Here is a 107092-nt window from a genome sequence, read left to right as displayed (position 1 = left end):
CGCCACGACCCCACCGGCGTCTCCGGCACCGGCCACGTCGCCAACGGCATTCGGCGGGCGCGCACCTGACCAGCAGCCGGAACGGGAGAACACCATGAACACACGCACACGCGCACGCACACTCACCCAGGCCGAGCTGCACACCGAGGCCGAGGCCGTCTTCGGCGAGAATCCTCTCGACTGGGCGTTCGTGTGCCCGTCCTGCGGGGACACGGCCACCGGCCACGACTTCCGCGCCGCCCTGCGCGCCCACCCCCGCACCGACGTGGCCGGCGGCTCCATCACGGCGGGCCACCTCCTCGGCCGCGAATGCATCGGCCGGACCCTGGGAGCCCTGGAGGGGGACGGCCGATGCATCCGCGGCTGCGACTGGGCCGCCTACGGCCTCCTCTCAGGACCCTGGACCATCCTCTTCCCGGGCGGCGAGAAGGCGCACGCCTTCCCCCTGGCCAGGGGGAAGGCGGTGGCCACGTCCGACACCGCCCGCTCCGTTGTGCCGGCCACCGAGGAGCACCTCGCCACCGGCACCACCTGGCGAGTCGAGCAGTACGTCGCCGGGCACTGGGAGCCCGCCAGCTGCTCCAAACCGGCCTACGCCGACACCGAGGCCCGGGTGCGGTCGCTCACCAGCCGCGGCGTCCCCACCGACGAGATCCGCATCATCCGCCAAGAGGTCACCGAGACCGTCCTAGACACCAGCCCCACCACCGAGGAGACCGACCGATGAGCGACACCCCCGCCGCCCGGATGCGGGACGCCGCCGACTGCCTCACCCGCCCACACTCCCTGGTCGCCGACCCCCTCCGGCCCGCGCTCGCCGCATGGCTTCGGGACGCCGCAGAGGACGCCGAGCAGATCGGCCCCAACCCGCACGCGGGCACGGTCGCCGACGCGATCCTCGCCGAACCGAAGCGCCGGTGGGGCGGCTTGACGCTCAACCCGGCCAACGTCGTCCCCGCCCCCGAGCCCCCGCCCCGGATCATCCCCGTGCCCGTCGACCGCCACGGCCGCCCCCTGCGCTGACCCCGGAACACGCCGGTGCCCCCGGACTCCCCCTCGTGCGCACGAGAGAGACCGGGGGCACCGTTGGTTGTCAGTAGGCCCGGGGACGATGCCCCTTATGTCACGCGAATCGGGACGCTTCCCTCCTGCGGCCGGAGGAAGGAAGCTCTTCCAACTTCAGCAGGCCCAGGCGAACCGCATACGCGACGACCGCATGGTCGGCCCAGCGCTCCGGCACGCCCTCCGCCTCCTCGCGCCACACCCGCTCCCGCTCCGGGTGGGCTTCACGGACTCGACGCGCTGTCTCTGTCGCCTGCTGCCGGGTCAACTTCTCCACTCGCCCCCTGAGGCAGACGAAGGTGATTCGAGCCGGAGGCGGCGGCACTCGACCCGCGTACGGCCAACCCCACGCCCACTGGCACTCCACCCGCTCCAGATGTGCGGGGATCGCGGCCCGGGCATCCGCCGCACTCCCCTCGAACAGATCGCTGTAGACGCTGTTGTACAGCGGGCCCTCCCGCCGCACGGCGCGCATCTCCTGGAGTTCGGCCTCGGCACGGGTGGCGAACCACTCCACCGACTGCGTCCGGGCCAGCATCCACCAGGCCGCGGTCGAGTTGTGTCGCTGGATCCGCTGCTCGGGTTTCACGGCCACCCCGATGTAGAGCAGCCGGTCCCGCCGGTCGTAGATCCGGTATACCGCCGTGCGCCCGCGAGGGGGCGGGGAGTAGGTCACGTCCCGTCCTCACTTCGAGGTGCCGGTGCCGGGCTTCTTCCGGGCCCTGCGTGCGGGGGGCTTGCGCAGGGGTTCGACGCCCGCGGCCCGGGCGAGACGGCCGACGTGGTTGCGGTCGTACGGGCTGACGTCCGCGATCCGGCCGGGCGGGGCGTTGCGTTCCCGCTGGTGTCGGACGATCGCCTCGTGCAGCTGGTCGCGCTTCGCGTTCAGCGCCCCTTCCAGCTTCTCGTATTCGGCGGTGAGTCGGGTGATCTCCTCCAGGGCTTCGGTCTGCTTGTCCGGGTCATAGCTGGTCGACATGCCGCCGATGATGCCACGTGGTGTTGCAACTGCTTGTTTCATCTCTCCTCCTTCACGAAGCAACCCCTTGTTGCAACTCAAAGATACAACTTGACGTTGCAACATGAGGTTGCAATACTGGGGTCATCGCTAAGGGAGCACCACCCGAGGGGGACCACCGAGATGCGCCTCACCCGCCACCAGGCCAGCACCAACACCATCGCCGACCTCTACAAGGCCATCGACCGCCGCATCCCGGTGACCATCACCTACCTCAAGGAAGAGCGCCGCCGGCTCTTCAAGGTCGACGGCGAAGGCGACACCACCGTCGTCCGCTCCCACGCCACCGGCCGCCTGATCGAGACGGTCCGCACCGTCGAGCCCTACGAGATCGCCACCACCAAGACGGGCGACATCGTGGTGAAAGCGATCGACCGGGAGGCCGGCGAGTCCCGCACCTGGCGGATCGACCGCATCGCCGCCTACACCCTCCACCGCTCCACCACCTACGCCCTCCCCTCCCCGCTCGACGAGGAGGCCGAGATCGGCACGGACGCCTCCCCGGCCATCACCGCCGCGCTGCGCGTCGCCCACCGCCGCGACGGCCGGGTCACCGCCCCCGCGCCGGTAGTCGCCGACCTGATCGACCGCGAACTCGCCCGTCCCGACGGCGCCGGCGGCGCCGGCGGGCACGTTCTCACCACGGTCGGCGCCTCCGTCGCCGCCAACCTCCCCTCCGCAGACCGCACCCCAACCTTCACCAGCCCGGAGGAGCTGACCGCGTGGGAGATCGCCCGCGAGGACCGCGCGGAGGACCTGCGTCGCGACCTGGAGCGCGCCGACGCCCTGGCCGACGCCGCCTAACCCACCAGCCGGCGGACCCGCCCCCACCCTTCCCTCTCCGCGAGGGGCGGGCCCGCCACCCCGCTTGACCACCTCACCCACCCGCCGAACCACCCGCCCGAAGGAAGACCGATGCTCGCGACCGGCTTCGTCCGCTGCCCCCTCCCCGCCTGCCCCACCACCATCCCCCTCGGAGTCGGCGCCGTCCCCATCGGCATCGGCGACGACGACCACCCCGGCTCCCACGCCGCCCTCCTGGAGATGCGCACCCACTGCGCCGACCGCCACCGCATGACGCCACAGGAGACGGAGGAGGCCGGCGTCACCGTCACCCCGCCCGAGCCCATGCCCGTCGAGTGGTTCCGCGTCGGCCGCGCCTACGCCGACGGCTCCCCCTACACCGCCCCCGAGCTGCTGCGGTTCTTCGAGCCCATCTGGGTCGGCCACCACCCCACACGCGGAACCCTCCGCGCCGTCGGCTGGATGAGCAACGGCACCCTGGACGCCCCCTGGCACATGCAGACCCTGGACGGTGCCGACGCCTTCGACGGCTGGTCGGACGCCCGGCCCGCCGAAACCCACACCCCCGCTGCCGTCCACGCCCAGCACGGCTCACAACCCATCGACACCTACACCTCCGTCGCGGAAGCGCATGCGGCGTGCGAGGAGGAGCACCGCCTCGAATACCCCGCGTCCACCCGCATCACCTACCGGTGGGAGCCGGCCTCCTATGAGGAAGAGGGCGTCCCCATCACGGATCCGGCCGGCCTGCACTACGCCGCCACCCTCCACGCCACCATCAACGGCCAGCCGGAAGAAGCCACGGAGTACCACACCGAGCCCGTCTTCCCCCTCGGCACCCGGGACAACTGATGCGCACCCCCGAAACCACCGCCGCGTTCCGCCTCCGCGCCCTCGCCACCACCACCGTGCCCGGCCCGGACCACCGCACCACCATCGCCGACGCCCGCGCCGCCCTCACCCTCGCCCGCGAAACCCACCCCGACCACATCTCCCCCAGCGGCCACGACATCTCCGACCACGCCTACGCCGTTGTCCGCGACCAGCACCGCACCCACTACCTGGCACACCCCACTCGCTACACCCTCCGCAACCTCGAAGCGGCGCGCGCCCTGTGGGTCCGCCACCGCCCCGACCTGCCCGACGACTGGACCACCGGCCTCCCCAACATCTGGACCGTGGAGTACGAAGGTGCGCCCACCACCCGGTGGGCCGGCGAAGGCGACGCCCACGCCGAACTCGACGACCTCACCCGGGCGGATGTGCCCGGCCGCGCGTGGGACCTCATCCCCGACGGCCCCCACCACTGGGTCCAGGTGTGGACCTGCCCGGACACGGACCGCCCCCTGGAGGCCGGCCCCGGCCGCCTCACCCACCACCCCTGACCACCCCACCCGGCCCGGCCCCGCACCCGCGGGGCCGGGCACTTCACCGAACCGAACGGAGACCCCGTGTCATCCCGCCTCGCGCGCTTCGCCGCTGTCCACGCCGCACTCACCGCTTCCCACGAATTGGCGGACCACTGGGTGCAGACCGACGACGACGCCAACGACAAGGGCCTCGACGGGGCCGCCGGCCGCGCCGCGTGCCTGCGGCACGTCGCCACCTACACCGCCACCCAAGCCGCCGCGCTCCTCGCGCTGCGCCGCCTGGACCCCGGCCTCACCCCCGCCCGCATCACCGCCGCTCTCACCATCAGCGCGGTCACCCACTACGCCGCGGACCGACAGGGCGGACGCTGGCGCGACCCCAACCCCCGCGGCGTCGCCCGCCTCGCCCACACCATCGGCAAGAGCGGCTGGTTGACCCGGGACCCGCACGCCCCGTACCTGATGGACCAGTCGTGGCACAAAACGTGGCTCGGCATCGCCGCGGCGGTCGCCGCCGCAGGCCGGCCCTGAACCCCCGGGAGAACACCATGGCCACCACCCCGCGCGGCGCCTTCACCGGACGCCCCTGCCGCTCCTGCGGAACACGAATCCGAGCCCGCCTCTACCTGTGCGCCACCTGCTGGGACCGCCTCCCCGCCAACTCCCGCCGCGCCCTGTCCCACCGCGGTCCCACGGCCATGCGCCGCCTCCGGGCCCTGTACGACCGGATCGACGAAGGTTGGCCCCTGGAGGAGATCACCATCACCTGACCGCCTGCCCGGCCCGAAGTGTCGGTCGCGCGGCGCGAAGTGTCGGTCGCCGCCGCTACGGTGGAACCGCGCTTCACGCACGAGAAGGGGTGTGCCCCCGCCGATTCCCGCGGCGGGGGCACACCCCTTCTCGTGCCTGCACCAGGCGCTCGCCTACACCCCCTCACTCCTTCCGGTTCTTCACCGGCCGCCGCGCCGACGCATCACGCTCCACCGTGTACGCCACCGCGAACCGCTCAGCCGGCATCCGAGTCTCATTGACCTCGGCCACCACCTCCCGACCGCCGTCCGGCCGCACCGTCGAGGCACGGGTGACCACCAGCACCGGCGCCCCCGCCGGGAGCCGCAGCCGCTCCCGCTCAACTTCCGAGGCCGGGCGCGCGGAAATTGTTTCCCGCCACTCGATCGGCACCTCGAAGTGCCCCTCGATCCGGTCGTAGATCCCGCCCGGCCCCGTATCGGCGGCGCGCAGGGCGGGGATCGCGTCCGCCAGGGCGAGGGTGATGTAGCTCGTGGCGAGCTGCTCCGCGACCGCCGCCCCGGCCGGGCCCATCCCCCGATCGCGCACGATGACGTCCTGCCCCCGGGGCACGCCCAGAAGATCCGCCACATGCCCGGGCGGAACCCCCAGCCCCCGGCTCGGTTCACCGACCGCACGCCACGACTTCGCGTTCTGGTCGAAGAAGTACCCGAGCTGGTCGCGGTAGACGTGGCGGTCGCGGACCACCACGGTGCGCTCCGGAGGTCGGCGCGCGATCGCCGCCCGCCTCGGCCGCGGCGTCGCCCACCCCTCGGTCGCCAGCAGCCGGAGCGCCTGGAGCGCCGTTCCCGGCGCCACCCCCCACTCCTCCGCGAGCGCCTTGCCGGTCGGTAGCTCCGCGCCTTCCTCGATCCGGCCCGCCTCGATGTCCTCCCGCAGCGCTTCGGCGATGTCCCGATGCCCCCCCGATGGGGGGGTTCGGCCTCTGTGTCCCATACACACCTTCCGTGAACTAGTGCAGGCATCTTGAAATAGTGTAGCCTGCTCTTGCGTACAGAGAAGCCCCGGCGGCGTGCCAGCGCCATCCGGGGCCGGACCCACCCACACCCACTACGAAAGGGCAGATCCGTGGATCACTGTAGCCCCGCTGCACCAGCTCAGCCGGCTGACCACGTCGTCTTCGACGCCGACGCCACCACCACCGACGCCGCCTTCGAAGCCGTCCGCCGCGCCATCACCATCGCCGACATCGAGGACGCCGCGGCCCGCGCCACCGACACCGGCCCCCTCATCACCACCCACCGCAACCGGCCCGACGACCAGTGGGCCCGCGCCGCGGCCGAGAACGCCGTGCGCGCCGCGATCCCCGCCACCTGGCCCACCACGCACATCCTCAACATCCACTTCACCAACCACCACGTCGTGACGGTGGAGGAAACCCCCGGCGCCCTGGAGCCCTACGGCCTCACCATCTGGCGCACCCTCACCCTGGAGGACTGGCTCATCGACCCCGAGGCGCGGATCGGGGACCTCCACCTCGTCGCCGGCATGGGCGCCCACACCCCGGCTGACGCCGACGCCCTCCTGACCCGCATCACCGACTGGTCCAACTCGGGCGCCCCGGCCTCCGACCTCGACACCCTCACCCCCACCAGCCCCCTCCCCACCCCGACCGGGACCGGGACTTCGCCAGACCCGACCGTCGGTCTCAACCCCACCGGACGCCCCCGCCGCAGCAGCGCCGGCACCCGCCGCCGCAAGGCCAAGCGCACCACCGCCCTCACCCGCACCCGCGGAAGCGAGGCCGTGTGATGGGACTCTTCCGCCGCCACCGCTGCGTCTGGGACGACGTCCACACCCCCGGCAGCACCCAGCCCACCGGCCTCCAGCAGTGCCACCACTGCCACTCCACCCGCACCAAGCCCCGGCAGGAGGCCCGCAGATGATCCACCACCCCGACAGCCAGACCCCGCCCCTCGACAGCCCGCTCGCCAACGACGACGAACTGGACCGCGCGATGTTCGGCCCCTGGGACGACGACCCCGACGAGGAGTAGCCCCGCGCGATGCGCATCACCTCCCGACCGGCCCTCACCGCCGGTTGCGCGGACGTCTCCTGGGCCGCACACCGCCGATAACCCCACGGCCCCGGGCCACCCGGCCCGGGGCACCAACCCCCGAAAGGACCCCGCCGCATGCGCTACACCACCGAACAGATCACCGCCCTCGTCGAGCAGACCAAGCCCTACCACCACCCCCACTTCGTCAGCGCAGCCCCGAGCGACCTCACCGGACACATCCGCTTCGTGCTCCGTGCCTTCACCGGCACCGAGCCCGAGCCCACCCGCCCCCCGGAGTCCTACCACCACCTCAACCCCGACATCGACGCCGCCGCCAGCCGCTTCCTGGGCGGCATGTACGACTTCGCGCACCGCACCTGGCGAGAGGCGTGCTACGTCCGCGCCTACAAGGACGCCGCCGGCCCCGACACCATCCGTGCCTGGACCACCCACCAGGAGACCCGCCGGGCCCTGGAGAAGGCGTTCACCGCCGCCACCCCCGCACCCACCGATCAGTGAGCACCCGAGAGGACACCGACATGACCGGCACCCCGGACCGCATCGAGTACCTGTACGAGCTTTGGGACGCCAACTGGGACGACGGCCCTCTCGGCAACTACAAGATCCTCCGCCACCCCATCGTGAAGAAGACCCCACGGCGGATCTACTTCACGTACTCGGGCGGCCGGAGCGGGTTCGTGGACCGCCAGCGGATCGAGGCCGACGGCGAGGTCTACCACGGCATCACCCTGCGCCGTCTGCACCTGACGCCGCCGGAGATCCCCAGCCGCCCCAAGCGGCCCACCCTGCCGGAGCTGCGGGCCGCGATGGCTGCCGCGCACCCCGACCGGGGCGGCAACGACGAGGCGTTCATCGCCGCCCGCGCCCGCTACGAGGACGCCCGCGCCACCCCGTGACCACCCACCAGGAGACCCGCCGGGCCCTGGAGAAGGCGTTCACCGCCGCCACCACGGCACCCGACGGCCAGTGGCGAGCCGGCCTCGCCCGCCTCGTCGCCGACCTCGCCGACCTCGCCGGGCTCGACAAGGAGGCGGCCAAGTGGGGCTACCACTCCCTCTCCGACTACGACCGCAGCTGGGGCGGCAAGCCCCCGGCCCAAGGCGAGATCACCGACCTGATCGAGCAGCAGAACGACCACATCAAGCGCGTCGCCCACCTCGCGGGCGACAACACCCACCCGGCCTGACGGTTGCCCGATCCGCCCGACCCCGAGCCGGGCGGTGAAGGGGAGCCGGACAGCCCGGACCTATCACCCACGAAGGAGCACCACCATGCAGACCACCCCGACCGCCACCGCCTGGCCCACCGGTGTCATCGCCCGCTACCTCACCACTGGCGGCACCACCGTCGACATCACCGAGCGCTCCGGCCACTACGGCGTCAAGCACCCCACCGAGCACCTCGCCACCTGCCACGGCTGCGGCGAGACGCACACGGAGGACTGGGGCTGGGACGCCCAGCACGACGCATTCGGTACCGGCCCGCAGCCGGACTTCGACCCCACTGGGGAGAGCCACCTCCCGGCCGCCAAGCAATGGACGCAGGCTCACGCCGAGCGCTGCCGGGCCCTGCCCCGCCCGGCCTGACGGCTCCCCACGCCCCACCCGACCACCGGCGGGTGGGGCGGGGCGACGAGAACCGCCAGACCACCCCCGGAAAGGAACACCCCGATGTTGGACAGCGCGCGCACCGCCGCCGCCTGGGCCACCGACCACCCCGTCCCCGCCGCCCTCGCCGCCCTCCTGGCCCTGGCCCTGGTCGCGCTGGCCTACGTCACCGCCCGCGCCATCCTCCGCGCCACCCTCACCCACACCACCCGCGCCGCCCGCGCCCTGCGCACTTCGCTCACCGGCACCCCCCGCTCCGTCATCGCCGCCGCCATCGCCGCCGCCATCTGCACTGCCTACTCCGCGGACGTCGCCTGGCGCTTCGCCGCCAAGCACTTGGAGATGGACTCCGTCGAGGAACGCGTCATCATGTTCGCGGCCGGGGAGATCGCGCTCTTCGCGACCGCCCTCATGGCCCGCGACAACGTGTTGAAGACCGGTGTCCCCGGCACCCCCGGCACCCTGATGTGGGTCATCACCGGCGCCCAAATCCTCCCCTGCTTCATGGTCACCGAGTCCATCGCCGCCGGTGCGGTCCGCGCCTTCTTCGGCCCCGTCGCCGCCGGCCTCCTGTGGCACCTCGCCATGGGCATCGAACTGCGGCACACCGCCCCGGAGATCCGCCCCAACAGCCTCCCCGCCATCCTGCTGCGGGAGGCCCGCGAGCGGCTGCTGTCCTACCTCGGAGTCGCCACCCGCAACCGCAGCGCCGAGCAGATCGCCCGCGACCGCGCCACCCACCGCGCCGTCGCCTACGCCGCCCGCCGCAAGGCCCTCGATCACCGCCGCCTCGTCGCGTTCCGCCGACTCCGCGAATCCATGCTCGACACCCGCACCGCCCGCGCCGTCGCCCGCGCCGACGTCGGCGTCGACGACGAACAGCGCGAGGTCCTGATGAAGCGGCTCGCCGTCTTCCTGAACGCCGGGCAGCTCGCCGGCCTGAACCTCTCCTCCCCCTGGCAGCCCGTCACGGACGCCGTCGCCCCGACGGTGTCGTTGGAGAAGGCCCCGGCGCCCGACGCCCGACCCGCCGCCGTCGCGCCATCTCCGTCGCCCGCCGCGCTGCCCGTCGCCCCGACGACGACGGCACCCGTCGGCGGCACCCGACGCCCCGTCCTTCCGGCGGCCGACGTTCCCGCCGTCTCCGCCGTCTCCGTCGCCCCGACGCCCGACACCCGACGCCACGGCACCCCCGACGACGACGCCCCGACGGCGGCCCCCGCCGTTCCGGCGGCCGCCGCCCCCGCCGACGTCCTGGCGCCCGCTGTCCACGTCACCCCGACGACGGCGACCCCTGCCATCCCGGCGCCCGACGCCACGGCCCCCCGCCCCGACGGCACCCCGACGGCGGCACCCGCCGCCACCCCGACGCCGACGGCCGACGGCGGCACCCGCCGCCCCACCCCCGACAACACAGTCCTCTACACCACCCCCGACGGCGTCGAGTACACCAACCCGGCCGAAGCAGCGATCCGCCCCCTCTACGAACAGCTCAACGGCGGACGCCCCACCACCCGCCTCATGCGCGACGCCCTCCTCGCTGCCGGCCTGGGGGACAGCGAGTCCACCGCCCGCGACGCCCGCAAGCGCATCGAGAAGCGCGAGCCCCACCTCAAGCAGCGCCTCCCCGCCCTGCACGTCCAGACCATCGACCTGCCCGCCACCGGGAGCTGACCACCCATGACCACCCACCCGCACGACGGCCTGGACGCCTGGGAGGACCTCCTCACCGGCACCCGTAGCAGCACCACTGCTACAGCTACACCGCAGGTAGCAGCCCCCACCTCCCCTTCCCCGGCCCGTGCGGGGGAGGGGAGTACCCCGGCCCCCGCGGGGGCCGGGGAAGGCGTGCTGCCGGCCGGGGTCCGCCGGGTCCGCCGGGCCTCCCTCTCAGGGCCGCAGCCGATCGAGGACCTCCTCGCCGGACAGGACCAGGACGCCCGCAGCCCCCGGCCCGCCGGTGTCCGGCCGCCCGCCCCGGCCCCGGTTCCGGTTCCGATGGCCAAGCCCGCGACGGGCGCCGCCGACGGCAGCGCCCGGGCGACGGCGACGCCCGACGACGACGGCACCCCGACGGCCCCGGCGGGCGACGGCCCCGACGCCCGCCGGCAGAGCGACGCCGACGGCGGGGGACACCACCCCCGACGCCCGCCGCCCGGCCGACGCCACCTCGCCCGACGACCCGACGACCCGACGACTCCGGGCAACGACGACACCCGACGGGAGACCGACGACGGCGGCCCGACGACGCCGGGGCCCGACGGGGGACAGGCCGACGGCACCGACACCCCGACGGACGACGCCGGCGGGGAGGAGACCGGCGCCCGACGACGGCGCCCCTGGCGACGCCGCCCGACACCCGCCCCCGACGGCACCCTGACGGGCGTCGACGGCGTCTCCCGACGCGAAGCGTTCGCCGAAGACCTCGCCCTCGCCCGCCGCGACTGGGCCGACGCAGCCGACGCCGCCCGCGAAAGCAAACAGATCGTCGTCCGCCACACCTGGGACACCGTCAAGGAAGCCGCCCCCGACTACATCCGCATGGACCGCGTCCGCTCCTCCACCTACTACGTGTCCGCCGCCGCCGCCGGAAACCTCCCCACCCTCCTCGGCCACCCCGACCACGCCCTCCCGGCCCTGGCCACCCGAGCCCTGGAGAGCATCACCGCCAGCCACAGCATCAGCGGCGCCATCGTCCTCGCCGTCCTCCTCGCCGCAGCCACCTGGTTCCTGTGCGCCTACCCGACCCGAGAGTGGCCCGCCCCCCTCGCGTGGGTCTGCCGTATCCCCACCGCCTCGGTGGTCCTCGGCAGCCTCCTGTGGGACCCCGCCTGGAACAACCTCAACCTCTGACCAACCGACCCCGAAGGAAAAGATCGTGCACACCCTCCTCGCCGCCGCCCCGACCGCCGCGCCGATGTTCTTCGACGATCGCCCCGACGGTGCCTTCGACGGCGAGTGGACCGGCAGCCTCGGAACCGGCGGCCTCGCTTTCGCGCTCCTCGTCATCCTCCTCCTGGGCACCCGCAGCGGCGCCAAGCACCAGATCAAGCCCCCTCTGGCCATGCTTCTGGGCTTCGTGACCAGCAACGTCCTGGCCGCCGCCGGTGGCGCCTGGGCTCTGCTGTCCGACCTCATCCACCAGGGCCTGGCCGCTGCCGGCCTCGGCTCCGGCCTGGGCCCGCTCGGAGACATCGGCATGGGCTCCGTCGCGATCGTCGTCCTCGCCGTCGCCTGGTTCGTCAACCTCCGCTCCCGCGCCGCTGCTTGGGTGGGACTCATCGGCGGCATCGTCTTCGCCGCCGCCGGGGGAATCTGGGGCTCCGTCGCCTACGTCGCCGCCCAGCTCGCCGGAACGATCGGCTGACACCATGACCACCCACGCCACGGCGCCCGACGCCACCCCTGCCCCGCCGCCGTCGGCCCCGACGCCTGCCCGTGCCGTCCCGGCAGCGGGCCCGACGGCCGCCCCGGCGCCCGACGTGCCCGACACTGCCCCCGACGCCCCCGACGCCGACGGCGGGGAAGCGGGGGAGCAACCGCCCCGACGCCCCCGGCACGTCCTGCGCACCACCATCCACGTCGGGGCGACGACCGTGCGCCTCGCCCTGGACGGCGCCGCCCGCCTCGGCCGCGGCGCCCTGCGCGCGATGGCCGCCTACTACCGCCGCCTCACCCCCGTCAGCAAGGACACCTCACGCGGGCGCCGGATCCTGGCCTACCTCGCCATGACCCTCCCGCTCCTCGCCCTGACCACCCTCCTCGCGTCGATGCCCTTCTGGTACCTCGCCCGCGTCGGGTTCCTCGGCAAGACCACCGGCGCACTCGGGCTGCTGCTGCTCCTGATCCTCATCGGCCTCCCGCAGTCGCGCGGCCCGGCAGGGAAGCCGGGGGAGGCCGGCGCGGGCGAGGCGGGGGAGCAGCACCCCGCCGCCCCGGCCTCCACCGTGCCCGGCCCCCACCCCGCCTCGACCACCCCGCCCGCGGGGAAGCCCGACGACGACCAGCCGGAGCAGCAGACGGCCGGGTGGTGGGCCCGCTTCCTCGAGCACCTCCGCACCCGCGCCGACCGGCCCCTCGCCCACCACGCCCACACCACCCCCAACGACCAGGAGCGGGGAGGGATCGACCCTCTCCTCCTCCTGTGCTGGCACCTCACCGCCGACCGCCCCGGCGTCCACCTCAAGACCCTCGCCCTTTCCCTCAACGCCGCCGGCGCCAACCCCCCCATCGACACCCGAGGACTGGCCGCAGAACTCACCCACCTCGGGGTCCCCACCCGCCGCTCCGTGAAGGGCTACTCCCGCTTCCCCTACACCCCCACCGGCCACCTCGACCCGACCACCCCCCGCGGCACCAACTGGGGCGTCCACCGAGACGACCTCCAAGCCGTCGCAGGCCCCCAACCCGAAAACATCCCCCCTGCCGTAGCAGCAGCCGTAGCCGCATACGAAGAACCCACATCTACGCAGGTCACACGGGCCGTAGCGGAAGCTGCTACGGCCGTAGCAGCCCCTTCTACGCCCCCCGCTACGCGCCTTCCCCGCCCCGCCCGGCAGGAGATCGGACACGGCGTGGTCGTCCACCGCAACCCCACCGAACCAAGCCGGCACTACACGGTCTGACGGCCGCCCTCCGCACCCCCGGGCGGGGTGCGGAGGGGAGCCGGACAGCCCGGCCCCAACCCAACCGAAGGAGCCCACCGTGCCGAAGAACACCGACACCTACCGAGTCGACGTCACCCTCGAACTCCCTGACGGCCGCAGGGTCACCGACTCCGCATCCGCCCTCGACATCAACGCCTGCGGCCAGGACGGCGTCGCCGGCGCCGTCGCGAAGGAAGCCCTCGAGCGGAACCCCGGCGCGAAGGTCATCCACACCACCTCCACCCGCGCCTGACCCATCACATGACTGCGGGGCGGCCCCGCCTACCAAGCCGGCCGCCCCGCACACCCCCACCCACCCAACCGAGAGAGAGCAGGAGCCCCCACATCATGGCCGACAAGAAGCCCCCGCACGAGAAGCACATGCTGCGCCTCCCCGCCTCGTTCGGCAAACAGACCGACCAGCAGACCACCAGCCACCCGTCCATCTATGACGCGCGTGACGGCTGGTGGAAGACCGACCAGCAGCGCCAGGAGGACCAGCGCCGTCGCTGACCACACCCACCACTCGGGGCGGGCCCGCCCCGAGTGGTTCGGTGGGCCCGCCCCGTCCCCTTCACCTCCGAGGAGCACCGTGCTGTCCGCCACCGCCACCGCCACCTACTACGACCGGGCCCACACAGCCGGCCACACCACCGACCTCGCCCGCGCCACACTCGACCAGGCCGTTGAGGAACACCGCGACGGCCGCACCCCCGAACCCCCCGACACGGTGGCCCTCGCCCGCCTCACCGACCCCGCCACCGCACCCCAACCCATCCCCCACACCCTCGTGGACACCGCCCGCACGTTGACCGCCCACGGCCACCCCGACGCCTGGCAGGCGATACGCGCCCTCCTGGACCCCCTCGGCCCCGGCCACCCCTGGCCCCCCGCCCACATCGCCGAACAGCTCCCCCGCCTCGCCCGCCTCACCCGGGCCGACGACGACGGCCGCACCTTCCGCCTGGCCGACGTCGCCGCCTGGTACCGATCCCACACCGCCGACCAACCCACCCCCACCCCCGCGGGGCGCCCGGCCGGGCCGATCCGCCGCACCCTCACCCGCACACTCACCCGCGCCCGCGCCCGCAGAACCCACACCACACCCACCACCCACACGGCAGGATGAACCCATGAACACCCCCACCCAGTCCGAGGACATGCCTCTCGCCGATGTCCTGTCCATTACCACCGGCCGCCTGCTGAGCCACGACCACATGGGAGGCGTCTACCGCATCCTCGGCCACATGACCGGCCAGGACCTCATGACCCACCAGCTCCCCCGCGCCACGGACGCCTGCGCGCCCGCCCTGCTGGAGCAGCACCCCCAGTTGGCCAGCGTCACCCCGCCGGAGACCACCGACACGGCTGACCTGTACGCATGGCTCCTCGCCACCGAGAAGGAGCACGGCACCACCGTCCCCGTTCTCCCCCTCCCGCCCGGCGTCTGGGAGCACCGGAACCCGATCGAGGAGCTGTGCGACAGGGTCGGCGCCGAACGGGTCGTCGTCCTCCCAACGGAAGAGGACAGGCGTGACCGCTGATCTCCTGCCCCTCGCTGTCCCCCTCACCCTGGGCCTGGCCCTGTTCGTGGGCCTGGCCGTGAAGTTCCTCGTCTCCGCCCGACGCGCCCTGCGCCCGGTCTCCATGGCGTGGGAACACACCAGGGACACCCTGCTCCTCCGAACCCGCGAGGCCGCGGTGGCATCCCGGCCGCACGCGGACCACCTCCGCATCGCCGTCATGGAGTACGAGCTGCTGGGTATCGAGCCGGAGCCCGGCACCGCCGCAGCAGCAGCCGTCGGTTTTCACCGCTTCGCCAACCAGTTGAAGGAGGCACCCGATGGCAACCGATGAGGCCGACCCCATAGCAGTGGCAGAAGTTCTGCTCGTCGACATGGCCGCCGTCTTCGATGCCGACATGGACCGCATCCGTGACCTCGGGCGCCGAACCGAACTCGAAGCGGTACTCGCGGCCCACCTCGCCGAAACCCTGTACCCCGGCATCTTCAAGGCCCGCGCCGACCACGACAAATACTTCTGGCAGGCGCAGGCCATCGGTGTGCCGGAGGACCAGGCGAGAGCGGTCCTGGGCGCGGTCGTGGCCGAGGCGCGGGAGTGCTGGGCGCAAGTCGATGTCCACGCGGTCGCCCATCGCCGCCTGCTGGAGGGCGAGGAGAACCGGCCGCCGGAGGAGCTGCGCACCATCGCGCGGGAGATGCACCATCACCCGTACAGCTGGCTGGGGGACGATCACCCCGAGGCCGTGGACGCCACCGCCCGGGCGCTCGCCACGCTGATGCAGGCCGAGGCCGACCCCGCCGAACGCCTCCCCGATCCCGCGCGCGTACTCGGCACCCTCACCGGCCCGCAGCGCCCTCCCGCCGGCCCGCGGCACACGGACGGGCGCCCCGCCTGGCAATCCCCCTACGGACCACCCCGACTTCGGGAGAAACGATGAGCTACGACATCTCGCTGCACGCCTACGTTTCCACCGGTGGCCCCGAGCCGAAGGAAGTCTGCGTCGCCGAAGTCGGCGACTACACGGCCAACGTCGCCCCGATGTGGGACAAGGCCCTCGGCCACCCGCTGCGCGACCTCACGAAGCGCCGCGCCGGTGACGCCCTCGACGTCCTCCGCAAGGGCATCGCCGCCATGGAGACCGACCCGGACACCTACCGGGAGATGAGCCCGCAGAGCGGCTGGGGGAGCTACGAGGGTGCCTTGAAGTACCTGCGAGATCTTCGGGACGCGTGCGCTCTTCACCCCAACGCGCAGATCTACGTCCTCGCCTGACCTACCGGCCGGTAGAAGTGCCGGTGCCCTACCGGCGGGAGACACCTACCAGCCGGTCCAACCCCACTCCGAGAGGAACCCCGATGGCCTACAACCCGCCGACCGCCCACCGCCCCACCGACCCGCTCGCCTACTTCGCCCCCTACCCCGGCAGCCCCGAGCACGAGCACGCCGCTCGCGTCCACCGGGCCCGCCTCGCCGAACTCGCCAACACCCAGCCCACCGCCCCGCCCCGCTCCCCGCTCACCCCGCCCGACGGCCCGGAACACACGCCCGAGTACGAGTCCATGGTGGAGGCCAACCGGTCCGCCGCCATCGCGCACGAGGAGTGGAAGGCGATCACCGCCCGCCGCGCCCGCCACACCCCCACCGGTGACGACCGGTGACCCGCATCGCCACCACCGAGCGCCTCCCCGGCCACCTGGCCGAGGATCTCGCCGAAGGCCGCGACGCCCTCATCGCCGCGCTGGGCGCGCTCGCCGACGTCGAACAGCGACCGAGACTCCGGAAGTTGTACCGGGACCTGTGCGGGGAGGTCTTCGCGAGCACCACCGGAGACGAGCTCCCGGCCGCCCGGGCGAACTTCGCGTACCGCAGGGCGGACGACTACTACCGCCGGCGCTGGAACGAGGCGTCCGACAACCCCCTGCCGGATTGGGAGGAGCAGATGCAGGTAGTCAGCTCCATGTACTTGGCCCGGCGCGCGGTCCACGGGTGGCGCTGGCCCGGCGCCTGGGACGCGGCGCTGCGCCGCACGCCCCCGCCCGGCCCGGTTACCTACGAGTAGAGGTGGTCCCCGTCCACCGGCGGGCAAGACCTACCCGCCAGTAGACCCGGCGATCGGGTCACAGCCCCGTCACACCGGCCCCGCCACACGGCGGGGCCGTCTACGTTCGGTCCCGAACCGCTCACCCGCCGAACGGAGTACCGATGCACACCACCACCCGCACCCCCGCCCGCACCCGCGCCCGCGTGCGGAGGGGCCGCACCCTGGCCACCGCCGCCGCCCTGATCCTCACCCTCGCCGCCTGCGGCAGCGGGGACAACAGCGACGGGGACGGGGGCGATGGGAACGGAGGCGACACCGGCGGGGCGGACACCGCAGGAACCGGAGGCAGCAGCAGCGGCGGCGGCACCCCCGAGCCCCCCGCCACCGGAGGCGCCGGCGACACCGGCGGCACCGCGGGCAGCGAAGGCCCCGGCGACGGAGACGACGACAGCGGCAGTACCGGCGGCGCAGCCGTCACCGACCTCGGCCAAACCCACACCCTCCACCCCTCCGACGGCCTCACCCTCGCCATCGACGTCACCCTCGACCGCATCCTCACCCCCAACACCGAGGTCGACGGCTCCGGCTTCGGGACAGACGGCGACGCCGACCACGCCCTCCTCACCATCACCATGACCAACCCCGGCAACCAGCCCATCCCCCTCGATGCGGTCTACCGCGAGTGCGTGGTCGACGGGCAGGTCGCGGAATACGAGACGTGGGAGGGCATCACCACGGAGTGGCCCGGCATGGTCCCCGCCGGCGGCGAAGTCACCTGGGCCCCGACCTGCCGGGTTGAGGACGGCGAGGAGCTGACGTTCTCGTTGACCGTCAACAGCAGCGACACGGTGTGGTGGACCGGCCCTCTCCGCTGACCTCTTCTCCGGGCCTACGATGGGGGCTCCGGCACCCCGGGGGCCACCATCGGTGAGCCGGCACCAGCCGGGCCCGCCCCTCGCGCCGTCGCAGCCGGCCAGGGGCGGGCCCGACACCGTCCCCCGCACAGCAGCAGCAGGAGGAGCCGTGGCCGAACAGCACCCCACCACCGACGGCGATGGCGCGCCCGACCACCACGACGACGGCGACGGCCAGGGGACCGAGCGGCAGTGGAAAGTCGTCTTCCACACCGACACCGGCACGCAAACCCTCGACGTCACTACCCGCGAGTCGGACGAGCAGACCCTCGAAGAGTGGCTCGCCTCCAAGCTGGAGCAGCGCATGGAGCCCATCGCCCTCGACGAGCAGCACACCGTGCTGCTCCCCGCCGCGCCACGCTTCGCCGCCTTCGAGACCGGGGACGGCGGGATGATGCTCCTGCCCACCGCCCGGATCACCCGAGTCGACGTCACCCCCCTATGACCGACCCGAACCTGGACCCGGGTGGGATCGGGGAAGCCGGCGTGCACCTGCGCGCCCGCACCCTCATCCACCGATCCGACCCCCGCATCCCCCACCTCGAGGAAGAGATCGCACGGCACTTCCCACCCGGCACGTCCCCCGACCGGATCCACTGGGAAGCCGCCGTCGCGATCGCGTGGGGGGACGCGCGTGCGGAACTGGAGACGCGCGCCACCCGCGCCCGCCAAGCCGCAACCGGCCGGGAGCCCGCCGGCGACAGTGACGACCAGGAGGACGACCCCATGCCCCACCTCCCGGCTCGCCCCGCCGCCCGGCGAAGCCCGGCCCGGCGAGGGCGCACGAAGTGGGGCGGCCCCACCCCCGTCCCCCAACCCCGCTGGGAAGACCGCCCCGTCCGCCAGCAGCTCGCCATCGCAGCCGTCACCGTCATCGTGGTCCTCACCACGATGGCCGCGCTCCTCGGCCTCATCCAAGCCGCCGTGGACGCATTCCCCCGCCCCTGATAACCCCCCCTTATCGCACCACGGCTATCGCACGCGGCGGACCTCCAACAGCGAGTCCGCCCGCATCTCCGACACCGTCGCGGATGAGGCCCGCTGCCCGAACCGCACCCGCAACCACCCACCCTCGGCCACGGTCCGCAGCACCCCGTGCTCCACCACACTCGCGGAGTTCCCCGTCTCACTCGCGTAGTCCCGCTCCGCGGTCCACGGCGCCCCGACCGTCTGCATCATCGCCGTCCCCCCGGCGATACTGCCCCCCGACCCCAGCCCCGGGCCCAGGACCCACCGCACGCCCTGCGCACCGGACGGCACCGACCACGCGACTTTCACGTTGCCCCCGCCAGTGTTCGCCCCCCGCACCCCACAGGCCAGCAGCACCCGGTACGTCGCCCGCGCCGCGACCGGCACATACAGCTCCTGGTCATCCACCAGCGCAGTCGACGACGCAGGGGTCTGCTGGTGCTCGCCCTTCACCACCACCTGCACATCCGACACGGCCTCGTCGAGCGTGCCGACGATGACGTACCCCCGCCCCCCTGCAGGAAGCATCAGCACTCGGTCCCCGGGCTGCGGCCGGTACGGCGCGAGCGCCGGCCACCGCCGCACCGTCACCCTTGACTCACCGTCGAAGACCACCCGCGGGGAACGCGCCCACGGCCCCTCCGGGTCGTGGGCGTAGTCGACCGTCGCCAGGCGGTTGGGGCGGTCTGCCGACGACGATTGCCGGGAAGCATCCACGTACCCGGCGATCGTCGTCAGCAGCCCGTCCGGTCCCTGCCTCACGGCTGGTGGTCCTCGGTGGAGTCCTCCTCACCACCACCGGGCGGACCGGGCCACCCCGGGCCCGGCTCCTCCGGCTCCGGCGGCGGGCCGGGGTCCTCCCCCTCCTTATCCGGCGGCGGCCCCTCCTCGCCCGGCTCACCCTCGCCCGGCCCGGTGGGCGGCGGCGGAGGAGGCGGCGGCGGGGGCGCGAGGTTCACCGGTCCATCGTCGAATTCGGCGATCAACTCGGTGTGCTGCTGCCCGCAGCGCCCGCACACGGCCTGGTAGATGCCGTTCACCGGGACCGGCAGACTCACCGGGTACGGCTGTCCCTCCACCGGGCACCCCTCGGTGCGGCAAGTCGCGACCGCGTCGATGTGCGGCCACTCCTCCGTGCTCTCGGGGTAGGCCCGCTCCCCTTCCGGGAGGTTCTGCTGTACCAGCATCTCCTCCCGGAACTCTTCCGCCTGCTCCTCGAACTCGGTGTGCTTCACGGTTCCCTCCACATCAGGACACTGATATTCGTCTCAACGCTGTTGGTGCGGTGGATCCACACCTGACACCCCGTCGCCGACAGAGCGGCCACGGCCACCTCCACCACCCTGGTGCCGGGCACGGAGGTGTGCGCGGTCGCCTGCGCCCGCACCGCCCCCCGCCCCCGCAGAGTGACGCCGGTGACCTCCACCATCGTCGGCACCCCCGGCTCCGGCGTCACCCGCACCACCGTGTGGAAGATGTTGCCCGCAGTCAGGGCACCGGTGACGATCAAGTCGCCGTCGATGACAGTCATCCCGCACCACCTCCTTCCTCTCGCCCTCTCATGTGCGGTCGCGGATCGCGAGCCACTGCACGGACGTCGTCGCGGTGGAGTTCCGGAAGATCCACACGGTGAAGCTGCTGGTCGTCACCGACGCCACCGATGCCTCGACGACCAGCGTGCCGGGCACCGTCGTCATCGGCGTCACCCACGCCCGCACCGTCCCCGTCCCCGCCAGGGACAGGCCGGTGACCGCAGCCGAGGTCGGGGCACCCGACACGGGGGTGATCGCCACCACCCCGCGCGCGATGTTCCCCGCCGACAGTGCCCCGCTGATGCGGTAGTCGTGCTCCATCACCGTCGTCACGTCATGCTCCCCTCATCGCCAGCCAGAAGAGGTTGGTGTTCGTCGCGTTGGTGCGGAAGAACCACAGCACGAACCCGTCGGGACCGGGGTTGCGGACCGCGGCCTCCCGGAACGTTGATCCGGGGACGGCGGTCTCCGGGGTGACCTGCACCCGCACCGGCCCCGTCCCCGCCAGCCCCAGCCCCGTGATGGCCACCGATGTCGGGGTGTTCGGCACCGGGCTCACCAAGGCAGTGCCGGTACGCCAGTTCCCGGCCTCGACGGCGCCGGTGACGGTGACGTCTCCGACCACGATGGAGGGGTCGGAACCGGCGGTCAGGGACACCACCCGCCGCGCCCGGTGCCGCATCTGCCCCCCCGCTCTGAGCTCCAGATCCCACGTGTGGCTGGAGAATTTCCCGTCCAAGGCGAGTTCGTCGCGCCGTACCCGGACCACATCGTCATGCGAGTGGATCGGCATCGGGGCCGTGGTGTACTCGATCGCCTCGTACACCTGAGTCGCTTCTTGCGCGAGGTTTGCGACCCGCTCGATCAGCGCGGACTCGCTCGTGGCGTCCTCCTGGTCGCGGAAGTCGGTGATGACCCGACCCCGGCGCACCGTGGACGTGGGGGAAGCGGGGTCGGAGTTGGTGTACGTCACCGTGATGGCCGGCTCGTCCGGCTCGCTGCGGGTCAGGACCCACCGGTTGGGGATGGCGTGCAGGTCCCGCTCCTGCGTCGCCTCCTCCTCCATCACGGACACCTCGTCATCCAGGTACTCGTATTCGGATGGCCGCTCGCCGGGCGGCACGTACGGGGTGGCGACCGCCGCACCGTACTCGTCGATCGACAGGGAGCGGTAGGCGATGGCGTCCAGCAGTTCGTTGACGATCGCCAGATGGCTGGTGCCCGGCTCCCATTCGCGGACGGTCGTCAGCCGTTCCTCGGAAGGGGTGATGCGGTGGGAGGACACCCCGGCAAGCTGAAGCACCCGCCGCACGGTGAGGGTCACCAGGCGCACGGGATTACCGTCCCACTCGAAACTCCCGTACCGAATCTGCGGGTTGCTGTTGGTGTTCCCCGTGAAGCTGGAGGCGGTCAGGCCCATCCAGCCCTGCGTGAGGGGGTCAGCGGACTCCACCGTCCGCTCGATCCCCCACTCCTCCGGCTCCGGCGTCCCCACCGGCCAAATTTTCCCAGTGATGGTCTGCCCGATGATCCGCGCCCGCACATTGATCATCGTGCCGGGGGTGTAGGACAGGCCCGTAGCCTCCGTCGCCCCCACCTGCGTCACCCGATCCGCCACCGACAGACTGAGAGTGCCGGTGATATTGAAGTGCACCCGGAGCCGGTAGTAGTCCGTCATCGACCGGTACCGCAGCAGGATCGCCGGAAGGAAAGCGGCGCCCGCAGCAGTCTGCGAGACCGTCACCGTGGCCCGCACGTCCGCATCCGCGGACCGGCGCCAGGGGATGTGGAAACGGACCGTCTGGGGGTTGGCCAGAAGAGTGGCGTAGGCGTAGCCGCCACCCGCGGTGGTCACGCCCCACTCCGTGGCGCTCGCCACGCCGCCGCCGCTGACCGTCCACCCGATGCCCTGCGGCGTGCCACCCCACGTGCCGGTGATCGTGCGCAGAAAGCTGTCCCGCACTAGAAGCAGCTCCGGGGACTCGGTGGACAGCCGCGCCGCGATGAGGTCCTCTTCGAGGATCTGGAGTTTGTCGTAGCCCTCGACGCGGCGCCAGACGGTGCCGGTGTCATCGACTTCCCTGGTGGGTGTGACGAGGTTGAAGACCCCGAGCGGCCACTCGACGAAGTCGTCCTGGCCGTAGGGGGGGAGGTGGAGGCGTGCCCACGGCTGGATACGGTCCGACAGCCAGTCGATGAGGCCGCCGCCGGCCCGCATCGTGAAGGTCGCGGTTCTCTTGATGACGGCGAGGTTGTTCAGCGACACCGTGCCGTCCTCGACTTCCTCGAGGTCGCGCAACTTCTGGTCGTTGCGGTCCAGCAGTTCGTACCGGAAACTCATGCGGTTGGTGCCACCCACGGCGCGCAGGGCCCGCAGCACCTCGGCCCGCGAAGCGCCGCGCGGGTTGTGCGGACCAACCGCGGGGACGAGGGGCTGCATCAGCCCTCACCCCCCGGCAGATCGGAGTCCACTCGCGTCGCAACAAATGCGACCTGGTCCCCCCACACTTCATCCGACACCCCGAACCCCGACAGTGTCGAGATCCACACCCGGGAGCGGTTGTCCCGCACCACCACCGGCAGCCGCAGCCCGTGCCAGCCGCGTAGCGACCGCGTGGTCTCTTCCCGGCCCGGGCCCTCCGGCACATCGATGGTGATCTGCCACTCCTCGGTGACGTGCTCACCGAAATGCGTGACCGGCCTCCGGCGCCCGGCGTAGTGCCGCTGCTCCTGCCCCACCTGCACGGAATCCGAGCGCTGCGCCCGGCCGTACAGGTACTGGCGGATCGTGCCCTCCGGGCTGCGGGCATCGTGGATCCACACCCCGAGGAACGCCACGCTCGCGTCTGCGGGGGCGCTGTCCGCGGTGGCGCCGGGGGCGATGGCCCGGGCCAGATACCGGTACCGGCGCCCCGATGCGGCGAGGTAGTCCCGGTGCGAGGAGTCCGCCCCGATCCGGGCGATCTCCTCGTACCGGTCGCCCGGCACCTCCTCATCCGGCCGGTCGATGGGGGCGCGGAGGATCGCGACCTCGCCGGGCCGGGGAACATCCGTGGCGGTGCGCAGCACCAGAGCATCCACGTGGAGGGTGGTGGTGCCGGGGGAGATGAGGGTGGGCCCGTATCCGGCGCGCACCGCGCCCGGTGGCGCGGAGAACGTCGCTTCGTGCAGTTCCCATGTGGTGTCGGCGGTGACGTCGGCCGTCGAGGTGGAGAGGAGGGTGGCGGTGTCGTCGTACCAGTCGACCGCCAGCCGCACGCTCCCGGCCGCCGACCGCAGTAGGCGCATGGAGAGGGTGTAGCGGTGGTTGCCCGTCACCTCCGCACGCAGGCCCTCCTCCGGCCGCACACCCACCGTGGCGGGGGAGCCGGAGGGGGTGAGGAGGCCGCTGTAGTCCCCCACCCACGCCTCGGTGCCGTCCGCCACGAACGTCCCGGCCCCGCCGGGCACGACTTCCCATCCGGTGGTCGTGCCATCGGCGAACGTGCCATCCGGCCCCGCGACGATCTCGCCGGGGGTGGGGTTGGCGATCTCCAGGCGGATGTGCGCCTCACCGGGCACGGGGACGGCGGTGATGACCGGCTCCATGGGTGAGGTGTAGTCCGGGGTGACCAGCCGCGTGCCGGTGGAGGAAGGGACGCCGCTCGCCCGCGCGGTCGCCTCGATCCGGTACTCGGTCTCTGAGGCGAGGCCGGTGACCAGGTGGGTGGTCGCGGTGCCGGGAACCCACCCGGTATCCGAATGCACGACCTCATCCGCTGTGCGGACGGCGCGGACCCGGTAGTGGTCCTGGGTGGCGCCGGACACCTCCCACTGCACCACCACATCCCCCGTCGCCAACGGGTCGTTGTCCGTGGCGGGGAACACGATGGTCGTGTTGCCCGAAGCGCTGGTGGCGAAGAACCCGTTCTCCGACCACGGCCCGTCGACGTCCAGGGCGTCCCAGGTGCGGACCCGCCACCGGTACGACGCGTCGTTGGGCAGCGTCCCTCCGGCCAGGACGTGTTCCCCGACGGCGCCGGCGGTCTTGCCGGTGTCGTGGGTCAGGGTGTCGCTCTCGTCGTCCCACACCTCCACCTGATACGCGGACTGGCTGTCGCCGGGGTTGGGGTCGCGGAACTCCCACCGCAACGTCACCGCATTGGTGGCGTCGAAGTTCGCCACCGGCTCGAGGAGCGGCTGCTCGGGGGGGAGATTCAGCCAATCGTCCGCGTGAATGAGGGTGTGGGACGCCCCGGACTGGAGGCCGATGCCGAGCCGCACCTGCTGACCCACCAGCGGCCCGCGGTGCACCCGGATCGAGCGCAGCGTGTACCCGGCCCACGGGCCCGACAGGTCCTCCACCTCCACCTCGTCCCGTCCGGCCTGACCGGTCGCGAGGTTCACGTGGGTGCGCATGATGCGCAGCGGCGCGGACGCGTGGGTGTAGTAGATCCACACGCGGTTGGCCGCCGGGTCGTGCACCGCGTCCCACGCCGGGGAGGTCGCCAGCGTCCCGGCCGCAGGCATCGAGACGATGCCCTCCGCGGCGAGTCTCACGTCGGCCAGCACGACGAACTCGCCGGAAGTGCCGGTGTTCTGCCGGTGCTTCACCGTCAACCCGGCCGAGGTGGTGGAGGAGGCGTTGACGGTGACGAACTGGCTGTCGGAGACCGGCAGCACCCGGCTCTTGGCGTCGGCGTCCTTCACGCTGTACCCGGAGACGGAGTCGGTGGTCCGCGCCATCGAGGAGAATCCGTCGCCGGCCGCGTTGAGGACGTAGCGGGCGAGGGACTGACGGGCGTTGGTGCCGAGCACCTGGTGCTGCGCAGTGGACATCACCCACCCCCGCGCAGAACCCGGCCCCGCCGCCACCACCTCAAGAAGCGTCCCGGTCTCGTTCGCGTAGTTGTTGAAGCCGTCCGGCGCAGACCCGGCCACCAGGCGGCCCTCCGCGTCGCCGGAGCCGCGCAGCAGCGCCCCGGCACCGGTCAGCAGGTGGTCACAGGACAGGAAGGCATAGGGCATCTGCGTGCCGATGTTGGGGCCGGGCCGGTGCGCGGCGACCACCACCAGCGTCCCGGCTCCTCCGCCCTGCGGATGCCATGCCGCGGACACCTGATTGACCGGCGCGTCGTACACCGGCAGCACCGCCGTCCGCTGCACCCCCAGCGACCACGAGTGCCCCGGGCCCTTGATCAGGGCGCGGGCGTTGATGCGGTGGTTTCCGTTCGCTTGGTGCAGCACATACAGGTTGTCGTCCGCGTCGCGCGCGAGGGTGTGGCTCTGCGCACCACGCCGGTCCGCCGTGGCGTTGATGGCGGCCACCATCGTGGCGCCCCCGCCGGTGTCGGCGTGCCACACCCTGTACTGCCCCATCTCCGGCCCCGGGTTGAGCTGCTCCAGATACACGTGCGTGCCGTCCGAGAGCTGCACCTGGGCGGCGAGGGTGAGGTCCATGACGTGCCGGGTCGTGGCAGTGACCAGCAGTGCCACCCGCTGCCCCGCCGCGTTGCCGGTGATGGACTGCCGCAGGTTGTTCCACTCCGTGCCCGACGGTGCCTGCTGGGCGCGATTGCGGCTGGAGCACACCACGTACCGGCGCGTCGCCGTCGACTCCACCTCCCCGAGGTCCAGGCCGGCGCGCACCACCAGGGACCCGGCCTGCTGCGCCCCGGCGACCCGGCCGCGCAGCGACAGCGCGGCGAGCTGCGCCGGCGTCCGCCAGTTCGCGGTCGTGAGGGTGGTGCCCCAGTTGTACTCCCGCAGCTCCAGATCCCGCGCCACCGAAGTGCCGGCGACCGCGTTGTTCGTCATCCGCACGTACGCCGCGACCGGCGTCGCCGTGGTGCTGGCCACCCAGTCCACCCGTACGAAGGACTGCCAGACGTAGCGGACGCCCGAGCCGAGTGACTGCCCGACGAACATCAACGGCAGGCCCGCGCCGGGCGCCAGGAGGTTCGCCCCGGACAGCGCGGTGGCGTAGGTGGTGTGGGAGGACTCCAGGTAGCCGTCCGAGGAGTGCCCCAGGACGAGGGTGGTGGTCACCGTGCGGACTCCGTCTCTCCGGCCATGGCCAGCGCCGCAGCGGTCAGCGGGTCATCGCCCGTGGGGTCGATCACCCGGAACGCCGGCTCGCCCACGGCCGGGCCGGCCCACACCAGCAACGCCCCGTCCCCGGCCTCACGGACGGCGCCGATGGTGCCGGTACGGCCCGCCCGGTCGGTGCAGGACAGGCGCCCGGACATGTCCCGGTCCGGGTGGTCCTCCCACTGCCGCGCAGCGCGCTGCGCAGCCACACGGGCTTCCTCCCCGGTGCCTCCCGGCCGGTCGGCCCGACCCGCCTGGTCGGCCTGGCTGTCCGGGTGGTGGTGTCTGGTCACGGCATCCCCTCTCGCCTGCGCGCGCCGTGGCTGCGCGCGACCTGCGGCAGCTTCTCGAACAACGCGACCACGTCCTGCATGTCCTTCAGGTCCCGGGCCGGGACGGTCACGTGGATCGGCCCGGTGAACGTCACCCCGCCGCCGGTGCCGCCGCTGCCGCCGCGGGTGGCTTGCGCCCAGGCATCCAGGCGCGCGGCGGTGAGCACCATCTCCGCAGCCCCGCTCCGGTTGATGCCGGCGTGCCCGTCGAGGAGGATCCCGCCGGTGTCGTGCGTCCCCGGAGGTGAGGAGAACAGCTCCCTGCGGGCCCGCATGGCGGCGTCCAGCGCGCTGGTGGCGGTTTCCTTGCGGTCCTGCCACACGATGCGCCGCAGGTCCTCCAGGCCCCCGGCGCGGCGTACGTCTTCGGCGTCGACCACGCCGCCGGCGGCGAAGCCGGTGGGGCGGCGGATGGAGGAGGCCGAGTTGACGTAGCCGGTCGTCTTGACGACGCGGTTGTTGCGTTCGTTGCCGCCGACCGTCTCCCTGCTGGCGGGGTCGGTGACGATGTTGATGTGCCCGGTGTCCCCGCGGTAGAGGGCGAGGTCGCCGGGTTTCGAGTTCGCGAGGGAGGTCTTCCCGAGACCGGTGTAGGAGCGCACCGCAGGGGTGTTCGCGACCTTCGACAGCGCCGCGCGGGCGCCGGCCTTCTTGAAGATGTAGTCGACGAACATCCCGCACCATTCGTCGGTCCACATCCCCGGCGCCCGCGTGAACTTGTTCGGCCGCCCGTGGTACCCCACTTCTTTGCGGGCGATGTCCGCGACCTTCCGACCCGAGCCGCCCTCCAACTCCCCGGCTTTCGGGGCCAACCAGCCCTTGATCCGGCCCACCAGGAATTCCACCAGGCGCGTCGGGAGCCCCCGGAAGCCCTCCCTGCCGAAGAGTTCCTTCAGGCCGGTGATGATGGGACCGGTGACCGCATCCAAAGCCTTGACGAAGCCCTCGGAGAAGAAGCCCTTGCCCTTGTCGATGAACCCTCCGACGGCGCCACCAATCTTGGAGATGATGCCGCCGCGCTCGTACCCCCGCAGCTCCCCCGCCCGCGAACCGGCGGCGTTGGCGGCGTGGATGAACCCGGGCCCTCCGAGGGCCTGGACGGCTTCGGGGACCAGGACGCCCTCACCGGAGCGCACCATCGCCAGCGTGTCATCCGTCCGGGAGTAGCCCGGCAGGTGCGCGCCGCGCCGCAGGTCCACCACGCCACCGGCCGCGAACCCCGAGATCCGCTCCAGATTCCCCAGGCCGATTTTCCCCGCGATGGCGTTCCAGAACTTCCGGATGCCGTCGTTGTAGACCGTGTTGATCACAAAGCTGACGGGGGCTTTCGCGACCTCCTCCAGCTTTTCCCAGGCAGTCTTGATGCCGTCCTTCGCCCGGGTGAAAGCGGAAATCGCCTTGTCCCGCATGGTTTCCAGCGCGCCGGTGACCTTGTCGCGGAGGTCCCGTACCCGGGTGATGACCCAATCCCGCGCGTCCCCCGCGATGGTCCGCAGCCGGTCCCGCCAGCTCGTCATGGTCTCGATCGCCCGGTCCCGCAGCCCGCGCACCGCGTCCATGGCCCGGTCGCGCATGACGCGCACCCGGTCGATGACCCAGTCCCGCATCATCGCCACCAACTCCACCCCGCGGTCCCGCATCCGCCGTAGCCACGCGATGACGGCGTTCACCAGATCAGGGATCAGGCTGTTGCCGACGAGCCAGTTGTAGAGGCGTTTGAAAATCCCCGTCACGAAATTCCAGATGTTCGTGAAAATGCCGGAGATGATCTGCCAGGCGCCCTTGAGGATGGATGTGATCTGCTTCCAGGTGCCGGCGAAAATGTTTTTGATGCCGTCCCAGACCCGGCCCCAGTCCCCGGAGATCACGCCGGTGACGATCTGAATGGCGCCCTTGATCATCTGGAGGGCGCCGGTGACGACGCCGGAAATGATGGTCCAGGCGCCCTTCACCACCACCATCAGGTTTTTGAGCATGTAGGAGATCGTGGCGAGCGCCTGGCCCCAGGCGGCGCCCACGGTCTCCAGGATCCGCTCCCCGTGCTCGGCCCAGATCTCCCGGACCTGCCGCATGATCTCCCGCACGTTGTCCCGCAGATTCCGCAGGCTGTCCTTGACGCCTCCCAGGACGCGCCGCACCACATCCCCGGCGGACTCCCCGTCCTTCGCCAGCCCCCCGAACAGCTCGCCCAGGGCGGCGACGGCGGCGCGGGCGGCCTCCTTCAGCAGCTTCCAGCCCTCGCCCATGGCCGGCCACACCGAGGTCTCGAAGAAGTCGACCATCTCCCGCGCCAGTTCTTTGACGGGCGGCCAGAGGTCCTTGAGCGCGGGGGCGAGGGTGCCCTCGAAGAAGTCCGACAGGCGCTTGGCGTCTTTCTCCACCCGGGGCCACACCGCCCGCAGCGCGGGTGCGACGCGGTCGCGGAAGAAGTCGGCCAGGCGGGCAGCGGCGGCCTGCACGTAGGGGATGGCCTTCTGGACCAGCGGCCACACTTTCTCCGCGAAGCGGCGGGCCATCTCGACGGCCTTGCCGCTGATGCGGTCCCAGACCTTCCGCAGCACCGGCGCCACCCGCCCCTGGAAGAAGTCCACGACCCGCCCGGCGGCTTCCTGCACCCGCTCCCACACCCCGGTGACCACGGTCCTGAACCGCTCGGAGCGCTTCCAGGCCAGGACGAGGACGGTGGCGATACCGGCGATGGCCCCGGCGACCAGGCCGATCGGGGAGAGGAGGAACGCGAACGCCGCGGACAGGACCGCGAGAGTGACCTTGAGCGCCAGGGCGCCGGCGATGACGGCGGCGAACGCCGCGGCGAACGGCAGCAGCACACCCATCACCACCTTGATGACGCCCTGGTGACGGGTGAGTATGTCGGTCGCGCCGCGCAGGACCCCGACGAACTTCGCCATCAGCGTGGTGGCGAAGGACAGGATGCCCATGTCGCCGATGGCAATCGCGAGCCCTTGCGCGGCCGAGGACGCGGAGGTGAGCTGGCCCTTGAAGTTGTCCATCCGGACGGCGGCCATGCGCTCCGCTGCGCCGGCGGTGTCGTGTGTGGCCTCCTTGATCTCGGCCAGCCGCTCGTGCGTGAGGCCAAGGGTCTGGGCGAATTTCGGGCCGTGCTCCTTTCCGAAAGCCTCGGTCATGTCGTTGAATTCCATGCCGGCGTCTTTCGCGTCCGCCACGATATCCGTGTAGTTGCGGACGTTGCCGTTGGAATCCTTGACCTGCACCCCGAATTTCGTGAACACCTCGGAGGCTTTGGAGCCGGTGTCCATCAGGTCACCGAGAATGCTGTTGAGTGAGGTGGCCGAGACCTCGGACGCGATGCCGACGTCTCCCATGGAGCCGAGGGCCTCGGTCATGTCCTCGATCGACCAGCCGGCCGACTTGGCGGCGCCGGCGATACGGGCCGCGGAGTCACCCAGGCCCAACACGTTGGTGTTGGTGGAGGCGGCGGTCTTGGCGAGGGCGTCCACCACGCGCCCGGTCTCCGCCACGTCCATGCCGAGCGCGGACATGATGTTGGAGGTGTAGTTCGCTGCGGAGGCGAGGTCGATCCCACCCGCAGCCGCCAATTGCAGGACATCGGGGAGGCCGGTCAAAATCTGTTCGGTATTCCAGCCGGCCATGCCGAGGAATTCCATACCCGCCGCAGCCTCAGCCGCAGAGAATTGAGTCGTCCGACCCATCTCTTTGGCGAGGTCGGTGAGCTTATCGAAATCCTTGCCCGTCGCCCCCGTCACCGCCTGCACGGCGGACATGGCGAACTCGAAATCCCCCGACAGCGACAGCACGCTGCCGCCGACCAGACCGGCCGCGGCGAGGAACCCCCCGAGCGCCGGCTGCATCGCCGCCGACAGCCCCCCCATCCCCCCGGCCGCACCCGCCGCGAAGCCCTGCCCGGACGCGGCACCAGCCGACACGAACCGCCCCGAGGCATCCCGGCGGGCGCCGGTCGCGGTCTCCTCCACCGCCCGCTCCACACCGGGCCGGGAGTGGGAGGAGAAGCCGCGGGCGTAGGAGGACCCGGCGGCCTGCCCGCTGCTGCCCCACTGCGGCTGCTGCCGCTGCACCGAGGTGAGGTGCTGGGTGGTGGCCCGCTGCACGCCCTCCCCGGAGGTCCGCGCCCACCCCCCGGCGTACGCCTGCCCGGCGTCCCGGCCGACGCGGGCGGCGGCCTGCTGCGCGCCCTGCGTGGAGGTCCGCGCCCACCCCCCCGCGTAGGCCCGTCCGGCGTCCCGGCCGACGTGTTCGGCGGTGCGGCGGATCTGCTCGCGGCGCGGCTGACCCACCACTTCCACATACGCGGAGGCGATGCGGAAGCCGCGGCCGGTCATCGTGCTCACGGGCCCTCCAGGGGAACGGGGTCAGGCGGTGCGGGTGGTGCGGGCAGAGCGGGGGGTGCGTTTGCGGGGGCGCTTGCGGTAGACACCGATGGCCGGGGGGGTGCCGTAGGAGTCGCCGGCGAAACCGGGGTGGGCGATCGCTACTTCGGCGGGCACGACCTCACCCCCGCCTGCGGGTGTGGGTGTGGGGGGTGCGGCGGTGCCGGGGCCCGGGCCGCCATACCGGGCCGGCGCGCTCTCCACCCGCCCGCCCGCCTCGGTGCCCCGCTGCTCGGAGTTGGCCTTGCTGTCCGCCCTGTACTGGGCCAGGCCACGGACCGCCGTCCCCTCGGTGAACGGCAGCAGCTCGCAGAGCGTGAAGAACCGCTCGCCGGACATCCCCGGCGGGAAGCGCCCCTCCGCGATCCCATCGCCCCAGTCGGGCGGCCAGTTGTAGAAGCGCCGGAAGTCCGCGTCCACCGCGCCCAAGTCCTCGTGGACCCATGCGAGTTGGTGGGCGCGGTTCAGGAGTTTCCCAGCAGGTGCTTGGCCGCCGCCCCGACCTTGACCTCGATGATCCGCATCACCCTGCGGAAGTTTTCGGAGTCCATGCCCACGGCCGACTCCAGGGCCTGCATGGCCTCCTCACCGAGGAGGCCCAGGAGCGTGCCGTAGATCGCGGCGTAGTCGCCGGAGCGGTACATGTCGCCCATCATCCGGAAGGCGACCGCGGCGGGGATCTTCCTGGGGATGGTGACCTCACGGTCGGTCGTGAGGACGTTGCCGTCCTCGTCGCGCAGCAGCTCCCCGTCCGCGGCGTACCGGGGCTCTTCCAGGACGAAGAGCAGCTCGCGCTCCTGGCTCTCCTCGGTGGGGACCGCGGAGATCCGGATGGGGCCGGCGGGCACCCCGAGCTTCTTCTTCTCCGGCCCGGGCGCGGGGGCGGGTGTGGGGCGGGGGGCGGACATGGTCGGGGGGTTCGCCGGGGCGGCGAGCGCCGCCGGGACGCCGGTCTGCTGGCGGGTGGCGGCGAGCTGCTCCTCCAGGCGGCGGACGTACTCCGGGTCGATCCCCGCAGGCGCAGTGGCGGGCCCGGCCGCGGGGGTGCCGGGGTACGGGGCGGGCGTGGGGGGGGCCTCGTCGCCCGGCCCGGCAGCAGCGGCCGGCGCGGTGGCGTGGGCGGTGGGGTCGGCGGTGGTGGTCACGATGACGGTCTCCGATCAGGCGGCACGAGGAAGAAGAGGAGGAGAGAGGAGAGAGGAAGGGGTGTCGGCCGGGACCTCCGGCCGGCCGACACCCCGGCTTCTCCTGGGGGTCAGGACTCGGGGGCGACCTCGTCCACCCACTCCACCGGGCTGGTCACGGAATCCACGTACAAGGCGTTGAAAGTGACGGGGATGAGGTGGAGGCCGTCCTTCTGCCACGCCGACTCGACGTTCTCGATTGAGGTGACGCGGTGGAGGATCGCCCAGCGCCCGAGGTTGCCGCCCGGCGCCCAGCCGCCGACGACGATGGTCAGCTCGTCGGGGAGCATCGCGTCCTGGCCCGGCTTGAGCGTCAGCCGCTTGTAGCCCGTCCCCTCGGTGATGAACTCATCGGGGTCGTGGTTCAGGGCGATGGCGAGGTTCCGAAGCGTGGCCTGGGCGAGGCTGGTGGACACCTGGATGTCCCGCTCGGTGACGCGCTGCCCCACCGCGTCCGGCACCTGGTCGACCCTCATGGCGAACATGCTCTGGTTGACGGTCTGGGAGAGGCCGCCGTCGGTGGCCCCGGCGTCGGTCCATCCGTCGGCGGGCAGCAGGGGACTGCCGACGTCCTCGGGCTCGGGAAGGGTGGCGACGCCGAAGCGGCCGTACCAGAGCTGGCCGGGGCCGGCGAGGATCTCGGTGCGGGAGACGGTGGCCTTGGGTCCGCTCATGACTCGGGTTCTCCGATCAGGTTGGGGGTGTCGACCTGCGCCCAGTGCAGGGCGAGGTCCAGGCGGTGCACGGCGTAGTCCGAGGGGTCCTCGGTGTCGCGGCGCGGGGTGGTCTGGGGCCAGGCGCCGGTGATGCGGACCCGGGGGCCGCCGGTGCGCACGGGCAGCAGCTCGTTGAGTGCCCAGTCCTGGAGGGAGGCTTCGATGACGAGTTGGGCGAGGCGCCCGCTGCGGGCCCAGTTCGGGGTGAGGCGGTCGGGGTTGGCGCCGTAGCAGGCGAGTTGGAGCACGGATTCGTGCCAGGGCACGTGCGGGTTCTGGGGCCCGGCGACGTCGGCTTCGACGACGACGAACCCGGTGTCGGCCCAGGACTCGGTGTCGCGGGGCAGGCGGGTTGCGGCGTGGCCGTGGCCGATGGCCGGGATGGTCTTGAGCCAGGCGACGGCGGCGAGTTCCGCGGTGGGGATCTCCACCACGGTGGCGGGGGTGGTCATTCCTCGTCCTCCGGTTCCTCGCCGACCGCTGGGGTGGGGGCGCGTTCGGTGTCGGAGCCCAGGGCGAATCCGAAGGGCCGTTCCGGGGGCGGCGGGGGGCCGGTCGCGGCCAGGAGGCGGCGGGCGGTCTTCTCCGCGCGGCGCAGCGCCTTGAGGGAGTTGCCCTTGATGCGGAGGTCGACCTGGCGGTCTCCGGCGGTGACGGTCAGCCTCACTACTCCGCACCCCCGATGCCGAAGGTGGTGCGGGGCGCTGCGCGGCGGGTGTAGAGGGCCGGCCGCAGGTGGGGCCGTGGACGGACGCCGGGGTGGCGGACGCGGCGCACGGGATGGTCGGCGCCGGGCCACCACAGCGCGCGCTTGGTGCGGGGGACGATCGTGTACGGCCGGGAGCCGAGTTCGACAGCGGCGCCGTAGTCGAGGTGGGAGCCGATACGCCGCACCAGCAGCCGGGGCTTCTCCACCACGTAGGAGTCGGCGAGGGCGCCGGTGCGGCGGGGTGCGCGGGCGCCGGCGTCTTCGGCGATGTCGGCGGCCAGAGGGCCGACGGCGCGCACGTCGGCGGCCAGGTCGACGCGGCGTTCCCAGCCGGGGGCCATGACGACGCGGACACGTGCCGGTGCTGCCATGCCTCCTCCGTTCCTTGGCGGTAGCGGATGGTGCAGTGCGGTGGGGCCGGTGAGGGGCGGTTGGGGTGTTGGCCACCCGGTGCCGCAGCAAGGCCCCGCGGGGGGGTCAGGGTGGGGCGGGGGGTTCGGGCAGTGGGGTGGGGCGGTCGGTGCGGCGGGTGGTGCAGATCAGGTCACCGGCGTGCCCGAAGGAGAGGTGTTCGCGGGTCTCGAAGATCGGGTGGACCTTGCCGGTGGTTTCGTCTCTCAGGCGGTCCCCGACGCGGGCGAGGGTGCCGTGGGGCAGGCGCCACACGGTCTCGGGGATCTGGCGCCAGGTGCCGGTGCGCGGGTCGCGGATGCTGCGGGAGCGTTCGGCGCGGGCGGCCGGGACGGGTTCAGCGGCGGGCTGCTCGGGGACTTCGCCGGTGTAGTCGTCCGGCTCACCGACCGCGTGGAGGACGGTGACGCGGGTGTTGGCGACGGCGAGCATCACGGCCTGCCCATGGGGCGCCACGGCGCGATGCCGCGCAGGGTGGAGTCGTGGTCGGGCATCGGGTGGCGGCGTGTGCTGCGGCTGCGCTTCCAGGAGAGGTTCTTCAAGGCGCGGGCGGCCAGCGGGGCGAGGGTGATGGCGTGCCCGGCGCCGGAGCCGTCGCCGGTGCGCTTGTAGGTGACGGAGGCGCCGTCCTGGTCGATCTGCTGTGCGTTGTGCCGGGCGGTGTATCCGGGCTGGTCGGCCAGCCACGCGGCCTGCCACGCGGTCGCCGCCTTGAGGTGGTGCCGGTCGCGGGCCCCGATGCGGTCGGCGTCCAGGTCGTAGACGCGCCCGGCATGGGGCTCGATGCTCGCGCCGGCGACGGCAACGAGGTCGGCGTCGACGGCCTTGCGGGTGATGTGCAGGACGTCCTCGACGGTGGCCCACGTCATGGGCGGTCACCTCCCCGGGAGGGGCAGCAGTAGGAAGAGAGAAGAGGAAGCTGGGGGGCCGGGGCGCAGGGACCGGACGGGTGCTGCGCCCCGGCGGACCCGGGGTCAGGACTGGGCGGGGTCGTACTCCAGGCACGCCCAGGCGTGCTCGTGGCCCAGCGCGAACGCGCGGAAGAGCCTCATTTTCAGCAGCGCCTCGTCGGTGTCGCTGATCTCCGGGGGGATGATCTGCGATTCGATGGAGCCCTGCTGCTCGGTGATGCCGCGGCCGAAACCTCGGCCGGAGATCAGGTAGTCGGTGTTGCCCACGTACAGCAGCGGGTTCCCGACGGGGTTGACGGTGGCGGCAGCGGAGACGCGGCAGCCGGTGGACCAGAAGACGGGGTAGCCCCACAGGGTGTCCGGGGTGCTGTCCCTGCCCTGCACGAAAACGGGGCGGTTCTCGTCGTCCCGCACGTCGCGGAACAGGCGCTTGAAGACCGGGCTCGCGATGACGTGGGTGTTGGCGGCGTCGAAGTAGTCGCTGTCCTCGTAGCGGCCGGCGACGTCGGACAGCGCCTCGTAGGTGGCGTCCCCCAGGACGATGTTGTCGCCTGCGGTGTATGCGGTTTCCGCGTTGGACTGCCCCAGCAGGTAGTACAGGCTCTCGTACGGCACGGTGGTGCCGTTCATCGCCCCGCTGGTGCCGAGGGCGGCGTTGTCGAGGTACTTCGCCGCGGACGTGGCCCAGTTGACCTTCTTCGTCTCGATGACGTTCGGGGCGGCGTCGGTCAGGTCCTCTTCGGCGATCTGGATGGCGCCGGTGATCTTCCGGCGGGTCAGGAGCACCTCGCCGTTGGTGGAGGTGTCCCGCACATACGCGGTGCCCTTGGCCGTGTTCTGCACGCCCACGCCCTCCTCGCGGGGGACGTGCTTGGTCGGGGCGCTCATCATCTCGGGCCGGGCGAGTGCCTCGACGGCCGAGCGCTGCTCGACGCGGGTGATGGGGTTGGAGCCCCACTCCTCGGGGATCCAGTTTTCGAAAGTCATGCGCGGCATGACGGTCCTCGCTTCTGGGACGCAGGTCTGCCGAGTCCCCGTCGCGGGGTGCGCTCGCTGTCGGCTCGGGTCCCCGTCGCGGGGTGCGCCCAGAGCGGCCGTCGGATCGGCGGGCCGGGGTCCCTTCGCGGGGCCGGGTCCGGCGGGCCGATCGTGGCCTGTTATCAGGAGATCATAGCCGGGTGGTGCGGTAAAGGCCGGTGGTCGGGCCAGGGGGCCGGTGCGCGGCGGCCCCCTCGGCCCTCCGGGGGGGCTAGCGGTTGCCCATCAGTGCGCGGGCCTGGCGCTCGCTGGGGGTGAGCTTGCGCTTGCCGGCGGCGGCGGCGCCGGGCTTGTTGGAGGTGTCGGGGCGGCGGGGGGTGCGGCGCCGGGGCCGGACGTCCTCCTCGTCCTGCTCATCCTTGGCCTTGGCGAAGAGGGCGGGGAAGTCGTCGCGGAGGTCCTCGATCTGGTCGCCCCAGTCGGCCCAGCCGTCGTCGTCCAGGTCGACGTCATCGAGGTTGATCAGGCGGGAGCCGGCCAGGCGCTTGGCCTGCTCCTTCGTCAGCCCTTCGGCGGTGAGGGCGACGGACAGCGACAGGCGCTTGGTGCGCTCCTCCTCCCGGTGGGCGCGGTCGTCCGCGCGGTCCGCGTCCTTCTCGCGCCGCTCGGTGTCCTTCTCCCCACTTCGGTCCCGGTCGCGGTCGGTGGTGCGGCGCTCGCGTTCCCGGCGCGCCTTGGCCTCCAGCCGGAGACGCTTGGCCTCCTTGTTGGCCTTGCGCAGCGCGGCGGTCTGCTTCCGCAGCCGGGTCTTCAGCTCCTCGTTGTCGGCGTTCTCCAGGTCGTCGTCGTCCTGGTCGTCATCGGTTGCGTCGTCGTCGTGGCTCTCGCCGTCATCGTCACCAGGGTCGGTGCCGTCCTCGCCGTCGTCGTCGGCGGGGTCGATTCGGGTGCCCTCGTCGTCCTCGTCGTCGCGTCCGTCGCCGCCCAGCACGGGCCACACCGGGCGCCCGGCGACCCACCCGACAGGGGCCAGGGGGACGCCGGTGCGCGGGTGCGCGGCGGCACCGGCCGGAGGCACCGGCGTCTCGGGCACGGGGGTGTGGTGGTCAGTCGTCATGTCCGGTCTCCTCGTTGCGGGGTGCCGGGACACCGTCCGGTGTCCCGGAAGCTGCGTTGGTGAAGTCGTTGATTTCGGTGGGGGTGTAGCCAGCTTCGCGGAGGATCTGCTCCAGGGGCACGCCCATCTCGCGTTTGATCTGCGCGGTCTCCCACCACTCCTTGTCCAGGACCAGCCGCGGGGGGGCCCACTCGATGACGACCTCGTCCACGGTGTGGCCGGCCAGGCGCAGGATGTAGCGCCACATCTCGGTGAGGGTGCCGGTCAGGCGGCGGCGGCGGTCATCGGCGCGGTCGTCCAGCGGCGCATCATCCAGGATCCGCGACAATCCCGAAGGCTGCTGGCCGGTGATCGGGAAGTAGTGCAGGGGGGTTCCGGTCGCAAACGCCATCATGCGGATGTGGAGTTCGACGGGGGCGTTGAAGGTGTCCAGGTCCGCGGCAGCGAACTGCCCGACCTCTTTCGTGCCGGTGTAGACGTCCTCGACGCCCTGGCCCGACCGCATCCGGTATCGGCCCACGCCGGGTTCGCGGTCTCCGGTGGTGGGGGCGTCGTCCCACTGCGGGTCGTCGTTGTCGGAGTTCAGCTCCGCGTCCTCGGCCAGGACGCGGTAGCGGTGGGGGGCGCCGTGGGAGTCCATGACGGTGAGCTGGGTGATCAGCGCCTTGTTGATGGCGTCCTGCGGGCCGTAGGCGTCCTTGTGTTCGGGGCGGCCGTAGGGCGCTTCGTTGCGGAGGTGGAAGACGGGGAGTTCGTTGCCGCCGGCCTCGGGGGTGGGCAGCGAGTACCCCTCCCCCTCCCCCTCTCCTTCCCTGCCGGCGTCGCCGTGGTCGTCGTCGGTGTCGGGGGTGTGTTCACTCCAGGTGCCCAGCGCCTCGCCGGGCTTGTGATCGGCCGAGACGTAGCACTTGACGCCGTCGGGGTAGTACAGGTCGGCCCGCCACACCGTGGTGTCCTTCTCGGTGCCGGTGCCCCGGGTGGTCTCGGCCCAACGACGGAGGTACAAGCGCTTGCGGGTGGGGTGCTGCTCGTCGTACAGCATCCGGCCGCACGTCGGGGAGTTGTAGCTGATCTCGATGCCGGCCTCGACGAGTTCGTCGTCCCCGGCGTCGTCGGGGTCGTCGTCGTGCTCGTAGGGCCAGACCAGGACGTAGGCGTCGCCGTCCGCGAGCATGTCGCGGATGAGGTCGGATTCGAGGTTGTCCATGTCGTTGGCTTTCCGGATCCGCGCGATCGCCTCGGTGGCCTGCGTGTTGCCGGGCACGGAGATGGAGGCGATGCGGATGCGGGAGGCCAGGGCGGTGACGGGGGTGCGGGCCAGGCGGAAGCGGTAGGCGACCGCGGTGCCGCGCAGTTCCTCCTCCAGGCGGGGGTCCTCGAAGAACTCCCCGATGTCGCCCTCGTAATACAGGCGGGCTTCCTCGTAGCCGGGCAGCGCGGCGTCGAGGGCTTCGAGGGCGTCGAGGAGGTCGAGGGGGGTGCCGGCGGGGACGCGGCGGTAGATGGGGCTGGGGTCGCGGGGGTTGCGGCGGCGGTCGAGGATCTGCTGCCACAGGGAGTGTGCGGTCACGTCACGGCGCCCCTTGTGCTGTAGGTGGTGGTGGTTCGGCCGGCCCGGCGGGGGCGGGGAGGTTCGAGGAAGTACAGGAGCGCGGAGACGACGGCGTCGGCGACGTCGTCGTGGGCGGCCTTGGGGTAGGCCGTCATCTGGTCCTCCGCGCGGGGGAGCTGCTCGGTGTGGACGACGCGGCCGGTCTGGTAGAGGTTCAGGGCGCGGGTGAACCGCACGTCCTTGGGGGCGTGCTGGGTGTGGACCAGGAGCTTCACGCCGGGCGGGAGGTTGTGCAGGACGGTGCGCCACAACTCCCCGCCCTGGTTGACCTCGATGCGGACGGCGCGGATGCGGGGGTAGCGGGCCAGGAGCCGCAGCACTTCGGCGCGCAGCCGGTCACCGGCGTATCGGACCTGCTGGGCGTAGAGAACCTCGCACATCCCCAGCCTCGGGTTGATGCGGGGGTGGGCGGCGGCGAGGGCCGCGAGGTGTTCCGGGACGGGCGGGGGCGCCTTCATGTCCCGGTCGGTGGGGGGTGGTGTGGGGGGTTTGTAGGCGACGACGGCCATGCCGGTCCAGTCGGATTTGCCGGTGGTGGTGACGGCGGGGTCGATCTCCAGAATCCAGCGGGTCGCGGACACACCGAGGGTGGCGTGGATGAAGTCGTCGTGCTGCCAGTAGTCGCCCTGCCGGCCGCGCGGATTGTTCATCAGGTTCAACTGGAATGCGGCGGTGTGGGCGATGGACTTGAGGTAGTCCAGGGGCCAGCGCTGCGGCCACAGCGAGCGTTCCCCGCCGTCGTCGGTGGCGACCAGGGCGGGGAAGTACCGCACGACGACGTTCTCTTCGCGCGGCCATGCGGGGAGGTCGGTGGCGCCGGTGTCGGTGATCTGCCGCACGAGGTCGTGGATGATGCTGCCGGGCATGGTGACGGTGCCGGCGATCAGGACCGCGGCGTTCAAGTTCATCGCGAAGACGGTGGTGACCACCGAGTGCAGCCGCTTGTCCTTCTGATAGTCGCTGTAGTTGGAGGCGTCGGGTTCGATGTCGTCGAACAGCAGCAGGTCGGGGCGTTTGTTGCGCCACTTCGTACCGAGGGTGCTGCTGTCGATACCGCGGGCCATGAACGCGATACCGGAGGTGGAGACGTACATGTCCTGCCGGTCCGCGACGGTGGTGCCGGATTCGCGGCGGGCGGGGGTGCACAGGTCGGGGTAGTCCGCGCGCAGCAGCGGATTGTCGTCCAACTCCTGCTTGAAGCTGCTCAGGTGTTGTTCGGCCTGGTGGCCGGAGTCGGCGAACGCCGCGACGTAGGTGCGGTGCCCGTGTGCCAGGGCCCACGCCGGGAGGATGAGGAAACACCACGTGCTCTTCCCCGACTCGCGTGGTGCGATGACCGCTTCGCGGAGTTCCGCAGGTTCGAGGTCGTCGCGTATCCACTGCCGTACCGCTGCGCACAGCTCCAGGTGGAAGTCGGAGAAGGAGACGTGGCCGCCGGTCTCATCGGACGCGAGGTGGTGGCGGAAGTAGATCAGGGCGAAGAGGAGGGGGTCGGTGCGGGTGAGGGTGCGGCGGCCGGCGGGGGCGCGCAGCAGGTCGGGTTCGAAGCGGGTGAGGTAGGTGGCCCAGCCGAACCGTTCGGCGGTGCGGTGGGTGGTGTAGGGGTCCAACTGGTCCTCCCCTCCGGGTGGGATGACGAACGTGGTGGTGTGCCGGGGGCCGCACCCGGCGGGTGAGGTCAGGCGGTGGGCCTGCGCACGGGCAGGGTGTAGGTGTAGATGTGGACCTCCCGGCCGCCGCGCCGCTCGACGCGGGGGTCGCCGTCGGCGGTGACGTGCCCGGCGGGGGTCAGGCCGCGGTCGGCGGCCTTGCGCTGGACCAGGCGGTGGTTCTTGTCGTGCCAGGGCCCGGACACCTGGTCGGGGCGGATCGCGACGATCTCCATGCGGAAGGTGTCGGCGTGCAGGTCGCCGTCGGCCTGGTGGGTGGGTGAGACGGTGGGGCGGACGTAGCCGCCGGGGGTTCGCTCCCGCCCCTCCCGCGTCTGCGGCGCCCCGACCCCGGTCTCGGCCCCGGTCTCGGTGGCGGGGTCGGGGATGTTGACGGGGGGCTCTTCGGCCGGGCCGGGCTCGGTGCCGGGGCCGTCGTCGGGGCTGTCCGGCTCCGGGGCGTCGTCGGGGGCCACCTCGTCCTCCCCCGCGTCGTGCTCGGCCACCACGAACTCCTGCTCCTGGTGCCCGGGTGCGTCGCCGGGGATGGGCGCGCCCGGCCCATCGGCGTCGGCCTGCTGCTCCTGGTGCTCGCGCAGGCGGGCCAGGAGCGCCGGCTTGGTGCCGGTCGCCTCCAGGCCCCGGGCGCGGGCCAGGTCACGCAGCTCCGACAACTTCAGCTGCTCCAGGTTCTCCGGCAGCTCGGGGTGTTCGGCGGTGGTCATCAGGACTCTCCGTTCTCGGGGGCGAGGTCGGCGACGGCAGCGAGGACCTCGTCGAGCTCTTCGGTGGTGAGGGTGGTGTCGGCGCCGGAGTCCGCGGCGAGTTCCGCGGCCCGGGAGGTCATGGCGTCCAGGACGCCCGCGGTGGTGGGGGCACCGGCCTGATCGGTGGCGGCGAGCCAGCCGGCGCGGGTGGTGCGCTGCATGTGGGCCTGGCCCCAGCGGGTGGGGTGTTCGGTGGGGATGACGCGGGCGATGTGCGCTCCGGGGTCGGCGTCGGGGTGGGGGTCGGGGGTGACGATCACGATGGGCATGGGGTGCTCCTGTCCAGGTCGGTGAGGAGGTCGGCGAGGGTCTTGCCGGAGTGGCCGCGCAGCGCGGGGGGCAGCACGCGGCCGATGAACGCCGTGTCTGCGGAAGAGGGGCCGTCCTCGGCTGCGTGCACGATCGTGTCGGGCAGGTCTTCGGGCCGGTCGGCGTGCCGGCCCAGGCGGTCGCGGTAGACGGTGGCCTCCAGGAGGGTGCCGCCGGCGCGTTCCAGGTTGCGGTGGGCGGTGAGCCAGGAGGTGAGGACGACCGGCAGGCCCAGCGCCATCGCCTCATAAATCGTGGAGCCGCCGTCCGCGACCACGACGTGGGCCCGGACGTATTGGGCGAGGGTGGCCTGCCCTCCGGGTGAGTGCCGGGGGTGAGGTGCGAGCACCACCTGGAAGGTGTCGGGGTCCAGGAGGGAGAGCACCTCGTGGCGGTTCCACCAGGAGGTGGCGCGGGCGCCGGGTGCGGCGCGGTTGCCGTGGCGGTAGCGCTCCGATCCCCCGCCGTGGGTGGGCGCGTACAGCACGCGGATGCGGTCGTCGTCGGCCCAGATGCCGGTGTCGTCGACTTCACCGCGGAAGAGCGGGTCCAGCTTGGGGTAGCCGATGATCGCGATGCGCGACGGTGGTGCGCCGGAGGCCATGACCTCGTCCGCGTGGGCGGGGCCGGGGCAGGTGACGACGCTGAACGTCTTGCTGCGGGGCCAGTCGCGGTAGCCCTTGGAGGCGATGCCGTGGGCGTACAGCACGGAGGCGCGGTCCCGGCGTTCGGAGGCGGCGGTGTAGCGGTCGCGGGTGGACAGGTACACGTTGACGGCGCCCTGCTGGGGCTGTCGGCCGATGCTGTAGGTGCCGGGGGTCAGGTGGGCGTGGACGGGTGCGATGAGGCGGTCGGTCTGTCCGCCGGGGATCAGGCCGGTGGCGGGGGGGCGGTACCAGCCGGTGGCGTTGGAGGCGAAGTGGATCACCGCGTCTCCCGGTGGTGGATGGTCAGCAGGCCGCGGCGGTGGGGGCGTCGTGCCCAGGGCAGGGTGTGGGCGTTCTCCCAGTCCCATCCGTGGTCGGCGGGCAGTGCGGCACGGGCACCGGCTTCGACGCCCATGGTGGGGTTGGCGGCGTCGTGGAGGGCGATGGTGGCGCCGGGGGCGAGGTGGGGGAGCCAGGCGGTGAGGTCGGTGTGGACGGCGTCTTCGGTGTGGTCGGCGTCGTGGAACAGCAGGGCGACGGTGGGGCCGTGGGGCCAGGTGCGGGCGGCGTCGACGGCGCGGGCCCGGGTGACGGTGTGCCGGTCGGGGCTGGCGCCGATGGCCCGCATGTGGGCCTCGAAGTGGGGGCGGGCGGTGGTGTAGCGGGGGGAGGAGTCGCTGTAGGGGTCGGTGCGGTCTTCCCAGGGGTCGATGGTGGTCAGGTGCGGGCCGTGGCCTTCCTGTGCGCCGGTCAGGAGCCAGCCGGTGGAGCGGCCCCGGTAGGCGCCCAGTTCCACGATGTGGCGGTTGGCGGGGACGGTGGCGGCCAGGGCGCGCAGGTGTCGGCAGGCGGACAGTTCGACCTGACCGGGGGGGCGTGTTGGTCGGGACCACGCGGTGGCCGCCGCGGTGTCGATCACGGGGTGTCTCCGTTCCGGATGCGCTGCTCGACAGCTTCGGTGTGGGCGCGGGCCTGCTCGAGGAGTTCGGTGATCCGGGCGTCGGCTTCCTCGGAGCCGGGGCCGGTGTTCTCGACCTTGGCCGGGGCGTCGAGGCCGAGGAGGCGGCGCCGGGATTCGCTGATCTTCAGGGCGCGGTCGATGGCGGCGAGGACGGGGGCGTCGTCGATCAGTCGCTCCACGCTGGTTGCGCGGGGGTGGCCCTCTTCGTCGAGGGCGATGTCGCCCCGGTCGTCGCGGACGTAGTCGATGGGGGCGTAGACGATCTCGCCGGAGTGGACGACCCAGTGGGTGCGGTTGAGGACGGAGTGGGTGCGGGCGAGGAGGTCGTCGAGGCGGGCGACTTCGGTGGTGATGAGGGGGCGGCGCTGCTCCTCGGGGATGGAGGCGCGGATCTCGTCGAGGATTTGGGAGACGCGCTGGTGGCTGATGTGGTGGTGGGCGGCGATGCGGGTCTGTGTCCAGCCGGCGAGGTAGCGGTTCCAGATGTCGGTGTTGCGGGCGTCGAGACGTTCACCGTCGGTTTGCGGCATGTGGTCGCCTCCTCACCGTGTGCGCTGTGGCCTGCAAGGTTTTGCTACAACCTTCGCTGGAAGCATAGGCATATTCAATGGAGTCCATAGTCTGTAGCTATGTATTCATCGTTGGGCGCGGACGGGCACGGTGCGGCACCGGCAGTTCGGGTGCGCCGGCGGCAGGCCGCCGAACCACTCCCACAGGCCCTGCTCCGCGGCGTACTCCTCGGCCGCGGCGACCACCGTCCCGGCTCGCCCCAGGCACGTGGGGCAGGGCGCGGCGCTGCCGGTGCGCCAGATCAGTTCCATGCGGCGCGGTTCGGCGTAGGCGCGGAAGGCGTGGTTGACGGCGGCGGCGAGCTTGGTAAGGGCGTCGCGGAGCAGGCGGCGGAAGGTCTGGCCGAGGGTGGTGAGGCGGTCGGCGTCGAGGGCGTTCAGGCGGGTGGCGGCGTCGCGCAGGATGTGGTCGATGCCTTCGCGGACGGCGAGGGTTTCGATGACCGCGTCGGGGGTGAGGTCGTCGGGGGTTGCCGGGGGGCGGGTGCCGGGGCGGTCGGGGGCGATGCGTGGCGCGGCGGTGGTGGCGGCGTCCCAGGCGTCGCGCAGTGCTCCGGTGACCAGGGTGGCGAGGGCGGCGGTGGCGGCGAGGAGGGCTGCGGCGGTCACGCCGGCGGTGATGGCGTCGGTAAGGGTGTCGTCGATGGCGGCTTCGAGGTCGGCTTCGAGGTCGGCGAGTTCGATGTCGAGCTGGTCCAGGGCGGTGTCGGGGTCGGCTTGGGGTGGGGTGGGTGTCGTCATGGCGTGGCATCCTGATCGTGATCATGATGGATCGTCTGAATTCCTACTATGTCTCTCCTTGACAGGTCGCGGGGTCGCGTGCCCGGTATGCGTGGGTTGTCGGGTGGGGGTTGGGAGGTGGGTGGCCGGTGAGCAGTGAAGGCGACGTGGTGTTGTCCCCGGAGGCGGTGGCGCGGGTGTGCCACGAGGTGAATCGGGCGTGGCAGGAGGTCACGGGGTGGATTTGATATCGCGGGAGCAGTGGGGCGCTCGGGCGTTCCGGGTGCCGAACGGCGCGACGGTGTACGGCCGGGCCCGGGCGGGGGTGAAGCTGCACTACCTGGGGTCGGCGTACTCGGACCGTGCACATTCCCAGTGCGCGGCGTATGTGCGGGCGCTCCAGGCGTCCCACATGGACGGCAACGGCTGGTCGGACATCGGCTACTCCTTCCTGGTGTGCACGCACGGCGCTGTCTTCGAGGGGCGGGGCCTGCACCGTCGGAATTCGGCGAACGGCAACGCCTCGCTCAACGACGCCCATTACGCGGTGTGTGCGCTGCTGGGGGCGTCCGGGCTGACGGAGCCTCCGGACGCGCAGCTGCACGGGCTGCGGGACGCGATCGAGTACTGCCGGCGTGAGGGGCCGTGCGGGAACGAGATCGCGCGGCACGCGGATGGGTTCGCCACCGCCTGCCCCGGCCCCGCCCTGACTGCGTGGGTGCGGGCGGGGGCTCCTCGCCCGGCGGGTGGGTCGCGGGGCCCGGGTGGCACGGTGTACGTGGTGCGGGCGGGGGACACTCTGTCGGGGATCGCTGCGGGGTATCCGGGGGTGTCGTGGGAGGAGATTCATGCGGCGAACCGATCGGTGATCGGGGCGGATCCGGGGCGGTTGACGCCGGGGCAGCGGTTGACGATCCCCGCCCCGGCCGGCTCGGGATCCGGCTCGGGCTCGGGTAGTGGTGGGGGTTCCTCGAGCGGGGCGCGGACGCACACGGTGCGGTCGGGGGAGACGCTGTCGGGGATCGCCGCCGGGTATGCGGGGGTGTCGTGGCAGCAGCTCGCGCAGGCGAACCGGATCGCGGCGCCGTACACGATCCGGACGGGGCAGGTCCTCGCCATCCCGGCCGCCGCGCAGCCGGCGCCGTATGTGCCGCCGCCGTTCCCGAAGGGGTTGCGGCCGGGGTCCGCGTCGCCGTCGGCTGTGCCGTGGCAGCGCTGCTTGAAGCGCCTGGGGTTCATGCCGGGGAGCGTGGCCGAGCACCCGAACTACGGGCCGGCGACGCAGGACGCGACCGCCCGGTTCCACAACGCCCACCCGCAGTACCGCAGCGCCGGGGTCTCCCGGGACGTGGCGGTCGGCTCGCAGGGGTGGGCGCACGCACACCGCTTGGCCTACGGAGGTAACCGATGACCGCAGTGGATTACGACCTGGAGTTCCGTGAGGACGGGCGGGTGATCGAGCTGATCAGTATCGGCATGGTCGCCGATGACGGGCGGGAGCTGTACGCCATCAGCAGCGAGTTCGACCAGCCGGCGGTGCGTCGGCACCCGTGGCTGCGCGAGCACGTCTGGTCGCAGCTCCCCATCGTGAAGAACTGGGAGGGGGTGCGGGGGGTGGACCGTCTCGATCTGGACCACCCGGATGTTCGGCCGCGTGCGCAGATCGCCCGCCTGGTCCACGACTTCATCGTCGCGGCGGGGCCGGATGTGGAGCTGTGGGCGAACTGGGGCGCGTATGACCACGTGTGTCTGGCGCAGCTCTGGGGCCCGATGATCGCGCTGCCCGAGGGCGTGCCGATGTTCACGCACGACATTCAGCAGGAAGCGCGGCGTCTCGGCATCCGCTGGGACGAGCTTCCGAAGCAGGAGGGCGGCGAGCACAATGCGCTCGCCGACGCTCGACACAACCGGACCGTGCGGCGGTGGCTGGCCACTCGCGCACAGGAGAGGACCGCATGATGCGCAGCATCCTCGGGCGTGAGCCCGCTTTGTGGCTGGCCGTGATATCGGCCGGCTTGTCCCTGGCCGTGACTCTCGGGGTCGGCCTGAGCACGGCGCAGGCGGGCGCGATTGTCGCGGCGATCACTGCTGTGGGCGGGGCGGTCACCGCGCTGATGACCCGGCCGATCGCGCCGGGGGCTTTCACCGGGGCCGTCGCCGCCCTCGCCGCGCTCGTGGCCGCCTTCGGTTTCGAGGTCGCCCCCGAGACGGTGGCCGTCGTGTCCGCCGTCGTCGTCACCGTGCTCGGGCTCCTGACCCGGGGGCAGGTGTCACCGGCCGATGAGGCACACCGCCGCACCCTGACCGGAGTCTGAGCATCGGGGAGGCCGGTATGGAGGGCATCCCGACGGCGCTTCTCGCGCAGGGCGGCGGCTGGGCGATCGTGGCTGCTGCCGTGTGGATGGTCCTCACCGGCCGCCTCGTGCCCCGCAGCGTGATGGAGGACGCCCGAACGGATCGCGACCGGTGGCGGGCGGCCCACGAGGTCAGCGAGGAGGCCCGCCGGGAGGCGGATCGGCAGATGGGTGAGCTGCTGGAGTTGGCCCGCACGACCGGGCAGGCCCTGTCGAGTCTGCCGCCGGCGCCCCCGGAGGGGGTGAGGGCGGATGCGGATCCTGGTGCGGTGGCTGGTCGGCCGTCGTCGTCGGGCTGAGTGTCCGGAGGCGGAGGCGGCGCTGGCCCGGGCGCGGTCGGCGCTGGAGGAGGCGCGGGCGCGGCGGCCGGAGGTGACGGAGATCGCCGGTCGGCTGCGGCAGTTGCGCCACGAGAACCACTTGGCCGCCCGGATGCGGGCGGCACTGTACGAGGGCCGGTGAGCGATGGAGCCCGATCGGATAGTGAACGCCGCGGCGAGTGGGTTGTTGCTGGTGGCGGCGGTGGTGTTCTGCGTCGCGTATCACGTGCTCGCCCGGTGGTGGCGGTCCCCGGAGGGGCGGCACTTGATGGCGGGGGCGGCTGCGCTGGGTGCGCTGGGCGGGTACACGGTCGCGATCATGGTGTGGCCGGATGCGGTGCCCGCTCTGCGGTGGGTGCGGGCGGGGCTGGTGCTGGCGCTGGCGGTGCTGCTGGCGCAGAGGACGGTGCTGCTGTGGCGGGCGCAGCATCACTGCTGAGGCGGAGGAGGGGTGAGCGTGGGTTTTGCCGGAGTTTCCCTGATGGTGGGGAGCCGCGGGGGTGGGGGCGGGGGATAATCGGGTGAGGAAGAGGAAGGCGTCGGTGGCCTTGGCAGGTGCGGCGTCGTTGCGGGGTCGGGTCCGGGGGTGGTGCCCCGGGCCCGGCCCCGATCTTGTATCCGGGGCGTGGGGACCGTGCACAGGGCCGCCTACGTGTTCGGGGTCTACTGGGGTTTCCAGCCGATGGCCTCCACTCCGGAGGAGTAACCACGCCCGGGTGAGACGACACCCGTCGGCGCCCATCCGACGTCGATGAACTCTCGGGCCGCTTCCGTGGGAATCCAGCGGTCACCGCGTGCCGGGTCGGACATCCACGCGGCCAGCTCGTCGGCCGTGGTGCACACCGGGCTGATGGGGGATCCCTCGCTGACGGTTTCCCAGAGTTGCCAGCCCTCGCCCGTGGGCGGGTCCGTGGGCTCCCATTGTTCGGCTTCGGCGCGCTGTCCCGGGTATGCCTCGATGCCGGCGTGGCCCTGGCAGGTTCGGCATGTGTCGTCGGCGCCTTCGCGTTCGCAGCGGGCTCGGATGACGACGGCCGCGTTGATTGCGTCGTGGCCGAATCCGTGGAGCGACCATTTGTTGACCCGGGCGGCGGTCGGGGTGACGGGTGGGTCGAGCTTCTGCCATCCGTTCTCCGGGCTCCAGGTGTGGGTGAAGTCGTGGAGGCGATCGGCGGTGGCCAGGGCGTTCACGTCGTCCTGGGAGAGGTGGTGGGACCATCTGGCGTTGAAGAAGTCGGCGAGGCGTCGGGCCTCACAGGCGATGGCGATCTCTCCACTGCCGTAGTGGTCGGGGGCGTCCACGATGTGCCGTTCAGCGAGGTCGCGGATGGCCGGGGCCTCGGGGAGCCACGGGGTGGATCCGGTGCTGGCCGGGTCGAAGGGGCGGCGTCCGTACCACAGGGTGTAGAGGGATTCGGCGTGCGGGGAGTGGCCCCTCTCGCAGTCCGGGCAGGGGTTCTCGTCGAAGCGGTCCGGCAGGAGGAAGCCGTGCCAGGCTTTGTTGAGGGGCCAGTCGAAGTCGAGTGGTACGCGGCGGATCTGTCGTCCCATGGGTTTCTCCTCGGAGGGGATGAGGGGTCCGGCCCCGCCCCGGGTGCGTTCCGGGGCGGGGTCGTCTTCGTCGTGTCCGGGCAGGGGTCAGGGGTCAGGGGTCAGGGGTTGGGGCGGCGGGCGATGGCCAGCACGCCCCGGGCGATGTTGCGCATGCGGTGGGCGGCCCGCAAACTGCGGGTGCCCGCGATCTCGGTCAAGCCCATCTCGTACACCTCCCGGATCTCCTCCAGCTCCGCGTGCCGGGCGGGGCGGGCGCGGGGGACGGCCAGGCCCCGGCAGCCGATGATCCGGCCGGTTCCGTCGCGGACTTCCTGGTCCACGACGAGGAGGTCGTCCCGGTCAGAGCCGGCGAGGGCGAGGGCGGTGACCAGGGACACGACGTACCGGACCCCCTCGCGGGGCTCGGGCATCTCCGCGTTGTCGCCGTAGGTGGTGATGCCGAGGGGGATGCCCGCGAGATCACCGGCGTCCTGTCGCTCGGCCGTCAGACGGGCGACCTGGCCGGACGGCGGGATCTCCCGGATGAGGCTGCCGTCGTGGTCCAGGACGGTGATGGGGTGCGGGGTGAGATTGATGATCTCGGTCATCGGGTTTCTCCGTTCAGGGGTAGAGGCGGTGGGCAAGGTCGGGTCCGGTGAGGTGGCCGTAGGGCTGGCCGATCGTCCCGCCGGGGTGGAAGGCGAGGACCACGGCGCCGTCGGCGGCGGCCGGCGAGGCGGCGGTCAGTTCGGCGAGCGCGTCGGGGTCGGGGGTGGGGTCTTGGTCCAGGAGCCGGCCGAGGAGCGGCCCCCACAGGTCGAGCAGGACCGCGCGGGCCGGCGGGCGCTTGGCCACGGCGCTGCGCAGGGCGGTCAGGCCCTCGATGTAGTCGTCCCACCGGCCGGTGTCCCGGGGGCCGGGGAGGGCGGCGAGACGCCAGGGCGGGCCGGGGGCGGTGAGCCGGGTGCGCAGGTGCTTGGGGTGGTGTCCGTGGGCGCGGATCTGGCTGGTGAGGCCGGTCAGGGGCTGCCAGGTGATCGTGACGTCGCCGGAGAGGATGGTGGCGTGGCCGGGGGTGTTGCAGGGGGTGGGGAGGGTGAGGTTGTCGTGGGTGGGGTGGGCGGGGTGCCAGTCGATCGGCAGGCCCTCGCGTCCGTGGGTGCGGGCCCATTCGGCGACGAGGGGTTCGGCGGTCTCGCGGGGGCCGGTGTGGGCGACGTCGATGTCGCCGGGGTGGGTGACGGTGGGGTCGGCGGCTGAGCCGTACACCACCACGATGGAGGTCTGCATCCGGGGTCTCCTTCGGGTGCCGGGCAGGTGGGGCCCCTCGGAGGGGTGATGAAGGACGCGGTCAGGGGGCGGGTGAGACGAGGGCGTGTGCGAGCATCTGCGCCAGGAGCTCACACGCCCTGTCGGCGGTTTTCTCGTACGCCACGTGCAGGTGCACGCGGTCCCCGCCGGTGCGCTTGTTCAGCTCCAGGAGTTCGTCCTGTGCCCGGGAGTCGTCGGTGTCGGCTTCGTCGATGGCGTCGGCGAGGTTGATGCCCTGCCATTCGCCGGTGACCCGGCGCAGGGGCTCCAGGGCTTCCAGGGCGAGGCGGCGGGCGCGGGCTTGGGCGCCGGTTTCGACGAGTCGGGCTTCGGGGCCCCAGTCCTCGGGGATCGGCGCGGGGGGCGGGCCGGGCAGCACGATGCGTTCGGCGGGGCGAGGGCGGGCCAGGGAGCGGACCCGCCCGTCGTGGATACCGTACGTGGCGAAGGTGCGGATGATCTCGTTCCGGGACAGGCCGAGGACGCGGTCGGCCTGCTGGATGAGTTCGGCCTGGTCGGCGGCGGCTTGTTCGGCCGCGGCGCCTTGTTCTTGGACGGCTGCGCGGAAGTCGTCCCGGCTCATGTGGCCGGTGCACCGTGGGGTGCCGGGGCGGGGCCGGTGGGAGCAGGCGGGCTCGGTGCACATGGGTCGGACCAGGCCGGAGGCGTCGACCTCGGCGCGCCACCGGTCGATGCGGATGATGGCGCCCTGGTCGTCGGCCGTCTCGACTTCGAGCGGGGCGGTCAGCGTGTTGGCGAGGGGGGCGCGGGCAGCGGCCCCGGCCAGGGCGAGGACGGCGAGGACTGGGGCGTTCCAGGTGGTGCCGTCCGGGTCGGTGAAGGGCGCGGTGCCTTCGGCTAGGGCGGTGGTGATGGTGGTGTGCAGCGTGGCCATGGGTGGGGTCTCTCCGGTGGGTCAGGCGTAGGAGCGCTCGTAGGGGGCGAGGCGGGCGCAGCGGGGGCAGACGGGTAGGACGATGCCGGAGGAGTCCGGTTCCTCCTCCATCGCGTCGACGGGCCAGCTGCGGTTGCACTCCGCGCAGTGGGTACGTTCCTCGGCTGCCAACTCGAGGTGGTACCGGCCGGGCTCCTCGCCGGGCCGGTACTTGCCGGTGATGCGCTGTTCCTTGGTGGTGCCGCCGCGTTTGGTGGCGAGGACGGTGGTGGCGTCGGTGGTGGTGATGGAGTCGAGGACCTCCTGGTCGACGAGGAGGGTCCAGGTGCGGCCGGTCTTGGTGTAGCGGGCGGCGCCGGGTCGCAGGTGAGCGGGTGTGTCGGTCATGGTGGTGGGGCCTTCGGGTCAGGTGGTGGGCCATTGGGGTTCGGTGTCGGCTTCGAAGGCTTCGGAGAACTCGCGGTCGGCGAAGAGTTCGGCGAGGCCTTGGACTTGGCGCAGTCGCAGGACTTCGTCGGGTTGCATGCCGAGTTCCTGTCCGATCCATTCGTCGCTTTTCCCGCGGCGGGCGAGTTCGAGGACCATGTCGGACATGCCGTCGACGGTGTGTTCGCCGCGGGCGCGGTTGTGGCGGACGGTGGCGGCCATGCGGTCGGTCCGCTCGGTGCGCTCGGGGCGGATGACGGTGACGGGGAGGCGTCCGTGGAGGCGCTTGCGCAGGGCGGGGGTTTCTTTGCCGACGCGGTGGCGGTGGAAGCCGTCGACGACTTCGTAGGTGCCGTCGGTGGGGCCCCAGTCCTCGACGGGCCAGGCGACGATGGGTTGGGTGTAGCCGTCGGCGTCGATGGAGTGCTTGAGGAGGCGCATCTCGGGTGGGGCGACGACGTTGGGGTTGTAGTCGTTGGCTTGGAGGCGGTCGGCCTTGACCCACAGGACGCAGTCGACGGGTTCGTCACGCATGGGTGAGTGGCGGGCGAGGGCGGTGCGCAGGGCGTTGATGGTGTCGATGCGCTGGTCTTCGGGGAGTTCGGCGAGGCGGGCGAAGAGGGTGGTGGCGTCGTCGACGATGGCCTGGCCGAGGAGGTCGAGTTGTTCAGTCACGGCCGGCCTCGCGGATGGTGGCGGGGCGGACCATGGTGGTGAAGTTGCGGGTGGTCTTGAGGGTGGCGAAGCCGGCTTTGGTGTGGGTGTCGGCGAGGGAGTTGCGGACGACGGTGTGGAGGTCGCGGTCGTGGCCGAAGTTGGTGACGGCGGCGTTGATGAGGTGGGTGGGGGTGTCGGCGGGGGCGTTGGGGGCGATCCACAGGGATTCGACGGTGGTGCGTCGGTTGCCCTGGTTGATGCCGATGAAGCCGGTGATGGTGGTGCCGGTGCGGGCGATGATCCAGGTCTTGGTGGGTTCGTCCCAGATGGGGCCGCCGATTTCGTGGTGGACGTCGCGGTTGGCGAGGTAAGGGCCGAGGGTGGGGTAGAAGTCGGGGTGGGTGTCGGTGAGGGTGGTGAGGTGGGTCATGGGTTCTCCGTGTGTGGTGGTGTGGTTCCTCGACGTGTCCGAGTGTGGCACAACCCACCTCCTTTACGCAAAGGATTTTGCGTAAAGGAGGTGGGGTTCACTCCTCCCGCGAGGAAGCGGCGCGAGCCAGGCCCATGCGGTCGACCTGCCACAGTGCCCGCCGCTTGTTCATCAGCTCCCGGTAGCGGGTGTACGCCTCACGCTTGGTCGGGGTGAACGACAGCCCCTTGCACCAGTAGTCCTGCGCGAGGAGCACTTTGCAGATCCGCGTCCAGGACGGCTCCTTCTTCGAGGTGGCCGACCCCTCGTCCGGGATGCCGTCGGGGTAGCCGCGTAGTTGGTACCAGCGCAGGAACACCGCGATCTTCGCCCGGTAGTGCTCCGCTGTGGGCTGGGGCATGGAGTCCAGCAGGTTGTGGGCGAACTCCTGCCACGTCAGCCCGTCCGGCTTGGTGATCTTGATGCGGCCCAGGACGTTGCCGCTGGTGCGCGCGTGCGTCGCTCCGAAGTTCGCGCCCTGGACCCGGGCCACCACCTTCGACCACGTCTCGGGCTCGATGACGTGATACAGCCACAGGCCGCGCCGCTGGTCGTCACCGTACGGCTGGCAGATACGGGCCTGGTGGATCGTGAGCCCTGCTTGGTGCATCCGGTCGTACAGCCGGTTGTACGGCGTTTTGGTCCGCCCGTAGTAGGTCCAGATGTCCTCGGTGCGCCAGTCGTAGATCGGATACGCGTTGTAGCAGCCGCCGCCCACCCACGTGGTCCATGCCAGGTTCTCGTGGGAGCGCTTGTAGCGGCGCGCGATGGTGCGCCACCGGTTGAGGGACTCCTGGGTACGGATCCCGACCAGGCAGGCGGTGAGCTGCTCCTGGCCGTGCTCGCCTTGGCGGGCGTACCACTCGCCGAAGGCCGGCACGAACTCCTCGAACTCCATGCGGCGACGGAAGAACGGGAAGTACTCCTCGTCGGTGATGGCGCCGGGCGGGGGACGGCGCACCCAGTCCTCTTCCCGGTCGGGGTCCCAGCACATCCACTGAGGTTCGAACTGCGAGACGGCGTTGCGCAGGTTCAGCGGCAGCGCCACCCAGTACGGGTCGATCACGTCCGCATGGCGCTTCAGCATGGCGTGGATGTAGTCGATCGTCAGGGCGTACTGGGCTTCCAGGTCCACGATCAGTACGCCGATGCGTCGACCGCGGCGGCGGGCCTCGTTGGCGGCCAGCTCCAGGAGGACGCCGGAGTCCTTGCCGCCGGAGAAGGAGACGTAGATGCGGGGGAAGTCGGAGAAGACCCGGTTGATGCGGTGCCGGGCGGCTTCCAGGACGTTCACTCCGAGGTGACGTTTGCCAGCCACTGCTGGACCTCCTCTTTCGTGCACTCGATCAGCAGGCCGTCGGCGTCGACGGTCAGGTAGCGGCGTTCGGCGGTGCCGTCGGTCCGGGGGCAGTGCGCCTCGTACAGCTCACCGGCCTGGAGGGTCCAGTAGCAGATGATGCCGTTGCCGCGGGGGTCGGCCTGGCCGTAGTCGTCGCGGCGGGGCAGGAACTCGCGGCGGAAGGGGGTGCGGCCGGTGGGGGTCAGGGCGGTGAGGCGGGCGACCCAGGGCACCCCGAGGCGGCGGTGGTGTTCGACCAGTAGGGGGTCGAACCGGCGCAGTTGGCGGGCGCGGGCCGGGGACAGGGCGTGGGCGGGCGCAGAGAACACGGTCTTCACGGTCGGGTCTCCTCGGGCGCGGGGGGGGGGCGGGGGCCGCGTCGCAGGGGGCGCTTGGGCCACCAGGCGTCCATCTGTGCGGCGTCGTAGCGCAGGGAGGGCTCGCCGGGGTTGACCGGGTCGGGGGGTGCGGGGGCGGTGGCGGGATCGGCGCGGTGTTCGGCCAAGCCGCGTTCCAGTGCGCGGCCCACGGTGGAGGGGGCGACGCGGTAGCGGCGGGCGAGTTCACTGCGGGTCAGGTGCAGGGGCGGGGGGGTGGTCATGGGTCCTCACGGTGTATTGGACGGGGACGGTGCCGGGCACGACGCGGGTGCGGGCGCCGGGGGCCAGTGCGTCACGCAGGCGTTGCACGAGAGTGGGGTCGGCGGTGAGGCCCTCGCTGCGGATGTACTCGGGGTGGAAGCCGGGGTGCTGCCAGATGACGCGGCCGTCGCGGGTCAGCATGAGGCGACCGGCGGGGACCATGCCGCGGAAGCCGGTGCCGGCGACGATCTCCCCGGTGAGGGTGTCCTCGGGGGTGGGGGTCCACCGGTCCTCGGCTGTGGCGGCGGTCAGACGGGCGGCGGCGGTCATCAGGGCGTGGAGTTCGTCGGCGTCGATGCCGGCCATGGCCCGGCCGGTCTCCTCGGCCAGTTCCTCCTCGGTGGGCTCGATCAGGAGCAGGTCGTAGGAGAAGTGCCAGTGGGCGTCGACGGGCATGTCGGGGTGCCGGCAGTCATAGGCGTCGATCTCGTTGGTGAAGTGGACCTCGGAGCCGACGACCAGGGCGCGGCATCCGTCGTCCAGGCGCATGACCTCGCCGACGTCCCGGGCGGTGGCGAGAGCGGTGGCCTTGGTGTGGAAGCGGCGGGTGACCTCGGTCAGGTGCAGGATGTCGCCGCCCAGCAGAGTGCGGCCGGAGTCCACTATGGCTTTCTCGCGCAGGCGGGCGGAGTGCACGGCTTCGGCGCGGCGGCGCTCCAGGCGCTGCTCCTCGTAGTACAGGCGGCGGGTTTCCTGCCGGGCGACGCGCTCCAGCTCGAGGTCGATGTTCCACGCCTCGACCATGGCGGCGATCTCCGCGTAGGCGGTGTCGGTGCGCACGGCCCACGCCTTGGTGTGCTTGCAGAAGATGGCGTTGGTCTCGCGCAGGCGGCGGTGGATGTGGGCGGCGCCGTAGGGCAGGACGATCCAGCGGCCGGCCTGTTTGACGGCCTCGATTTCTCGGATGCGGGTTTCCGCGGCGAGGACGAGGGCGGTGACGGCTTCGCGTTTGGTGGTGCCGATCCAGCGGGCGCGGTGGTTGGGGTCCCAGTGAGTGCCGAGTTCGACGAGCTGGCGGTTGAGCTGGGAGTGGTAGCCGGCGCGGACGTAGATGCGGCGGCCGGTCTGCCATGCGCGGGTGGTGGGGGTGTCGGGGTGGATCGGCTTGCGTGGTTTGCCGGTTGCGGACACGGGTCCTCCGGAGTGTGGGGTGTTCCTCGACAGGGGCCGAGTGTGCCACACCCCACCCCCTTTACGCAAAGAATTTTGCGCGTTTTGGGTGAGGGGATGGCCCGGCCGCAGGAGAACTGTCGAGGAACACCACGCGGGCCGGGCCCACCCCAGGATCGCACACGGGCGACCCGCCATCCCCGCGGGTGCGGGGACCAAGTGGGTGTCATCACGGTTGAGCGGACCATCCCCGCATGTGCGGGGAGCAAGGGGTCGGGCCCCCACCGAGGGGGGATCCGGTGGGGGCCCGTTCGGGGGTGATCCCACCGTAGCGGCCGGGGCGGTGTCGGGGTGGGGAATCACGGAACCCGGGGTGCGGGGTGCACTCGTAAGGGTGGAGTGCAGGCAAACGTACGGCCCCGGCACTCCACGGTGCCGGGGCCGATCCGCTGTCCCCGCGCGCACGTACGGGGGTACCGTCCTGAGTGTCGAGGCTCAACACGGATTGGGGTTCAGCATGGCACAGGGGACTGACAAAAACAGCGGCGGGCCCGGTGTTCCGCCGGGCGAGAGTATCGGGCAGCGGATCGCGGCGATCCGGCGGGCCCGGGGCCTGACCCAGCACGGCCTGGCGCAGCGGGCGCACATCTCCTACAGCACGGTGACGAAGGTGGAGTCGGGGCACATCGCGGCGTCCCCGATGGTGACGTCCGCCTGCGCCCGCGCGCTGCGCGTACCGGCAACCGACCTGACCGGTCAGCCGTACTACGACCAGCTGAAGGCGGACCAGTTGGAGGAGTTGATTCAGCCGCTTCGGCAGGCGATTGCGAATCCGATGCTGCCGCCGGAGGAGGGAGATCCGCGGGCGTTGGCGGCGATCCGGGCGGATGTGGCGCGGCTGGATGCGTGGCGGTTGCGCGGGGAGTACATGGTGATCGCCGCAGAGGCGCCGGCGTTGGTGGATGAGCTGCTCCTGGCGGCGGATCGGGCGCCGGCGGGGCGGGAGCGGGAGAAGACCTACCGGGCGCTGGCCGACACCTACCGTCTGGCGCGGTCGCTGCTGGGCAAGCTCGGGTACACCGACCTCGGGCTGTTGGCGTTGGACCGGATGCAGCAGACGATCCCGCACGCCGGGGACCCGTATCTCCAGGTCGTGGTGTGTCACTACCGCGGGGACTACTTCCTTCATCACGGGGCGCCGGAGATCGCGCTGCGGGAGATCGGGGCGATGGAGCGGATGCTGGAGGATCCGGTGCGGCGGGGGGATGTGCGGGCCATGTCGGTGCGGGGCACGATGTGGCTCAAGTCGGCGGTGTTGCATTCGCGGTCGGGGCGTTCGGGGGCGGCCGGGGAGGTGACGGGGCGGGTGTCCGAGGCGCGGGCCCTGGCGGGCCGGCTGGCCGGGCGGCCCGATCCCTACGGATTGGTCTTCGACGAGATGAACGTCCAGTTGCACGAGGCGTCCACGCAGCTCGATTTGGGTGAGACGGGGCGGATGGTGGAGTTGGGTGAGCGGGTGCGGTTGCCGGAGGGGTGGGCGCGGAACCGGGCCGGTCATCACCACATGGATATGGCGCGGGCGTATGAGGTGGTGGGGCAGCGGGAGAGGGCGGTGAGCGAGTTGGTGGCGGCGCGGCAGGCTGCGCCGGCGCAGACGAGGTATCACCCGACGACGCGGGAGACGGTGCACGCGTTGTTGCGGAAGCGGCGGTCGCCGGAGCCGGCGTTGCAGGCCGTGGCCAGGTGGGTGGGGGTGTAGCACGGGCCGGGCCGGCTGGTGGCATGACACGAGGGCCCCGACTTTCATTGCGGAATGAAAGTCGGGGCCTTGTGATTTCGGCAACATGACTGGGTGTGAGCGCACGTCACACGATGATCATGGAGTCGAGGATGGCCAAGCCACTCGCCCGGAGGTACGAGGAACCCGTGAAGGCGCTGCGGCGCTGCGCGGGGTGCGGGACGTTGACGCAGGAGGCCCGGCCCGAGCCGGGGTGCGGGAAGGGCTGCGAGTGGCGCTGCCCGGACTGCCTGCCCGTGTCGGGCGCGGAGAAGGCCGGGGGTGCGCGGTGAGCGACCTGCGGCAGCAGACGCGGGCGACCCCGGAGGTGGGGGACGAAGTGGAGCTGGAGCCGGGCGGGGAGCGGTTCGTGGTCACCAACATCAGCTCGGAGGACGGGTTGTGCACGCTGCGGGGGCGGGGCCGCGGTGGTGTCCCGGAGGAGGATCCGGTGGACCCGGCCGTGTTGATGGTGGTGCGGACTCGTGCGGAACGCCGGGGCGGGGACGCCTGGTGACCGGGGAGAGGCGGAGGTTTCGGGAGCATGTGATCGAGCCGGACGAGGAGCCGGATGCGGAGGCGATCACGTTCACGGCGCAGTGCGCGGTGTGCGAGGAACGCGGGCCGACGGGGGACGGGGGCGGGGAGGTGACCGGGTGGATGGCCCGGCACCTCAAGGCGCATCCGGAGCACCTGTCGTATCGGGAGATCATCACGCGCCCGTACAGGGCTGTGCCGGGGGCGTGGCGGTGAGGGCCGGGGCGCCGGAGGAGGCGCTGGACTTGATCCGGGTGTTGCCGGGGGAGATCCGTGTGGGGGACTCGATGGTGATAGGAGGTGTGGAGCGGACGGTGGTGGATCTGCGTGCTGTCCCACCGGCCGGGTCCCGGCTGGTGGTGTTCGGGGAGGGTGTGACGCTGCGGCTGCCGGCGAGGGAGCAGGTGGCGGTGAACCGGTGGGTTCCGGTGAGGCGTTTCCCTCGGCCGGGCCGTGTGGTGCCGCGGCGGGGGGTGGTCCGATGACCCGCGACGGCGAGCACGGCCAGGAGCAGGTGCTGGGGGCCGGGGGCCGGGGACACGGCCGGGGGGCCGGGGACGGGTCGGGTGCGGGGAAGCCGGGGCGGGCTCCGTTGGTGTTGCGGCCGGCGGGCCGGGCCGGGAACTGGCACCTCCCCGGCTCCGGGGGGCGGGCGGTGATCGATGTGCCGTTGCGCCCGGCGCCGGGGGGTCGGCCGGTGGTGCTGCGTCTGGACATCTCGGATGCGGAGCTGCTGCACGCGAGTCTGTGTGAGCGGTTGGGTCCGTATCCGGCGGCGCGTGCCCAGGAGGGGGAGGGCGGGGTGCCGGGGTGTCGTGAGGCGCCTTCGGGGCCGGTGCGGCTTCGGCGGGGGTTGCGCGGCGACCGCCCGTAGGGGCGACGGCTCGTAGGGGGGGGGGGGGGGGGAATAGGGCTCGGTGCCCGGGCGGTGAAGTGTTTCCCGCCCGGGCACCGTGATGCTGCGGCCGGGGCGCGCGAGGCACGCTTCCCGTCCCGATGGCGGGGCTCCGGTCGCTCGGGGTCTTCCCCGGGCAGTTTCGAGGGCCGCCCTGGGGAGGCCCTGTTTCGTGGGGTGTGGGAGGGTGGTTTTCGGGCCGTTTCCCGGCCGGGGAGAGGCCAATTGCCTTTCCTTACTATGGTGTCCGGCGACCTGCGTTTATGCAGGTCCGCACAGTGGTGGGCCGGGGATACCTTCTAAGCACTTGGTCGCAGGTTCGAGTCCTGCCGGGGGCACTTTCCATCCACCACCGGATGGACCGCTTTTTCCCAGATCGAACAGGATTTTTCGTCTCGCCGGGGCCTCCGGGTTCCGCTGCTCCACCGGCGTCGGAAGTCCGGTTGGCACCGGTTGAGACAAGGGCTCCACGGCTACCCGTCCCCCTGAGCCCCGGCATCCCGCCCTCCGGCGGCTCCGGAGAGCACCCCGTGGGGCGTCACGACAAGCGGTCCGGGGGTCACGAGAGCGAACCCCGGACCGCCTCATGCGACTCCACCTTCCGCGCCCTCCGCGCGGGGGTTCCGGGGCCGAGACGTTCCCACGTCGGTGGAAGCCACATCACGCCCGGCCCTCCCGAACCGGAGGGCAGGGCGTGATGTGTGGAGACCGGCACGGCGTGGGACATCAATCGGTCCGAGCGCGCGGGAGCCGGTCACGTGTGGTGTCGGTCAGGACCGGCGCGGTGGAACCGAGAGGGGCGGCGAAGGCGGCGACGAGGTCGTGCAGACGCCCGTCGTCACCGGCCGGGTGTCGGGGACCGACCCCATGTGCGGGCCGGGGGAGTCGGCGGCGGACGGGGCGAGGGAGAGATCGCGGGGTACAGGGGCACCTCCGGGAAACCGATACGGATCCACCGGACACCGGCGGTGCGGCGGGGGCGGGTGGGGTCCTGACCGGTGCGGGGGTCGCCGTACTCGTCGTGGTCTCGGCACGCCGCATCCGGTTCGTGCCGGACGGCCGCTCCCGCCCTCGGACGGACCGGAGCCGGCTCAGACTCCGGTCCGTCCGCCGGGGAGCTCCCGGTCCAGGTGGGCCGCCAGGCCGGCCGGGGTGGGGTGGTCGTAGACGAGAGTCATCGGCAACTCCATGCCGAGCTCCTCGCCGAGCCGTTGACGCAGCTCCAGGACTCCGACGGAGGCCATTCCGGCGTCCAGCAACTCCTCCCCGGCATCGATCTCGTCGAGGGCGTCGTGGCCGAGCACGGCGGCGGCGTGGGTGCGGATCAGTTCCAGCAGCCGTTCGGCACGGTCGGGACCGGGCGGCCAGGAGGCAGCCGTGAGGCGTCCGGTCGGTGCCGGTGCGGCCTGTTCCTCCGTCTCCGGGGCGGTGGAGACGGCCTGCCAGGCACGCAGGGCGGGCAGGGCCTCGCGCAGCGAGGCGTCCGGGTCGATGCCGAGGAGGGCGGCGAGCTTCTCGACGTTCTCCTCGACCTCGGCCGGCAGCAGGGGCCGGGAGCCGGACCGGCGGTCCGGCTCCCGCGTCTGGCCGATCCAGTGTCGGGTGTGACGGAAGGGGTGGGTGGGGCGGTCCATGTCGGCGGGACGGAGCGGCTCCTCCCCCGGTACGACCGGTGCTTGTTCGATGATGGCGTGGGCGTTGGTACCACTGATCCCGAAGGAGGACACCCCCGCCCGGAACGGCCGACCCGTACGCGGCCACGCACACTCCCGCACCGCCAACTCCACCCCACCACGCGACCAGTCCACATGCGGCGTCGGCTCCCCCACATGCAGGGTCCGGGGCACCACCCCGTGCCCCATCGCCAACACCAACTTCATCACCCCCGCCACACCCGCCGCCGCCTGCGTATGCCCCAGATTCGACTTCACCGACCCCAACAACACCGCCCGCTCACGATCCCCACCCCCGAACACCGACAACAACGCCTCCGCCTCGATCGGATCCCCCAACTCCGTCCCCGTCCCATGCGCCTCCACCACATCCACCTCACCCGCCGACAACCCGGCCGACCCCAACGCCCGCCGAATCACCCCCACCTGCGCCCGCCCACTGGGCGCCGTCAAACCATTACTCGCCCCATCCTGATTCGTCGCCGACCCCCGCACCACCGCCAACACCCGCCGCCCCGACGCCCGCGCCACCGACAACCTCTCCAACACCAACACCCCCACCCCCTCCGACCACCCCGTCCCATCCGCCCCCGCCGAAAACGCCTTGCACCGACCATCCGACGCCAACCCACGCTGCCGCGAGAACTCCACGAACATCCCGGGCGACGCCATCACCGACACACCCCCCACCAACACCAGAGAACACTCCCCCGACAACAACGCCTGCCGACCCCAGTGCAACGCCACCAACGAACTCGAACACGCCGTATCCACCGTCACCGCCGGCCCCCCCAACCCCAACGCATACGCCACCCGACCCGAAATCACACTGAGTGCCGTACCGGTCAGCGTGTAACCCGCGGTGTCGACCCCCGCCTCGTGCAACCGCGGTCCGTAGCCGGAGTCCGGTGGCACCGACGAAGACACCCGTGTCACCACCCCGCAGCGACAACGGATCGATCCCCGCCCGCTCCAACGCCTCCCAACTCGTCTCCAACAGCAGACGCTGCTGCGGATCCATCGCCCGCGCCTCACGCGGCGAGATCCCGAAGAACCCGTGATCGAACAACGCCGCGCCCTCCAGAAAGCCACCACGCCCAACAGTGGAGGTGCCGGTCCGGTCCGGGTCGTCGTCGACCAACCCGGCCAGATCCCAGCCGCGGTCGCGCGGGAAGTCACCGATCACCTCCTTGCCGTCGCGCAGCACCTCCCACAGCCGGCCCGGGGAGGAGATGCCACCGGGAAAGCGACAACCCATCCCGACCACGACCACCGGATCATCGGCCGTGTCGGCGCGGGGCGCGGTGCGGGCGGGCGGCACCGTGGCGGTGGCCGGTTCCCCGTCGACCGGCGGGGAACCGGCCATGCGCTCGTGCAGATGGTCGGCGAGCGCTTCGGCGGTGGGGTGGTTGAAGGCCAGTGTCGGAGACAGCCGCAGACCGGTCGCCCGGGCGAGCCGGTCGCGCAGCCGCACGGCACTCACCGACTCCATGCCCAATTCCTTGAACGGCCGATCCCCGGGCACCTCCTCGGCCCGCTCGTACCCCAGGACGGCGGCCAACTGCTCGCGGACCACCGTGTGTACCAGCCGGGCCGCCTCCGCGGGCTCCGCGGCGGCCACCCGCGCGGCGAGGCCGTCCCCCCCGGTGTCCCCCGCCGTCTCCGCCCCCGCCTCCTCCGGCACGGCGGCGGAGACGGGGGCGGACCCCGGAGCCAGCCAGAACGGGGTGCGCCGGAACGGATAGGTCGGCAGCGACAACCCGCCGGGCGGGAGGTGCGGGTTGTCCTCGGGGAGCAGTTCCAGCTCCACCCCGCGCGTCAGCAGGCCGGCAGCGGAGGTGAGGAAGCGACGCAGTCCGCCATCCCGCTTCACCAGGGTGCCGCTGACCACGGCCTCGGGGCAGGTCTCCTCGACGGGGAGGGTGAGGACGGGGTGCGCGCTGGCCTCCACGAAGGTGCCGAAGCCCTCGTCCCGCAGGGTCTCCAGCGCCTCACGGAAGTGCACGGTCCCCCGCAGGTTGGCGAACCAGTACCCGGCGTCACAGGCCGCGGTCTCCATCCACCGGCCGTCCACGGTGGACAGGAATGGCAGCCGGGGGACCCGGGGCCTGATGTCGGCGAGCACCTCCAGCAACTGCTCGCGGATGCCCTCCACGTGGGCGGAGTGGGAGGCGTAGTCCACCGGGATCATCCGGGCGCGGACACCCCTGCCGGTGAGCGCGGTGTGCAGCTCCTCCAGGGCCGGGGGGTCTCCGGAGACGACGACGGAGGCAGGGCTGTTGACGACGGCGATCGACAGGCCGTCGCCGAGCTCCTCCCGGAGGGCTTCGGCCGGCATACCGACGGACATCATCCCGCCACGGCCGGCCAGGGCGAGAATGGCCCGGGAACGGAGGGCCACCACCTTGGCCGCGTCCTCGACGGTCAGCGCGCTCGCCACGCAGGCGGCGGCGATCTCACCCTGGGAGTGGCCCACCACGGCATCCGGTTCCAACCCGTGCGCCCGCCAGAGGGCGGCCAGGGAGACCATCACCGCCCAGAGGGCGGGCTGGACCACATCGACGCGTCGCAGTGCCTGCTCGTCGGCGAGCACCTGGTGCGGTGACCAGTCCACGTGGGGGGCCAGGGCGTGCGCGCACCGGTCGAACTCCGCCGCGAAGGCCGGGGATTCCGCCAGCAACCGGGTGGCCATCCCGGGCCACTGCGAACCCTGTCCGGGGAAGACGAAGACGGTCCTGCCCGCTTCTTCGGCCAGCCCGGTGACGATGCCCTCGGCATCGGTCTCACCGGCGGCCAGCGCGGCGAGGGCGGCGAGACTGTCCGGGCCCCCGGTGCCGACCACGGCCGCGCGGTACGGCAGCAGGGCCCGGTGCCTCAACAGGGTGTGCGCCACGTCCTGCGGGTGCGGCGGGGAGTCGACGGCGAGCCGCCCATGGAGCGCGGCGGCCTGCGCCCGCAGGGCCTCCGGGCTCCGCGCGGACAGCACGTAGGGCATCGCCGCGTGGACCGGGCGGGGGCCGGGGAGCGCCGGCGACGGCTCGGGAGCGGGTGCTTGTTCGATGATGGCGTGGGCGTTGGTACCACTGATCCCGAAGGAGGACACCCCCGCCCGGAACGGCCGACCCGTACGCGGCCACGCACACTCCCGCACCGCCAACTCCACCCCACCACGCGACCAGTCCACATGCGGCGTCGGCTCCCCCACATGCAGGGTCCGGGGCACCACCCCGTGCCCCATCGCCAACACCAACTTCATCACCCCCGCCACACCCGCCGCCGCCTGCGTATGCCCCAGATTCGACTTCACCGACCCCAACAACACCGCCCGCTCACGATCCCCACCCCCGAACACCGACAACAACGCCTCCGCCTCGATCGGATCCCCCAACTCCGTCCCCGTCCCATGCGCCTCCACCACATCCACCTCACCCGCCGACAACCCGGCCGACCCCAACGCCCGCCGAATCACCCCCACCTGCGCCCGCCCACTGGGCGCCGTCAAACCATTACTCGCCCCATCCTGATTCGTCGCCGACCCCCGCACCACCGCCAACACCCGCCGCCCCGACGCCCGCGCCACCGACAACCTCTCCAACACCAACACCCCCACCCCCTCCGACCACCCCGTCCCATCCGCCCCCGCCGAAAACGCCTTGCACCGACCATCCGACGCCAACCCACGCTGCCGCGAGAACTCCACGAACATCCCGGGCGACGCCATCACCGACACACCCCCCACCAACACCAGAGAACACTCCCCCGACAACAACGCCTGCCGACCCCAGTGCAACGCCACCAACGAACTCGAACACGCCGTATCCACCGTCACCGCCGGCCCCCCCAACCCCAACGCATACGCCACCCGACCCGAAATCACACTGGGGGCGCTGCCGGTCAGCGTGTAACCGCCCTCCTCCTCCCGGGCATCGGCCAGCCGGGGTCCGTACTCCAGTCCGGTGGCACCGACGAAGACACCCGTGTCACCACCCCGCAGCGACAACGGATCGATCCCCGCCCGCTCCAACGCCTCCCAACTCGTCTCCAACAGCAGACGCTGCTGCGGATCCATCGCCCGCGCCTCACGCGGCGAGATCCCGAAGAACCCGTGATCGAACAACGCCGCGCCCTCCAGAAAGCCACCACGCCCAACAGTGGAGGTGCCGGTCCGGTCCGGGTCGTCGTCGACCAACCCGGCCAGATCCCAGCCGCGGTCGCGCGGGAAGTCACCGATCACCTCCTTGCCGTCGCGCAGCACCTCCCACAGTTGTTCGGGTGTGGTGATCCCGCCGGGAAAGCGACAACCCATCCCGACCACGACCACCGGGTCCTCCTCGGCCGGCCGTGCCGGGCGGGTCGGGCGGTCGACCGGGGCGGGGGCGGTCCCCGGGCTCCCCAGCGCCGCTTCCAGGGCCCCGACCGTCGAGTGGTCGTAGATCAGGGTGGACGGCAGCGGACGGCCGAGGGCATCGCCGAGGCGTTCCGCGAATTCGACGCCGCCCAGTGAGTCGAAGCCCAGCTCCCGGAAGTTCCGCTCGGGCCGGATGGCCTCGGTCGAACCGTGGCCCAGCACCTCGGCCGCATGGGTCCGCACGAGCCGTCGCAGCTCCTGCGGCGCGAGTCGGACCGGCTCTCCGACCGCGGACGGCTGCGGCCCCGGGTCCGGGTCCGGGTCCGGCCGTTCGGCGACGACCGTGTCGACGCGGGCCCCTTCGCCGGAGGCCGGCTCCTCGTCGACGGGCGCGGCCGGACCTCTGTCGGTGAACCAGTGGGAAGCGCGCTGGAAGGGATAGGTGGGCAGCTCCAGGCCGGGACGGGGGGCGGGAGCCGGCCCGAGCAGACTCCGCCAGTCGGGGGTGGCGCCGTGCAGGTGCAATTCGGTCAGGGCAGCGGTGAACGCCGCCACTTCCTGCCCGGGCCCTCTCAGGGTGGGGGTCACCCGTACCCCGGGGCCGTCCGCCTCCCGCAGCGTGGCGGAGGCCAACAGCGTCAGGGTGGCCCGGGGCCCCAGCTCCACCAGTTGCCGCACCCCCACCCGGTGCAGGGCACGCACCGCGTCGGCGAAGCGGACCGGGGCCACCGCGTGCTCGGTCCAGTGCTCCGGGGCGGCCAGCCGCCCGTGGTCCACGACCTCCCCGGTGACGGTGCTGATCAGCGGGATATCGGGGGCCCGGAACTCCGCCCGGGCCACCAGTTCGTGGAACTCGGCCAGCATCCCGTCCATCAACGGCGAGTGGAAGGCGTGGCTCACCTCCAGCCGCCGCCACCGGCCCAGCCGGGCGGCCACCTCCTCGACCGGCCCGGCCCGTCCGCTGAGCACCACGTCGCGGGGGGAGTTCACCGCGGCGAGCGCCACTCCGGGCACCAGCCGCTCGCGTGCCTCGGCCTCGGTGGCGCGCACCGCCACCATCACCCCGCCGGTCGGCAGCGCGTGCATCAGCCGGGCGCGTTCCGCCACCAGGCGCGCGGCGTCGGCCAGCGGCAGCGCTCCCGCGCAGTGGGCCGCCGCGAATTCTCCCACCGAATGCCCCGCCACGTAGTCGGGTCGCACTCCGGCGCTTTCCAGTAGACGGAACAGCCCGACCTGGAGAGCGAAAACGGCGGGCTGGGTATAGCGGGTCCCGGTCAGCTCCTCCTCGTCCAGTCCGGACGGAAGCTCCAGCAATTCCGCGGCCTCGTCATAGGCCCGTGCGAAATCGGGAAAGGCGACGCGCAATTCCGCCCCCATTCCCGCGTACTGGTCCCCCTGGCCGGAGAACACCATGCCCACGGGGCCGCCGTCCGCCCGGCCCTGCCGTACCCCGGCGCCCCGGCCATCGGCCGCCAGGGCCGCCAGGGCCGCCAGGACGCCGTCCAGACCGTCCCGGGCCGACACGGCGGCCCGCAGCTCGCCGTGCGTCCGTCCCGCGGCATAGCCGTGGGCGATGCGGGGCAGTTCCTCCCGTCCCGCTCGGAGCAGCAGTTCGCGGGCCCTCGCGGCCTGCTCCCGCAGAGCCCGCAGGGTGCGGCCGGATAGCAGCAACGGCAGCGGCAGTGGCAGCGGCGCGGGCTCCGGCGCCGCCGGCCGCGGTTGGGCCCGGCCGAGCACCAGATGGCAATTGGTGCCGCCCATGCCGAAGGAGGAGACACCGGCGAACCGGGGCCGGTCGGGCTCCGGCCAGCCGCCGTGGCTGCGCTGGACGCGCAACCCGAGGCTGTCGAGGGGGATGTCGGGGGGCGGCGCGGTGTGGTGGAGGCTGGCCGGGATCTCCCCCCGGTCCAGGCACAGAGCCGCCTTGACCAGGCCGACGATGCCGGCCGCGCCCTCCAGGTGACCGAGGTTGGTCTTGGCCGAGCCGACGACCAGGGGATGGCGGCGCCCCGGGGCGCCGCCGAGCGCCGCGCCCAGGGCGGTGGCTTCGACACGGTCTCCGAGTCGGGTCCCGGTGCCGTGCAGTTCGACGTACTGCACCTCGGCCGGGTCCACCCCGGCCCGGGCGCAGGCGGCCCGTACGACCTCGGCCTGGGCCCGGGCGTCGGGCACCGTCAGCGCCTCCGTGGCCCCGTCGTTGTTGACCGCGGTACCCCGGATCACACCGTAGATCCGGTCACCCTCGGCCAAGGCGTGGGAAAGGGGGCGCAGAACGACAACGGCACCTCCCTCACCCCGCACGTAGCCGTCGGCGCGGGCGTCGAAGGTGTGGCAGCGGCCGGTCGGTGAGAGCGCGCCGAAGCGTTCGGTACCCACGGTGGTGCGTGCGGAGACGTTCAGTTGGACGCCGCCCGCCAGGGCCAGCGAGCTCTCGCCCGCGCGCAGACTCTGCACCGCGAGGTGCACAGCGACCAAGGAGGAGGCCTGGGCGGCGTCGACGGTCAGGCTGGGACCGCGCAGGCTGAGGGCGTAGGAGAGGCGGTTGGCGATGACGCCACGATTGAGCCCGGCCACCGTGTGGCGGCCGATGGCCTCCGCCCCGGCCCGGTGCACCAGGGTGGCGTAGTCGTCGGCCATCGCCCCGACGAACACCCCGGTGCGGCTGCCGCGCAGTGCGTCGGGCGGCAGTTGGGCGTTCTCCAGCGCCTCCCAGCCCAGCTCCAGCATGAGCCGCTGCTGCGGGTCCATGGCGCGCGCCTCCCGTGGCGAGATGCCGAAGAAGGCGGCGTCGAAGGCGTCGATCCGCTCCAGGAAGCCGCCGCGCCGCACGGCGATGCCGGGGCCGTCCCAGCGGCCAGGTGGCGCCTCGCCGACCGCATCGGCGCCGTCCGCCAGTAGTTGCCACAGCGCCGCGGGTCCGGCGGCGCCCGGGAGCCGGCAGGAGATACCGGTGATCGCGATGGGCTCGGGGCAGCCCGGACCGTCCGCCCCACTGCGATCCGCCGACTCGCTCGCGCTGCTGACCACATGGACCTCCGGTAAAAAACATGGCGCCGACAATCACATTCCCTCTGAGGCTAAGACGGCGACCGGGAGCGGAGCGGCAGTTCTCACCGGCAGTTGGGGACGCCGGGCACCAGCGTTCTTCGAGTACTCCACGAATGCCCGCACCGGGCGGCACATTATCGTCGCCTTTCACTGTTCACTTCGGCCGGTCCGGAATTCTCAATCGTCGACCGGATCGATTTCCGAAATGACGACTCCACGAGGGGAGTGAGCCATGCTTCTGGTGACTGGCGCCACCGGGAAGGTGGGCCGGCACGTGGTGCGCGGCCTGGTCGGGCAGGGCGTGCCGCTGCGGGCGCTGAGCAGGCGCCCGGATCGGGCACGGCTGCCGGCGGGGGTGGAGGTGGCGGCCGGCAGCCCGGAGGACACCGCCTCCGTGGCGGCGGCCCTGGCGGACGTGGACCGGGCGTTCGTAGTGCTGGTGGGGGATGTCGAGGCGCAGGCCAGGGGGTTCGCCGCGGCGGCCCGCTCCGCCACCGGGCTCCGGCATGTGGTGCTGCTGTCGTCCTCGGCGGCGTGTCACCCGGTGCCGCATCGCATCCGGGACGAGCACATCGCCGCCGAGGGGATCATCAGGGCGGCTGTGCCCTCGACGGCGGTGCTGCGTCCGGGCCCCTTCCACTCCAACTCCCTGTGGTGGGCGGGACAGATCAAGGAGACCGGCCGGGCCCGCTGCCTGGTCGGCGACAATCCCGGCGCCCCGGTGGATCCGGCCGATGTGGCCGCGGTCGGGGTGGCCGCGCTCTCGCCGGAGCACGGGGGCCGGGTCCACGAGTTGACCGGCCCGGAAGTCCTGACCTCCGGAAAGCAGGTGGCGATGCTCGGCGGGCTCCTCGGCCGCCCCCTGGACTTCGAGGTGGCCACCGAGGAGGAGGCGGTGGCCACCTTCACCGCGATCACCGGCGACCGGCCGACGGCCGAGGGCAACGTCCGGGCGCTGCACAGCCCCGAGGTGCCGTGGAACCGGGTCCTGCCGACCGTCGCCGAGGTGCTCGGCCGCCCGGCCCGCCCCTATCTCAGCTGGGCCACCGAGCACATCGGGGCCTTCCGGTGAGCCGCCGGACCCCGGATTCGGACCGCCCGCCCGGACAGCGGGCGGGTCTCGCCGGCACCACACCTCACGAAAGGACCGAAATGGCCGACCCACGACGCATCATCCTGGTGACCGGAGCCACCGGGCTCCAGGGTGGCGCCACCGCGCGCGCCCTGCTGTCCCGCGGGCACACGGTGCGGGCCCTGGTACGGGACCCCGAGGCGCCGGCCTCGCGGCGGCTCGCGGAGGAGGGCGCCGAGTTGACCCGGGGAACCTTCGAGGACGGCGGCTCGCTGCGCCGGGCGATGGCCGAGGTGGACGGCGTCTTCAGCGTCCAGACCTTCATGACGGACGCCGGGGTCGGCGGCGAGATCCGGCAGGGCACGGCCGTGGCCGAAGCTGCGGCCGACGCCGGGGTGCCCCATGTGGTGTACACCTCGGTGGGCGGGGCGGATCGCGACAGCGGGGTGCCGCACTTCGAGTCCAAGCGGGCGGTGGAGCGCCGGCTGGAGACCCTCGGAGTGCCGACGACGGTGCTGCGCCCCACCTTCTTCATGGACAATTTCGCCACGCACGGACCGGTGCCGGAGGGCGATTCCCTCGTCCTGCGGCTGGCCCTGCGACCTTCGACCCGGGTGCAGCTGATCGCCACCGAGGACATCGGTGCCTTCGCGGCGGACGCCTTCGAGCATCCCGAGCAGTACGTCGGCCAGGCCGTCGAGCTGGCCGGGGACGAGCTGACGGCGGGGGAGATCGCGGCGGCGCTGGGCACGGCGGCGGGAATGCCGACCCGCTTCGAACCGCTCACCGGCGCGGAGGTGGCCGCCAACCCGTACATTCCGTACGCGGCGGAGATCGCCCTGATGTTCGAGTGGTTCCAGACCGACGGCTACCGGGCCGACATCCCCGCGCTGCGCCGCCGGCGCCCGGGGCTGCTCGACTTCGCCGGCTGGCTCGCGCACACCGGGTGGAAGCCCCCGGTACCCGTCTGACCCGGGGCACCGCAGCGGCACGCGGAGCGGCACCGCGCGGGACCGGCCGGGGCCGGTCCCGCGCGGTGCCGCTCCGCGTGCCGCCCCGTACGGTGTACGGTACTTCATACGGCACTGAGGAGGGCGATGAACAGGGGTCGCGGAAAACGCGGGTCGGTCAGCAGTCTGGCACTACTGTGGGGTGCCCGCGAGCGACCGAGCCGCCAAGCGCGCTCGGAGCTGAATCTGGACCGGATCGTCACCTCGGCGATCGAGTTGGCGGACGCCGAGGGCCTGGCGGCGGTCTCCATGCGCCGAGTGGCGGAGTCGCTGCGCATCGGCACGATGACGCTCTACACCTACCTGCCCGGCAAGGACGAGCTGATCGACCTGATGCTCGACACCTGCTACGCGGAGGCGGTGCCGACCGAGGAGCCGGAGGGCGACTGGCGCAGCCGGCTGGAGCTGATCGCCCGGAGGGGCTGGCGGCTCTACCGGCGCCACCCGTGGATCCTGGAGCTGCCCTCCGCCCGCCCCGCCCTGGGCCCCAACGCGGTGGCCCGCTACGAGCACGACCTGCGCGCGGTGGCGGACATCGGGTTGAGCGAATTGGAGATGGACCTGGTGGTCAATCTCGTCACCGGCCACGTCGAGGGCATCGCCCGACGTCGCCTGGAGGCGAGCCGGGCCGAGCAGCGCTCGGGAATGACCGACCGGCAGTGGTGGGAGGCGCACGCGCCGGTGCTGCGCTCGGTGGCCGACTCCGGCCACTTCCCGCTGGCCTCCCGGGTGGGCGAGGTCACCGGAGAGGCCTACGGCGGTCTCTACGAACCCGAACGCGCCTTCGAGTTCGGCTTGCAGCGGGTACTGGACGGCATAGAGGCGTTCATCGAGCGCCACCACACCGACGACTCGACCACCGGCGGCCCGGCGGGGCAGACCCTTTGACATTGGCGCCGTACGCGGTACGGTATGAAGTACGGTACGCTGTACGGAGCACCGGGAACCAAGCGAAGGGATCGCAGTGAGTTCAAGCAATCTGGCGGTGACCGCGGAGGGCCTCCGCAAGCGCTACGGCGACAAGTACGCCCTGGACGGCTTCGATCTCACCGTTCCGAAGGGAACGGTGTGCGGACTGCTGGGGCCCAACGGCGCGGGGAAGACGACGGCGGTCCGCATCCTGGCGACCCTGCTGCGATTCGACGAGGGTCGCGCCGTGGTGGCCGGACACGACGTGGGCCGGGAGCCCGCCGAGGTCCGCCACCGGATCGGCCTGGTCGGGCAGAACGCCGCCGTCGACGAGGTCCTCAGCGGCTACCAGAATCTGGTGATGTTCGGTCGCCTGTACCACCTCGGCGCCCGGGAGGCCAAGGCACGGGCGACCGCGATGTTGCAGCAGTTCCGGCTCACCGACACCGGCAGCAAGCCCGTCAAGGCCTACTCCGGTGGTATGCGCCGCCGTCTGGACCTGGCCGCCAGCATGATCCTGGCCCCCACCGTCCTCTTCCTCGACGAGCCGACCGTCGGCCTCGACCCCCGCAGCCGCAACGAGGTCTGGCAGTCGGTGCGCGACCTGGTGGGCGCCGGCACCACCGTGCTGCTCACCACCCAGTACCTGGACGAGGCCGACCAGCTGGCCTCCCAGATCAACGTGATCGACACCGGCCGGGTGATCGCCGAGGGCAGCCCCAGTCAGCTGAAATCCCTCATCGGCGGCGACCGCATCGAGTTCGTCGTGCACGACACCGCGCAACTGGACGCCGCCGCCCGTGCCACGGCCCGGATGGGGACCACCGAGCCCGTCGTGGACACCGACAGGCGGCAGGTCAGCGTCCAGGTCTCCGACAAGGCCACCGCCTTGCCCGAGGCCGTCCGGCTACTGGACGAGGCCGGTATCGCCATAGACGACCTCGCCCTGCGGCGGCCCACCCTGGACGAGGTCTTTCTCCACCTCACCGGTCAGCACGCCGAGCGGGACGAGGACTCCGGGCAGGCCAAGACCGGACAGGAAGTGAGCGCATGACCACCACCGCCCCCTCCGTCACCGCTCAGACCCCGCCTCCTCCCCAACTGTCCTCGGTCGGCTCCGGCGGTCTGCGCTGGGCCCTGGTCGACAGCTGGGTCCTCACCCAGCGCGCGCTCTCGCACTGGGTGCGCAACCCGGGCCCGATCATCTTCTCCCTGGTCTTCAACGTCCTCATCGTCCTGATGTTCGTCTACCTCTTCGGTGGGGCGATGCAGGTGCCCGGGGGCGGCGAGTACCGAGACTTCCTGCTCCCCGGCATGTTCGCCATGACGATGCTCTTCGGCATCGGACTGACCACCCTGGCGGTCACCACCGATGTCGAGCGCGGGGTCACCGACCGCTTCCGCTCGATGCCGATGTCCTCGGCCGCGGTGCTCATCGGCCGCGCGGTGGCGGACATGCTCTTCTCGATTCTCACGCTGAGCGTGATGATCGTCGCCGCGCTGGTCATCGGCTGGCGCCACCACGGCACGACGGGCGACTTCCTGGCGGCCATCGGGCTCATCCTGCTGCTGCGCTTCGCCCTCATCTGGATCGGCGTCTACCTCGGACTGGCCATGTCCAGCGCCGAGGCGGTCACCGGTGTGCAGACCCTGGAGTTCCCGATCGGCTTCCTGTCCTCGGCGTTCGTGGCCACCAGCACCATGCCCGTCTGGCTCGGCGCCATCGCCGACTGGAACCCGCTCTCCTCCACGGTCAACGCCACCCGTGAGCTCTTCGGGAACCCGGGCGTGGCCTCGGGCTCCTGGATCACGGACAACTCGATGCTGATGGCGGTCGTCTGGCCGGTGGTTCTACTGCTGGTCTTCTTCCCGCTGTCGATCAGTGCCTTCCGCCGGCTGAGCCGCTGACGCGGTGTCCCCGGCGGAGCGAAGCAGCCGCGCGGCCCCGGCCCCCCGGACAGGGCCGCGCGGCCCCGGCCGGACCCCGCCCCGGGGTCCGGCACCATCCCATCGAGGTTCGAGCGGGACTCCCTAGCCTCGGGCCCATGACTCAGCACCCGACAGACCACACCACCCGCGACTCCCGCCGGAACGTCGTCGTCACCGGCGGCGGAACGGGCATCGGGCGGGCCACCGCACGCGCCTTCGCGGCCCGGGGCGACCGCGTCCTCATCGTCGGCCGCAGCAAGAGCACCCTCGACGAGACGGCGGACCACCCCGACATCCACACCCTTCCCCTCAGCCTGTTGGACCCCCGGGCGCCGCAGCTGATCGTCGAGACGGCCCGGCGCACCCTGGGCGGCATCGACGTCCTGGTCAACAACGCCGCACGGAGCGGCTTCCGGGAGATCGGCGAGCTCGACGAGCAGGACATCCGGGAGCAGGTCGGCACCAATCTGCTCGCGCCCATCCTGCTCACCCGGAGCGCCCTGCCCGAGTTGGAGGCCGCCCGAGGGGTGGTCGTCAACATCGGCTCGGCGGGTGCGCTCGGGGTGCGGGCGATGCCCGGTAGCTCCGTCTACGCCGCCACCAAGGCCGGGCTGGACTCGCTCACCCGCACCTGGGCCATGGAACTGGGCCCGCGCGGCATCCGGGTCGTGGGCCTGGCCCCCGGCCTGATCGACACCGGCGTCGGGGTACGGGCCGGGATGCCGCAGGAGACGTACGACGCCTTCCTCGCCGGTATGCGACCCAAGGTGCCCGCCGGTCGGATCGGCACCCCCGAGGAGATCGCCTGGTGGATCACCACCCTCGCCTCCCCCGAGGCGGGCTACGCCAACGGCGCGATCATCGCCGTCGACGGCGGCCTCTCGGTCACCTGACCCCGGCCGTCCCCGACCGACGCATACGTCGAGCAGTCCCTAGACCAGGCACTCCGCCGCCGCCTCGATGGCAGCGACCACCGTGTCCTCGAAACGGCCGCTGAAGTCGTCCGGGTCGATGTCCAGGGTGATGGAGGTGATCACTCGCTTCCGTCCGTCCAGCGTGGAGCCGATGAAGGTGGCGTAGCCGGGGATGCCGCCACCGTGCCCCCACAGGCTGAGCCCGCAGGAGGTCTCCAGCGGCATGAAGCCCAGCCCGTAACCCGCCGACATCGGCAGCGGCACCCACTCCGAGGGCACGCGGTCCGTCATCTCCGTGAACTGCTCCTTCCCCAGCAGCTCGCCGGTCACCAGCGCCACCAGGAAGCGGTCCAGGTCCTCGGCGGTGGAGATGAGCGATCCGGCCGAGCACGCCTCGGTCGGGTTCATCAGGGTGACGTCCTCGGACCGGCCGGCGATCTTCATGTAGCCGTGGGCGTGCGGCCCGTGGATCTCCGGGTCGTCGCCCCGCGGGACATGGGTCCCGGTGAGCTTCAGCGGCTTGATGATCCGCTCGTCGACCTCGGCGCCCCAGTGCCGGCCGGTCACCCGCTCGATGAGCAGGCCCAGCGCGATGTAGTTGGTGTTCGAGTACTCGAAGGCGGTTCCCGGCTCGAAGTTCAGCGGCTTATCGGCGGCCACGGCCACCAGCTCGGCCGCCTCATGGTGCCGGTAGCGGTCCCTCAGGAATCGCGCGCCGGGCCGCTGGAAGGAGTCCGCGTGGTTGAAGAGCCCGCTGGTGTGCTGGAGCATGTGGCGCAGCCGGATCCGGTCGCCGTGCGGCAACACCCCCGGCAGGTACGTCTCGACGGTGTCGTCCAGGCGCACCTTCCCCTCCGCGCTCAGCTGGAGCAGTACGACCGACACGAAGCTCTTGGTGATGCAAGCCGCCCGGAAACGCCCGTCGAAGGGCACCGGGTCCGGGCTGCCGAACCGGGCCACACCGGCCCGGAACAGCTGCACGTCCTCGCCGTCGGCGACACGGAACTGCACACCGGCGGCCCCCGCCGCCACCATCTCCTCCATCCGCTGCCGCAGCAGCTCCCGTCTGGCGGCCGGGTTCGCCGCGGGTGTCTTCCGGTTCGATCCCGTCATGAGAGCTCAACTCCGATTCGTCGCAGGGGTCGGTTCATCGTGCGGGCCGCACGGACAGCGAGTGCCAGAAGACGTCCCTGGGGTCCCAGGCAGCCTTCGTCCGTTGCAGGCGCGGGTAGTTGGCGCCGTAGTAGAGCTCGTACCAGGGCGTGTCCGAGGTGTTCCACGCCGGATCCGCCAGGTCGCTGTCGGGGAAGTTCACGAAGGCGCCGTTGTGGGTCTCGTCGGGCACCGGGACGCCGCCGGTCTCCGCGTACACCGCCCGGTAGAAGTGGCGCAGGTGCTCCAAGGCGGTCTTGTCGAGTTCCGGGTCCTCCCAGGTGCTGTAGAAGAGCACCTTGTTGACCGAGTCCCGATGGACCACGGCGGTCGCCTCGGGGGCGACCTCGCGGATCTTCCCGCCGTATGACTGGAAGGAAACCGTCACCTGGCCGCGCCCGGGGTCGGCCGCGGTCAGCCAGTCGTGGATGGTGTCCACCTGGTGGTCGGGGTAGCGGCGGCGCAGCTCGGCCGCCTTGATCTTCAGCCGCTGACCGGTCGTCTCCTGCAGCCGGGAGTACTTCACCGTCAGCGCCATCCACGGGGACTCCGTGAACGGCAACACCATCGGCCGCGCGCCGACCCCCTCGGCGATCGCGTCCACATAGCCCTGCAACAGCTCGCGGGCGTCCGCGGTGGTGCCGTCGATCTGGGCGAACGAGATGACCGCCGGCCCCGGGTCCTCCCCCGCCTCCCGGCCGAAGAGGACCAGCCCGCCGTACAGCCCCGCGTAGGGCGAGTCGGGGTCGCTGTGCCGCTCGTGCCAGGCGCCGTGATTGCGCACGATGCGCCGGAGGGACTCCTTGTCCATGCCCTCCCAGGGCCAGATGACCTGCGAGTGCAGCACCGTGTGCGGGGGCGCCGGAAGCAGCCGCTCCGGGGCGGTGCCCGGCGCGGCGGCCGGGTCGCGGAACCAGTAGCGGGTGACGACGCCGAAGTTGCCGCCGCCACCACCGGTGTGGGCCCACCACAGGTCGTGGTGCGGATCGGCCGGGTCCCGGGTGCCCACCACCGCGCGGACGCTCCCGTCCGCGTCGGCGACCACCACCTCCACGGCCTCCAGGTAGTCGACGGTCAGCCCGAACTGCCGCGAGTGCGCGCCGTACCCGCCGCCGCACACATGACCGCCGACGGCCACCGTGCCGCAGGAGCCGCCGGGGATGGTCACCCCCCAGCCGAAAAACAGCCGGCGGTACACGTCCAGCAGGGCGGCACCGGCCTCGATGACGAAGGCACCGCGTTCCTCGTCGTAGCCGATGGCGTTCAGTTCGGCGAGATCGATGACGACGGGCGCGTTGCCCTCGCTGACGAAGTTCTCGTAGCAATGTCCTCCGCTGCGCACAGCGACGCGCCGGCCGGCCCGCACCGCGGCACCGACCGCCTCCACCACCTGCTCGGTGGAGCTCACCAGCACGAAGTGCTCCGGCTCCGACCGCCAGCGGGCGTTGGAATGACGAACGGCCAGGTCCTCGTAGCGGGGATCGTCCCGGCCGACGGTGACCGGGCCGAGAACGGCCGATCCCGCGGCCGACGGGGACGCGATGGAATCTGTCATGGTGGCCTCTCTGTATGGCGTGCCGTCCGGCGGACGGCCGCGCTCGGCGGGGGTGCGGGACTCAACCGGCCCGGCGGAAGTCATCGGCGTGGTCGGCCACCCATTCGGCGAAGGTCTTCAGCGGGCGGCCGAGGATCTCCTCCACCCCGGTGGCCACCTGCGGCGGGGACTGCACCGCGTCGGCCAGAATGCCGAGCACCATGTCGACCACCGGCTCCGGCATGAAGCGGACCATTTCCGCACGCGCCTCCCGCGGGGGGATCTCGGTCAGCCGGATGTCCCGTCCCAGGACCTCGCCGATGATCCGGATCTGCTCGGCCTGGCTCAGCTGTTCGGGCCCGGTCACCACCGGGGCCGAGCCGACCAGCTCGTCTCCGAGCAGCGCCGCCACCGCGACCCCGGCCACGTCCGCCTCGTGCACCATGACCCGCACCGCCTCGGCGTAGGGCGCCCGCACCAGGTCGCCGCTCCGGATCGCCTCGCCCCACTTCCACAGCACGTTGACGGCGAACTCGTCACCGCGCACGAAGGTCCACTCCAAACCGGAGTCCTCCACCGCGCGCTCCACCGCCAGATGGTGCTCACCGCTGTGGCTGCCCTCCTCCAACACCGAACTGGAGGACAACACCACGATGCGCCGGATGCCGGCCTGCTTGGCCAGGTCGACGACCTGCGACGCGGTCTCCGGCACCGGGAACAGGTACAGCTTCTCGGCGCCGGCGAACGCCGCGCTCAGCGACTCCGGTGTGTCCAGGTCCCCCTTGAAGACCCGGACCCCCTCCGGTAGCCCGGCCTGCTCGGGCCGGCGGGTCACCGCCCGCACCCGGGCACCCGCCGCCACCAGCCCGCCGACCACCTGCCGGCCGACCTGACCGGTCGCACCCGTCACCACGATCGTCACTGCCACCAACCCCTCGCCTCGTCGTCTCCTCGTCGGCTGCCAGCATCGCGACCTGGCCTCAAGGGGCCCTTGAGGCCAGGTCGTAATGCTGTGAGCGCACGAACGGAGCAGTCCCCTCGGAAGGAGAACCGCAGTGTCGGAGCTGGAAGAGAACAAGAAGAAGTGCCTGGCGATGGTGGCCGCCTGGAACCGCTGGGAGCTGAAGGGAATCATCGACCACTGGGCCGACGACGTCGTCCACTACTCGGAGGACCAGCCGGTGGACACCGGCGAGATGATCACCCGGATGGAGGCCGGCCTGCGGGCCTTCCCCGACCTCCGCCTGGACGTGCGGAGCATCCTCGCCGAGGGCGACCGGGTCTCCCTGCGCATCACCATCACCGCCACCCACCGCGGCCCTTTCGGCGACCTGCCGCCCACCAACAAGCGGGTCTGCTGGCACATCGTCGAGGAACTCCGTTTCAAGGACGGCAAGGTCGTGGAGCACTGGGACGTCATGAACTACCTGCCGATGCTCAAGGCCCTGGAGAAGGTCCCCGCGGACGTCTGAGCGCGGCCACCGTCACGGCACCCATCGAAGCAACGGAGGCCAAGCATGAGGGCAGAGATGAACACCAGGAGCATGGATCAGATCGTCCTGACCCGGACCGGCGACCGGCCGGACCTCCTCCAGCTGCGGCGGGCCGTCCAGCCGGAGGCACGCAGGGGGCAGGTGGTGGTACGGGTCGAGGCCGCCGGGGTCTCGTTCGCGGAGGTGCAGCTCCTGCGCGGGCTGCACCCCTTCCCGCCCCGGATGCCGGCGGTGCCCGGCTACGACCTGGTCGGCCGGATCACGGCGGTCGGCCCGCGGGTCGACCACTGGAAGCCCGGCGACCGGGTCGCGGCGATGCCACGGACCGGCGCCTGGCAGGAGTACGTGGCGGTACCGGCCTCCGGGCTCGCCCGGGTGCCGGAGGACATCCCGGCGGCGACCGCCGTGGCGCTGGTCTGCAACGGCGTGACCGCCTGGCAGATGCTGCACCGCCGCGCCCGGGTGCGGCCGGGCGGGACCGTTCTGGTCCAGGGCGCCGGCGGTGGTGTCGGCAGCCTGCTCACCGCGATGGCGGTCCGCCACGGCATCCGGGTCATCGGCACCTCCTCCCCGGCCAAACACGACGCGCTGCGGGCCATGGGCGCCGAGCCCGTGGACTATCGCGGTGATGACGTCGCCGCGGCGGTGCGGGAGTTGGCACCGGACGGGGTGGACGCCGTCTTCGACCACCTGGGCGGGCGCAGCCTGGACACCGGCTGGTCGCTGCTGGCGCCGGGCGGCACGCTGGTGTCCTTCGACTCCTCGGTGGAGGGGTACGAGCCGGGCCAGTGGTTCCGGCCGCATCTGCCCGCGATGCGCCGGGTGATGGGCTGGAAGCTGCGTCGGATGCTGGGCCGGACCGGGGACAGGCGGGCGACGATGTACTACGTGCGGCCCGGGGACGCCTACCGCGAAGACCTGGAAGCCATGTTCAAGCTGGTCCGCACCGGCGAGCTGCGGCCGGAGATCGCGGGCACCTACCCGCTGGTCAAGGCGGCGGACGCGGTGACGGAACTGATGAATCGGCGCACCGTCGGCAAGCTGGTCCTGTTGCCGTGACGGCAGCCCGAACCCTCTCATCGAACAGAAAGGACGACACCATGACGGTTCGGACCCGGGAGCAGGCCACCCCCGCCCCGACCGGCGGCACCGCCTTCGCCGCGCTCTACGCGGAGGTGCAGCAGTTCTACGCCCGGCACATGTGGTTGTTGGACTCGGGCGATGCGGAGGCCTGGGCGGCCGGCTTCACCGAGGACGGGGTGTTCGCCCCGCCCTCGGCGCCCCGGCCGATCCGGGGCCGCCGGGAGCTGGTGGCCGGAGTGCGCAAGGCGCGGGAGGAACTGGCCGCACGGCGGGAGCAGCACCGGCACATGCTGCTCTCGCTGGATGTCGAGCCGGGGGAGAAGGGCCGGATCGCGGTGCGCGGCTACGCGCAGATCATCGCCACCGTCCACGACGAGCAGCCCCGCGTGCACCTGATGTGCGTCACCTACGACGTGCTGGTGCGCGAGGAGGACGGCGAGCTGCGGATCCTGGAGCGCCGGGTCACCCGCGACGACCGCCCCTGAGGGCGGCGGTCATCCCGCGGTGGTCCGGGCGGTGACCATGACGGCGATGCCGTCGAGGATCCGCTGCAGGCCGAACTCGAAGTTGTGGGTGGCATCGTAGGCCTGGCCCTGCGCCGCGCCCACCGCTTCCCCGACGGCGGCGGCCAGTGGAAAGGCCGTGGCGTCCATCAGCGAACTCAGCAACGGACCGTGGGCCTGCCACCACTGGTCGTCGGTCATGCCGGTGTCCCGCTCGGCCAGCTCCGCCTCCACGGCGCGCCGGGCGGTGGTCTCGGCATGGCCGACGACCAGATTGACGACGGTGTCCATCTCGATCTCGGACAGGCCGAGGCCGGCCACCGCGCCGAGCTCGTGCTCGTACTTGGCGATGGCGTTGGGACCCAGCGGCGGCCGGCTTACCCCGACGTACAGCATCCAGGGGTGGCGCCGGAACAGCGCCCAGTTGTCCCGCGCCACCCGCTCGAGCCGGGCGCGCCAGTCGGCACCGGTGGGCCGGGGGATCTCGCCGTAGGTCGTGTCCAGCATGAGGTCGATGAGCTCGCCCTTGCCGGGCACGTAGGTGTAGAGCGTCATGGTGCCCACGCCCAGCGCCTCCGCGACGCGGCGCATGGACAAGCTTTCGATGCCGTCCACGTCCGCGACCTCGATGGCGGCCCTCACGACGCGGTCCACGCTGAGGTCGTGCCGGGCGTTGCGGGCGGGCCGGCGCTCCTGGCCGCGCCACAGCAGGGCGAGGCTGCGAACCGGGTCGACGGTGCCGCTGCGCGGGTGACTGGTGTCCTTGGCCATTCCCGCCATACTACGGGTCCCCAGCCGATCGGACCTCGGAGGAAGCGGGGTTCCCGGGAAGGGTGGGAAAACTGCGCCGGACCCGTCCGCGCAACCGGTACGGGACGGTGGCGTCGATCCAGGTACGGCCGATGCCACCGGGCCCGCGCTCGGCCGCCCACTCCGGCCCCTGCGAGGGGTCCATGGACAGCGGGGCACTGCCGGTCCCGGTCACCGCGTCGGTGCCCAGGTTGGCCCGGGTGGTGACCGCCCACAACACGTCCTCCGCGACGGCCGGATCCACGTCCTCGTCCACGAAGACGATGAGCTTGGCGAACGGGTGGGCGGCGAAGATCCGCCGGGCCAGCGGGCCGAGCCGCCCGTCGCAGGCCGGGCCGTGCTTGCGCACGGACACCATCAGCAGCAACATGCCGCCGCCCGCCGGGGAGAAGTGCAGATCCCGGATCAAGGGCTCACCGGGCTCGCCCAGGGCCACCGAGAGCGCCCCGGCCAGCCCGAGGATCACGGACTGCTCGCGGCCGGGGCCGATCACCGAGTGGAGGAATGGGTCGGGGCGGGTGGTGATCGCAGTCACGGTGATCACCGGCAGCCCGGCCCGGGCGGCACCGTCGTAGCCGAGGAACTCGGGCAGCGAAACGTCCGGTGGGCCGGCCGAGCTCTCGTCGGCCGTACTGCCGTCGAGGTAGCCCTCCACCACGATCTCGCTGTCGGCGAGCACCCGGACGGGTTGGCTGACCGCCCCCGCCACCGCCAGCGGGGCCCCCGCGAGGGCCCCGGCGACCGCGAGTTTGTCGGTACCGGACGGCAGGAAGCGGGTACCGAGCGCGGAGGCGATCATCGCGGACGGCGGGACGCCCAGACCGACGGTGACCGGCAGCCGCCGGCCGGCCGCGAGAGCCGCGGAGAGAAGCTCGCCGAGCCGCCGGCCCGGCGCCATCGACAAGGTCAGCCGTCGGTCGTCCAGGATCAGCATACGGTGCACGGACAGGGCGCAGTCCCCGTCGGGCGCCGTGCCCTCGGCCAACACCAACCCGGTGGTGAGGAACGACCCGGCGTCGCGCGGGGTGATCCGCCCGACGGGCAGGGAGCCCAGTCCCTCGCGGCCGATGTCGACCCGGGCGCATTCCGGGTCCCGGACCGTCACCGGGGGCAGGGCTGCGGCCGTCAGCCGGGCGGCGGCGGCCGGGGTGGCGCGCTCCGGCAGCCCGGGCAGCCAGTCGCGGACGCGCCGCTCATCGCCGTACAGCCCGAACACCACCGGATACCGGTGCCCGAGCACCCGCCGGAAGACCATAACGTCCTCCGCCCGGTCCCGGGACGTGGCCGGTACGCCGCCGCAGCGGGCGGCGAAGATCCCGGCCGGCCCTTCGGCCGGGACCGGTTCGGCGACCTCCCGCACCCGCCGCGGGTCGCGGGCGCGGAGGCCGGCGAGCGCCGCCCGCAGGGAGAGGGCCGTCCGCTCCGGGGCGCTCCCGGGCACGCCGCTCACGGCCGCGCCGCCGGGGTGCGCAGCAGCCGGTCGAGTTCGGCCGCCCACTCCTCCGGGCTGCCCGCACGCAGCAGGCCGGTGCCGACCAGCAGTCCGGCGAAGCCGGCCCGCAGCAGCCCGGCGCCCTGTTCGGGGGTCGTGATGCCGCTGGCGCTGACCGGGCAGGGCGTACCGGTGGCCCGCACCGCGGGCAGCAGGGCCGGGCCGCGGTTCAGGTCCCCGGGCCCGCGCTCGCGGGTGCCGATGTCCTTGTTGGCCACCGCGACCACCGCGCGGTCGCCGAAGGGTACCCGCTCCGCCTCGGCCTCGTCGGTCACCTCCACGAAAGGTGTCAGTCCCAGCCGCAGGCACTCCTCGGTCAGCCGATGCAGGCTTTCCCGGGGGAGCAGTCCGGCAGTGAGCAGAACCGCCGAGGCACCCAGCTCCCGGCTGCGGAGCAACTGGGAGCGCCGGGTGATGAAGTCCTTGCGCAGCAGCGGCAGTCGGGTGGTGGCGGCGGCCTCGGCGAGCAACCGCTCGTCCCCGCCGAACCAGGATCCGGTCACCACGGACAGGCAGGGGGCTCCGGCACGCGCGTAGGCGGCCACCAGCTCGGCGACCGTACGGCCGGCCAGCAGCCCGGCCCCGTGGCCGTCGGTGGGTTTGATCTCCATGACGACCGGCAGGCGGGCGTTGAGCAGTGCGTCGGTGAACGGGCTGGTCATGGGGTCCTCTCCGAGGGCTGTCCGGTGCGCCAACCGTGGGCGATCGCCGCGAGCCGGGCGCCGCTCAGTGAACCGGCGGTGTCCCGTGCCGCGGTGTCCACATCGATGCCGAGGAAGCGGGGGTGCTCGGCGACGGCGGCGAAGGCGGGCCGGCTGTCGGCCCGGATGCCGCCGGCCAGCAGGAACGGCCGATTCAGCAGGTCGGCCAGGCGCAGCACGAGCGCGGGGTCGGCGGGCACACCGGTGCTGCCGATGCGACCGTCGGCGGTGGCGCTGTCCAGGACGAAGCAGTCCGTGCCGGCGCGTTCGTACGCGGGGATGAGGGCCTGCTCGGGACACCCGCCGCCGTGCAGGTGCAGCACCTTGAGGACCGTGACGCCGCCGGCCCGGGCGAGGGCGCGCACCAGCGAGGGCGGCTGGTAGCCGTGCAGTTGCACCCGACTGGTGCCGCACGCCCGCAGCATCCGCAGCAGCGGTTCGGCCTCGCGGTGGAGCGTGACCACCACCGGTTCGGTCCCCGTGCGGGCGGTGGCCGCGGCGAGCTGCCGCAGCCGGGCCGGGTCCAGCTCGGCACGGCCGCCGGGGATGCCGTGCCAGAGCCCCACCAGGTCGGCTCCGGCCGCCGCCAGTCCGGTGATCTCCGCTTCGGTGGTGGCTCCGCATGCCTTGAGCAGCGGCGCGGTCATGCCTCGTCCGCCAGGGACCCCTCGGCCAGGACGGGGGTGGCGTCCGAGGCGAACAGTCGGGGGTGGGCGGCGCGCAGCGAGGACAGCACGAAGTCGTAGGGAAGGTCGTCGAAGACGCCGTGCTCGCGCAGGAACTTCATGCGCTGGGCGCCGTCCGGGCCGTAGGGATGGTGGACACTGTCCGCGGTGCCGTCGAAGTGCAGCTCGGGGATGCGGTAGAGCCGGCAGAGGGTCCGGTTGAAGACGGGAGTGGCGCGCAGTCGGCGGCCGTTCAGGTCGAGTTCGGTGACGCAGTGCTGGTGGAAGACATCGCCTCCCAGGAGTTCGCGCAGCCGTGGGGAGGCCAGGTGGTTGCGCACGTCGGCGAGCACCAGTCGGCTGGGCACCCCGATGGCGCGCAGGGCCGCGGCGTACACCAGGGACTTGTGCAGGCACATACCGCTGCCGCGGCGCAGCACCTGACTGGCGCGCAGGCCGGTGCGGGACAGGTCGGCGCCGTAGACCTCGTAGCGGATGCCGTCCCGGACGGCGTAGTAGAGCCGGACCGCGCGTTCGGCGAGGGTCGCGCCGTCCGCCGGGGATGCCTTGGCGACCAGGGCGCGGACCTCGGGTGTGCCGTGGTCGAGGAACTCCGTCTCGGCCAGCTGTGCCGGGGACACCAACATGGTGTGCTCCTCATCGGTTCGGGGAGTCGGCCGCCCGGCGGACTCCCGGTGGTGGCCGCCGGCAGGTGGGCACTCGGTGTTCCCGGACGCCGGGTCCTGACGAAAGGCCGTGCCCCCGCGGGTCGGGTCGGGAGGGTTGATCGCAGGTGGGATGTCCTTCGGTGGCACGCCGGCTCACAACCCGAGCATCGTGGCGATGCGGTTGCGCTGGATCTCCGAGGTCCCGGAGTAGATGGTCCCGGCGACCGCGTTGCGCAGGTCCTGCTCGACGCCGTACTCGGCGGTGTAGCCGTTGCCGCCGAAGAGCTGGACGGCGGCGAGGGCGGAGGACAGGTTGTGCTCGCTGACGAGCAGTTTGGTGATGGCGATGTCGGTGGTGACGTTCTCGCCCGCGGCGAAGTCCCGGGCGGTGTCGAAGAGCCACTTGCGGGCGGTGCGCAACCCCGTCTCCATCTCGACGATCCGGTGGGAGACGGCCTGGAAGGAGCCGATGGGCCGGCCGAACTGCCGGCGGTTCCGCGCGTGCTCCAGGCAGCGGTCCTGCCGGTGCCGCATCTCGCCGGCGGTGATGGCGAAGGAGCAGAGGATCTCCCACTTCATGATGTGGTCCAGGACCAGGAAGCCGCCGCCGGGTCGGCCGATGACATGATCGGCCGGGATCCGGCAGTCGTCGAGGAAGAGTTCGCACATCGGGGAGGTGCGCAGTCCCATCTTGGCGATGGGGGCGCCCCGGTCGAGACCGGGGGTGTCTCCCTCCACCAGGAAGGCGGTGATGCCCAGGGGTCCGCCCTCGGGGGCGGTCCTGGCGTAGACGACGAACAATCCGGCCACCGGGCCGTTGGTCACGAAGGATTTGCTGCCGGTGAGTACGTAGTGGTCACCGTCGCGCCGGGCCGTGGTGCGCATGGCCAGGGCGTCGGAGCCGGCCTCCGTCTCGCTGATCGCGTGGGCGCCGATCCGGGTACCGGAGCAGATCCCCGGCAGCCAGCGCTCGCGCAACGGCTGGGGTGCGAAGCGCTGGAGGGCGATGCCGGTGCTGACCAGATGGGTGGCGGCGGAGAAGGAGAGACCGCCGTCCCGGCAGTACTCGCCGAGCCCTTCCAGGACGTAGAGGGTGGTGGGCAGGTCGAGGCCGAGCCCTCCCCAACGGGGATCGATCGGCAGGCCGAGGATTCCGGTCTCGGCGAGGGTCCGCCAGTGCTCCTCGGGGAACTCGGCGCGTGCGTCGCGCTCGATGTGATCGCCGTTGATCGCATCGAGCCAGGGACGCAGGCCGTCGCGCAGCGCGCGCTGGTCCGCGGTCCAGGTCATGGCCTAGTACCGGGAGAATTCGGCCGAGTCGAGGTCGTGGCGCTCACTGCCGACCAGGGCGGGGGTGAAGACGCACACCAGCCGCAGATCCCGTTCCGGGTCGGCGATGAGGAAGTGGGCGTCGTGCTGGTCCAGGGCGTAGAGAACGCCCGGTTCCACCCGGTGGGCGGTACCGACCCGGTCGATGACGGTGCCCCGTCCCTCGATGCAGTAGCACGCCTCCAGGTGGCGGTGGTACTCCAGCCGGGACTTGGTCCCGGCCCGGACGGTTGTGTCGGTGATGCTGTAGCCCATGCCATCGGACTCCAGCAGGAACCTCCTGCTGAGCCCGTTGCCCCAGTCCACGGTGAGCACTTCCGACAGTCGGCGAATGATCATGTCCTCGCTCCTGTTCTCATTGGTCCGTTCTCTACCGGCCATCAGCCGTCGCCGCGGAGTCCGGTGAGGAATCCGGCGAGCGCGGCCACGGGGTCGCCGCCGTCGTCCAGGGCCCCTTCCACAGCCGTGACCGCGGCGGTGCCGACGACCGCGGCGTCCGCGCCGAGGCGGGCGACGGCGACCAGGTCGGCGTGCGTGCGCACGCCGAAGCCCACCGCCACGGGTGCGGTGGCCGTTTTTTTCAGCCCGCTCACCACCGGGGCGAGCCGTTGGTAGCCGCCGGTCGGGCGGTTACCGCTGCGGCCCCGGACTGCGACCAGATACACATAGGCGGTGGCGTCCTCCGCGGCGGCCCGCAGCACTTCCGCGGAAGACCGGGCGTAGGCAGTGGTCACGACGGGAAGCCCGGCCCGGCCGGCGGTCCGCAGATGCTCCGCGCGCAGCCGGGGCGGCAGTCCGTGCAGCAGGATGCCGTCCGCTCCGACCGCCACGGTGTCGCGGGCGAGCCGGGCCGGCCCCTCGCGGCCCAGCGGACGCACCGTGTGGGCCCAGTCGGCGAGCAGTGCGATGCGCAGCCGTCGCAGCCGGGGCCGGGCCTCGGCGACGGCCGCCAGAACGGCGTCCAGTCCGGTGCCGGCGGCTAGTGCACGGGCGGCCGAGCGCCGCACCGCCGGGCCGTCGGTGATGGAGTCCGGGAAGGGGACCGCGAGTTCCAGGCACTCCACGCCGAGCTCGTCGAGCATGGCCGTCAGCTCACCGAAAGTGGACAGTGGCGGGTCCCCGGCGTTGAGGAAGACGGCGAGACCGGGACGGTCGTGGCCGCCTTCGCCGTCCAGCCCGGCGAAGAACGGGCTCGGTCGGGACCGGGTGGTGGGCGGGGTGGCGGGCTCAGCCACGGGCGTTCACTCCCGCTGGGCTGCGCCGCGCCCCGGCCGCCAGCCGCTCGACGAGGGCCAGGGCCGATCCGTCGGCCATCGCCTCGTAGGCGGCGGCCATCGCGGGCGGCCAGTCGCGCATGGTGCCGCCGAGGACCGCCAGGGCCGCGGCGTTGAGGCAGACGGTGCGAGTGGCTCCGGGACCGCCCCTTCCGGCGAGAATGCCGAGGAAGTGCGGAACGATCCGGTCGTGGTCGGGCTCGGGGCGCAGTTCCGCCAGTGGTCCGCTCAGGCCGAAGGCGCCGGTGCGCAGCCGACGCGGCAACCCGCCGTCCGGCGGGTGGAGGGTGTTCTCTCCGGCGGCCAGCAGCTCGTCGGCGCCGTGTTCGTTGACGCACAGCCACAGCCGGCCGGGCCGGTGCCGGGCCAGCCCTCGCAGGAGCGGCACCATGGTGTGGTCGGCGACGCCGGTCAGCTGGGTGTCGACCCTCACCCTGGGCAGCAGGGGCCCCAGGGCGTTCGCGAAGCTCCCGAGCACTCGCATCGGCAGGGGGTGGATCAGGCGGGCCAGCCGGGACAGCTCCGGCGGGTAGACGAAAGGGCCGGCGAAGGCGATGCCGAAGCGGTCCAGCGTCCGGGCCGTCTCCTCGGCGGAGGAGGTCAGCCGCACCCCGAGCCGGTTGAGCAGATCGACCGAGCCGTTCCGGCTTCGGTACGAACGGGAGCCGGTCTTGACCACCCGCACGCCGATGGCCGCCGCCACGAAGGCCGCGGCGGTGGAGATGTTGAAGGTCTGCGGGCCGCCACCGGTGCCGACGATGTTGACCGCTCCCGGGTACTGCGGCCAGTGCGCCACCGGGTCCCGCTCGGCGAGGGAGCGCAGCAGGCTGTGCAGGCTCTGCTCCCCGGGGAGCCGGGTGGAGAGGGAGGCCAGGACGGCTGCGGCTTCGGCGCGCTCCAGTGTTCCGGCCTCCAGGCTTTCCCAGAACGCGTGCCAGACGGCGACCGGGACGGGGGCGCGGGCGCCGACGAGAGTGTCGAGGAGGGCGGGCACGGTCAGTTCGTCTCCAGGTCGCGGGCGGCGGCGTGCCGCACGAAGGCGTCGATGGCGCGCACCGTGCGGAAGCTCTCCGGGTCGAGTTCCAGCTCGTCGGCGACGAGGTCGAAGCGGTGCTCCAGCCAGGCAATGATCTTCAGCAGGCCGAGGCTGTCCACGACTCCGCCGGCCGTCAGGTCGTAGTCCGGGTCGAGGTCCGCCGGTTCCGTGTCGGGAAGAAACTCGTCGACGAGAAAACGCTTGATGAGCTGTTCGTGCCGCATGGACGGCTCCTGTTCGGTCGGGCTGACGGGCAAGTGGACCGACGGACGGACCGGAGGGTGGGCCGGCGAACGGTCCGGAGGGTTGAACGGTCATGAGGGCCTGCCGAGCAGTTTCCGGTCGACCTTGCCGGTGGAGGTGCGGGGCAGCGGATCGTCCACCAGCCGCCACCGGCCGGGGATCGAGGCGGGTACCAGCGAGCGGGCGCAATGGGTACGCAGCAGTAGGGAGTTGGGCCGACAGCCCGGCCGGGGCCGGACCACGGCCAGTAGCACGTGCCCCGCAATCGGGTCGGGGACGGCGAGTACCGCGGCTTCCCCAACCTCCGGGTGGTCGAGCAACACCCGTTCCACCGTCTGCGGATCGACCCGGGTGCCGCGCACCTTCACCTGGAAGTCGTCCCGGCCGCGCAGCCGGAGGACCCCCCGCTCGTCGCGCTCCACCAGATCACCCGTCCGGTACCAGCGACGCCGGTCGGCGCCGAAGGGGTGCGGGCCGAAGCGGGCGGCGTCGTGGGCGGTGGCGCCGAGGTAACCCTCGCTCTGGAAAGGGGTCGAGACGTAGAGTTCGCCGCTGCCGGGGCCGCTCAGCGGCCTCCCGTCCGGGGTGCGGATCAGCACCCGAACCCCGGGCAGCGGGGTGCCCAGGGGAACTGGCTCGTCCGGCGGGTCGGCCGGGTCGATCTCGTGGAGCAGACTGTCGTTGGTCTCGGTGCAGCCGTAGACGTTGTGGAGCCGGGCCGCCGGGAAGAGCCGGGGCAGCGCGGCCAGGTCACGCGGTGGGATGGCCTCTCCCGTCACGATGACGTGCCGGACTCCGGGGAAGCGGGCACCGCCGGCGGCCTCCAGCAACAACCGGTGGAACATCGGCACCGCCTGCACGAGGTGAACCTCCTCCCGGCCCAGCAGCCCGGCCAGATGGCGGCCGTCGGCGGCGTGGACGGAGTCGCACAGCACCACCCGGCCGCCACGGCCCAGGGTGGTCCAGACATCCAGCAGGGAGAGGTCGAAGTTGAGCGGGGCGTGGCTGAGCACCCCGGTGCCCGGACCGATGCCGAAGCGCGCCGCGGCCCAGTCGCCGAAGCGGCCCATGGCGTCCCCGCTCAGCGGTACCGTCTTGGGGGTGCCGGTGGAGCCGGAAGTGGTGAGCAGCACGGCGGTGCCGGGCGGGGGCTTCACGGCCGGTGGTGCGGCTCGGCCGCCGGGACCGTCCACCGTCCGCGGGGTGAGCAGGTAACGGCATCCGGAGTTCTCCCGGAGTCGGCGCAGCCCGGCCGGCGGCAGACCGGCCGGCGGCAGTAGGACGGGGCGTCCGGAGAGCAGGCAGGCGAGCACCAGGGCGAGGGTTCCGGGCGTGGAGACGGCGGGCACCGCGACGGCCTCCCCCGGGTGCAGGGGGAGCCGTTCCAGCCGGGCACGGTGCTCATCGGCCCGAGTGAGCAGCTCGCCGTAGCAGGTGGTGCGGTCGCGGTACCGCACGGCAGCGGCATCCGGTGTGCGGGCGGCGTGCTCCGCGAAGGCCCGCACCGGCCGGGCCGCACGCGGTTCGGTCGACTGCTCGGTCATCGTTCTCCTCGGGGGCGGCGGAGGCTCTCGTCAGTCCTCGAAAAGGGCGACGGCGCGGGTCCAGCCCGCTCCGGCCCCCGTGATCCGCACGGGCAGGCACATCACCCGGAAGCCGTGGGGTGGCAGCGTGTCCAGTTGGGCCAGCCGTTCCACCTGGCAGTACTCGCGGTCCCGGCCCACGAAGTGGGCGGGCCACAGCAGGGACCGGTCCCCCGTCGCCCGGTAACGGTCGATGATGTGGCCGAAGGGGGCGTCCAGGCTGAAGGCGTCGGTGCCGATTACCCGGACGCCGAGGTCCAGCAGCCGCCGGACCGCCGGACCGTCGAGGCCGGTGAACTCCGTGAAGTACTCCGGCGTGCCGGCGTGCCGGTCGGCGCCGGTGTGCAGCAGCACGATGTCGCCGGGGCCGGGCGTGCGTCCGATCCGGGCGAACTCCTTCTCCAGACGGTCGACCCCGGCCGCGCCGGTCGGCTCGGCGGTGAGGTCGAGCACCAGGCCGGGGCCGATGAACCATTCGAGCGGCAGTTCATCGATGTGGCGCGGCCCGCCGTCCCGGTAGCCGGCGCGGGAGCCGTAGTGGGATGGTGCGTCCACGTGCGTCCCGGTGTGGCTGGTCAGCGTGAGCCGGTCCAGCGACAGGAACTCCCCGTCCGGCAGTGCCTCGATATCGAAGTCGATGCCGAAGTGCTCGCGCATCTCGTCCCGCATGTGCAGGGCGCCCTGCCGGGGTGTCAGGATCTCATGGACGACCGGATCGGGTTCATAGCCGGCCGCGTCCACGGGCGAGGACAGATCGACGACTCGCACAGTCACCTCCTGGAAACGATGTCCCCCAGGTTTGTCGGGCGCGCTCGAAAACCGATGGAATTACGGCTGGATCGGAAGGGAGCACCGGCACGACCCGGAACGCTCTGCCGAAAGCCGTCGCATTTGTGTCTTGCGCTGCCGACGTGCTGGATGCAGGATGGATCGCCACAACTTATTCCATGACGAAAGGCAGGACATGAAAGAGGAGATCAGCGAAGCCAATCTGAAGTTCTTCCAGGAGGTTATGCCGGTCATCGTGGGCACCAAACGCCGCAGTGGCATAGTCAAGATGGACCCGGCGTGGTTCGAGTTCCGCGAGGGGTACTTCTGGCTGAACAGCTTCCGCGGTTCGCGGTGGCTGGAGCACCTGGAACGGGAGGGCCGGGCCTCCCTGCTGCTGATCGACCCGAAGGACATGACGCGGGTGGTGCACATCGAATCCACCCTGGTGCGGGCCGACGAGGAGGGCGCGGACGAGCATCTCGCCCGGCTCAACGACCGCTACCAGATGCCGGAGCACGATGAGCTGGAGCTGGAGCCGCAGACCCGGGTCACCATCCAGCTCGAGCCGCAGAACATCCGCAGCACGCTCGACTGGCTCAACCAGTGTGCCGCCGAGGTGGACGTCAGCCAGTAGGGTGCGCGGCCGGGGCGGCGGGTGGGCCGCCCCGGCAGGAGGCACCGGAGGAACGCGGAGGAAGGGGCCCTCCCCGCGGGGAGGGCCCCTTCCTCATGGCGCGGCCGGGACCCACCGGTCACGGGCGCCAGCCGGCGGGCTCCGGCCACGGCTCGTCCAGCTGGCGGTAGGTGCCCAGGTAGTCGGGCCAGTCGCGGTGGTCGCGGATCTTCCCGTCCACGAGCCGGATGAGGTGGATCTGCTCACCGGAGAACTTCCGCCCCGTGGGGGCCATACCCACCAGATTGCCGACGTGGCGGCCGTAGAGTACCAGGTGGGCCCGTACCCAGTCGCCGCGCTCGGCCAGCTTGATGGTGTCCAGGTGGCACTCTTCGGAGAAGGTCATCTTCAGCCACTTCACCGCCATGGCGAACGCCTCGGGGCCCCGGAGATCCATGTGCTCCAGCGAGGCCGGGTTGAGATATTCCGGATGGATGTACTCGGCGACGTCATCGACCTCACCGGTGTTGTACGCCTTGATCATCCGCTGCACTGCCGCCGTGTTCATGCTCATCGGACCGCCTTCCGTATTGTCGGCGCGTGAATTTTCCTGAATTCTTGTGCAAGTGACCGCCGGGAGGCAAGACCGAATCCGCCCCCGGATCGTCGACTCGACCAGATCTCAAGAATTTTTCGAGCAGGGCTCGACCAGGGCTCCAGTCACCCGTGTGCGTACGATGCGAGAATTCTCGCAAAACGACTCTGCGGGAGGTAATGTGGACACGGCTGCATACAAGGTCGAGGTGGCGAAAGCCTTCAATCGGGCAGCTGCGGACTACGACCGGCTGGGAGTGCGGTTCTTCACCCCCATGGGCCGGCGGCTGGTCGAGCTGGCCGCCCCGGGCCCGGGCCGGCGGGTACTCGACATCGGCTGCGGGCGCGGGGCCAGTCTGTTCCCGGCCGGAGAACTGGTGGGTCCGAAGGGTCGGGTCACCGGCATCGACGTGGCCGAATCGATGATCGAGGAGGTGCGGGCCGAGGCATCCCGGCTGGGCCTGCGACACATCGAGGCGCTGGTCATGGACGGTGAGGACCCGAATCTGCCCGCCCGTTCCTTCGACCGCATCCTCGGCGGCTACAGCATCATCTTCATGCCGGACGCGCCCGCCGCGCTGGGGCGCTACGCCGGACTGCTGGCGGACGGCGGGCGGATCGCCTTCAGCAGCCCGGTCTTCACCTCCGGCACCTTCCCGTTTCTCCCTCCGCTGTTCACCGAGCTGATCCCGGGGGAGCTGCTGCGCTCCCTGCCACCGCAGTGGCAACCGGCGGAGCTGAGCCAGCGCTTCAACAGTTGGTTGGAGCGACCCGAGGACCTGCGGGCCACCATGGAGAAGGCCGGGTTCACCGAGGTGGAGATCATCGACGAGCCGGTGGACATGGTCGCCGCCTCCGGCGAGACCTGGGTGGACTGGTCCCACACCCAGGGGATGCGGCTGCTGTGGCAGCACCTGTCCACCGAGGACGCCGCGGCCCTGCGCACCCGGCTGATCACCGCCCTGGACGAGTTGCGGGACGGTGACGGTCCGCTGTCCATCGAGGTGCCGGTGCGGTACGTGCGGGGCACGGTCCGCCGCTGACGCGCGAGGTGCCGGTGCCCACACACGCTGCGGGCACCGGCACCGGGCCGGAGGGGCGGGACGCTCAGTGGGGCGCCGCGCCGATCGCCTCGTTGGCCAGGGCGATCAGCTCCCGCGGAGTTCTCACCTCCACCACCACGTCATCTCCGAGGGCGGTGCCGTAGGTGCGCTGAATGTGGCTCGCCGTCTCCATCAGCGCGAGCGAGTCGTAGCCCAACTCGGCGAACTCCACGTCGAGAATGTCACCGTCGAGCCCCAGCTCCTCGTCCGCACCCGCGCACTCCAGCAGGATCTTCCGCAGTCCGTCCAGGGTGAGTTCGTTCATCGCCGTTGTCCTTCTGCTTGGGGGGTGGGTACCCCCGCCGATGGGGTGACGACCATCGCCGCGTTGAATCCGCCCTGCCCGCGGGCCAGCACCAGCGCGGCCGGCGCCCGCAGCGGACGGGGAACGAGGACGAGGTCGAGCTCGTGCGCGGGATCGGGCCGGGTCACATGGACCGTCGGCGGGATCGTGCGGTGCCGCAGCGCGAGCAGGGCCGTGGCCAGATCCAGGGCGGCTCCTCCCGCACTCAGGCGCCCGGTCATCGTCTTGGGTGCCGTGACCGGCACCCCGTACGGCCCGAACAACTCCCGCAGGGCGGCCGCCTCGGCGGCGTCCTCCTCCGGACGGCCGTCCGCGTCCGCGAAGACCACGCCGATGTCGCCGGGGTCGCAACCGGCCTCCCGTAGGGCGAGTTCGGCGGCCCGGCGCAACGTACGCGGCCGGCCGGAGTCGGGCCCGGGATCGAAGGTGGCCGCGTAGCCGGTGATCTCCCCGTAACGAGGGGCACCACGGGCCGCCACCGCCTCGGCCGACTCCAGCACCAACAGTGCGCCGCCCTCACCGGGCACCTGGCCGTTGGCCTCCCGATCGAAGGGCAGGTAGGCGCGCCTGGGGTCGTCACGGGTGCTGAGCCGGCCGCCGGCCAGTTGGCCGACCCAGCCCCAGGGGCAGGGCGAGCCGTCGACCGCGCCGACCACCACCCGGGGGATGTCCTGCCGGATGTGCCGGCAGCCCTGACCCACCGCGTCCAGGCCACCCGCCTGCTCGGTGACGAGCACACCGCTGGGACCACGGGTGTTGTGCCGGATGGAGATCTGCCCGGTGTTCACCGCGTAGAACCACGCGAACGATTGGTAGGCGCTCACGTGTCCGGGGCCCTGGCTCCACAGCTTGTGCAGCTCCCGGTGACCGAAGGCGAAGCCGCCCGCGGAACCGGCCGAGACCACCCCCACCGAGAAAGCGTCCTCGGGCCGCTCGGGTCGCTCGGTCCGCGCATCGGCCAGCGCCAGGTCGGAGGCGAGCAGCGCCAGTCGCGTCATGTGGTCGGTCTGCGGGATCAGCCGGCTGGGCAGGTGGTCCCGGGGCTCGAAGCCCGCGATCTCCCCGGCCAGCCGGCTCGGGTACCGCTCCGCGTCGAACCGGGTGATGCGCCCGATGGCGCTGTCCCCGGCCAGGGTCCGCCGCCAGTGTTCGGCGGCGCCCAGGCCGGTGGGCGCCACCACTCCCAGGCCTGTGACGATCACCGCCGCACTCACGCCGCCCCACCTTCCGGCGTGGTCAGCACCATCGCGCTCTGGAAGCCGCCGAAACCGCTGCCCACGCTGAGCACGCTGTCGACCCGATGCTCCCTGGCGACCAGGGGCACATAGTCCAGATCGCACTCCGGATCCGGCTCGTGCAGGTTCGCCGTGGGCGGGACCAGATCGTGCTGCATCGCCAGCAGACAGGCGGCGATCTCCAGGGAGCCAATCGCGCCGAGCGAGTGCCCGATCATCGACTTGATCGAGCTGACCGGCACCCGGTAGGCGTGCTCGCCGAGACTCGTCCGGAACGCGGCCGTCTCGTGCCGGTCGTTCTGCTTGGTGCCCGAACCGTGGGCGTTGACGTAGTCGATGTCCGTGGGCGACCGGCCCGCCTGCTCCAGCGCGGCCCGGATCGCCTCGGCCATCTCCCGTCCGTCGGGCCGCAACCCGGTCATGTGAAAGGCATTGGAGCGGGAGGCGAAGCCGGCGACTTCCGCGTAGACCCGCGTCCCGCGGGCCCGGGCGTGGGACAGCTCCTCCAGCACGAAGACGGCCGCGCCCTCACCGAGCACAAAACCGTTGCGGGAGCGGTCGAAGGGCCGGGAGGCGGTGGACGGTTCGTCATTGCGCGGCGTGGTGGCCTTGATCGCGTCGAAGCAGGCCAGCGTGATCGGCGAGATCGGCGCGTCGGTGGCACCGGCCACCATGACCTCCGCCGAGCCCTCGCGGATCAGCTCGGCCGCCCGACCCACCGCGTCCAGGCCGGAGGTGCAGCCGGTGGACACCAGGGAGACCGGCCCCTCGGCACCCGCCTCCCGAGCCACCTCGGCGGCGATCGAGCTGGGCACCATGTAGTCGAAAAGATGCGGTACCGCGTAGCCGTCGTCGACCAGCCAGTGCCGACCACCGTCGCTCACCACGGCGTACTCGGCCTCCAGGCTCATCGTGCAACCGACCGCGCTGCCGACCACCACGCCCAGCCGGGCCGGATCGAGCTGCGCCACCTCCAGCCCACTGTCCTCCACGCACTCCCTGGCGCACACCACGGCGAACTGGGCGGCCCGGTCCAGGCGTCGGGCCTGCTGCTGGCTCAGCCCTTCGCGCAGCGGGTCGAAGTCGCACTCGGCCGCCACCTGGGAGCGATAGGGCGAGGGGTCGAAGAAGGAGATCTTCCGTGTCGCGGTGCGGCCGGTGGACAGCAGGTCCCACAACGGTTTACGGCCCAGCGCGTCCGGCGCCACCACACCGATCCCGGTGATGGCCACCCGGCGGTTCACCGGCCGCTCCGCTGCCGCGTGCGGTACAGGGCGTTCTCGCTCCTGCTCAGCGCACGCAGCGCCGCGGCGTGCGGGGCGAACCCGTCCTGCCGCAGTGCCGCGCGGAACGACTCCTCGTCGGTCCAGCTCGCGATGTTGATGTACTGGTCCTCCCGGCCGAGCCGGCGGACCAGGGTGTGTTCCAGGAATCCCGGCTGTCGCACCATGAACGCCGAGGTGTCGGCGAAGGCGCGTTCGAACTCCTCGGGCGATCCGTGCACCGTAAAGCGGTTGACGAACGTGATGGTGTTGCACTCCGCCGCGTTGACCTCATCAGACGGCATCCCACCGATCCCCTCACTCCAGCGGTCAGGTCCTCCGGACAGCTCCGGATTCGGTAACCACGGTGCGCCGCTGTCCTCACAGCGGGCTAGGAAACCGCTGAAAGCGGCCGATGACCGGTGCTTCGGGCCCGGCGGCTCGCCCGACTCCCGAGTGGGCCTCTAGTGGCGGCGCATACCTTCGCACGCACGTGACCGTGCGGCGGTTGTGACGGCCGTCCTCCCCGGGAGGGATTCCGCTGACTACCAATGAGCTGACGATCCGGACGGCGCCCGAGCCGATCCCGTCCACCATGACCGAACTGCTCGACTGGGCCGAAAGCAAACGCCGGACGGATCCGGTGTACTACGACGAGCGGCAGGAATCCTGGCAGGTGTTCCGCCACGCCGACATCGATGCGGTGCTTCGGGACCCCTCCCGCTTCCTGGCCGACCTGGGGGACCTGGTGCCCACCAACCCGGATCTGGAACTGATCCAACGCGGCAACTTCGTGAACATGGACGGCCCCCGACACCGCCTGATGCGGGGCATGGTGGCCGGGGCGTTCCACCCACGCGCGGTCGCGGCGATGGAGCCGCGGATCGCCGCCATGGTCACCGGGCTGCTGGACGCCCTCCGTGACCGTGAGGAGTTCGACATGGTCGGGGATCTCGCCTATCCCCTGCCGGTGATGGTGATCGCCGAGCTGATCGGCATCCCGGAGAGCGATCGGGAGCTGTTCCGCGGCTGGGCCGAGGAGTTCTTTCCCTTCGATGAGGAGGAGCCGCAGCTGACCTCGTCCCGGGAGGCGGTGGACAGCCTGACGCCGACGGTCCGTGAGATGACCGCCTATCTGCGCGAGCACATCCGCGCCCGGCGTCTGCGCCGGTACGACGACCTGACCGGACGCCTGGTCGAAGCCGCCGGGGCGGGCGAGGAGCCGACCGAGGAGGACCTGATCGGCATGGTGGCGTTGCTGCTGACCGCCGGTCACATCACCACGGCGGCTCTGCTGGGCAACTGCGTCCACCAGTTCGACCGCCACCCAGGGGTCTGGGAGCGGCTGCGGCGGGAGCCGGCCGCGCTGCCGTCTGCCATCGAGGAGGTCCTGCGCTACCACCCGCCGCTGCCCCGGCTCACCCGGCGCACCACCACCGAGGTGGAGCTCGGCGGCCGCACCGTTCCGGCCGGTCAGATCCTCTCCCTGTGGCTGGTGTCGGCCAACCGGGACGAGGCACAGTTCCCCGCGTCCGACACCTTCGACATCGCCCGCTCCCCCAACCAGCACCTGACCTTCGGACACGGCATCCACTTCTGTCTGGGGGCCGGTCTGGCGCGGTTGGAGGCACGGCTGGCACTCGGCGAGATGTTGCGGCGGTACCGGCAGGTGGAGGTGGTCGGCGAGGGGCGGTTCCACCACCCCTTCGCCATCCTCTGCGCCAAGAACCTCCGGGTCCGGGTCACCCCGGGCTGAGCGGACGACCGGAGGACCACCGGTCGCCCTCCGCGTACGCGTGCAGACCGGGCTCGTCCACGATCAGCGTCCCCCGGGGCGCCGCGTGGACCAGCCCGGTATTCCGGAACTCCCGCAGGAAATGGGCGACACGGGAGCGGGTCGCCCCCACCAACTGGGCCAGCTCCTCCTGGGTGATCCGCTGCTCGATGCGGCGCCGCCGCTCCTCACCGCTACCCAGTTTCCGGGAGAGCTGTACCAGGGTTGCGGCCAGCCGCCGACCGCTGTCGGCGGTGACCAACTGGGTGATGCGCGCCTGTTGTTCGGCCAGGCGCGCCACCAGATAGCGCAGGGACTCCTCGTACGCCTCGTTGTCGGTGATGGTCTCCAGGAACACCGCACGTGGGATCCTGGTGACGACGGTCGGCGTCATGGCGACGGCGGTCGCCTGTCGCACGCCCGTCACCAGACAGGATTCCCCGAGCACGTCACCCCGTGCGTGGATCTCCAACAGGCAGGTGCGGCCGTCGCGGGTCGCTGTGGTGACCTTGACCCACCCCTCGGAGACGACGTAGAGCCCGGCGTCCCGCTGTCCCGGGCCGTAGAGCAGCGCTCCTTTGGGCAGTCGCCGGGGCGCCCCGCCCCGGGACCGACGGGCCAGCAGCGACCACAGCCCAGCGCCCGCCGCGGTATGGGGGGCGAGCATCGTCATGGCACGGCGCCCCTCAGTAGACCCGACAGCCGCTCCAGGCGGAGGAACCGATGATCTCCCCCTTGGGCCGCTGTGTGGGAAGTTGGTGGAGGATGTCCGTCCGGCCCTCCAGGATCGCCCCGTGCAGCCGCTGGAGGGCGGGACTCGGCTCCAGGCCGAGCTCCGCGACCAGACAGCGTCGCAGCCGTTGGAAGACCTCCAGCGCCTCGCTCCGCCGGCCGCTCAGGTACAGGGCCCGCATGTACTGGGCCTGCATACCCTCCTGGCAGGGGTTCTCCACCGTCGGCGCGGCCAGCTCGGACAGCACCTCGCCGTACATGCCGAGCCGGATCTGGGCGTCGACGAGGTATTCGATGAGGACCTGGCGTGAGACCTCCAACTGTCGGCGCTTGGACTCCAGGATCGGGCCGATGGGCACGTCCACCAGGGCGGGGCCGCGCCACTGCGCCAGTGCCTCGGAGAGCAGGCCCACCCCCGCCTCGTCGTCCCCCCTGATCAGCGCCGTCCAGCCGACCGACAGCAGGGAGTGGTACCGGTGAACATCCAGGGTGCCGCTGTCGCTCTGGAAGAGGTAGCCCCCGGCCCGGGTGACCAGCACCTCCCGGGAGACCGTCGCGGCCGGCAGACGGGTGACCTTGGTCAGCAACCTGCGCAGGCCCAGAATGTAGGTCTGGAGAGTGGTCAGACCGCTGCTCGGCGGGCTGTCGCCCCACAACTCGGACATCAGGCTCGGCACGGGAACGACGTTGTCCGCGTGGACCAGCAACGTCGTCAGGACGCTGCGCAGTTTGGGCGCACTCGGTGCGCTGTTGGCCTCCTCATCCCAGACGGGCTGCAGCCCGGTCGAGACCAGAGATAACGGACCCAGAATCCCTAACCGCACGGACCCCTCCTGTCGTTCGGTGGCCCGGGGTGATCCCGGGCCACCGGAAAGCTGCTATAGCTCTATCGCACAGGACTCGAGATCTGCTGGAGTCGCCTCGCCGGCGGGGAACAACAAGGGCTGGCCGAGGCCCCGGCGGTGGGACCAGCGGACCACGGCGTCCCGCAACTCCGCCTCCCAGCCGTCGATTCCGCAGCACTCGTACAGGATGGTCTCGGACCGCCCCACAGGGGGCGCGGCCATGCCACGGGCGATGGCGGCCACGGTGGCGCGGCCCGTGGCGTCGGGCAGATCACGGAACCGCCGACATCGGGGAAGGACGGCGTCGGGCAGCGGGCCGTGGCTGATCAGCAGTGAGCCGGTGGTCAACCAGGAGGGGTCCGGTGGCGGCCCGGCGACGACCAGGACGTCGGAGCGGACCGCCACATCGGAGGGGTCCGGGTCGCACATCACGACCGGGCCCCGGCCGGCCGGGGCCAACCTCACCAGGCAGTCTCGCAGTCGCTCCGCACCGGCACCGGCACCGGCACCGAAGACCCGCACCACCGAGATGGCCGGGAGTGCCAGGAGGAGCGCCCGGACCATCGCCAGGACCGGTTCCCCGGCGCCCAGCACCCCGAGGGAGCGGGTGGTGGCCGGGGCGAGGTACCGGGCCGCCAGACCGGAGGGCATCGCCAGCCGCCAGGCATCGAGTGCGGAGGAGTCGGCGACCGCCGTCAACACCCCGGTGCCCGGCTCGGCCCAGATCTCGGCGGTGTGCCCGGGCTGGGCACCGTCGTTCAGTGCGATGCAGGTGCGCAGCAGCCGGGTCCCGCGCCGGGATGCCTCGACGCGCACGGTCATCTGCAGGCCCTGCAGCTCCAGCGCGCGGGAGGCGGGGCCATCGGGCGGGGACAAGGAGTCGAGCAGGAGCTCCTGCACACAGGCGAAGCAGTACTCGACGAACTCCGGGTCGCTGAACACCTGCTCGAGGTCGTCCCGGGAGAGCAGTAGCGGCGGGAGCTTCTTGTTCATCGCCCTGCCTCCGGCCGGTAGCGGGTGCGAGTGGGCGGCGACCATACCGCATCCTCCCGGTGCAGGCACCACGGGGCAGGGCGCTGCTCTGTGTTCGAGCCAACCTCGAGGGAGCGTCGGCAGACTCGACACGACTTCCGCTCACCGATGCCTGATGTCGAAGGAGCCCTCATGTCGGACACCCCGAGCCGGACCGCCCTGGTCACCGGTGGGACCAGTGGTATCGGTCTCGCCGTCACCCGCGCCCTCGCCCGGGGCGGCACCCGGGTCTTCCTCTGCGCCCGAACGGCCGACGACGTGTCCCGCACCGTCAAGGAACTCGGCGCCGAAGGGCTGAGCGCCGACGGCCGCGTCTGTGATGTTCGGGACCCGGCGCAGGTGGCGGAACTGGTCGCGGCCACCACCCGGCGGTTCGGGCCGCTGGGCATCCTGGTGAACAACGCCGGCCGCAGTGGTGGCGGCACGACCGCCGAGATCAGCGACGAGCTGTGGGCCGATGTCATCGAAACGAATCTCAACAGCGTCTTCCGGATGACCCGCGAAGCGCTCACCTCGGGCGGGATGCTGGAAAGTGGCTGGGGCCGGATCATCAACATCGCCTCCACCGGTGGCAAGCAAGGGGTCATCTACGGTGCTCCGTACTCCGCGTCCAAACACGGCGTGGTGGGACTGACGAAGGCCCTCGGACTGGAACTGGCCAAGACCGGGATCACGGTGAACGCCGTCTGCCCCGGCTATGTGGAGACGCCGATGGCCGAGCGGGTCCGCAAGGGCTACGCGGATTTCTGGCAGACCACCGAGGATGCGGTGCTGGAGAAGTTCGAGGCCAAGATCCCGCTCGGCCGCTACGCCCGCCCGGAGGAGGTGGCCGCCTTCGTCGGCTACCTGGCCTCCGACGCCGCCGCGCCCATCACCGCACAGGCCCTGAACGTCTGCGGTGGCCTGGGCAACTACTGACCTTTCGCCATCCACCGGGCCGAGGAGAAGGAACGCATGACGACACCGCGCACACACCACACCGAACACCGCCTCGAGGTGGCGGCGCCCGCCCGCGCCGTCTACGAACTCATCGTGGGGGTGACCGAATGGCCGCGGATTTTCCCTCCGTCCATCCACGTGGAGCGGTTGGACGGCTCGGAGAACGAGGAGCGCATCCGCGTCTGGGCCACCGCGAACAACACCGTCAAGACCTGGACCTCCCGCCGTGAGCTGGACGCGGCGGGATTGCGGGTCCGCTTCCGGCAGGAGGTGTCCCAGCCGCCGGTGCACGGCATGGGTGGCGAGTGGATCATCGAGGAGCGGCCGGGTGGCTGCCTGGTGCGGCTGCTGCACGACTTCCGGGCGGTCGGGGACGATCCGGAGAACACGGCCTGGATCACTCGGGCGGTGGACCGCAACAGCGACGCCGAACTGGCCGCGCTGCGGGCCACCGCCGAGCGCGGAGCCGGCGGCGACGACGAACTGCTGCTCGTCTTCGACGACGAGGTACCGGTGTCCGCCGACCCCGGGGAGGTGTACGCCTTCATCCGGGACGGCGGGCAGTGGGACCTGCGCCTTCCGCACGTGACCCGGGTCGTGCTGGAGGAGCCCGCCCCGGACATCCAACTGCTGGAGATGGACACCCGCACGAAGGACGGTTCGGTGCACACCACCCGCTCGGTGCGAGTCTGTTTTCCCACCGAGCGCATCGTCTACAAGCAGCTCCAGCCCCCGGCGCTGATGTCCGCGCACACCGGGCGGTGGACCTTCCGCCCCTCCGCGACGGGCTCCGGCGGCGTGGTCGCCTCCCGGCACACCGTGGTGATCAACCCGGCGAAGGTGACCGGGGTGCTCGGCGCCGGTGCCACCGTCGCCGACGCGCGCCGGTTCGTCCGGGACGCCCTGAGTGCCAACAGCACGGCGACGATCCGGGCGGCGGACACCTTCGCCGGCGGCCGGGAGCAGGCCGTACCGAGCCGTGGCTGAGAGCTTCGGGGAACTGCTGCGGGCGGCACGCAGGGACCGCGGGCTGACCCAGCAGCAGCTCGCCGACTTCGCCACGGTGAGTGTGCGGACGGTGCGGGACCTGGAGACCGGACGGTGCCGGGCGCCGCGACCCGGGACCGTCCGGCTGCTGGCCCGGCAACTCGGTCTGTCCGGGGCGGAGCGGGAACGCTTCGAGGAGCTGGCCCACCGGGGTTCCGCCCGACCGGCACAGCGCCCGGGCCCGCCCCCGGCGGGCCCGGGCCGCGGCCTGGCCGCGCAGATCGCGGGATTGTGGCACCGTTCCGGGGACCCCGTGCTCTGGCTTTCACCCGACGGCAAGCTGCCCGCCCTCTCCGATCCGACTCGGACTCTGCTGGTGATCGACGGTGGTGATCCGGCGGCCCGACCCGAGGACGTGGTGCGTTTGCTGCGCACCTGCCCGGGCCTGCGGGTGGTCACCACCTGACGCCGACCAGTGGTGTCCCCCCGGGGTCACCGTGACGGGACCGCGACGCGGGCGTCGCGGTCCCGTCACGGTGACCACCGATGATCAGCGGAACAGCTTCGCGTGATCGGCCGCCCACTGCCGCAGGGTCCGGGCCGGCCGGCCGGTGACCTCCTGCACGGTGTTCCGGACGACCGGCGCCTTCTCGGCGAAGTGCGCCGAGTGTGCCATCATCTCGTCCACCACCTCGGCCGGCATCCCCTGCGCCAACCAGTTCTCCCGGGCCTGCTCCGGGGTCAACTCCTCGAAGCGGATCCCCCGGCCACAGCCGGCCGCGATCTCCCCCACCTGCTCGCGTTCCGTGAGGGCCTGAGGCCCGGTCAGCTCATAGCCGCGTCCCTGGTGCCCGTCCTCCAGCAGGGCGACCACCGCCACTGCCGCCACGTCCGCCTGGTGGATGGGCACCCCGACAACCTCGGGGAAGCCGCTGCGGACGACGCCTTCCTTGCGGATGGACTCGCCCCAGCCGAAGAGCTTGTTCATCGCGAACTCCCCGGACCGCAGGTGGGTGTACTCGAGCCCGGACGCTTCGACGGCCGCCTCGGCCTGCTGGTGGTGCTCGTCGGCGCCGTACAGCACGGCGTTGGAGGAGAGCAGCACGATGCGGCGGACCCCTGCCTCCGCGGCGAGCCCGGGCACCTCGGTGTTCACCGCGACGTCGGCGAACGACTGAACGTCGCTGGTCCGGTAGGCCAGAGGGAAGAGGTACATCGCCGTCACGCCCTCCAGCGCGGTCCGGCAGCTGTCCAGCCGGCTCAGGTCGCCGCGCACCACCTCCACCCCGTCCGAAAATCCGGCCCGGGCCGGATCACGGGTGAGGGCCCGCACCCGGGCCCCCTTCCGCACCAGGCCCTCGACCACATGACGGCCCACGTTTCCCCTCGCACCCGTCACCAGAATCGTCACGCGTCTCTCCTCCACCGTCGGCTCCGGAGCGGACCGGGAGGCGCCCGGTCCGCTTCGGGACATGCTTCCGGTTCCGGGTCGAGGAGCGCTCGAAAACCGTCGGGGGCGGAGCGGGAGCGGTCAGCCGGACTGCCGCAGGTACGCGCCGGTGACGGAGTGGCCGGCCTCCAGCAGCTCGTACGGCGTGCCCTGGAAGACGACCTCGCCGCCCTTGCTACCGGCTCCCGGGCCGAGCTCGATGACCCAGTCCGCGTTCTTGATGACATCCGGGTTGTGCTCGATCACGATCACGGAGTTCCCCTGCTCGACCAGACGCTCCATGATCTTCAGCAGGTGCTCCACGTCGGACATGTGCAGACCGGTGGTGGGCTCGTCCATGACGTAGACGCTGCCGCGCTTGTGGAGCTCGCTGGCGAGCTTCATCCGCTGGCACTCGCCACCGGAGAGGGTGCTCAGCGGTTGGCCCAGCCGCAGGTAGTCGAGACCGACGTCGTTCAGCGCGCGGACCACGGGCAGGGCGGTGGCGTCCTCCCCGAAGTACTCCAGCGCCTCCAGGGCCGTCATCTCCAACACCTCGTCGATGGAACGGCCCCGCAGCCGGTGGGCAAGGACCTCGGGCATGAACCGCCGGCCCTCGCACTCCTCACAGATGGAACGAATCGGATCCAGGAAGGCGAGGTCGGTCTGCACGAAGCCGAGCCCCTGACATGTCTCGCAGGCGCCCTTGGAGTTGAAACTGAAGAGCGAGGCGCTGACCTTGTTGGCCTTGGCGAAGGCCTTGCGCAGATGGTCCATCAGGCCGATGTAGGTCGCCGGGGTGGAGCGGTTGGAGGTGCCGACCGCCGCCTGGTCGATCACCACGGCCGAGGGGTGCTGCTCCAGAAAGGCCCGCTCGACCAGCGAGCTCTTGCCGGCCCCGGCCACCCCACAGACCACGGTGAGTACACCGGTGGGGATCTCGACGGTGACGCCGCGCAGGTTGTTGGCGGTGCCGTCACGGACGGTCTTGTGCCCGGTGGGGGTGCGGAACTCGGTCTTCATCGGGACCTGCCGGGTGATCCACCGGCCGGTGAGGGTGTCCGCCCGGTACAGCCCGTCCAGCCCGCCCTCGTAGACCACCTCGCCGCCCCGGGTGCCTGCCCGGGGGCCGATGTCCACCACGTGGTCGGCTGCCCGGATCAGGTCGGGGTCGTGCTCCACCACCAGCACGGTGTTGCCCTTGTCGCGCAACTCCATCAGCAACTCGGTCAGGGGGAGGATGTCGCTGGGGTGCAGACCGACGCTGGGCTCGTCGAAGATGTACATCATGTCGACGAGGCTGCTGGACAGGTGGCGAACCATCTTCACCCGCTGGGCCTCACCGCCGGACAGCGAAGATGTCTCGCGATCCAGCGTCAGATAGCCCAGGCCGATGGTCACCAGATGCCGCAGCCGCTCCCGCAGGCTCTCGACGATCGTCTTGACCTGCGGCTGGGACCAGCCCTCGGCCACCGCGGCGAGCTCGGTGATCTCCATCGCGCACAGATCGGCGATGTTGTGGCCGTCGATGCGGCAGCCGCGCACCAACTCGGAGAGCCGGGTACCCTCGCAGACCGTGCAGCGGCCCCGGGTGATGAAGCGCAGCACCGTCTCCCGGTTCCGCGCGGCCATGGCGTTGAGGTCCTTCTTGAGGTACAGCCGGGTGAAGCGGGGTACCAGCCCCTCGTACTCGGCCTGCATGGCACGGCCCTGCGCCTCGACAACGAATTTCCCGCCGCTGCCGTGCAGTAGTTGCCGCATCTCGGCCTCGGTGTAGTCCGCCAGCTTCTTGTCGCTGTCGAAGTGGCCGGACTCGGCGTACAGCTTCCAGTACCAGGTGCCCACGGCGAAGGGCGGGAAGAGGATCGCCCCCTCGTTCAGTGAGCGGGACCGGTCCAGGAACTTGGCGAGGTTCATGGTGGAGACCTTGCCCAGGCCCTCGCATTCCGGGCACATGCCGGTCGGATCGTTGAAGCCGAAGACGTTCGAGCCGCCGATGTGCGGCTCGCCGATGCGCGAGTAGAGCAGGCGCAGCAGCGGGTTGATGTCGGAGATGGTGCCCAGAGTCGAACGGGAGCCACCGCCCAGGCGCTTCTGGTCGATGACGACGGCGGTGGAGAGGTTGCGGAGCGCGTCGGCGTCCGGCTGGCCGAACTTGGGCAGCAGGTTCCGGACGAAGGCGGAGAAGGTCTCGTTGAGCTGACGCTGTGACTCGGCGGCGATGGTGTCGAAGACCAGTGAGGACTTGCCCGAACCGGAGACACCGGTGAAGACGGTGATCTTCCGCTTCGGGATGCGCAGCGAGACGTTCTTCAGGTTGTTCTCCCGCGCGCGGATGATCTCGATGAAGTCCTGATCCATACTCCCGCTCTCATTTCGGATCGTAGCCCGCTTCCATGCGGGCACGACGAAAAAGCCCCTTGCCAGTACAGCATACGGTACAGCATACAATGTTCCGAATGTGGCGCATGTCACACCCGAGTGCTTCTCGATCGGCCTTCGACCGCTCCCGTGTCCGGCAGGGCAAGACTGGACCGCGTCGCACACCGGACGACGAGAGGCGCACCGCCCATGACCGTTCAGGAATCGAGCGAGGTCGTCGATCTGGTCACCCTGATGACCAGTACCGATCGCGCCGCCATCTACGACCGCCTGCGAGCCGCGGCCCCGGTCGTGCCCTGCCGATATCTCGACGGCACACCGATGTGGCTGGTGACCCGGCACGCCGAGGCGACGCAGGTGCTCACCGATCCACGGCTGATCAACGACTCGACCCGGCACGGCCGGATCAACGTGGCCGCCTCGCAGGCACTCCCGGCGGAACTGGCCCGGTACTTCACCGGCAACATGCTCGACCGGGACCCGCCCGCCCATACCCGGCTGCGCCGCCTGGTCTCCCGGGTGTTCACAGCCCGCGCGATGACGCGGTTGCGGCCGGACATCGAGGCGGTCGCCGGCAGCCTGCTCGCCGCGGCCGACCGGGTGGACACCTTCGATCTGGTGACCGGCCTGGCGGAGCCGTTACCCATCCGCGTCATCTGCCGGAGCTTCGGGGTTCCCGAGGACCAGTGGGACCGATGGGCCACGCACTCCCGCGCACTGACCGCCATGGACGGCGGGGCGGTGGCGGCGGCGCGGGGCCTCGTCGACGCGGCCACCGAGCTGATCGCCCTCAAACGGAAGTCCCCCGGCACCGATCTGGTCTCGGAACTGGTCCGGATCAACTCCACGGAGGACGACCGACTCGATGACACCGAGCTGGTTACCACCGTCATCACGCTGTTGGGCACCGGCCACGAATCGACCGTGCAGCTCATCGGCAACAGCCTGTACGCCCTGGTCGCCCACCCCGAGCAGACCCGCATCCTGCGCGCCGAGCCGGAGCGGATCCCGGCCGCCGTCGAGGAGTTCCTGCGCTACTTCTCCCCCTTCGAGCTGAGCGGACTGCGGTTCACGGACGCCCCGGTGGAGATCGGCGGGGTGCTCATCCCCGAGAGGGAGGCGGTGATGGTGGCGCTGGTCGCTGCCGACCGCGACCCCCGCGCCTTCGCCGGAGCCGACCGCATCGAGGTCACCCGCCCCGATGCCGGTCGACACCTCGCCCTGGGCCACGGCATCCACTACTGCGTCGGCGCGGCACTGGCCCGGATGCAGGCCGAGATCGCGGCACGCCTGGTGCTGGACCGCTTTCCCCGGTTGCGCTGCGCGCTCCCACTCGCCGAACTCCCCTGGCACAACACCTTCGTCAGCGGACCGGCCGGTCTGCCGGTCGCGACCACCGACGGGAAGGAGTGACCGTGATGCGCGAACCGAAGGTTCCGGTGACGGAGGCGGGGAGACCGCCGGCGCACGGAATGCGCGGGCTGGGCCGACTGTGGATCGGACTCTGGTCGCCCAGCCGGCTGATCCACGCCGCGCGACTCCGTCCCGACCGGGCGACCCGAACGGACCGGGCGGCGGCCCCGACTCCGGCCGGGCACCGGCTCGAGCGGGAGACGGGGTGGGGCGACCGATGAACTCCTCCCGGGCGACGACCGCCGATATGCGCGGGTGGGTGGCCGAGTTGCACGAGATCCGTGCGAGCGCCCACGCCGGACCGAGCGCGAAAGCCACCGAGGCGCAGCGCGCGAAGGGCAAGTCGACCGCGCGCGAGCGGATCGATCTGCTGTTGGACGAGGGTTCGTTCCGCGAGGTGGAGCCGTTGCGGCGGCACCGGGCGACCGGCTTCGGCCTGGAGGCCAAGAAACCCTACACCGACGGTGTGATCACCGGGTGGGGCACGGTGCACGGGCGGACGGTGTTCGTCTACGCGCACGACTTCCGGATCTTCGGCGGTGCGTTGGGTGAGGCCCACGCGCAGAAGATCCACAAGA

123 protein-coding genes and 1 pseudogene are annotated in these 107092 nt (G+C 71.9%); 57 read left to right on the top strand and 67 right to left on the bottom strand.

From position 1 onward, the window contains the following. Window positions 1-94 precede the first annotated feature (94 nt). Together LZF96_RS13905 and LZF96_RS13900 are read left to right on the top strand one after the other, a co-directional pair. Window positions 95-727 (top strand): VVA0879 family protein, encoded by a 633-nt coding sequence (locus LZF96_RS13905; protein WP_233871094.1) that lies wholly within the window; start codon window positions 95-97, stop codon window positions 725-727. Beyond that, window positions 724-1023 (top strand): hypothetical protein, encoded by a 300-nt coding sequence (locus LZF96_RS13900; RefSeq protein WP_233871092.1) that lies wholly within the window; start codon window positions 724-726, stop codon window positions 1021-1023. Before LZF96_RS13905 ends, LZF96_RS13900 begins: the two co-directional genes overlap by 4 nt. A 100-nt stretch (window positions 1024-1123) precedes the next feature. Here the strand turns inward: LZF96_RS13900 and LZF96_RS13895 are convergent, their stop codons facing one another. Both LZF96_RS13895 and LZF96_RS13890 read right to left on the bottom strand, forming a co-directional pair. Further along, complete coding sequence (locus LZF96_RS13895; RefSeq protein ID WP_233871090.1) at window positions 1124-1738, bottom strand: GIY-YIG nuclease family protein; 615 nt, start codon at window positions 1736-1738, stop codon at window positions 1124-1126. Window positions 1739-1747: 9 nt separating this feature from the next. After that, entirely contained in the window at window positions 1748-2041 is a 294-nt protein-coding gene (locus LZF96_RS13890) for a hypothetical protein (protein ID WP_233871089.1), read from the bottom strand. A 162-nt stretch (window positions 2042-2203) separates the two neighbouring features. On the opposite strand from LZF96_RS13890, the gene LZF96_RS13885 reads away from it, so the two are divergent. From LZF96_RS13885 to LZF96_RS13865, 5 genes are all read left to right on the top strand, one after another. After that, the gene (locus LZF96_RS13885) at window positions 2204-2884 is read left to right on the top strand and encodes a WYL domain-containing protein (RefSeq protein ID WP_233871087.1); all 681 of its coding nucleotides are present in this window, start codon (window positions 2204-2206) and stop codon (window positions 2882-2884) included. A gap of 111 nt (window positions 2885-2995) precedes the next feature. After that, complete coding sequence (locus tag LZF96_RS13880; RefSeq protein ID WP_233871085.1) at window positions 2996-3736, top strand: hypothetical protein; 741 nt, start codon at window positions 2996-2998, stop codon at window positions 3734-3736. Next, window positions 3736-4269 carry a hypothetical protein gene (locus LZF96_RS13875; RefSeq protein ID WP_233871082.1) on the top strand — a complete coding sequence of 178 codons (534 nt, stop codon included), beginning with the start codon at window positions 3736-3738 and terminating at the stop codon, window positions 4267-4269. Before LZF96_RS13880 ends, LZF96_RS13875 begins: the two co-directional genes overlap by 1 nt. A 66-nt stretch (window positions 4270-4335) precedes the next feature. After that, on the top strand, window positions 4336-4785 hold the full coding sequence (locus tag LZF96_RS13870) for a hypothetical protein (protein ID WP_233871079.1): 450 nt from the start codon (window positions 4336-4338) through the stop codon (window positions 4783-4785). A gap of 17 nt (window positions 4786-4802) precedes the next feature. Further along, window positions 4803-5024 (top strand): hypothetical protein, encoded by a 222-nt coding sequence (locus LZF96_RS13865; protein WP_233871076.1) that lies wholly within the window; start codon window positions 4803-4805, stop codon window positions 5022-5024. A gap of 163 nt (window positions 5025-5187) precedes the next feature. Here the strand turns inward: LZF96_RS13865 and LZF96_RS13860 are convergent, their stop codons facing one another. Further along, window positions 5188-6000 carry a GntR family transcriptional regulator gene (locus tag LZF96_RS13860; protein ID WP_233871073.1) on the bottom strand — a complete coding sequence of 271 codons (813 nt, stop codon included), beginning with the start codon at window positions 5998-6000 and terminating at the stop codon, window positions 5188-5190. Window positions 6001-6132: 132 nt separating this feature from the next. On the opposite strand from LZF96_RS13860, the gene LZF96_RS13855 reads away from it, so the two are divergent. The 22 genes from LZF96_RS13855 to LZF96_RS13755 all read left to right on the top strand — a co-directional run bounded on the left by LZF96_RS13855 (window position 6133) and on the right by LZF96_RS13755 (window position 18764). Continuing rightward, window positions 6133-6816, top strand: coding sequence for a hypothetical protein (locus LZF96_RS13855; protein ID WP_233871070.1), 684 nt, complete (start codon window positions 6133-6135; stop codon window positions 6814-6816). After that, the gene (locus tag LZF96_RS26585) at window positions 6816-6950 is read left to right on the top strand and encodes a hypothetical protein (RefSeq protein ID WP_267940855.1); all 135 of its coding nucleotides are present in this window, start codon (window positions 6816-6818) and stop codon (window positions 6948-6950) included. Before LZF96_RS13855 ends, LZF96_RS26585 begins: the two co-directional genes overlap by 1 nt. 248 nt (window positions 6951-7198) lie before the next feature. Next, complete coding sequence (locus tag LZF96_RS13850; RefSeq protein ID WP_233871067.1) at window positions 7199-7582, top strand: hypothetical protein; 384 nt, start codon at window positions 7199-7201, stop codon at window positions 7580-7582. Then, on the top strand, window positions 7579-7980 hold the full coding sequence (locus LZF96_RS13845) for a hypothetical protein (RefSeq protein ID WP_233871064.1): 402 nt from the start codon (window positions 7579-7581) through the stop codon (window positions 7978-7980). Before LZF96_RS13850 ends, LZF96_RS13845 begins: the two co-directional genes overlap by 4 nt. Further along, window positions 7977-8270 carry a hypothetical protein gene (locus LZF96_RS13840; RefSeq protein WP_233871061.1) on the top strand — a complete coding sequence of 98 codons (294 nt, stop codon included), beginning with the start codon at window positions 7977-7979 and terminating at the stop codon, window positions 8268-8270. The genes LZF96_RS13845 and LZF96_RS13840 overlap by 4 nt, the downstream gene beginning before the upstream one ends. Before the next feature lie 85 nt (window positions 8271-8355). After that, window positions 8356-8670 carry a hypothetical protein gene (locus LZF96_RS13835; RefSeq protein ID WP_233871058.1) on the top strand — a complete coding sequence of 105 codons (315 nt, stop codon included), beginning with the start codon at window positions 8356-8358 and terminating at the stop codon, window positions 8668-8670. Window positions 8671-8754: 84 nt separating this feature from the next. Beyond that, window positions 8755-10365, top strand: a complete 1611-nt coding sequence (locus LZF96_RS13830) for a hypothetical protein (RefSeq protein ID WP_233871113.1) — start codon at window positions 8755-8757, stop codon at window positions 10363-10365. A gap of 6 nt (window positions 10366-10371) precedes the next feature. Continuing rightward, the gene (locus LZF96_RS13825) at window positions 10372-11544 is read left to right on the top strand and encodes a hypothetical protein (RefSeq protein WP_233871055.1); all 1173 of its coding nucleotides are present in this window, start codon (window positions 10372-10374) and stop codon (window positions 11542-11544) included. Window positions 11545-11569: 25 nt separating this feature from the next. Then, window positions 11570-12058, top strand: a complete 489-nt coding sequence (locus tag LZF96_RS13820; RefSeq protein WP_233871052.1) for a hypothetical protein — start codon at window positions 11570-11572, stop codon at window positions 12056-12058. A 4-nt stretch (window positions 12059-12062) separates the two neighbouring features. Further along, window positions 12063-13316, top strand: coding sequence for a hypothetical protein (locus LZF96_RS13815; protein ID WP_233871049.1), 1254 nt, complete (start codon window positions 12063-12065; stop codon window positions 13314-13316). 79 nt (window positions 13317-13395) lie between these two features. Beyond that, complete coding sequence (locus tag LZF96_RS13810) at window positions 13396-13590, top strand: hypothetical protein (protein WP_233871046.1); 195 nt, start codon at window positions 13396-13398, stop codon at window positions 13588-13590. Window positions 13591-13598: 8 nt separating this feature from the next. Further along, complete coding sequence (locus LZF96_RS13805; RefSeq protein ID WP_233871043.1) at window positions 13599-13850, top strand: hypothetical protein; 252 nt, start codon at window positions 13599-13601, stop codon at window positions 13848-13850. A gap of 79 nt (window positions 13851-13929) precedes the next feature. Further along, window positions 13930-14466, top strand: a complete 537-nt coding sequence (locus LZF96_RS13800; RefSeq protein WP_233871040.1) for a hypothetical protein — start codon at window positions 13930-13932, stop codon at window positions 14464-14466. A gap of 4 nt (window positions 14467-14470) precedes the next feature. Further along, window positions 14471-14881 carry a hypothetical protein gene (locus LZF96_RS13795; protein ID WP_233871037.1) on the top strand — a complete coding sequence of 137 codons (411 nt, stop codon included), beginning with the start codon at window positions 14471-14473 and terminating at the stop codon, window positions 14879-14881. Beyond that, window positions 14871-15194, top strand: a complete 324-nt coding sequence (locus tag LZF96_RS13790; protein WP_233871034.1) for a hypothetical protein — start codon at window positions 14871-14873, stop codon at window positions 15192-15194. The genes LZF96_RS13795 and LZF96_RS13790 overlap by 11 nt, the downstream gene beginning before the upstream one ends. After that, on the top strand, window positions 15181-15798 hold the full coding sequence (locus LZF96_RS13785; protein ID WP_233871031.1) for a hypothetical protein: 618 nt from the start codon (window positions 15181-15183) through the stop codon (window positions 15796-15798). The genes LZF96_RS13790 and LZF96_RS13785 overlap by 14 nt, the downstream gene beginning before the upstream one ends. After that, complete coding sequence (locus LZF96_RS13780; RefSeq protein ID WP_233871027.1) at window positions 15795-16133, top strand: hypothetical protein; 339 nt, start codon at window positions 15795-15797, stop codon at window positions 16131-16133. Before LZF96_RS13785 ends, LZF96_RS13780 begins: the two co-directional genes overlap by 4 nt. 83 nt (window positions 16134-16216) lie before the next feature. Beyond that, a complete protein-coding gene (locus LZF96_RS13775; RefSeq protein WP_233871111.1) occupies window positions 16217-16519 on the top strand; it encodes a hypothetical protein in 303 nt (100 codons plus the stop codon). After that, complete coding sequence (locus LZF96_RS13770) at window positions 16516-16920, top strand: hypothetical protein (protein ID WP_233871024.1); 405 nt, start codon at window positions 16516-16518, stop codon at window positions 16918-16920. Before LZF96_RS13775 ends, LZF96_RS13770 begins: the two co-directional genes overlap by 4 nt. A gap of 143 nt (window positions 16921-17063) precedes the next feature. Continuing rightward, complete coding sequence (locus tag LZF96_RS13765; RefSeq protein ID WP_233871022.1) at window positions 17064-17777, top strand: hypothetical protein; 714 nt, start codon at window positions 17064-17066, stop codon at window positions 17775-17777. 148 nt (window positions 17778-17925) lie between these two features. Continuing rightward, complete coding sequence (locus LZF96_RS13760) at window positions 17926-18261, top strand: hypothetical protein (RefSeq protein ID WP_233871020.1); 336 nt, start codon at window positions 17926-17928, stop codon at window positions 18259-18261. Then, a complete protein-coding gene (locus LZF96_RS13755) occupies window positions 18258-18764 on the top strand; it encodes a hypothetical protein (RefSeq protein WP_233871017.1) in 507 nt (168 codons plus the stop codon). Before LZF96_RS13760 ends, LZF96_RS13755 begins: the two co-directional genes overlap by 4 nt. Window positions 18765-18788: 24 nt before the next feature. Here the strand turns inward: LZF96_RS13755 and LZF96_RS13750 are convergent, their stop codons facing one another. The 26 genes from LZF96_RS13750 to LZF96_RS13625 all read right to left on the bottom strand — a co-directional run bounded on the left by LZF96_RS13750 (window position 18789) and on the right by LZF96_RS13625 (window position 44387). Then, a complete protein-coding gene (locus tag LZF96_RS13750) occupies window positions 18789-19547 on the bottom strand; it encodes a hypothetical protein (RefSeq protein ID WP_233871015.1) in 759 nt (252 codons plus the stop codon). Then, a complete protein-coding gene (locus LZF96_RS13745) occupies window positions 19544-20020 on the bottom strand; it encodes a hypothetical protein (RefSeq protein WP_233871013.1) in 477 nt (158 codons plus the stop codon). The genes LZF96_RS13750 and LZF96_RS13745 overlap by 4 nt, the downstream gene beginning before the upstream one ends. Next, window positions 20017-20316 (bottom strand): hypothetical protein, encoded by a 300-nt coding sequence (locus LZF96_RS13740; RefSeq protein ID WP_233871011.1) that lies wholly within the window; start codon window positions 20314-20316, stop codon window positions 20017-20019. Before LZF96_RS13740 ends, LZF96_RS13745 begins: the two co-directional genes overlap by 4 nt. A 28-nt stretch (window positions 20317-20344) precedes the next feature. Then, window positions 20345-20650, bottom strand: a complete 306-nt coding sequence (locus LZF96_RS13735; protein ID WP_233871009.1) for a hypothetical protein — start codon at window positions 20648-20650, stop codon at window positions 20345-20347. Between the two features lies 1 nt (window position 20651). After that, a complete protein-coding gene (locus LZF96_RS13730) occupies window positions 20652-22757 on the bottom strand; it encodes a hypothetical protein (RefSeq protein ID WP_233871007.1) in 2106 nt (701 codons plus the stop codon). Continuing rightward, a complete protein-coding gene (locus LZF96_RS13725; protein ID WP_233871004.1) occupies window positions 22757-26344 on the bottom strand; it encodes a hypothetical protein in 3588 nt (1195 codons plus the stop codon). The genes LZF96_RS13730 and LZF96_RS13725 overlap by 1 nt, the downstream gene beginning before the upstream one ends. Beyond that, entirely contained in the window at window positions 26341-26595 is a 255-nt protein-coding gene (locus tag LZF96_RS13720) for a hypothetical protein (RefSeq protein WP_233871002.1), read from the bottom strand. Before LZF96_RS13720 ends, LZF96_RS13725 begins: the two co-directional genes overlap by 4 nt. Window positions 26596-26675: 80 nt before the next feature. Continuing rightward, complete coding sequence (locus LZF96_RS13715; RefSeq protein WP_233871105.1) at window positions 26676-31058, bottom strand: phage tail tape measure protein; 4383 nt, start codon at window positions 31056-31058, stop codon at window positions 26676-26678. 30 nt (window positions 31059-31088) lie between these two features. Then, window positions 31089-31526: a hypothetical protein gene (locus tag LZF96_RS13710; RefSeq protein ID WP_233870999.1), complete on the bottom strand. Its 438-nt coding sequence runs from the start codon at window positions 31524-31526 to the stop codon at window positions 31089-31091. Window positions 31527-31570: 44 nt separating this feature from the next. Further along, window positions 31571-32251 (bottom strand): hypothetical protein, encoded by a 681-nt coding sequence (locus LZF96_RS13705; protein ID WP_233871109.1) that lies wholly within the window; start codon window positions 32249-32251, stop codon window positions 31571-31573. Between the two features lie 110 nt (window positions 32252-32361). Next, entirely contained in the window at window positions 32362-32964 is a 603-nt protein-coding gene (locus tag LZF96_RS13700) for a hypothetical protein (protein WP_233870996.1), read from the bottom strand. Next, the gene (locus tag LZF96_RS13695; RefSeq protein WP_233870993.1) at window positions 32961-33458 is read right to left on the bottom strand and encodes a hypothetical protein; all 498 of its coding nucleotides are present in this window, start codon (window positions 33456-33458) and stop codon (window positions 32961-32963) included. Before LZF96_RS13695 ends, LZF96_RS13700 begins: the two co-directional genes overlap by 4 nt. Then, the gene (locus tag LZF96_RS13690; protein WP_233870990.1) at window positions 33455-33673 is read right to left on the bottom strand and encodes a hypothetical protein; all 219 of its coding nucleotides are present in this window, start codon (window positions 33671-33673) and stop codon (window positions 33455-33457) included. The genes LZF96_RS13695 and LZF96_RS13690 overlap by 4 nt, the downstream gene beginning before the upstream one ends. Further along, a complete protein-coding gene (locus tag LZF96_RS13685) occupies window positions 33673-34086 on the bottom strand; it encodes a hypothetical protein (RefSeq protein ID WP_233870987.1) in 414 nt (137 codons plus the stop codon). The genes LZF96_RS13690 and LZF96_RS13685 overlap by 1 nt, the downstream gene beginning before the upstream one ends. A gap of 106 nt (window positions 34087-34192) precedes the next feature. Beyond that, window positions 34193-34582 carry a hypothetical protein gene (locus LZF96_RS13680; protein WP_233870984.1) on the bottom strand — a complete coding sequence of 130 codons (390 nt, stop codon included), beginning with the start codon at window positions 34580-34582 and terminating at the stop codon, window positions 34193-34195. After that, window positions 34558-34995, bottom strand: coding sequence for a hypothetical protein (locus LZF96_RS13675; protein ID WP_233870982.1), 438 nt, complete (start codon window positions 34993-34995; stop codon window positions 34558-34560). Before LZF96_RS13675 ends, LZF96_RS13680 begins: the two co-directional genes overlap by 25 nt. 105 nt (window positions 34996-35100) lie before the next feature. Further along, the gene (locus tag LZF96_RS13670; protein ID WP_233870979.1) at window positions 35101-36024 is read right to left on the bottom strand and encodes a phage major capsid protein; all 924 of its coding nucleotides are present in this window, start codon (window positions 36022-36024) and stop codon (window positions 35101-35103) included. Window positions 36025-36286: 262 nt separating this feature from the next. After that, on the bottom strand, window positions 36287-37132 hold the full coding sequence (locus LZF96_RS13665; RefSeq protein ID WP_233870977.1) for a hypothetical protein: 846 nt from the start codon (window positions 37130-37132) through the stop codon (window positions 36287-36289). Further along, a complete protein-coding gene (locus tag LZF96_RS13660) occupies window positions 37122-38702 on the bottom strand; it encodes a hypothetical protein (RefSeq protein ID WP_233870974.1) in 1581 nt (526 codons plus the stop codon). The genes LZF96_RS13665 and LZF96_RS13660 overlap by 11 nt, the downstream gene beginning before the upstream one ends. Further along, a complete protein-coding gene (locus LZF96_RS13655) occupies window positions 38699-40354 on the bottom strand; it encodes a hypothetical protein (RefSeq protein WP_233870971.1) in 1656 nt (551 codons plus the stop codon). The genes LZF96_RS13660 and LZF96_RS13655 overlap by 4 nt, the downstream gene beginning before the upstream one ends. A 68-nt stretch (window positions 40355-40422) precedes the next feature. After that, window positions 40423-41118: an SAP domain-containing protein gene (locus LZF96_RS13650; RefSeq protein WP_233870969.1), complete on the bottom strand. Its 696-nt coding sequence runs from the start codon at window positions 41116-41118 to the stop codon at window positions 40423-40425. Then, a complete protein-coding gene (locus LZF96_RS13645) occupies window positions 41118-41429 on the bottom strand; it encodes a hypothetical protein (protein ID WP_233870966.1) in 312 nt (103 codons plus the stop codon). The genes LZF96_RS13650 and LZF96_RS13645 overlap by 1 nt, the downstream gene beginning before the upstream one ends. Then, complete coding sequence (locus LZF96_RS13640; protein WP_233870964.1) at window positions 41417-42397, bottom strand: hypothetical protein; 981 nt, start codon at window positions 42395-42397, stop codon at window positions 41417-41419. Before LZF96_RS13640 ends, LZF96_RS13645 begins: the two co-directional genes overlap by 13 nt. Then, window positions 42394-43035, bottom strand: a complete 642-nt coding sequence (locus tag LZF96_RS13635; RefSeq protein WP_233870960.1) for a class I SAM-dependent methyltransferase — start codon at window positions 43033-43035, stop codon at window positions 42394-42396. Before LZF96_RS13635 ends, LZF96_RS13640 begins: the two co-directional genes overlap by 4 nt. After that, window positions 43032-43607 carry a hypothetical protein gene (locus LZF96_RS13630; protein ID WP_233870957.1) on the bottom strand — a complete coding sequence of 192 codons (576 nt, stop codon included), beginning with the start codon at window positions 43605-43607 and terminating at the stop codon, window positions 43032-43034. Before LZF96_RS13630 ends, LZF96_RS13635 begins: the two co-directional genes overlap by 4 nt. Before the next feature lie 105 nt (window positions 43608-43712). Then, window positions 43713-44387: a hypothetical protein gene (locus LZF96_RS13625; RefSeq protein WP_233871107.1), complete on the bottom strand. Its 675-nt coding sequence runs from the start codon at window positions 44385-44387 to the stop codon at window positions 43713-43715. A 217-nt stretch (window positions 44388-44604) separates the two neighbouring features. Here LZF96_RS13625 and LZF96_RS13620 point away from each other — a divergent pair, with 217 nt between their 5' ends. Genes LZF96_RS13620 through LZF96_RS13595 form a run of 6 tightly spaced genes read left to right on the top strand, consistent with a single transcriptional unit; the run spans window position 44605 to window position 47479 of the window. Next, entirely contained in the window at window positions 44605-45777 is a 1173-nt protein-coding gene (locus LZF96_RS13620; protein WP_233870954.1) for a LysM peptidoglycan-binding domain-containing protein, read from the top strand. Further along, window positions 45774-46325, top strand: a complete 552-nt coding sequence (locus tag LZF96_RS13615; RefSeq protein ID WP_233870951.1) for a 3'-5' exoribonuclease domain-containing protein — start codon at window positions 45774-45776, stop codon at window positions 46323-46325. Before LZF96_RS13620 ends, LZF96_RS13615 begins: the two co-directional genes overlap by 4 nt. Further along, window positions 46322-46681, top strand: a complete 360-nt coding sequence (locus LZF96_RS13610; protein ID WP_233870948.1) for a hypothetical protein — start codon at window positions 46322-46324, stop codon at window positions 46679-46681. The genes LZF96_RS13615 and LZF96_RS13610 overlap by 4 nt, the downstream gene beginning before the upstream one ends. A gap of 17 nt (window positions 46682-46698) precedes the next feature. Next, window positions 46699-47019 (top strand): hypothetical protein, encoded by a 321-nt coding sequence (locus tag LZF96_RS13605; RefSeq protein WP_233870945.1) that lies wholly within the window; start codon window positions 46699-46701, stop codon window positions 47017-47019. After that, window positions 46973-47182: a hypothetical protein gene (locus tag LZF96_RS13600; protein WP_233870943.1), complete on the top strand. Its 210-nt coding sequence runs from the start codon at window positions 46973-46975 to the stop codon at window positions 47180-47182. The genes LZF96_RS13605 and LZF96_RS13600 overlap by 47 nt, the downstream gene beginning before the upstream one ends. A 21-nt stretch (window positions 47183-47203) precedes the next feature. After that, window positions 47204-47479, top strand: coding sequence for a hypothetical protein (locus LZF96_RS13595; protein ID WP_233870941.1), 276 nt, complete (start codon window positions 47204-47206; stop codon window positions 47477-47479). Window positions 47480-47703: 224 nt separating this feature from the next. Here the strand turns inward: LZF96_RS13595 and LZF96_RS13590 are convergent, their stop codons facing one another. From LZF96_RS13590 to LZF96_RS13540, 11 genes are all read right to left on the bottom strand, one after another. Next, on the bottom strand, window positions 47704-48591 hold the full coding sequence (locus LZF96_RS13590; RefSeq protein WP_233870938.1) for a hypothetical protein: 888 nt from the start codon (window positions 48589-48591) through the stop codon (window positions 47704-47706). 101 nt (window positions 48592-48692) lie between these two features. Continuing rightward, window positions 48693-49181, bottom strand: a complete 489-nt coding sequence (locus LZF96_RS13585) for a hypothetical protein (RefSeq protein ID WP_233870936.1) — start codon at window positions 49179-49181, stop codon at window positions 48693-48695. Between the two features lie 13 nt (window positions 49182-49194). Beyond that, a complete protein-coding gene (locus LZF96_RS13580; protein WP_233870934.1) occupies window positions 49195-49863 on the bottom strand; it encodes a hypothetical protein in 669 nt (222 codons plus the stop codon). A gap of 61 nt (window positions 49864-49924) precedes the next feature. Further along, window positions 49925-50779 (bottom strand): hypothetical protein, encoded by an 855-nt coding sequence (locus tag LZF96_RS26580; RefSeq protein WP_267940854.1) that lies wholly within the window; start codon window positions 50777-50779, stop codon window positions 49925-49927. A 21-nt stretch (window positions 50780-50800) separates the two neighbouring features. After that, window positions 50801-51166: a hypothetical protein gene (locus LZF96_RS13570; RefSeq protein ID WP_233870931.1), complete on the bottom strand. Its 366-nt coding sequence runs from the start codon at window positions 51164-51166 to the stop codon at window positions 50801-50803. An 18-nt stretch (window positions 51167-51184) separates the two neighbouring features. Then, entirely contained in the window at window positions 51185-51880 is a 696-nt protein-coding gene (locus tag LZF96_RS13565; RefSeq protein WP_233870928.1) for a ParB/RepB/Spo0J family partition protein, read from the bottom strand. After that, entirely contained in the window at window positions 51873-52292 is a 420-nt protein-coding gene (locus LZF96_RS13560; RefSeq protein ID WP_233870927.1) for a hypothetical protein, read from the bottom strand. Before LZF96_RS13560 ends, LZF96_RS13565 begins: the two co-directional genes overlap by 8 nt. Window positions 52293-52389: 97 nt before the next feature. After that, window positions 52390-53649, bottom strand: coding sequence for a phosphoadenosine phosphosulfate reductase (locus LZF96_RS13555; protein WP_233870925.1), 1260 nt, complete (start codon window positions 53647-53649; stop codon window positions 52390-52392). Continuing rightward, complete coding sequence (locus LZF96_RS13550) at window positions 53622-53999, bottom strand: hypothetical protein (protein WP_233870922.1); 378 nt, start codon at window positions 53997-53999, stop codon at window positions 53622-53624. Before LZF96_RS13550 ends, LZF96_RS13555 begins: the two co-directional genes overlap by 28 nt. Window positions 54000-54004: 5 nt before the next feature. After that, entirely contained in the window at window positions 54005-54271 is a 267-nt protein-coding gene (locus LZF96_RS13545; RefSeq protein WP_233870920.1) for a hypothetical protein, read from the bottom strand. Continuing rightward, window positions 54234-55442, bottom strand: coding sequence for a hypothetical protein (locus LZF96_RS13540; protein WP_233870918.1), 1209 nt, complete (start codon window positions 55440-55442; stop codon window positions 54234-54236). Before LZF96_RS13540 ends, LZF96_RS13545 begins: the two co-directional genes overlap by 38 nt. Before the next feature lie 496 nt (window positions 55443-55938). Between LZF96_RS13540 and LZF96_RS13535 the strand changes: the two genes are divergently transcribed. The 5 genes from LZF96_RS13535 (at window position 55939) to LZF96_RS13515 (ending at window position 58609) form a co-directional block, all read left to right on the top strand. Continuing rightward, window positions 55939-57180, top strand: coding sequence for a helix-turn-helix domain-containing protein (locus tag LZF96_RS13535; RefSeq protein ID WP_233870915.1), 1242 nt, complete (start codon window positions 55939-55941; stop codon window positions 57178-57180). A gap of 95 nt (window positions 57181-57275) precedes the next feature. Beyond that, window positions 57276-57491 carry a hypothetical protein gene (locus LZF96_RS13530; protein WP_233870912.1) on the top strand — a complete coding sequence of 72 codons (216 nt, stop codon included), beginning with the start codon at window positions 57276-57278 and terminating at the stop codon, window positions 57489-57491. Then, window positions 57488-57715 (top strand): hypothetical protein, encoded by a 228-nt coding sequence (locus LZF96_RS13525; RefSeq protein ID WP_233870909.1) that lies wholly within the window; start codon window positions 57488-57490, stop codon window positions 57713-57715. The genes LZF96_RS13530 and LZF96_RS13525 overlap by 4 nt, the downstream gene beginning before the upstream one ends. A gap of 29 nt (window positions 57716-57744) precedes the next feature. Then, entirely contained in the window at window positions 57745-57951 is a 207-nt protein-coding gene (locus LZF96_RS13520) for a hypothetical protein (protein WP_233870906.1), read from the top strand. A gap of 265 nt (window positions 57952-58216) precedes the next feature. Continuing rightward, complete coding sequence (locus tag LZF96_RS13515; protein ID WP_233870903.1) at window positions 58217-58609, top strand: hypothetical protein; 393 nt, start codon at window positions 58217-58219, stop codon at window positions 58607-58609. A 1112-nt stretch (window positions 58610-59721) separates the two neighbouring features. Here the strand turns inward: LZF96_RS13515 and LZF96_RS27365 are convergent. Both LZF96_RS27365 and LZF96_RS13490 read right to left on the bottom strand, forming a co-directional pair. After that, window positions 59722-60756 (bottom strand): phosphopantetheine-binding protein, encoded by a 1035-nt coding sequence (locus tag LZF96_RS27365; RefSeq protein ID WP_374203227.1) that lies wholly within the window; start codon window positions 60754-60756, stop codon window positions 59722-59724. A gap of 135 nt (window positions 60757-60891) precedes the next feature. Continuing rightward, a pseudogene (locus LZF96_RS13490) lies at window positions 60892-67678 on the bottom strand (type I polyketide synthase); the annotation flags it as partial. Window positions 67679-67931: 253 nt separating this feature from the next. Between LZF96_RS13490 and LZF96_RS13485 the strand changes: the two are divergent. The 6 genes from LZF96_RS13485 (at window position 67932) to LZF96_RS13460 (ending at window position 73512) form a co-directional block, all read left to right on the top strand. Next, a complete protein-coding gene (locus LZF96_RS13485) occupies window positions 67932-68771 on the top strand; it encodes an SDR family oxidoreductase (RefSeq protein ID WP_233870899.1) in 840 nt (279 codons plus the stop codon). Between the two features lie 80 nt (window positions 68772-68851). Next, a complete protein-coding gene (locus tag LZF96_RS13480; protein WP_233870896.1) occupies window positions 68852-69742 on the top strand; it encodes an NmrA/HSCARG family protein in 891 nt (296 codons plus the stop codon). Window positions 69743-69868: 126 nt separating this feature from the next. Beyond that, a complete protein-coding gene (locus LZF96_RS13475; RefSeq protein ID WP_233870893.1) occupies window positions 69869-70669 on the top strand; it encodes a TetR/AcrR family transcriptional regulator in 801 nt (266 codons plus the stop codon). Between the two features lie 76 nt (window positions 70670-70745). After that, on the top strand, window positions 70746-71744 hold the full coding sequence (locus tag LZF96_RS13470; RefSeq protein WP_233870890.1) for an ATP-binding cassette domain-containing protein: 999 nt from the start codon (window positions 70746-70748) through the stop codon (window positions 71742-71744). Further along, a complete protein-coding gene (locus tag LZF96_RS13465) occupies window positions 71741-72598 on the top strand; it encodes an ABC transporter permease (protein ID WP_233870887.1) in 858 nt (285 codons plus the stop codon). Before LZF96_RS13470 ends, LZF96_RS13465 begins: the two co-directional genes overlap by 4 nt. Before the next feature lie 137 nt (window positions 72599-72735). Then, entirely contained in the window at window positions 72736-73512 is a 777-nt protein-coding gene (locus tag LZF96_RS13460) for an SDR family NAD(P)-dependent oxidoreductase (protein WP_233870883.1), read from the top strand. A gap of 39 nt (window positions 73513-73551) precedes the next feature. Here the strand turns inward: LZF96_RS13460 and LZF96_RS13455 are convergent, their stop codons facing one another. The 3 genes from LZF96_RS13455 to LZF96_RS13445 all read right to left on the bottom strand — a co-directional run bounded on the left by LZF96_RS13455 (window position 73552) and on the right by LZF96_RS13445 (window position 77147). Next, complete coding sequence (locus tag LZF96_RS13455; RefSeq protein ID WP_233870881.1) at window positions 73552-74646, bottom strand: serine hydrolase; 1095 nt, start codon at window positions 74644-74646, stop codon at window positions 73552-73554. 34 nt (window positions 74647-74680) lie between these two features. After that, complete coding sequence (locus LZF96_RS13450; RefSeq protein ID WP_233870878.1) at window positions 74681-76240, bottom strand: FAD-binding oxidoreductase; 1560 nt, start codon at window positions 76238-76240, stop codon at window positions 74681-74683. Window positions 76241-76301: 61 nt separating this feature from the next. Then, window positions 76302-77147, bottom strand: a complete 846-nt coding sequence (locus LZF96_RS13445) for an NAD(P)H-binding protein (RefSeq protein ID WP_308294200.1) — start codon at window positions 77145-77147, stop codon at window positions 76302-76304. Between the two features lie 127 nt (window positions 77148-77274). Between LZF96_RS13445 and LZF96_RS13440 the strand changes: the two genes are divergently transcribed. Genes LZF96_RS13440 through LZF96_RS13430 form a run of 3 tightly spaced genes read left to right on the top strand, consistent with a single transcriptional unit; the run spans window position 77275 to window position 79280 of the window. Further along, complete coding sequence (locus LZF96_RS13440) at window positions 77275-77691, top strand: ester cyclase (RefSeq protein WP_233870876.1); 417 nt, start codon at window positions 77275-77277, stop codon at window positions 77689-77691. A gap of 45 nt (window positions 77692-77736) precedes the next feature. Next, window positions 77737-78771, top strand: coding sequence for a medium chain dehydrogenase/reductase family protein (locus tag LZF96_RS13435; protein WP_267940851.1), 1035 nt, complete (start codon window positions 77737-77739; stop codon window positions 78769-78771). 41 nt (window positions 78772-78812) lie between these two features. Next, window positions 78813-79280, top strand: a complete 468-nt coding sequence (locus LZF96_RS13430; RefSeq protein ID WP_233870874.1) for a nuclear transport factor 2 family protein — start codon at window positions 78813-78815, stop codon at window positions 79278-79280. Between the two features lie 9 nt (window positions 79281-79289). On the opposite strand, the gene LZF96_RS13425 is transcribed toward LZF96_RS13430, so the two are convergent. The 12 genes from LZF96_RS13425 to LZF96_RS13370 form a co-directional block, all read right to left on the bottom strand. After that, the gene (locus tag LZF96_RS13425) at window positions 79290-80069 is read right to left on the bottom strand and encodes a TetR/AcrR family transcriptional regulator (protein ID WP_233870872.1); all 780 of its coding nucleotides are present in this window, start codon (window positions 80067-80069) and stop codon (window positions 79290-79292) included. A gap of 10 nt (window positions 80070-80079) precedes the next feature. Further along, window positions 80080-81558 (bottom strand): UbiD family decarboxylase, encoded by a 1479-nt coding sequence (locus LZF96_RS13420; protein WP_233870870.1) that lies wholly within the window; start codon window positions 81556-81558, stop codon window positions 80080-80082. After that, a complete protein-coding gene (locus LZF96_RS13415; protein WP_233870867.1) occupies window positions 81555-82262 on the bottom strand; it encodes an indole-3-glycerol-phosphate synthase in 708 nt (235 codons plus the stop codon). Before LZF96_RS13415 ends, LZF96_RS13420 begins: the two co-directional genes overlap by 4 nt. After that, window positions 82259-82948, bottom strand: coding sequence for an N-(5'-phosphoribosyl)anthranilate isomerase (locus tag LZF96_RS13410; RefSeq protein ID WP_233870864.1), 690 nt, complete (start codon window positions 82946-82948; stop codon window positions 82259-82261). The genes LZF96_RS13415 and LZF96_RS13410 overlap by 4 nt, the downstream gene beginning before the upstream one ends. Continuing rightward, the gene (locus LZF96_RS13405) at window positions 82945-83613 is read right to left on the bottom strand and encodes a transglutaminase family protein (RefSeq protein ID WP_233870861.1); all 669 of its coding nucleotides are present in this window, start codon (window positions 83611-83613) and stop codon (window positions 82945-82947) included. The genes LZF96_RS13410 and LZF96_RS13405 overlap by 4 nt, the downstream gene beginning before the upstream one ends. Window positions 83614-83787: 174 nt before the next feature. After that, a complete protein-coding gene (locus tag LZF96_RS13400) occupies window positions 83788-84924 on the bottom strand; it encodes an acyl-CoA dehydrogenase family protein (RefSeq protein ID WP_233870857.1) in 1137 nt (378 codons plus the stop codon). Between the two features lie 3 nt (window positions 84925-84927). Then, a complete protein-coding gene (locus tag LZF96_RS13395) occupies window positions 84928-85302 on the bottom strand; it encodes an ectoine synthase (protein WP_233870854.1) in 375 nt (124 codons plus the stop codon). A 41-nt stretch (window positions 85303-85343) separates the two neighbouring features. Continuing rightward, on the bottom strand, window positions 85344-86198 hold the full coding sequence (trpA, locus tag LZF96_RS13390; RefSeq protein ID WP_233870851.1) for a tryptophan synthase subunit alpha: 855 nt from the start codon (window positions 86196-86198) through the stop codon (window positions 85344-85346). Then, on the bottom strand, window positions 86191-87231 hold the full coding sequence (locus LZF96_RS13385; protein WP_233870848.1) for a hypothetical protein: 1041 nt from the start codon (window positions 87229-87231) through the stop codon (window positions 86191-86193). The genes trpA and LZF96_RS13385 overlap by 8 nt, the downstream gene beginning before the upstream one ends. A gap of 2 nt (window positions 87232-87233) precedes the next feature. Continuing rightward, window positions 87234-87497, bottom strand: coding sequence for a phosphopantetheine-binding protein (locus tag LZF96_RS13380; RefSeq protein ID WP_233870845.1), 264 nt, complete (start codon window positions 87495-87497; stop codon window positions 87234-87236). 90 nt (window positions 87498-87587) lie between these two features. After that, window positions 87588-89060 carry an AMP-binding protein gene (locus LZF96_RS13375; protein ID WP_233870842.1) on the bottom strand — a complete coding sequence of 491 codons (1473 nt, stop codon included), beginning with the start codon at window positions 89058-89060 and terminating at the stop codon, window positions 87588-87590. Window positions 89061-89090: 30 nt separating this feature from the next. Further along, window positions 89091-89867, bottom strand: a complete 777-nt coding sequence (locus LZF96_RS13370; RefSeq protein ID WP_233870839.1) for a cyclase family protein — start codon at window positions 89865-89867, stop codon at window positions 89091-89093. Between the two features lie 196 nt (window positions 89868-90063). Between LZF96_RS13370 and LZF96_RS13365 the strand changes: the two genes are divergently transcribed. Then, the gene (locus tag LZF96_RS13365; RefSeq protein ID WP_233870835.1) at window positions 90064-90504 is read left to right on the top strand and encodes a pyridoxamine 5'-phosphate oxidase family protein; all 441 of its coding nucleotides are present in this window, start codon (window positions 90064-90066) and stop codon (window positions 90502-90504) included. Between the two features lie 118 nt (window positions 90505-90622). On the opposite strand, the gene LZF96_RS13360 is transcribed toward LZF96_RS13365, so the two are convergent. After that, entirely contained in the window at window positions 90623-91057 is a 435-nt protein-coding gene (locus LZF96_RS13360) for an ester cyclase (RefSeq protein ID WP_233870832.1), read from the bottom strand. Between the two features lie 202 nt (window positions 91058-91259). Between LZF96_RS13360 and LZF96_RS13355 the strand changes: the two genes are divergently transcribed. Continuing rightward, window positions 91260-92120 (top strand): methyltransferase domain-containing protein, encoded by an 861-nt coding sequence (locus tag LZF96_RS13355; RefSeq protein ID WP_233870829.1) that lies wholly within the window; start codon window positions 91260-91262, stop codon window positions 92118-92120. 64 nt (window positions 92121-92184) lie between these two features. Here the strand turns inward: LZF96_RS13355 and LZF96_RS13350 are convergent, their stop codons facing one another. Genes LZF96_RS13350 through LZF96_RS13335 form a run of 4 tightly spaced genes read right to left on the bottom strand, consistent with a single transcriptional unit; the run spans window position 92185 to window position 95286 of the window. Further along, window positions 92185-92445, bottom strand: coding sequence for an acyl carrier protein (locus LZF96_RS13350; protein WP_233870827.1), 261 nt, complete (start codon window positions 92443-92445; stop codon window positions 92185-92187). Beyond that, window positions 92442-93698 (bottom strand): ketosynthase chain-length factor, encoded by a 1257-nt coding sequence (locus LZF96_RS13345; protein ID WP_233870824.1) that lies wholly within the window; start codon window positions 93696-93698, stop codon window positions 92442-92444. The genes LZF96_RS13350 and LZF96_RS13345 overlap by 4 nt, the downstream gene beginning before the upstream one ends. Further along, the gene (locus LZF96_RS13340; RefSeq protein ID WP_233870821.1) at window positions 93695-94963 is read right to left on the bottom strand and encodes a beta-ketoacyl synthase; all 1269 of its coding nucleotides are present in this window, start codon (window positions 94961-94963) and stop codon (window positions 93695-93697) included. The genes LZF96_RS13345 and LZF96_RS13340 overlap by 4 nt, the downstream gene beginning before the upstream one ends. Beyond that, a complete protein-coding gene (locus LZF96_RS13335; protein WP_233870818.1) occupies window positions 94960-95286 on the bottom strand; it encodes an antibiotic biosynthesis monooxygenase in 327 nt (108 codons plus the stop codon). Before LZF96_RS13335 ends, LZF96_RS13340 begins: the two co-directional genes overlap by 4 nt. 290 nt (window positions 95287-95576) lie before the next feature. On the opposite strand from LZF96_RS13335, the gene LZF96_RS13330 reads away from it, so the two are divergent. Further along, entirely contained in the window at window positions 95577-96737 is a 1161-nt protein-coding gene (locus tag LZF96_RS13330) for a cytochrome P450 (protein ID WP_233870815.1), read from the top strand. Here LZF96_RS13330 and LZF96_RS13325 read toward each other — a convergent pair. The 3 genes from LZF96_RS13325 to LZF96_RS13315 are packed head-to-tail and all read right to left on the bottom strand — an operon-like array spanning window position 96724 to window position 99325. After that, window positions 96724-97428, bottom strand: coding sequence for a Crp/Fnr family transcriptional regulator (locus tag LZF96_RS13325; RefSeq protein ID WP_233870811.1), 705 nt, complete (start codon window positions 97426-97428; stop codon window positions 96724-96726). The genes LZF96_RS13330 and LZF96_RS13325 overlap by 14 nt on opposite strands. 13 nt (window positions 97429-97441) lie before the next feature. After that, window positions 97442-98311, bottom strand: coding sequence for an AfsR/SARP family transcriptional regulator (locus LZF96_RS13320; RefSeq protein ID WP_233870808.1), 870 nt, complete (start codon window positions 98309-98311; stop codon window positions 97442-97444). A 54-nt stretch (window positions 98312-98365) separates the two neighbouring features. Continuing rightward, window positions 98366-99325, bottom strand: coding sequence for a hypothetical protein (locus LZF96_RS13315; RefSeq protein ID WP_233870805.1), 960 nt, complete (start codon window positions 99323-99325; stop codon window positions 98366-98368). Between the two features lie 171 nt (window positions 99326-99496). Between LZF96_RS13315 and fabG the strand changes: the two genes are divergently transcribed. Genes fabG through LZF96_RS13300 form a run of 3 tightly spaced genes read left to right on the top strand, consistent with a single transcriptional unit; the run spans window position 99497 to window position 101756 of the window. Continuing rightward, complete coding sequence (gene fabG, locus LZF96_RS13310) at window positions 99497-100282, top strand: 3-oxoacyl-ACP reductase FabG (protein ID WP_233870802.1); 786 nt, start codon at window positions 99497-99499, stop codon at window positions 100280-100282. A 36-nt stretch (window positions 100283-100318) separates the two neighbouring features. Then, entirely contained in the window at window positions 100319-101290 is a 972-nt protein-coding gene (locus LZF96_RS13305; protein ID WP_233870799.1) for an aromatase/cyclase, read from the top strand. Continuing rightward, the gene (locus LZF96_RS13300) at window positions 101283-101756 is read left to right on the top strand and encodes a helix-turn-helix transcriptional regulator (RefSeq protein WP_233870796.1); all 474 of its coding nucleotides are present in this window, start codon (window positions 101283-101285) and stop codon (window positions 101754-101756) included. The genes LZF96_RS13305 and LZF96_RS13300 overlap by 8 nt, the downstream gene beginning before the upstream one ends. Before the next feature lie 84 nt (window positions 101757-101840). Here the strand turns inward: LZF96_RS13300 and LZF96_RS13295 are convergent, their stop codons facing one another. Further along, window positions 101841-102701, bottom strand: a complete 861-nt coding sequence (locus LZF96_RS13295; protein WP_233870792.1) for an NAD(P)H-binding protein — start codon at window positions 102699-102701, stop codon at window positions 101841-101843. A 120-nt stretch (window positions 102702-102821) separates the two neighbouring features. Next, a complete protein-coding gene (locus LZF96_RS13290) occupies window positions 102822-105080 on the bottom strand; it encodes an excinuclease ABC subunit UvrA (RefSeq protein WP_233870789.1) in 2259 nt (752 codons plus the stop codon). Between the two features lie 210 nt (window positions 105081-105290). Here LZF96_RS13290 and LZF96_RS13285 point away from each other — a divergent pair, with 210 nt between their 5' ends. Together LZF96_RS13285 and LZF96_RS13280 are read left to right on the top strand one after the other, a co-directional pair. After that, window positions 105291-106514, top strand: a complete 1224-nt coding sequence (locus tag LZF96_RS13285) for a cytochrome P450 (protein ID WP_233870787.1) — start codon at window positions 105291-105293, stop codon at window positions 106512-106514. A 217-nt stretch (window positions 106515-106731) separates the two neighbouring features. Next, window positions 106732-107092: carboxyl transferase domain-containing protein (locus tag LZF96_RS13280; protein ID WP_308294199.1), on the top strand; the 361-nt coding region annotated here is incomplete at its 3' end.

Origin of the sequence: Streptomyces sp. ST2-7A (genome assembly GCF_021390475.1) — a bacterium.
Lineage (GTDB): Bacteria > Actinomycetota > Actinomycetes > Streptomycetales > Streptomycetaceae > Streptomyces.
The sequence above is the reverse complement of the archived record's forward strand: the minus strand, read 5'-3'. Positions and strand labels throughout refer to the sequence as shown.

Bases quoted from the DNA above. Each gene is read 5' to 3' on its own strand.
- LZF96_RS13905 (WP_233871094.1), top strand. From the start codon at position 95: ATGAACACACGCACACGCGCACGCACACTCACCCAGGCCGAGCTGCAC.
- LZF96_RS13900 (WP_233871092.1), top strand. From the start codon at position 724: ATGAGCGACACCCCCGCCGCCCGGATGCGGGACGCCGCCGACTGCCTC.
- LZF96_RS13890 (WP_233871089.1), bottom strand. From the start codon at position 2,041: ATGTCGACCAGCTATGACCCGGACAAGCAGACCGAAGCCCTGGAGGAG.
- LZF96_RS13885 (WP_233871087.1), top strand. From the start codon at position 2,204: ATGCGCCTCACCCGCCACCAGGCCAGCACCAACACCATCGCCGACCTC.
- LZF96_RS13880 (WP_233871085.1), top strand. From the start codon at position 2,996: ATGCTCGCGACCGGCTTCGTCCGCTGCCCCCTCCCCGCCTGCCCCACC.
- LZF96_RS13875 (WP_233871082.1), top strand. From the start codon at position 3,736: ATGCGCACCCCCGAAACCACCGCCGCGTTCCGCCTCCGCGCCCTCGCC.
- LZF96_RS13865 (WP_233871076.1), top strand. From the start codon at position 4,803: ATGGCCACCACCCCGCGCGGCGCCTTCACCGGACGCCCCTGCCGCTCC.
- LZF96_RS13860 (WP_233871073.1), bottom strand. From the start codon at position 6,000: ATGGGACACAGAGGCCGAACCCCCCCATCGGGGGGGCATCGGGACATC.
- LZF96_RS26585 (WP_267940855.1), top strand. From the start codon at position 6,816: ATGGGACTCTTCCGCCGCCACCGCTGCGTCTGGGACGACGTCCACACC.
- LZF96_RS13850 (WP_233871067.1), top strand. From the start codon at position 7,199: ATGCGCTACACCACCGAACAGATCACCGCCCTCGTCGAGCAGACCAAG.
- LZF96_RS13835 (WP_233871058.1), top strand. From the start codon at position 8,356: ATGCAGACCACCCCGACCGCCACCGCCTGGCCCACCGGTGTCATCGCC.
- LZF96_RS13830 (WP_233871113.1), top strand. From the start codon at position 8,755: ATGTTGGACAGCGCGCGCACCGCCGCCGCCTGGGCCACCGACCACCCC.
- LZF96_RS13825 (WP_233871055.1), top strand. From the start codon at position 10,372: ATGACCACCCACCCGCACGACGGCCTGGACGCCTGGGAGGACCTCCTC.
- LZF96_RS13815 (WP_233871049.1), top strand. From the start codon at position 12,063: ATGACCACCCACGCCACGGCGCCCGACGCCACCCCTGCCCCGCCGCCG.
- LZF96_RS13805 (WP_233871043.1), top strand. From the start codon at position 13,599: ATGACTGCGGGGCGGCCCCGCCTACCAAGCCGGCCGCCCCGCACACCC.
- LZF96_RS13795 (WP_233871037.1), top strand. From the start codon at position 14,471: ATGAACACCCCCACCCAGTCCGAGGACATGCCTCTCGCCGATGTCCTG.
- LZF96_RS13785 (WP_233871031.1), top strand. From the start codon at position 15,181: ATGGCAACCGATGAGGCCGACCCCATAGCAGTGGCAGAAGTTCTGCTC.
- LZF96_RS13780 (WP_233871027.1), top strand. From the start codon at position 15,795: ATGAGCTACGACATCTCGCTGCACGCCTACGTTTCCACCGGTGGCCCC.
- LZF96_RS13775 (WP_233871111.1), top strand. From the start codon at position 16,217: ATGGCCTACAACCCGCCGACCGCCCACCGCCCCACCGACCCGCTCGCC.
- LZF96_RS13765 (WP_233871022.1), top strand. From the start codon at position 17,064: ATGCACACCACCACCCGCACCCCCGCCCGCACCCGCGCCCGCGTGCGG.
- LZF96_RS13755 (WP_233871017.1), top strand. From the start codon at position 18,258: ATGACCGACCCGAACCTGGACCCGGGTGGGATCGGGGAAGCCGGCGTG.
- LZF96_RS13740 (WP_233871011.1), bottom strand. From the start codon at position 20,316: ATGACTGTCATCGACGGCGACTTGATCGTCACCGGTGCCCTGACTGCG.
- LZF96_RS13730 (WP_233871007.1), bottom strand. From the start codon at position 22,757: ATGCAGCCCCTCGTCCCCGCGGTTGGTCCGCACAACCCGCGCGGCGCT.
- LZF96_RS13715 (WP_233871105.1), bottom strand. From the start codon at position 31,058: ATGACCGGCCGCGGCTTCCGCATCGCCTCCGCGTATGTGGAAGTGGTG.
- LZF96_RS13700 (WP_233870996.1), bottom strand. From the start codon at position 32,964: ATGAGCGGACCCAAGGCCACCGTCTCCCGCACCGAGATCCTCGCCGGC.
- LZF96_RS13695 (WP_233870993.1), bottom strand. From the start codon at position 33,458: ATGACCACCCCCGCCACCGTGGTGGAGATCCCCACCGCGGAACTCGCC.
- LZF96_RS13685 (WP_233870987.1), bottom strand. From the start codon at position 34,086: ATGGCAGCACCGGCACGTGTCCGCGTCGTCATGGCCCCCGGCTGGGAA.
- LZF96_RS13675 (WP_233870982.1), bottom strand. From the start codon at position 34,995: ATGACGTGGGCCACCGTCGAGGACGTCCTGCACATCACCCGCAAGGCC.
- LZF96_RS13670 (WP_233870979.1), bottom strand. From the start codon at position 36,024: ATGACTTTCGAAAACTGGATCCCCGAGGAGTGGGGCTCCAACCCCATC.
- LZF96_RS13665 (WP_233870977.1), bottom strand. From the start codon at position 37,132: ATGACGACTGACCACCACACCCCCGTGCCCGAGACGCCGGTGCCTCCG.
- LZF96_RS13650 (WP_233870969.1), bottom strand. From the start codon at position 41,118: ATGACCACCGCCGAACACCCCGAGCTGCCGGAGAACCTGGAGCAGCTG.
- LZF96_RS13645 (WP_233870966.1), bottom strand. From the start codon at position 41,429: ATGCCCATCGTGATCGTCACCCCCGACCCCCACCCCGACGCCGACCCC.
- LZF96_RS13630 (WP_233870957.1), bottom strand. From the start codon at position 43,607: ATGCCGCAAACCGACGGTGAACGTCTCGACGCCCGCAACACCGACATC.
- LZF96_RS13625 (WP_233871107.1), bottom strand. From the start codon at position 44,387: ATGACGACACCCACCCCACCCCAAGCCGACCCCGACACCGCCCTGGAC.
- LZF96_RS13615 (WP_233870951.1), top strand. From the start codon at position 45,774: ATGACCGCAGTGGATTACGACCTGGAGTTCCGTGAGGACGGGCGGGTG.
- LZF96_RS13610 (WP_233870948.1), top strand. From the start codon at position 46,322: ATGATGCGCAGCATCCTCGGGCGTGAGCCCGCTTTGTGGCTGGCCGTG.
- LZF96_RS13605 (WP_233870945.1), top strand. From the start codon at position 46,699: ATGGAGGGCATCCCGACGGCGCTTCTCGCGCAGGGCGGCGGCTGGGCG.
- LZF96_RS13600 (WP_233870943.1), top strand. From the start codon at position 46,973: ATGCGGATCCTGGTGCGGTGGCTGGTCGGCCGTCGTCGTCGGGCTGAG.
- LZF96_RS13590 (WP_233870938.1), bottom strand. From the start codon at position 48,591: ATGGGACGACAGATCCGCCGCGTACCACTCGACTTCGACTGGCCCCTC.
- LZF96_RS13585 (WP_233870936.1), bottom strand. From the start codon at position 49,181: ATGACCGAGATCATCAATCTCACCCCGCACCCCATCACCGTCCTGGAC.
- LZF96_RS13580 (WP_233870934.1), bottom strand. From the start codon at position 49,863: ATGCAGACCTCCATCGTGGTGGTGTACGGCTCAGCCGCCGACCCCACC.
- LZF96_RS26580 (WP_267940854.1), bottom strand. From the start codon at position 50,779: ATGGCCACGCTGCACACCACCATCACCACCGCCCTAGCCGAAGGCACC.
- LZF96_RS13570 (WP_233870931.1), bottom strand. From the start codon at position 51,166: ATGACCGACACACCCGCTCACCTGCGACCCGGCGCCGCCCGCTACACC.
- LZF96_RS13560 (WP_233870927.1), bottom strand. From the start codon at position 52,292: ATGACCCACCTCACCACCCTCACCGACACCCACCCCGACTTCTACCCC.
- LZF96_RS13545 (WP_233870920.1), bottom strand. From the start codon at position 54,271: ATGACCACCCCCCCGCCCCTGCACCTGACCCGCAGTGAACTCGCCCGC.
- LZF96_RS13535 (WP_233870915.1), top strand. From the start codon at position 55,939: ATGGCACAGGGGACTGACAAAAACAGCGGCGGGCCCGGTGTTCCGCCG.
- LZF96_RS13515 (WP_233870903.1), top strand. From the start codon at position 58,217: ATGACCCGCGACGGCGAGCACGGCCAGGAGCAGGTGCTGGGGGCCGGG.
- LZF96_RS13485 (WP_233870899.1), top strand. From the start codon at position 67,932: ATGCTTCTGGTGACTGGCGCCACCGGGAAGGTGGGCCGGCACGTGGTG.
- LZF96_RS13480 (WP_233870896.1), top strand. From the start codon at position 68,852: ATGGCCGACCCACGACGCATCATCCTGGTGACCGGAGCCACCGGGCTC.
- LZF96_RS13475 (WP_233870893.1), top strand. From the start codon at position 69,869: ATGAACAGGGGTCGCGGAAAACGCGGGTCGGTCAGCAGTCTGGCACTA.
- LZF96_RS13465 (WP_233870887.1), top strand. From the start codon at position 71,741: ATGACCACCACCGCCCCCTCCGTCACCGCTCAGACCCCGCCTCCTCCC.
- LZF96_RS13460 (WP_233870883.1), top strand. From the start codon at position 72,736: ATGACTCAGCACCCGACAGACCACACCACCCGCGACTCCCGCCGGAAC.
- LZF96_RS13455 (WP_233870881.1), bottom strand. From the start codon at position 74,646: ATGACGGGATCGAACCGGAAGACACCCGCGGCGAACCCGGCCGCCAGA.
- LZF96_RS13450 (WP_233870878.1), bottom strand. From the start codon at position 76,240: ATGACAGATTCCATCGCGTCCCCGTCGGCCGCGGGATCGGCCGTTCTC.
- LZF96_RS13435 (WP_267940851.1), top strand. From the start codon at position 77,737: ATGAGGGCAGAGATGAACACCAGGAGCATGGATCAGATCGTCCTGACC.
- LZF96_RS13430 (WP_233870874.1), top strand. From the start codon at position 78,813: ATGACGGTTCGGACCCGGGAGCAGGCCACCCCCGCCCCGACCGGCGGC.
- LZF96_RS13425 (WP_233870872.1), bottom strand. From the start codon at position 80,069: ATGGCCAAGGACACCAGTCACCCGCGCAGCGGCACCGTCGACCCGGTT.
- LZF96_RS13415 (WP_233870867.1), bottom strand. From the start codon at position 82,262: ATGACCAGCCCGTTCACCGACGCACTGCTCAACGCCCGCCTGCCGGTC.
- LZF96_RS13410 (WP_233870864.1), bottom strand. From the start codon at position 82,948: ATGACCGCGCCGCTGCTCAAGGCATGCGGAGCCACCACCGAAGCGGAG.
- LZF96_RS13405 (WP_233870861.1), bottom strand. From the start codon at position 83,613: ATGTTGGTGTCCCCGGCACAGCTGGCCGAGACGGAGTTCCTCGACCAC.
- LZF96_RS13400 (WP_233870857.1), bottom strand. From the start codon at position 84,924: ATGACCTGGACCGCGGACCAGCGCGCGCTGCGCGACGGCCTGCGTCCC.
- LZF96_RS13395 (WP_233870854.1), bottom strand. From the start codon at position 85,302: ATGATCATTCGCCGACTGTCGGAAGTGCTCACCGTGGACTGGGGCAAC.
- LZF96_RS13380 (WP_233870845.1), bottom strand. From the start codon at position 87,497: ATGCGGCACGAACAGCTCATCAAGCGTTTTCTCGTCGACGAGTTTCTT.
- LZF96_RS13375 (WP_233870842.1), bottom strand. From the start codon at position 89,060: ATGACCGAGCAGTCGACCGAACCGCGTGCGGCCCGGCCGGTGCGGGCC.
- LZF96_RS13365 (WP_233870835.1), top strand. From the start codon at position 90,064: ATGAAAGAGGAGATCAGCGAAGCCAATCTGAAGTTCTTCCAGGAGGTT.
- LZF96_RS13360 (WP_233870832.1), bottom strand. From the start codon at position 91,057: ATGAGCATGAACACGGCGGCAGTGCAGCGGATGATCAAGGCGTACAAC.
- LZF96_RS13350 (WP_233870827.1), bottom strand. From the start codon at position 92,445: ATGAACGAACTCACCCTGGACGGACTGCGGAAGATCCTGCTGGAGTGC.
- LZF96_RS13335 (WP_233870818.1), bottom strand. From the start codon at position 95,286: ATGCCGTCTGATGAGGTCAACGCGGCGGAGTGCAACACCATCACGTTC.
- LZF96_RS13330 (WP_233870815.1), top strand. From the start codon at position 95,577: ATGACCGAACTGCTCGACTGGGCCGAAAGCAAACGCCGGACGGATCCG.
- LZF96_RS13325 (WP_233870811.1), bottom strand. From the start codon at position 97,428: ATGACGATGCTCGCCCCCCATACCGCGGCGGGCGCTGGGCTGTGGTCG.
- LZF96_RS13315 (WP_233870805.1), bottom strand. From the start codon at position 99,325: ATGAACAAGAAGCTCCCGCCGCTACTGCTCTCCCGGGACGACCTCGAG.
- fabG (WP_233870802.1), top strand. From the start codon at position 99,497: ATGTCGGACACCCCGAGCCGGACCGCCCTGGTCACCGGTGGGACCAGT.
- LZF96_RS13305 (WP_233870799.1), top strand. From the start codon at position 100,319: ATGACGACACCGCGCACACACCACACCGAACACCGCCTCGAGGTGGCG.
- LZF96_RS13290 (WP_233870789.1), bottom strand. From the start codon at position 105,080: ATGGATCAGGACTTCATCGAGATCATCCGCGCGCGGGAGAACAACCTG.
- LZF96_RS13285 (WP_233870787.1), top strand. From the start codon at position 105,291: ATGACCGTTCAGGAATCGAGCGAGGTCGTCGATCTGGTCACCCTGATG.